This is a genomic window from Nocardioides ultimimeridianus (assembly GCF_054777895.1).
Map to the genome: position 1 here is coordinate 228,392 of NZ_BAAHAB010000009.1, position 115,343 is coordinate 343,734.

Annotated in this window: 101 protein-coding genes and 1 tRNA gene (2 of these 102 running past the window's edge); 26 read left to right on the plus strand and 76 right to left on the minus strand. The window is 71.8% G+C overall.

The genetic code is table 11. The annotated features are described in order from the left end of the window. From ACYU8V_RS09670 to ACYU8V_RS09680, 3 genes are all read left to right on the plus strand, one after another. On the plus strand, window positions 1–1,046 hold the 3' portion of the coding sequence (locus tag ACYU8V_RS09670; RefSeq protein WP_460846958.1) for a S9 family peptidase. The gene continues 1,147 nt to the left of window position 1, outside the view; the window shows 1,046 of its 2,193 coding nt (coding positions 1,148–2,193); its start codon lies off the left edge, out of view; the stop codon is at window positions 1,044–1,046. 154 nt (window positions 1,047–1,200) lie between these two features. After that, window positions 1,201–2,145: a sigma-70 family RNA polymerase sigma factor gene (locus ACYU8V_RS09675; protein ID WP_460846959.1), complete on the plus strand. Its 945-nt coding sequence runs from the start codon at window positions 1,201–1,203 to the stop codon at window positions 2,143–2,145. 93 nt (window positions 2,146–2,238) lie between these two features. After that, complete coding sequence (locus ACYU8V_RS09680; protein ID WP_460846960.1) at window positions 2,239–2,643, plus strand: DUF1003 domain-containing protein; 405 nt, start codon at window positions 2,239–2,241, stop codon at window positions 2,641–2,643. Here the strand turns inward: ACYU8V_RS09680 and coaE are convergent. After that, the gene (coaE, locus tag ACYU8V_RS09685) at window positions 2,634–3,230 is read right to left on the minus strand and encodes a dephospho-CoA kinase (RefSeq protein ID WP_460846961.1); all 597 of its coding nucleotides are present in this window, start codon (window positions 3,228–3,230) and stop codon (window positions 2,634–2,636) included. The genes ACYU8V_RS09680 and coaE overlap by 10 nt on opposite strands. Window positions 3,231–3,259: 29 nt before the next feature. On the opposite strand from coaE, the gene ACYU8V_RS09690 reads away from it, so the two are divergent. Continuing rightward, complete coding sequence (locus ACYU8V_RS09690) at window positions 3,260–4,483, plus strand: class I adenylate-forming enzyme family protein (RefSeq protein ID WP_460846962.1); 1,224 nt, start codon at window positions 3,260–3,262, stop codon at window positions 4,481–4,483. Window positions 4,484–4,499: 16 nt separating this feature from the next. Continuing rightward, window positions 4,500–5,402, plus strand: coding sequence for an oxidoreductase (locus ACYU8V_RS09695; RefSeq protein ID WP_460846963.1), 903 nt, complete (start codon window positions 4,500–4,502; stop codon window positions 5,400–5,402). Between the two features lie 6 nt (window positions 5,403–5,408). Here the strand turns inward: ACYU8V_RS09695 and ACYU8V_RS09700 are convergent, their stop codons facing one another. Beyond that, window positions 5,409–6,353 carry a helix-turn-helix domain-containing protein gene (locus ACYU8V_RS09700; protein ID WP_460846964.1) on the minus strand — a complete coding sequence of 315 codons (945 nt, stop codon included), beginning with the start codon at window positions 6,351–6,353 and terminating at the stop codon, window positions 5,409–5,411. 93 nt (window positions 6,354–6,446) lie between these two features. Between ACYU8V_RS09700 and ACYU8V_RS09705 the strand changes: the two genes are divergently transcribed. Together ACYU8V_RS09705 and ACYU8V_RS09710 are read left to right on the plus strand one after the other, a co-directional pair. Continuing rightward, complete coding sequence (locus ACYU8V_RS09705) at window positions 6,447–6,569, plus strand: hypothetical protein (RefSeq protein ID WP_460846965.1); 123 nt, start codon at window positions 6,447–6,449, stop codon at window positions 6,567–6,569. A gap of 60 nt (window positions 6,570–6,629) precedes the next feature. Continuing rightward, entirely contained in the window at window positions 6,630–8,867 is a 2,238-nt protein-coding gene (locus ACYU8V_RS09710; protein ID WP_460846966.1) for an ATP-binding protein, read from the plus strand. Between the two features lie 86 nt (window positions 8,868–8,953). Here ACYU8V_RS09710 and rpsA read toward each other — a convergent pair whose 3' ends face one another. After that, on the minus strand, window positions 8,954–10,417 hold the full coding sequence (gene rpsA / locus ACYU8V_RS09715) for a 30S ribosomal protein S1 (RefSeq protein WP_460846967.1): 1,464 nt from the start codon (window positions 10,415–10,417) through the stop codon (window positions 8,954–8,956). Between the two features lie 123 nt (window positions 10,418–10,540). On the opposite strand from rpsA, the gene ACYU8V_RS09720 reads away from it, so the two are divergent. The 3 genes from ACYU8V_RS09720 to ACYU8V_RS09730 all read left to right on the plus strand — a co-directional run bounded on the left by ACYU8V_RS09720 (window position 10,541) and on the right by ACYU8V_RS09730 (window position 15,004). Further along, window positions 10,541–11,398, plus strand: a complete 858-nt coding sequence (locus ACYU8V_RS09720; protein WP_460846968.1) for a class I SAM-dependent methyltransferase — start codon at window positions 10,541–10,543, stop codon at window positions 11,396–11,398. Between the two features lie 192 nt (window positions 11,399–11,590). Next, window positions 11,591–13,987 (plus strand): binary toxin-like calcium binding domain-containing protein, encoded by a 2,397-nt coding sequence (locus ACYU8V_RS09725; protein ID WP_460846969.1) that lies wholly within the window; start codon window positions 11,591–11,593, stop codon window positions 13,985–13,987. An 87-nt stretch (window positions 13,988–14,074) separates the two neighbouring features. Then, window positions 14,075–15,004 (plus strand): hypothetical protein, encoded by a 930-nt coding sequence (locus ACYU8V_RS09730; protein WP_460846971.1) that lies wholly within the window; start codon window positions 14,075–14,077, stop codon window positions 15,002–15,004. Window positions 15,005–15,034: 30 nt separating this feature from the next. Here the strand turns inward: ACYU8V_RS09730 and ACYU8V_RS09735 are convergent, their stop codons facing one another. The 6 genes from ACYU8V_RS09735 to ACYU8V_RS09760 form a co-directional block, all read right to left on the minus strand. Then, window positions 15,035–16,018 carry a PorA family protein gene (locus ACYU8V_RS09735; protein ID WP_460846972.1) on the minus strand — a complete coding sequence of 328 codons (984 nt, stop codon included), beginning with the start codon at window positions 16,016–16,018 and terminating at the stop codon, window positions 15,035–15,037. 5 nt (window positions 16,019–16,023) lie between these two features. Further along, the gene (locus tag ACYU8V_RS09740) at window positions 16,024–17,283 is read right to left on the minus strand and encodes a glycosyltransferase (RefSeq protein WP_460846974.1); all 1,260 of its coding nucleotides are present in this window, start codon (window positions 17,281–17,283) and stop codon (window positions 16,024–16,026) included. Further along, complete coding sequence (locus ACYU8V_RS09745; protein WP_460846975.1) at window positions 17,280–18,185, minus strand: glycosyltransferase; 906 nt, start codon at window positions 18,183–18,185, stop codon at window positions 17,280–17,282. The genes ACYU8V_RS09740 and ACYU8V_RS09745 overlap by 4 nt, the downstream gene beginning before the upstream one ends. A gap of 97 nt (window positions 18,186–18,282) precedes the next feature. Beyond that, complete coding sequence (locus ACYU8V_RS09750) at window positions 18,283–18,414, minus strand: hypothetical protein (RefSeq protein WP_460846976.1); 132 nt, start codon at window positions 18,412–18,414, stop codon at window positions 18,283–18,285. Between the two features lie 62 nt (window positions 18,415–18,476). Continuing rightward, the gene (locus ACYU8V_RS09755; RefSeq protein ID WP_460846977.1) at window positions 18,477–20,162 is read right to left on the minus strand and encodes a hypothetical protein; all 1,686 of its coding nucleotides are present in this window, start codon (window positions 20,160–20,162) and stop codon (window positions 18,477–18,479) included. After that, window positions 20,159–24,139, minus strand: a complete 3,981-nt coding sequence (locus tag ACYU8V_RS09760; protein WP_460846978.1) for an alpha-(1->3)-arabinofuranosyltransferase domain-containing protein — start codon at window positions 24,137–24,139, stop codon at window positions 20,159–20,161. Before ACYU8V_RS09760 ends, ACYU8V_RS09755 begins: the two co-directional genes overlap by 4 nt. A gap of 102 nt (window positions 24,140–24,241) precedes the next feature. On the opposite strand from ACYU8V_RS09760, the gene ACYU8V_RS09765 reads away from it, so the two are divergent. Beyond that, the gene (locus ACYU8V_RS09765) at window positions 24,242–25,492 is read left to right on the plus strand and encodes a lipopolysaccharide biosynthesis protein (protein WP_460846979.1); all 1,251 of its coding nucleotides are present in this window, start codon (window positions 24,242–24,244) and stop codon (window positions 25,490–25,492) included. Between the two features lie 129 nt (window positions 25,493–25,621). On the opposite strand, the gene polA is transcribed toward ACYU8V_RS09765, so the two are convergent. Continuing rightward, window positions 25,622–28,303 (minus strand): DNA polymerase I, encoded by a 2,682-nt coding sequence (gene polA, locus ACYU8V_RS09770; protein ID WP_460846981.1) that lies wholly within the window; start codon window positions 28,301–28,303, stop codon window positions 25,622–25,624. Window positions 28,304–28,509: 206 nt separating this feature from the next. On the opposite strand from polA, the gene ACYU8V_RS09775 reads away from it, so the two are divergent. Next, entirely contained in the window at window positions 28,510–28,947 is a 438-nt protein-coding gene (locus ACYU8V_RS09775) for a hotdog fold thioesterase (protein ID WP_460846982.1), read from the plus strand. A 33-nt stretch (window positions 28,948–28,980) separates the two neighbouring features. Here the strand turns inward: ACYU8V_RS09775 and ACYU8V_RS09780 are convergent, their stop codons facing one another. Next, a complete protein-coding gene (locus ACYU8V_RS09780) occupies window positions 28,981–29,568 on the minus strand; it encodes a GNAT family N-acetyltransferase (protein ID WP_460846983.1) in 588 nt (195 codons plus the stop codon). 111 nt (window positions 29,569–29,679) lie between these two features. Between ACYU8V_RS09780 and ACYU8V_RS09785 the strand changes: the two genes are divergently transcribed. From ACYU8V_RS09785 to ACYU8V_RS09795, 3 genes are read left to right on the plus strand one after another with little or no spacing between them, the layout of a single operon-like run. Then, on the plus strand, window positions 29,680–30,480 hold the full coding sequence (locus ACYU8V_RS09785) for an ABC transporter substrate-binding protein (RefSeq protein ID WP_460846985.1): 801 nt from the start codon (window positions 29,680–29,682) through the stop codon (window positions 30,478–30,480). Between the two features lie 19 nt (window positions 30,481–30,499). Further along, window positions 30,500–31,312, plus strand: a complete 813-nt coding sequence (locus tag ACYU8V_RS09790; protein ID WP_460846987.1) for an amino acid ABC transporter permease — start codon at window positions 30,500–30,502, stop codon at window positions 31,310–31,312. Then, window positions 31,309–32,079 (plus strand): amino acid ABC transporter ATP-binding protein, encoded by a 771-nt coding sequence (locus tag ACYU8V_RS09795; RefSeq protein ID WP_460846988.1) that lies wholly within the window; start codon window positions 31,309–31,311, stop codon window positions 32,077–32,079. Before ACYU8V_RS09790 ends, ACYU8V_RS09795 begins: the two co-directional genes overlap by 4 nt. A gap of 62 nt (window positions 32,080–32,141) precedes the next feature. Here the strand turns inward: ACYU8V_RS09795 and ACYU8V_RS09800 are convergent, their stop codons facing one another. The 7 genes from ACYU8V_RS09800 to ACYU8V_RS09830 form a co-directional block, all read right to left on the minus strand. Then, entirely contained in the window at window positions 32,142–32,837 is a 696-nt protein-coding gene (locus ACYU8V_RS09800; RefSeq protein WP_460846990.1) for an ABC transporter ATP-binding protein, read from the minus strand. A 1-nt stretch (window position 32,838) separates the two neighbouring features. Beyond that, window positions 32,839–33,648 carry an ABC transporter ATP-binding protein gene (locus ACYU8V_RS09805; RefSeq protein WP_460846992.1) on the minus strand — a complete coding sequence of 270 codons (810 nt, stop codon included), beginning with the start codon at window positions 33,646–33,648 and terminating at the stop codon, window positions 32,839–32,841. Continuing rightward, window positions 33,641–34,798 (minus strand): branched-chain amino acid ABC transporter permease, encoded by a 1,158-nt coding sequence (locus ACYU8V_RS09810; RefSeq protein WP_460846993.1) that lies wholly within the window; start codon window positions 34,796–34,798, stop codon window positions 33,641–33,643. The genes ACYU8V_RS09805 and ACYU8V_RS09810 overlap by 8 nt, the downstream gene beginning before the upstream one ends. A 53-nt stretch (window positions 34,799–34,851) precedes the next feature. Next, window positions 34,852–35,871, minus strand: a complete 1,020-nt coding sequence (locus ACYU8V_RS09815) for a branched-chain amino acid ABC transporter permease (RefSeq protein WP_460846994.1) — start codon at window positions 35,869–35,871, stop codon at window positions 34,852–34,854. 80 nt (window positions 35,872–35,951) lie between these two features. Further along, window positions 35,952–37,052, minus strand: a complete 1,101-nt coding sequence (locus ACYU8V_RS09820) for a branched-chain amino acid ABC transporter substrate-binding protein (protein WP_460846996.1) — start codon at window positions 37,050–37,052, stop codon at window positions 35,952–35,954. Window positions 37,053–37,330: 278 nt separating this feature from the next. Then, window positions 37,331–38,011, minus strand: a complete 681-nt coding sequence (locus ACYU8V_RS09825) for a hypothetical protein (RefSeq protein WP_460846998.1) — start codon at window positions 38,009–38,011, stop codon at window positions 37,331–37,333. A 69-nt stretch (window positions 38,012–38,080) separates the two neighbouring features. Further along, on the minus strand, window positions 38,081–38,677 hold the full coding sequence (locus ACYU8V_RS09830) for an ANTAR domain-containing response regulator (RefSeq protein ID WP_460847000.1): 597 nt from the start codon (window positions 38,675–38,677) through the stop codon (window positions 38,081–38,083). A gap of 47 nt (window positions 38,678–38,724) precedes the next feature. Here ACYU8V_RS09830 and ACYU8V_RS09835 point away from each other — a divergent pair. Both ACYU8V_RS09835 and ACYU8V_RS09840 read left to right on the plus strand, forming a co-directional pair. Next, a tRNA-Leu gene (locus ACYU8V_RS09835) sits at window positions 38,725–38,808 on the plus strand. Between the two features lie 41 nt (window positions 38,809–38,849). Beyond that, a complete protein-coding gene (locus tag ACYU8V_RS09840) occupies window positions 38,850–39,629 on the plus strand; it encodes a transcriptional regulator (RefSeq protein ID WP_460847001.1) in 780 nt (259 codons plus the stop codon). Here ACYU8V_RS09840 and pyk read toward each other — a convergent pair whose 3' ends face one another. From pyk to trpC, 8 genes are all read right to left on the minus strand, one after another. Beyond that, complete coding sequence (pyk, locus tag ACYU8V_RS09845) at window positions 39,630–41,093, minus strand: pyruvate kinase (RefSeq protein WP_460847002.1); 1,464 nt, start codon at window positions 41,091–41,093, stop codon at window positions 39,630–39,632. It abuts the gene before it with no gap. A 119-nt stretch (window positions 41,094–41,212) separates the two neighbouring features. Continuing rightward, complete coding sequence (locus tag ACYU8V_RS09850; protein WP_460847003.1) at window positions 41,213–42,694, minus strand: glutamate synthase subunit beta; 1,482 nt, start codon at window positions 42,692–42,694, stop codon at window positions 41,213–41,215. Beyond that, window positions 42,687–47,243 carry a glutamate synthase large subunit gene (gene gltB / locus ACYU8V_RS09855; protein ID WP_460847004.1) on the minus strand — a complete coding sequence of 1,519 codons (4,557 nt, stop codon included), beginning with the start codon at window positions 47,241–47,243 and terminating at the stop codon, window positions 42,687–42,689. The genes ACYU8V_RS09850 and gltB overlap by 8 nt, the downstream gene beginning before the upstream one ends. A 144-nt stretch (window positions 47,244–47,387) precedes the next feature. Next, entirely contained in the window at window positions 47,388–48,353 is a 966-nt protein-coding gene (lgt, locus tag ACYU8V_RS09860; RefSeq protein ID WP_460847005.1) for a prolipoprotein diacylglyceryl transferase, read from the minus strand. A 1-nt stretch (window position 48,354) separates the two neighbouring features. Next, window positions 48,355–48,954, minus strand: a complete 600-nt coding sequence (locus tag ACYU8V_RS09865; RefSeq protein WP_460847006.1) for an SCO family protein — start codon at window positions 48,952–48,954, stop codon at window positions 48,355–48,357. Beyond that, window positions 48,947–49,768 carry a tryptophan synthase subunit alpha gene (gene trpA, locus ACYU8V_RS09870; protein WP_460847007.1) on the minus strand — a complete coding sequence of 274 codons (822 nt, stop codon included), beginning with the start codon at window positions 49,766–49,768 and terminating at the stop codon, window positions 48,947–48,949. Before trpA ends, ACYU8V_RS09865 begins: the two co-directional genes overlap by 8 nt. Then, the gene (trpB, locus tag ACYU8V_RS09875) at window positions 49,765–51,000 is read right to left on the minus strand and encodes a tryptophan synthase subunit beta (RefSeq protein ID WP_460847008.1); all 1,236 of its coding nucleotides are present in this window, start codon (window positions 50,998–51,000) and stop codon (window positions 49,765–49,767) included. Before trpB ends, trpA begins: the two co-directional genes overlap by 4 nt. Beyond that, window positions 50,997–51,782 carry an indole-3-glycerol phosphate synthase TrpC gene (gene trpC / locus ACYU8V_RS09880; RefSeq protein ID WP_460847009.1) on the minus strand — a complete coding sequence of 262 codons (786 nt, stop codon included), beginning with the start codon at window positions 51,780–51,782 and terminating at the stop codon, window positions 50,997–50,999. Before trpC ends, trpB begins: the two co-directional genes overlap by 4 nt. A gap of 129 nt (window positions 51,783–51,911) precedes the next feature. On the opposite strand from trpC, the gene ACYU8V_RS09885 reads away from it, so the two are divergent. Next, window positions 51,912–52,511, plus strand: a complete 600-nt coding sequence (locus ACYU8V_RS09885) for a DUF805 domain-containing protein (protein WP_460847011.1) — start codon at window positions 51,912–51,914, stop codon at window positions 52,509–52,511. A gap of 66 nt (window positions 52,512–52,577) precedes the next feature. On the opposite strand, the gene ACYU8V_RS09890 is transcribed toward ACYU8V_RS09885, so the two are convergent. Genes ACYU8V_RS09890 through ACYU8V_RS09945 form a run of 12 tightly spaced genes read right to left on the minus strand, consistent with a single transcriptional unit; the run spans window position 52,578 to window position 70,150 of the window. After that, window positions 52,578–52,994 carry a DUF2752 domain-containing protein gene (locus tag ACYU8V_RS09890; RefSeq protein WP_460847013.1) on the minus strand — a complete coding sequence of 139 codons (417 nt, stop codon included), beginning with the start codon at window positions 52,992–52,994 and terminating at the stop codon, window positions 52,578–52,580. 17 nt (window positions 52,995–53,011) lie between these two features. Next, complete coding sequence (locus ACYU8V_RS09895; RefSeq protein WP_460847014.1) at window positions 53,012–53,212, minus strand: HGxxPAAW family protein; 201 nt, start codon at window positions 53,210–53,212, stop codon at window positions 53,012–53,014. Window positions 53,213–53,253: 41 nt separating this feature from the next. Then, window positions 53,254–53,865: a Trp biosynthesis-associated membrane protein gene (locus tag ACYU8V_RS09900; RefSeq protein ID WP_460847015.1), complete on the minus strand. Its 612-nt coding sequence runs from the start codon at window positions 53,863–53,865 to the stop codon at window positions 53,254–53,256. Then, window positions 53,858–54,199 (minus strand): phosphoribosyl-AMP cyclohydrolase, encoded by a 342-nt coding sequence (gene hisI / locus ACYU8V_RS09905; protein WP_460847017.1) that lies wholly within the window; start codon window positions 54,197–54,199, stop codon window positions 53,858–53,860. Before hisI ends, ACYU8V_RS09900 begins: the two co-directional genes overlap by 8 nt. A 10-nt stretch (window positions 54,200–54,209) precedes the next feature. After that, window positions 54,210–56,003, minus strand: coding sequence for an ABC transporter ATP-binding protein (locus ACYU8V_RS09910; protein WP_460847019.1), 1,794 nt, complete (start codon window positions 56,001–56,003; stop codon window positions 54,210–54,212). Next, entirely contained in the window at window positions 56,000–57,772 is a 1,773-nt protein-coding gene (locus tag ACYU8V_RS09915; RefSeq protein WP_460847020.1) for an ABC transporter ATP-binding protein, read from the minus strand. The genes ACYU8V_RS09910 and ACYU8V_RS09915 overlap by 4 nt, the downstream gene beginning before the upstream one ends. A 40-nt stretch (window positions 57,773–57,812) precedes the next feature. Then, window positions 57,813–58,793 (minus strand): zinc-binding metallopeptidase family protein, encoded by a 981-nt coding sequence (locus tag ACYU8V_RS09920; protein WP_460847021.1) that lies wholly within the window; start codon window positions 58,791–58,793, stop codon window positions 57,813–57,815. Next, on the minus strand, window positions 58,790–59,683 hold the full coding sequence (locus ACYU8V_RS09925) for a transglutaminase family protein (protein ID WP_460847023.1): 894 nt from the start codon (window positions 59,681–59,683) through the stop codon (window positions 58,790–58,792). Before ACYU8V_RS09925 ends, ACYU8V_RS09920 begins: the two co-directional genes overlap by 4 nt. Continuing rightward, complete coding sequence (locus tag ACYU8V_RS09930) at window positions 59,680–62,154, minus strand: circularly permuted type 2 ATP-grasp protein (protein ID WP_460847024.1); 2,475 nt, start codon at window positions 62,152–62,154, stop codon at window positions 59,680–59,682. The genes ACYU8V_RS09925 and ACYU8V_RS09930 overlap by 4 nt, the downstream gene beginning before the upstream one ends. A 57-nt stretch (window positions 62,155–62,211) precedes the next feature. Beyond that, window positions 62,212–65,469: a transglutaminase family protein gene (locus ACYU8V_RS09935; protein ID WP_460847027.1), complete on the minus strand. Its 3,258-nt coding sequence runs from the start codon at window positions 65,467–65,469 to the stop codon at window positions 62,212–62,214. 50 nt (window positions 65,470–65,519) lie between these two features. Then, window positions 65,520–68,054 (minus strand): DEAD/DEAH box helicase, encoded by a 2,535-nt coding sequence (locus ACYU8V_RS09940; protein ID WP_460847029.1) that lies wholly within the window; start codon window positions 68,052–68,054, stop codon window positions 65,520–65,522. Then, the gene (locus ACYU8V_RS09945) at window positions 68,051–70,150 is read right to left on the minus strand and encodes a site-specific DNA-methyltransferase (protein ID WP_460847031.1); all 2,100 of its coding nucleotides are present in this window, start codon (window positions 70,148–70,150) and stop codon (window positions 68,051–68,053) included. The genes ACYU8V_RS09940 and ACYU8V_RS09945 overlap by 4 nt, the downstream gene beginning before the upstream one ends. Window positions 70,151–70,262: 112 nt before the next feature. Between ACYU8V_RS09945 and ACYU8V_RS09950 the strand changes: the two genes are divergently transcribed. Further along, entirely contained in the window at window positions 70,263–70,544 is a 282-nt protein-coding gene (locus ACYU8V_RS09950; protein ID WP_460847032.1) for a helix-turn-helix transcriptional regulator, read from the plus strand. 2 nt (window positions 70,545–70,546) lie between these two features. Continuing rightward, a complete protein-coding gene (locus ACYU8V_RS09955; RefSeq protein ID WP_460847034.1) occupies window positions 70,547–71,506 on the plus strand; it encodes an HNH endonuclease in 960 nt (319 codons plus the stop codon). A gap of 15 nt (window positions 71,507–71,521) precedes the next feature. Here ACYU8V_RS09955 and ACYU8V_RS09960 read toward each other — a convergent pair whose 3' ends face one another. From ACYU8V_RS09960 to ACYU8V_RS10015, 12 genes are all read right to left on the minus strand, one after another. Next, entirely contained in the window at window positions 71,522–71,833 is a 312-nt protein-coding gene (locus ACYU8V_RS09960) for a hypothetical protein (protein ID WP_460847036.1), read from the minus strand. A 23-nt stretch (window positions 71,834–71,856) separates the two neighbouring features. Then, window positions 71,857–72,381, minus strand: coding sequence for a Uma2 family endonuclease (locus tag ACYU8V_RS09965; protein ID WP_460847039.1), 525 nt, complete (start codon window positions 72,379–72,381; stop codon window positions 71,857–71,859). A 64-nt stretch (window positions 72,382–72,445) separates the two neighbouring features. Further along, entirely contained in the window at window positions 72,446–73,549 is a 1,104-nt protein-coding gene (locus tag ACYU8V_RS09970; RefSeq protein WP_460847040.1) for a hypothetical protein, read from the minus strand. 124 nt (window positions 73,550–73,673) lie between these two features. Next, entirely contained in the window at window positions 73,674–74,078 is a 405-nt protein-coding gene (locus ACYU8V_RS09975) for a YjbQ family protein (RefSeq protein WP_460847041.1), read from the minus strand. A gap of 28 nt (window positions 74,079–74,106) precedes the next feature. After that, a complete protein-coding gene (locus tag ACYU8V_RS09980) occupies window positions 74,107–74,673 on the minus strand; it encodes a dihydrofolate reductase family protein (protein WP_460847043.1) in 567 nt (188 codons plus the stop codon). Window positions 74,674–74,715: 42 nt separating this feature from the next. Then, window positions 74,716–75,486: an imidazole glycerol phosphate synthase subunit HisF gene (hisF, locus tag ACYU8V_RS09985; protein ID WP_460847044.1), complete on the minus strand. Its 771-nt coding sequence runs from the start codon at window positions 75,484–75,486 to the stop codon at window positions 74,716–74,718. Then, entirely contained in the window at window positions 75,483–76,217 is a 735-nt protein-coding gene (priA, locus tag ACYU8V_RS09990; protein ID WP_460847045.1) for a bifunctional 1-(5-phosphoribosyl)-5-((5-phosphoribosylamino)methylideneamino)imidazole-4-carboxamide isomerase/phosphoribosylanthranilate isomerase PriA, read from the minus strand. Before priA ends, hisF begins: the two co-directional genes overlap by 4 nt. After that, entirely contained in the window at window positions 76,214–76,858 is a 645-nt protein-coding gene (gene hisH, locus ACYU8V_RS09995; RefSeq protein WP_460847047.1) for an imidazole glycerol phosphate synthase subunit HisH, read from the minus strand. Before hisH ends, priA begins: the two co-directional genes overlap by 4 nt. Continuing rightward, window positions 76,859–77,467 (minus strand): imidazoleglycerol-phosphate dehydratase HisB, encoded by a 609-nt coding sequence (gene hisB, locus ACYU8V_RS10000; protein ID WP_460847048.1) that lies wholly within the window; start codon window positions 77,465–77,467, stop codon window positions 76,859–76,861. After that, window positions 77,464–78,561, minus strand: a complete 1,098-nt coding sequence (locus ACYU8V_RS10005; protein ID WP_460847049.1) for a histidinol-phosphate transaminase — start codon at window positions 78,559–78,561, stop codon at window positions 77,464–77,466. The genes hisB and ACYU8V_RS10005 overlap by 4 nt, the downstream gene beginning before the upstream one ends. Continuing rightward, the gene (gene hisD, locus ACYU8V_RS10010) at window positions 78,558–79,862 is read right to left on the minus strand and encodes a histidinol dehydrogenase (RefSeq protein WP_460847051.1); all 1,305 of its coding nucleotides are present in this window, start codon (window positions 79,860–79,862) and stop codon (window positions 78,558–78,560) included. The genes ACYU8V_RS10005 and hisD overlap by 4 nt, the downstream gene beginning before the upstream one ends. 9 nt (window positions 79,863–79,871) lie before the next feature. After that, the gene (locus tag ACYU8V_RS10015; RefSeq protein WP_460847052.1) at window positions 79,872–80,492 is read right to left on the minus strand and encodes a TetR/AcrR family transcriptional regulator; all 621 of its coding nucleotides are present in this window, start codon (window positions 80,490–80,492) and stop codon (window positions 79,872–79,874) included. Window positions 80,493–80,585: 93 nt separating this feature from the next. On the opposite strand from ACYU8V_RS10015, the gene ACYU8V_RS10020 reads away from it, so the two are divergent. Continuing rightward, window positions 80,586–81,056, plus strand: a complete 471-nt coding sequence (locus tag ACYU8V_RS10020) for an SRPBCC family protein (RefSeq protein WP_460847054.1) — start codon at window positions 80,586–80,588, stop codon at window positions 81,054–81,056. A 9-nt stretch (window positions 81,057–81,065) separates the two neighbouring features. Beyond that, window positions 81,066–81,731, plus strand: coding sequence for an LON peptidase substrate-binding domain-containing protein (locus ACYU8V_RS10025; RefSeq protein ID WP_460847056.1), 666 nt, complete (start codon window positions 81,066–81,068; stop codon window positions 81,729–81,731). Between the two features lie 30 nt (window positions 81,732–81,761). Here ACYU8V_RS10025 and ACYU8V_RS10030 read toward each other — a convergent pair whose 3' ends face one another. From ACYU8V_RS10030 to ACYU8V_RS10040, 3 genes are all read right to left on the minus strand, one after another. Further along, window positions 81,762–82,412 (minus strand): hypothetical protein, encoded by a 651-nt coding sequence (locus ACYU8V_RS10030; protein WP_460847058.1) that lies wholly within the window; start codon window positions 82,410–82,412, stop codon window positions 81,762–81,764. Next, window positions 82,409–85,984 carry a DNA polymerase III subunit alpha gene (gene dnaE / locus ACYU8V_RS10035; RefSeq protein ID WP_460847060.1) on the minus strand — a complete coding sequence of 1,192 codons (3,576 nt, stop codon included), beginning with the start codon at window positions 85,982–85,984 and terminating at the stop codon, window positions 82,409–82,411. The genes ACYU8V_RS10030 and dnaE overlap by 4 nt, the downstream gene beginning before the upstream one ends. Before the next feature lie 111 nt (window positions 85,985–86,095). Beyond that, window positions 86,096–86,548, minus strand: coding sequence for a GNAT family N-acetyltransferase (locus tag ACYU8V_RS10040; protein WP_460847062.1), 453 nt, complete (start codon window positions 86,546–86,548; stop codon window positions 86,096–86,098). A gap of 35 nt (window positions 86,549–86,583) precedes the next feature. On the opposite strand from ACYU8V_RS10040, the gene ACYU8V_RS10045 reads away from it, so the two are divergent. Next, window positions 86,584–88,284: a DEAD/DEAH box helicase gene (locus ACYU8V_RS10045; protein ID WP_460847064.1), complete on the plus strand. Its 1,701-nt coding sequence runs from the start codon at window positions 86,584–86,586 to the stop codon at window positions 88,282–88,284. On the opposite strand, the gene ACYU8V_RS10050 is transcribed toward ACYU8V_RS10045, so the two are convergent. The 22 genes from ACYU8V_RS10050 to mraZ form a co-directional block, all read right to left on the minus strand. Then, the gene (locus ACYU8V_RS10050) at window positions 88,285–88,923 is read right to left on the minus strand and encodes a hypothetical protein (protein WP_460847065.1); all 639 of its coding nucleotides are present in this window, start codon (window positions 88,921–88,923) and stop codon (window positions 88,285–88,287) included. A gap of 19 nt (window positions 88,924–88,942) precedes the next feature. Next, the gene (locus ACYU8V_RS10055; protein ID WP_460847066.1) at window positions 88,943–89,878 is read right to left on the minus strand and encodes an RluA family pseudouridine synthase; all 936 of its coding nucleotides are present in this window, start codon (window positions 89,876–89,878) and stop codon (window positions 88,943–88,945) included. After that, window positions 89,875–90,396, minus strand: a complete 522-nt coding sequence (lspA, locus tag ACYU8V_RS10060) for a signal peptidase II (protein WP_460847067.1) — start codon at window positions 90,394–90,396, stop codon at window positions 89,875–89,877. Before lspA ends, ACYU8V_RS10055 begins: the two co-directional genes overlap by 4 nt. Further along, entirely contained in the window at window positions 90,369–91,328 is a 960-nt protein-coding gene (locus ACYU8V_RS10065) for a TraR/DksA family transcriptional regulator (RefSeq protein ID WP_460847069.1), read from the minus strand. Before ACYU8V_RS10065 ends, lspA begins: the two co-directional genes overlap by 28 nt. 154 nt (window positions 91,329–91,482) lie before the next feature. Beyond that, complete coding sequence (locus ACYU8V_RS10070; RefSeq protein ID WP_460847071.1) at window positions 91,483–92,292, minus strand: DivIVA domain-containing protein; 810 nt, start codon at window positions 92,290–92,292, stop codon at window positions 91,483–91,485. Window positions 92,293–92,419: 127 nt separating this feature from the next. After that, entirely contained in the window at window positions 92,420–92,713 is a 294-nt protein-coding gene (locus ACYU8V_RS10075) for a YggT family protein (protein ID WP_460847072.1), read from the minus strand. 339 nt (window positions 92,714–93,052) lie between these two features. Then, the gene (locus tag ACYU8V_RS10080) at window positions 93,053–93,550 is read right to left on the minus strand and encodes a cell division protein SepF (protein ID WP_460847074.1); all 498 of its coding nucleotides are present in this window, start codon (window positions 93,548–93,550) and stop codon (window positions 93,053–93,055) included. 55 nt (window positions 93,551–93,605) lie between these two features. Then, a complete protein-coding gene (locus ACYU8V_RS10085; protein ID WP_460847076.1) occupies window positions 93,606–94,304 on the minus strand; it encodes a YggS family pyridoxal phosphate-dependent enzyme in 699 nt (232 codons plus the stop codon). Further along, the gene (locus ACYU8V_RS10090; protein WP_460847212.1) at window positions 94,301–94,837 is read right to left on the minus strand and encodes a polyphenol oxidase family protein; all 537 of its coding nucleotides are present in this window, start codon (window positions 94,835–94,837) and stop codon (window positions 94,301–94,303) included. Before ACYU8V_RS10090 ends, ACYU8V_RS10085 begins: the two co-directional genes overlap by 4 nt. 174 nt (window positions 94,838–95,011) lie before the next feature. Then, window positions 95,012–96,187 carry a cell division protein FtsZ gene (gene ftsZ / locus ACYU8V_RS10095; RefSeq protein WP_460847077.1) on the minus strand — a complete coding sequence of 392 codons (1,176 nt, stop codon included), beginning with the start codon at window positions 96,185–96,187 and terminating at the stop codon, window positions 95,012–95,014. A 202-nt stretch (window positions 96,188–96,389) separates the two neighbouring features. Beyond that, window positions 96,390–97,130, minus strand: coding sequence for a cell division protein FtsQ/DivIB (locus ACYU8V_RS10100; RefSeq protein ID WP_460847078.1), 741 nt, complete (start codon window positions 97,128–97,130; stop codon window positions 96,390–96,392). Further along, window positions 97,123–98,493, minus strand: a complete 1,371-nt coding sequence (gene murC, locus ACYU8V_RS10105; protein WP_460847080.1) for a UDP-N-acetylmuramate--L-alanine ligase — start codon at window positions 98,491–98,493, stop codon at window positions 97,123–97,125. Before murC ends, ACYU8V_RS10100 begins: the two co-directional genes overlap by 8 nt. Further along, complete coding sequence (gene murG, locus ACYU8V_RS10110; protein WP_460847083.1) at window positions 98,490–99,578, minus strand: undecaprenyldiphospho-muramoylpentapeptide beta-N-acetylglucosaminyltransferase; 1,089 nt, start codon at window positions 99,576–99,578, stop codon at window positions 98,490–98,492. Before murG ends, murC begins: the two co-directional genes overlap by 4 nt. Continuing rightward, window positions 99,575–100,807 carry a putative lipid II flippase FtsW gene (ftsW, locus tag ACYU8V_RS10115; protein ID WP_460847214.1) on the minus strand — a complete coding sequence of 411 codons (1,233 nt, stop codon included), beginning with the start codon at window positions 100,805–100,807 and terminating at the stop codon, window positions 99,575–99,577. The genes murG and ftsW overlap by 4 nt, the downstream gene beginning before the upstream one ends. A 22-nt stretch (window positions 100,808–100,829) precedes the next feature. Beyond that, window positions 100,830–102,296 (minus strand): UDP-N-acetylmuramoyl-L-alanine--D-glutamate ligase, encoded by a 1,467-nt coding sequence (murD, locus tag ACYU8V_RS10120; protein ID WP_460847084.1) that lies wholly within the window; start codon window positions 102,294–102,296, stop codon window positions 100,830–100,832. Then, window positions 102,296–103,381 carry a phospho-N-acetylmuramoyl-pentapeptide-transferase gene (gene mraY / locus ACYU8V_RS10125; RefSeq protein ID WP_460847087.1) on the minus strand — a complete coding sequence of 362 codons (1,086 nt, stop codon included), beginning with the start codon at window positions 103,379–103,381 and terminating at the stop codon, window positions 102,296–102,298. Before mraY ends, murD begins: the two co-directional genes overlap by 1 nt. Then, the gene (locus tag ACYU8V_RS10130) at window positions 103,378–104,811 is read right to left on the minus strand and encodes a UDP-N-acetylmuramoyl-tripeptide--D-alanyl-D-alanine ligase (RefSeq protein WP_460847089.1); all 1,434 of its coding nucleotides are present in this window, start codon (window positions 104,809–104,811) and stop codon (window positions 103,378–103,380) included. Before ACYU8V_RS10130 ends, mraY begins: the two co-directional genes overlap by 4 nt. Continuing rightward, window positions 104,808–106,334 carry a UDP-N-acetylmuramoyl-L-alanyl-D-glutamate--2,6-diaminopimelate ligase gene (locus tag ACYU8V_RS10135; RefSeq protein WP_460847091.1) on the minus strand — a complete coding sequence of 509 codons (1,527 nt, stop codon included), beginning with the start codon at window positions 106,332–106,334 and terminating at the stop codon, window positions 104,808–104,810. Before ACYU8V_RS10135 ends, ACYU8V_RS10130 begins: the two co-directional genes overlap by 4 nt. Next, entirely contained in the window at window positions 106,328–108,106 is a 1,779-nt protein-coding gene (locus tag ACYU8V_RS10140; protein WP_460847093.1) for a peptidoglycan D,D-transpeptidase FtsI family protein, read from the minus strand. The genes ACYU8V_RS10135 and ACYU8V_RS10140 overlap by 7 nt, the downstream gene beginning before the upstream one ends. Before the next feature lie 22 nt (window positions 108,107–108,128). Next, window positions 108,129–108,686, minus strand: coding sequence for a hypothetical protein (locus ACYU8V_RS10145; protein ID WP_460847095.1), 558 nt, complete (start codon window positions 108,684–108,686; stop codon window positions 108,129–108,131). Then, window positions 108,686–109,657 (minus strand): 16S rRNA (cytosine(1402)-N(4))-methyltransferase RsmH, encoded by a 972-nt coding sequence (rsmH, locus tag ACYU8V_RS10150; RefSeq protein ID WP_460847096.1) that lies wholly within the window; start codon window positions 109,655–109,657, stop codon window positions 108,686–108,688. Before rsmH ends, ACYU8V_RS10145 begins: the two co-directional genes overlap by 1 nt. A 258-nt stretch (window positions 109,658–109,915) precedes the next feature. Beyond that, window positions 109,916–110,332: a division/cell wall cluster transcriptional repressor MraZ gene (gene mraZ / locus ACYU8V_RS10155; RefSeq protein WP_460847097.1), complete on the minus strand. Its 417-nt coding sequence runs from the start codon at window positions 110,330–110,332 to the stop codon at window positions 109,916–109,918. A gap of 172 nt (window positions 110,333–110,504) precedes the next feature. On the opposite strand from mraZ, the gene ACYU8V_RS10160 reads away from it, so the two are divergent. From ACYU8V_RS10160 to ACYU8V_RS10170, 3 genes are read left to right on the plus strand one after another with little or no spacing between them, the layout of a single operon-like run. Beyond that, window positions 110,505–111,473 carry an AAA family ATPase gene (locus ACYU8V_RS10160; RefSeq protein ID WP_460847098.1) on the plus strand — a complete coding sequence of 323 codons (969 nt, stop codon included), beginning with the start codon at window positions 110,505–110,507 and terminating at the stop codon, window positions 111,471–111,473. A 14-nt stretch (window positions 111,474–111,487) separates the two neighbouring features. Continuing rightward, window positions 111,488–112,708, plus strand: a complete 1,221-nt coding sequence (locus ACYU8V_RS10165; RefSeq protein WP_460847099.1) for a DUF58 domain-containing protein — start codon at window positions 111,488–111,490, stop codon at window positions 112,706–112,708. After that, a complete protein-coding gene (locus tag ACYU8V_RS10170) occupies window positions 112,705–114,954 on the plus strand; it encodes a transglutaminase family protein (protein ID WP_460847101.1) in 2,250 nt (749 codons plus the stop codon). The genes ACYU8V_RS10165 and ACYU8V_RS10170 overlap by 4 nt, the downstream gene beginning before the upstream one ends. A gap of 216 nt (window positions 114,955–115,170) precedes the next feature. Here ACYU8V_RS10170 and ACYU8V_RS10175 read toward each other — a convergent pair whose 3' ends face one another. Next, a protein-coding gene (locus ACYU8V_RS10175) for a DUF3040 domain-containing protein (protein WP_460847102.1) crosses the window boundary here: on the minus strand, window positions 115,171–115,343 show its end. 274 nt of this gene lie beyond the right edge of the window; 173 of the gene's 447 nt are visible here — the last part of the coding sequence; its start codon lies beyond the right edge, outside the window — the gene reads right to left on this strand; the stop codon is at window positions 115,171–115,173.

Consider the following 115,343-nt stretch of genomic DNA (forward strand, 5'->3'; position numbering starts at 1 on the left):
CCCCGGTGGCGAACGACGAGCTGCTCGAGTTCGGCAGCGAGCTCGCCACCGTCGGCCTGGGCGGCAACCCGTCCTTCGAGGCGCCGACGATCCGGGTCGGGATGACCAGCCTGAGCCACCCGTCCTCGGTCTACGACCACGACCTGAGGACCGGCGAGCAGTTCCTGCGCAAGCAGACCCCCGTCCTCGGCGGCTACGACGCCGACGACTACGAGGAGCACCGGCTCTGGGCACCCTCGACCGGCGGCGTCGAGGTGCCGATCTCGCTGATCGTGCGGCGCGACGCCCGCGCGACCGGTGAGCCCCTGCCGCTCCTGCTGTACGGCTACGGCTCCTACGAGGCCTCGATCGACCCCTACTTCTCGGTCGGGCGGCTGTCCCTGCTCGACCGCGGCGCGGCCTTCGCCATCGCCCACATCCGCGGTGGCGGGGAGATGGGCCGGCACTGGTACGACGACGGCAAGCTCGAGCACAAGCAGCACACCTTCGACGACTTCATCGCCTGCGCCCGCTACCTCGCGGACCAGGGCTGGACCACCCCGGACCGCCTCGTCGCCCAGGGCGGCAGCGCCGGCGGCCTGCTGATGGGCGCGGTGGCCAACCAGGCCCCCGACGCCTTCGGCGGCATCGTCGCCGAGGTGCCGTTCGTGGACGCGCTGACCTCGATGCTCGACTCGACGCTCCCCCTCACCATCGGCGAGTACGACGAGTGGGGCAACCCCGAGGCCGACCCGGTCGCCTACGAGCGGATCGCCGGGTACGCGCCGTACGACAACGTCGCCGACCTCCCCTACCCGCCGATCCTCGCCGAGACCAGCCTCAACGACACCCGGGTGCTCTACGTGGAGCCGGCGAAGTGGGTGGCGCGGCTGCGCGCCGTCGCGCCGGAGGCCGACGTGCTGCTGCGGACCGAGATGGCCGCCGGTCACGGGGGCGTCTCGGGCCGCTACCGCGCCTGGGAGGACCTGGCGTTCACCCTCGCCTGGGTCCTGGACCGCATGCGCCTCTCGGGCACGGGTACCTCGACGCCTGGCGGCGGTTCATAAGAAGACGCTGAGAGTACTCACCCTCGGCAACTTTTGCCGGACCGTCGCACGTCTTTACCGGTGTAGGCCGTCGCCGGGACGGGAATCCGCACTCCGGTCTCGGCGTTGGACCAGGTAGCACCCGGCGATCCCGGGTCGGCGAAGGAGGGCCCCAATGACCGCAATCAGGACTCGCGAGATCGAAGGACGGGACAGCGTCGGGCTGTACCTCGACGAGATCGCGCGCACCCCGCTGCTGGACGCCGCCCGTGAGGTGGAGCTGGCCAAGACCATCGAGGCGGGCCTGTACGCCGAGGACCTGCTCGCCAAGGGCACCTACGGCCGCCGCAAGGGAGCGCCCGGGTCTGCCCCGACCAAGGAGGAGCTGGAGTGGCTGGCCGAGGAGGGCCAGCGCGCCACCACCGAGTTCATCAACGCCAACCTGCGGCTGGTCGTCTCGATCGCACGCAAGTACGGCCGGGCGCAGATGCCGATGCTGGACCTGATCCAGGAGGGCAACACCGGCCTGATCCGCGCGGTCGAGAAGTTCGACTACGCGAAGGGCTACAAGTTCTCGACGTACGCCACCTGGTGGGTGCGCCAGGCGATCACCCGCGGCATCGCGCAGCAGGCACGCGTCGTACGGCTGCCCGTGCACGTGGTCGAGGAGCTCAACCAGGTCGGCTCGGCCCGGCGGACGCTGGAGCGCCAGCTCGGCCGCAGCCCCGAGCCCGAGGAGATCGCCGCCGAGCTCGGCATGGACCTCGAGCGGGTGCTGGACCTGATGACCTGGGGTCGCGAGCACGTCAGCCTCGACTCCCCGCTCGACGAGGACGGCGACACCTCGCTCGGTGACCTGCTCGCGCAGGAGACCTCGCCCGGCCCGGACCTGACCGTCATCGACGCCGACGCGCGCGACCGGCTCAACCAGCTGGTCGAGCAGCTCGACCCGCGGGCCGCCGACATCATCCGGGCCCGTTACGGCCTGGTCGACGGGCGCCAGCACAAGCTCGCCGACATCGGCCGCAAGCACGGCATCTCCGCCGAGCGCGTCCGGCAGCTCGAGCGGGAGGCGCTGCAGAAGCTGCGCCGGCTCGGGGACCCCGACCTCGCGGCCTGAGCGACCGCCACGTCAGAAGACCTCCGTCTCCCCCACAGGCGGAGGTCTTCTGACGTCCGGCGCGCGACCGGCCGCGCGTGCCACCATCGGGCCATGAGCACCGTGCCCGCCGCCCAGTCCTCGCGCCGCCACCCGGGCGTCGCCGCCTACCTCGAGACGCGCGCTGCGAGCGTGCAGAACCGGGTCGCCGACGCGATCACGGCCTTCGCCGGTTCGATGATGTTCGTCTACGTCCACGTGGTCGGGTTCGCGGCCTGGATGCTGCTGGCCGAGAGCAGCCCGTGGCCGACCCTGACGCTGGTGGTGTCACTGGAGGCCATCTTCCTGTCGACCTTCGTGATGATCGGGCAGAACCGGCAGGCCGGCCTGGCCAAGGCGAAGGCCGATCACGACTACACCGCCCAGGAGCTCGAGCTGCGCACCAACACCGAGCTCACGCGGGAGATCCACCGGCTGACCACCGAGCTGCACAGCAGGCTGGTCACCGATCAGGGCTGATCGGCCACGATCGCGTCGTACACCTCGTGGACGCGGGCGCGGAGCTCCTCCAGCGTCCCCGTGTTCTCGATCAGGTACGTCGCCACCGCGCGACGCTGCTCGCGGCTGGCCTGCGCGGCCATCCGCGCGCGGGCGTCGTCCTCCCCCATCCCCCGATCGCGCAGCATCCGCTCGACCTGGTGGTCCTCGTGGGCGTCGACCACGATCACCGCGTCGAACTCGTCGGCGCGGCCCGACTCGACCAGGAGCGGGATGTCGTGCACGACGACACCCGCGTCGGCGGCGGCCTCGCGCTCGACGTACAGCTCGAAGATGCGGGGGTGGGTGATCGCCTCCAGCTGCTTGAGCCGGTCGGGGTCGGCGAAGACGATGGCGCCGAGCTTGGGCCGGTCCAGGTCGCCCTCCGGCGTGAGCACCCCGGGCCCGAAGGCCTCGACCACCTCGGCCAGGCCGGGCGTGCCGCGCGCGACGACCTCACGGGCCAGCTTGTCGCCGTCGATGACGACCGCACCCAGCTCCTCGAGGATCGCCGAGACCGTGCTCTTGCCCGACGCGATGCCGCCGGTGAGTCCCACCCGTACCGTCACGGCCGCGATCCTACGGACACAATGGGGCCGTGACTCCCCTGCGTCCCGGCGACCGCGTGGCGCTGCTGGTGCCGGGCTCGCTCGCCTACCTCGACGCGGTGCACCGGCTGCTGACCGCGGGCATCGTGCCGATCCCCCTCGACCCGCGGCTGACCGCCCCGGAGCGCGCTCGCATCCTGTCCGGTCTCGACCCCGCGCTCGAGGTGACCGACGACGACGCCCTCGCCGAGCTGCTCGCGACCCTCCCCGCTCCGGGTCTCCCGCTGGCCCGCCCGATGCACTGCACGAGCGGCACGACCGGCACGCCGAAGGGCGTGTGGTCGGGCCTGCTGTCCCAGCAGGACGCCGAGGCGCTGGTCGCCGAGGAGCGCGACCTGTGGGGCTTCGCCGCCGACGACGTCAACCTGGTCCTCAGCCCGCTGTACCACTCCGCGCCCCTCCGCTTCGCCCTCGGTACGACGCTCGCCGGCGGACGCGTCGTCATCCCGGGCCCCTTCGACCCGGCCCTGATCACGGCGGCCATCGAGGAGCACCGGCCGACCACGATGTTCTGCGTCCCCACCCACCTGCAGCGCCTCTTCGCGCACTGGGACGAGCACGGGTGGCCGGACCTGACCTGCTTCCGGCTGGTCGCCCACGCCGGAGCACCCTGCCCCACCGACGTCAAGCGTCGCCTCATCGACGCCTTCCCGCCCGGCTCCACCTGGGAGTTCTACGGCTCGACCGAGGGCCAGTTCACGGCGTGCCGCAGCGAGGAGTGGCTCGAGCGACCGGGCACGGTGGGCCGCGCGCGGCCGGGCCGCTCGCTGCGGATCGACGACGGCCGGATCTGGTGCACGGTGCCGGACTACGCGCGGTTCAGCTACTTCAACGATCCCGACAAGACCGCGGCCGCCTGGCGCGGGGACGCCTTCACGGTCGGCGACGCGGGCCGGCTCGACGCCGACGGCTACCTCTTCCTCGACGGCCGCCGAGAGGACCTGATCATCAGCGGCGGCGTGAACGTCTACCCGACCGAGGTGGAGCAGGTCCTCGGCGAGTGCCCGGGCGTCACCGACATCGCGGTGTACGCCGCCGACGACCCCCAGTGGGGCCAGCGCGTGTGCGCCGCGGTGGTCGGCACCGTCGCCGAGGCCGACCTGGCGGCGTACGCCCGCGAGCACCTGGCCCCGCCGAAGCGGCCCAAGACCTACACGTTCCGAGCCGAGCTCCCGCGCACGCTGACAGGGAAGGTACGCCGCAGCGAGCTGTAGCCACTAGCCTCCGAGCATGACCCGCTCCTGGACCGCAGCGCAGCTCACCGACCAGTCCGGCAAGGTCGCCGTCGTCACCGGGGGCAACTCCGGCATCGGACTGCACACCGCGCGCGAGCTCGCCGCCCACGGCGCTCGGGTCGTCATCGCGTGCCGCAACCTCGAGTCCGGCCGGGAGGCCGCCGCGAGGATGAGCGGCGACGTGACCGTCGAGGAGCTCGACCTCGCCTCGCTGGCCTCGGTCGCCGCGTTCGCCCAGCGCTGGCAGGGCCCGCTGGACCTGCTGGTCAACAACGCGGGCGTGATGAACCCGCCGGCGTACCGCACGACCGCGGACGGGCACGAGCTGATGTTCGGCACCAACCACCTCGGCCACTTCGCGCTCACCGGCCGGCTGCTGCCCGCGCTCCTGGGAAGCCCCGCGCCGCGCGTGGTCACCGTCTCCTCGCTCGCCCACTTCGGCGGCACCGACAAGGTGCTCGAGGCCAACCCGGAGGCCGGCTACGTGCCCGAGCCGTACTACGGCAACAGCAAGCTCGCCAACCTGCTGTTCGCCGCCGAGCTGCAGCGCCGCGCGACCGCGGCCGGCTCGCCGCTGGTCTCCACCGCGGCACACCCCGGCATCTCGGCCACCGGCCTGGTCGGCGACCCCAACGGCATGGGCGCCAACCGGCTGGTGCGCACGGCGGCGCCGTACGTCATGCCGCTGCTGTTCCAGTCCGCCGCACGCGGAGCCGACCCCAGCCTGTACGCCGCCACCGAGGGCGCCCCCGGCTCCTACACCGGCCCGCTGCAGTTCCGCCAGACCCGCGGCCGGATCGGCGAGGCCCGGCGGAGCCGCTTCGCGCGCGACGAGGAGCTGGCCGGCAAGCTGTGGACGCTCAGCGAGGAGAAGACCGGGGTCTCGCTCGCCCTCTGACCCGGCTCAGCAGGCGAACTGGCGCCGGTAGGCCTGCGGGCTGACCCCGCGCACCCGCGAGAAGTGGTGCCGCAGGGTCGCCGCGTTGCCGAAGCCGACCTCGCTGGCGATCCTGTCGACCGACGCGTCGCTGCGCTCGAGCAGCTCCTCGGCGGCCGCGACCCGCTGCCGGGTGATCCAGGCGTGCGGCGTCGTGCCGGTCTCCGCACGGAAGCGGCGCGCGAAGGTCCGCGGCGACATCAGCGACCGGCGGGCCAGGGCCTCGACGCCGAGCTCCTCGCCCAGGTTGGCGCTGATCCAGTCCAGCAGCGGGCCGAGCGTCTCGGCGTCGCTCTCGGCGACCGGGCGCGCGATGTACTGCGCCTGCCCGCCGTCGCGCTGCGGCGGCACGACCATCCGCCGGGCGATGGTGCTGGCCACGGCGGCGCCGTACTCCTGGCGCCAGATGTGCAGCGAGGCGTCCAGCCCCGCGGCGGTGCCGGCGCTGGTGACGACCTGGCCGGCGTCGACGTACAGGACCTCGGGCACCACCTTGGCCTCGGGGAAGCGGGTGGACAGCTCGTCGGTGTACATCCAGTGGGTGGTGCACTCGATGCCGTCCAGCAGGCCGGCCCAGCCGAGCGTGAACGCTCCCGAGCAGTAGGTGAGCAGGCGGGCGCCCCGGTCGTGTGCCGCCTGCAGCGCCTCGATCACCGGCGTCGGTACGTCGGGACCGCGCCCCATCGCGGGGACGACGACCAGGTCGGCCTCGGCGACCCGCCCCAGGTCGTGCTCGGCGACGAGCTGGAACGCCATGGAGGTGCGCACCACCCCGGCCTTCGGCGCGCAGACCGCGAAGTCGAGGTTCGGCACCCCGTCGCGGCTGCGGTCCAGACCGAACCCCTCGCAGGCCACCCCGAACTCGAACGGGTTCGCCCCGTCGTAGACCACCACGGCCACATTGGTCAGCACCTCGCCACCCTCACACGGATGTGGCAGCAAATCAATGCACCGCGGCATTCCTGCCACTCGTGGCAGAAAGATCATGAGCGCATGATTACTGCCATGAGCATCGTCGCACTGATCATCGCGCTCCCCGTCCTCACGGCCCTCGGCCGGCTCCTCACCCGATGGGTGCGGGCCGACAGCCTCCACCCCCGGCCCCCGACCCCCACGTGGTTCGACTGAGCCCCTCCCGCCGCCGCGGACCCGATCCGTCACGGAAGTGACAGGTGACACAATCGCGCCATGCGGCGCGATCGGGCAGCGATGGAGTCTCACGACAACCTGGTGGGACGCTCGACCGACGCGGCGCAGGCGCAGGGCCTGCTGGGCGGCACCCGCCTGCTGACCCTCACCGGTCCCGGTGGCGTCGGCAAGACCAGCCTCGCGCGGCGGGTGCGCTCCGACGTCGCCCGCGCGTTCGCCGACGGCGCCCACTTCGTCGATCTCGACGAGTTGCGCGACCCGAGCCTGCTGGCGGCCACCGTCGCGGCGGCGGTGGGCCTGCAGCTGGCCGGTGGATCCGACGCCGTGCCCGCCCTGCACGGCTATGTCCGCGGACGCCACCTGCTCCTGGTCCTCGACAACTGCGAGCACCTCGTCGACGATGTGGCGCCGCTGGTCGGCGACCTCCTCGCCGAGGGGCCCGGGGTGAAGATCCTCGCGACCAGCCGCCGCTCGCTGGGCGTGCCCGGAGAGCAGATCATGGACGTCCCGCCGCTGGCGGTCGACGATGCCGTCCGGCTGTTCGTCGAGCGCGCCCGCGCCGCGGTCCCGGACCTTCCCGTCGACGACGCCCAGCTGCACGACATCGCGCGGGTCTGCGAGCGTCTCGACGGGCTGCCGCTGGCCATCGAGCTCGCCGCCGCGCGGGTCCGGGTCCTCTCCCCGGGACAGATCGCCGAGCGGCTGGACCGCGGCCTCGACCTGCTCGCCGGCGGATCGCGGCTGCTGCCGGCGCGGCAGCAGACCATGCGGGCCGCCATCGACCAGAGCTTCGAGCAGTGCACCGAGCTGGAGCGCACGGTGTGGGCACGCGCCTCGGTGTTCGTGGGCTCCTTCGACCTCGACGCGGCCGAGGGCGTGTGCGCGGGCGACGGATGCGAGGTCGCCGACGTACTGCCCGCCCTGGACGGCCTGATCGACAAGTCCATCCTGGTCCGCGAGGACCGGGCCGGCCGGGTGCGGTTCCGGCTGCTCGAGCCGCTGCGCGAGTACGGCCAGGAGGTCCTGGAGCAGGCGGGGCTCGAGGACGCGACCGCCCGCCGGCACCGGGACTGGTACGACGAGCTCGCCACCCGCGCCGACGCCGGCTGGCTCAGCGCCGACCAGATCGCGTGGCTGCACCGGCTCGACGCGGAGTACCCGAACCTCCGCTCCGCGCTCGGCTGGTCCATCGCGAGCTCCGGCGAGCCCGACCGCAGCCTCGCGCTGGCGGTGAGGCTGCACGAGTACCTGTGCATGCGGGGCGATCCGCGCGAGGCCCGGCTGTGGATCGAGCGGGCGCTGGCGACCTGCCCGCCGGACCTTCCCGGCCGTGCCCGGGCCATCGCCACCTGCGGCTTCGCGGCGGTGTTCCACGCCGACCCCGATCTCGGCCTGCTGCGCGCCGCCGACGCCGAGGCGCTGGGCGATCCCGACGCGGCGCCGTACATCGACCACGTCCGGGCGTTCGCGGGTCTCCTGCAGCTCCGCCCGGAGGCGGTCCGGTTCGCCCGATCGGCCGTCGAGAGCCACCTCGCGCGCGGCGACGAGCGGCACGCGATGCACCCGATGTTCCTGCTCGGCGTGCTGGAGGCGCTCAGCGGCGATCCGGAGGCAGGACGGGCGACCCTGCTCCGGATGGGGCGGCAGGTGCCACCCGGCGACGTGCACTACCTGGCGATGGCCCGCTTCGGCCAGGCCGTGGTCGAGGCGTGGTTCTTCGGCGATGCCGATGCGGCCGAGGGCCCCGCGCTCGAGGCGGTGCGGCTGGACGCCAAGAGCTCGAGCCGGCTCGGCCTCGCCCACCACCTGGATCCGGTGGCGTGGGTGGCGGTCCGGCGCGGGCAGCACGAGCGCGCGGCGACGCTGTTCGGAGCGTCGGCCCGGTTGTGGGAGTCGTGCGGCTCCTCGCCCGAGGTGGGGCTCCCCGCCACCCACGAGCACTTCGTCGCGGAGACGCGGGCGGCGCTCGGCGATCGCGCGTACGACGCCCACCACGCCGCCGGCCGCGCCATGGACACCGGCCAGGCCGTCGCCTATGCGCTGGGCGAGGCCGATCCGGTGCCGGCGGCGGAGCTCGCCACCCTCACCCGTCGCGAGTCCGAGGTGGCCGAGCTCGTGGCCGAGGGGCTCACCAACCGCGAGATCGCCGAGCGCCTCGTCATCGCGCCGCGCACCGCCGACACCCACGTGCAGAACATCCTGCTCAAGCTCGGGTTCGGCAACCGCACCCAGGTCGCCACCTGGGTCCGTGGGCAGCAGGGCGCCTCCCGGCCCTAGTGCGGCCGGGAAGCACACGACCGCGGTGCCCCCGGAGGGACACCGCGGTCGCGATGTGATCGTGCCGAGGCTGGCGCCTCAGGGGATCACTGGCCCCCGGTGAGCTTCTCGCGGAGCGCCTGCAGCGCCTCGTCGGAAGCCAGCGAGCCCGCGTTGTCCTCGGTCTCGGAGGAGTACGACGACGCCTCGCCGGCCTCGGCGGCCGCGACCTTGGCCTCGGCCTGCTGCTTGACGTGGGCCTCCCAGCGGGCGTGCGCCTTGGCGTACTGGTCCTCCCAGGTCGCGCGCTGCTCGTCGTAGCCCTCGAGCCACTCGCCGGTCTCGGCGTCGAAGCCCTCGGGGTAGAGGTAGTTGCCCTGGTCGTCGTAGCTGGCCGGCATGCCGTACAGCGTCGGGTCGAACTCCTCGACGTCGACGGCCGCGGTGGTCTCGTTGGCCTGCTTGAGCGACAGCGAGATCCGGCGACGCTCGAGGTCGATGTCGATGATCTTGACCATGACGTCGTCGTTGACCTGGACGACCTGCTCCGGGATCTCCACGTGGCGCTCGGCCAGCTCGGAGATGTGCACCAGGCCCTCGATGCCCTCCTCGACCCGCACGAACGAGCCGAAGGGAACGAGCTTGGTGACCTTGCCGGGGACGATCTGGCCGATCTGGTGGGTCCGCGCGAAGTGCTGCCACGGGTCCTCCTGGGTCGCCTTCAGCGACAGGGAGACGCGCTCGCGGTCCATGTCCACGTCGAGGACCTCGACGGTGACCTCGTCACCGACGGTGACGACCTCGGACGGGTGGTCGATGTGCTTCCACGACAGCTCGGAGACGTGGACCAGGCCGTCGACGCCGCCGAGGTCCACGAACGCACCGAAGTTGACGATCGAGGAGACGACGCCCTTGCGGATCTGGCCCTTCTGGAGCTGGGTCAGGAAGCCGTGGCGAACCTCGGACTGGGTCTGCTCGAGCCAGGCGCGGCGGGACAGGACCACGTTGTTGCGGTTCTTGTCCAGCTCGATGATCTTGGCCTCGAGGGTCTGGCCGACGTAGGGCTGCAGGTCGCGGACGCGACGCATCTCGACCAGCGACGCGGGCAGGAAGCCGCGCAGGCCGATGTCCAGGATCAGGCCGCCCTTGACGACCTCGATGACGGTGCCCTCGACGACGCCGTCAGCCTCCTTGACCTCCTCGATCGTGCCCCAGGCGCGCTCGTACTGCGCACGCTTCTTGGACAGGATCAGACGGCCTTCCTTGTCCTCCTTCTGGAGGACGAGGGCCTCGACCTTGTCGCCCACGGAAACGACCTCGGAGGGGTCGACGTCGTGCTTGATGGACAGCTCGCGCGAGGGGATGACGCCCTCGGTCTTGTAGCCGATGTCGAGGAGGACCTCGTCGCGGTCCACCTTGACGATGGTGCCGTCGACGATGTCGCCGTCGTTGAAGTACTTGATCGTCGCGTCGATCGCGGCGAGGAAGTCAGCCTCGGAGCCGATGTCGTTGACGGCCACCTGGGGCGCGTCGTCGTTGTAGCCGAGGGGAGTCGAGAGGAGGCTCGTCATGAGTAGGGATAGATCCTTGGGCGGTCAGAAGTAGGCGGTGCGTGCCTACGGGTGCAGACACAATTGTCAAGAGTACGCGGGCGCAGGTGCGCAGGTCCAACCGGCGACCTCTACGCTGACCCCGTGCAGGAATGGCCGCATCCCCCGGTGACGGCCCATCGTCGCAGCGCGAGCGAGACGGAGTCCCGGCTGGCGAACGGTGCGGACTGGGATCGGTACGCCGACGAGTACCAGGCGACGCACGGCGAGTACCTCGGCGACATCGGCTTCCTGTGGGGCCCCGAGGGGCTCACCGAGGCCGAGGCGGGCGTCCTCGGACCGGTCGCGGAGCTGGCCGGCAAGCGGGTGCTCGAGGTCGGCTCGGGTGCCGGGCAGTGCTCGCGCTGGCTGCGCTCGGTCGGCGCCGAGGCCTACGGCCTGGACCTCTCCCACCGCCAGCTGCAGCACTCGCGGCGCATCGACGAGTCGACCGGCGTCGTCGTACCGAGCGTGCGCGGGACCGCCACCGCGCTCCCCTTCGCCGACGACTCCTTCGACGTCGTCTTCTGCGCGTTCGGGGCGCTGCAGTTCGTCGCCGACATCGACCGGGCGGTCGGCGAGGCGGCCCGGGTGCTGCGCCCGGGCGGACGGTTCGCGTTCTCCATCACCCACCCGACGCGCTGGATGTTCCCCGACGACCCCACCGCCGAGGGCCTGCTGGCCTCCCAGTCCTACTGGGACCGGACCCCCTACGTCGAGGTCGACGACGAGACCGGCGCGACGTCGTACGTCGAGCACCACCGCACCCTCGGCGACTGGATCGATCTCCTGGCCGGTGCCGGCTTCCGGATCACCCGGCTGCTCGAGCCGCAGTGGCCCGAGGGCAACGACCGGCTCTGGGGCGGCTGGTCGCGGGAGCGGGGCGTGCTCACGCCCGGGACCGCGATCTTCGCCGCCGACCACGATCCGCCCGGCCGGCCCGATCGACGTGGTCATTCATGACCATGCCACGGAGGACGAACGACCCGATTTCGGTCCGATAGGCCCCGTGCGGGCAGACGATCCGGCATTGCCCGTACCAAGATGACGATGCACCCGTTGGTGCGCCCTGGGGAGGGAACGTCGCTCGGGCCGCGTCTGCATCGACTGCATGCCTTCTCCCACCAAGAGAACTCGGATGAGGGAGAAACACGAATGTCCACGCGTCAACGCGCTCGGGTCTCACGGCCACGTGCGCTCACGCTGACCGGCACCGCTCTGGTGACGGCCGCCGGCCTCACGCTGGCCGCCTCCGGGTCCGCCCAGGCCCAGCCGCTTCCGGCGCCGTACGACGGGCTCGCCCACGGCGACCTGGTCAGCCTCAACCTCAGCGCCCCTGCGCTCGGCCTGAGCGTCGCGGGTGCGGCGATCGGCCACTCGAAGGCCACCGTCGACTCCACGCTGGCGAGCAACAACTCCCGCGCCGAGTCCTCCAACGTCGACGCGAACCTGCTCGGCGGCCTGGCCCTGCCGGTCGACACCGCCGCGGCCACCGCGCCGCCGAAGTCCGACCCGGCCGCGCGCACCCTGCTTCCCGTCGACCTCGGCGCCCTCGCCAACGTCGGTGTCATCAGCGGCGACGAGTACGCCGACTACGGCAGCAGCACCACCTGCCCGACGGCGAACGGCTCGGGCGACCGCGTCTACTCCGACGCGTTGACCACCCTGGCCGGCGTGACCCTGCTCAGCGAGCCTGTCGTCGGCACCGTGGCGAGCATCGGCGCCTCCAGCCAGCGCGCCACGACCAAGGTCGACGCGGCCGGCGACGTCGTCTCGACCCTCACCACGAACGTGGCCCCGATCTCGCTGCTCGGCGGCGCGGTGACGGTCAAGGTCTCCAGCCCGGTCGTCCTCAAGGCCACCTCCGGCGGCACCACCGGCAGCGCCGGGTTCCAGGACCCGCCGACGGTGACCGTGACGGTGAACGGCAACAACATCAACGTGCCCCTCAACGGCCAGCCGCTGAGCATCAGCCTGCCGCTCGCGCTCGCCCCGGTCGCCGACCTGAAGGTCACCGCCTTCTCCCCCACCGACCAGAGCTCCGGCGCGCACGCCGAGGCGGACCTGCAGGAGCTGGTGCGGATCCAGCTGAACGTGGCGTCCCTGCTCGGCAGCCCGCTGGTCGCCCTCGACCTCGGCCTCGCGCCGATGCACGTCACCGCGGACGCCCCCACCGGCGGCGTCGAGTGCGTGCCGTCGACCACCAAGGACACCGACGGCGACGGGCTCACCGACGCCCAGGAGGCCCAGCTCGGCACCAACCCGAACAACCCCGACACCGACGGTGACGGCCTGACCGACGGCCAGGAGGTCACCACCTACGGCACCGACCCGCTCAAGGCGGACACCGACGGCGACGGCATCAACGACGGCGACGAGGTCTCGGGCATCCAGAACTCGTCGTACAGCGGCGCACCGACCGATCCGCTGAACGCGGACAGCGACGGCGACGGCCTCACCGACGGCCAGGAGATCACCACCTACGGCACCGACCCGAACAACGCCGACACCGACGGTGGCGGCGCCCAGGACGGCGCCGAGGTCCTGGTCGACCACACCGACCCGCTCAACCCGGCGGACGACGTGACGACCGACAGCGACGGCGACGGGCTGACCGACTCGCAGGAGCAGGTCCTCGGCACGGACCCGCACAACCCGGACACCGACGGCGACGGGCTGAGCGACGGCACCGAGGTCACCACGACCCACACCGACCCGACCAAGGCCGACACCGACGGCGACGGCCTCAGCGACGGCTACGAGGTCAACACCTCGCACACCGACCCGACCAAGGCCGACACCGACGGTGGCGGCGTGGACGACGGCACCGAGGTCGCCGCGGGAACCGACCCGAACAACGCGGCCGACGACGCCACGGTGGACTCCGACGGCGACGGCCTCACCGACCTGCAGGAGGCCCAGCTCGGCACCGACCCGACCAAGGCGGACACCGACGGCGACGGCCTCAGCGACGGCTACGAGGTGAACACCTCGCACACCGACCCGACCGTGCGCGACACCGACGGCGACGGGCTCTCGGACGGCAAGGAGGTGCACGGCCCGAGCTCGGCGTACCCCACCTGCCACAGCAACCCGCTGAAGAAGGACACCGACGGCGACGGCCTCACCGACGGAACCGAGGTCAACGGCGTCACCCTGCGGCAGAGGGTCTTCACCGGCCGCGGCGCCTCGACGACGAGCCACCGCATCGGCCGGGTGCACACCAACCCGTGCCGCAAGGACACCGACGGCGACGGCCTCTCCGACAGCCGCGAGGTCCGGGGCGCGAAGATCAAGACCCTGGTCATCCGGGCCAAGAAGTACGGCGGCAACTACGTGATCGGGTTCCGTACGTCGGACCCGACCCGCAAGGACACCGACCGCGACGGCCTGAACGACAAGCAGGAGTTCACCGGCAGCGCCAACAAGAGGTTCCGCTCGCGGGCCTCGGACCCCGACCGAGCCGACACCGACTTCGGTGGCGCGAACGACGGCACGGAGGCCCTCAAGCGGCACACCGACCCGACCGACTTCATGAACGGTCACGCGTAGACATATCGACCGATCTGCGGGGCACCGGCGCACGCCGGTGCCCCGCAGTCTCTTCTCCTGCGGCGCTCTCTCCCTAGAGTTCGGGGCATGGGAGCGGAGCGTGGCTGGGTCGCCGACGACAGCATCGGCTGGCGCATCCTGCTCACCGCCGAGCTCGCGCCCGCCGTCGACCGCGCCGCGCTCGCGGCCCTGCAGCGGCGGCTGACCGAGCCTGACCCGCGCCCGGTGCTGGTCGAGACGACCGTCGGTGCCGTCGTGATCTCGGCGCACCACTCCGCCACCGACGGGCTGGGGCTGCTCGAGCTCCTCGAGCGCGCGGGGCACGGCCCGGCGCGATCGGCCGCCCGCGGTATCGGCGACACGACCGCCCGTGGACTCGGAGCGGGGATCGGGCGCCGGCTGGCCGAGGTGGCGCTGCACCCGCCCGCCCTGCCCGTGCCGCCGGTCCGGACCCGGCGCAGCGGCGACGTCCTGGTCACCGCCGAGGTCGCCGGAGCGATCACCCCCGCCGCCCTGGTGTACGCCGGGGCGCAGGCCGTCCGCGACTGGCAGTCGACCCGCGGCGCCGGTGCCCGGCACGTCGCGGTCGCGGTGGGGGCCAGCCGCGGCGCCCGCCCGCCGGGTGCCGAGCCGGCCGATGACAGCGTGCTGCTGCGGCTGCGCGACGTGGAGCTGCTGGACGCCGACGGCGTGGCCGCTGCGTTGCGTGCGGCCGTGCCGGAGGCGAGCCCGGCGGCCGCGGGTCGCTCACGCGTCGCCCGCGCCGCGCTGGGGCTCGGGCTGCGGGCGCTCCGTGGCCGCCTGGGCTCGACCCTGCTGGTCTCCCACCTCGGCGAGGTGACCGCACCGGCCGTGGAGCGACTGGCCTTCCACCCGGTCACCGCGGGCGGCTCCGGCATCTCGCTGGGCGCGGTCGGGCATGCCGGCCGCACGACCCTCACACTGCGGGCGCGCGCGACCCGGTGGGACGACGATGGCCTCGAGCAGCTGCTCGAGGCCATCGTCCAGCGGCTGTGAGATCGCGCCGCGGCCGGATGGGGGTGGTCCTCAGACCCCGACCAGCGGACGATCCGAGCCGTGGTCCTGGTCGGCGCCCCGCGACGCGGACGCGGGCCGGGTCAGGAACAGCCCGAGACCGAGGAGGGCGAGGCCGAGCAGCAGGCCCAGCACGGGGATCCAGGTCCGCGCGCCGGCGAGCCACATGACCTTGCTGGAGAGCATGTCGACCTCCTTCTGGACCTGGGCGTCGGTGTAGGAGACGGTCCCGTCGAAGGCGGGGACGGTCGTGCCGGCGTACTCCAGCTCCTGGGTGCGCACCTCGACCCGCTGCACCGGCGTACCGGTCGCGGGCTCGATGTAGAGGGTGCGGACCATGCCGTAGGTCATCGCGGCGTTCACCGAGGGCGCCTTGGACCCGAAGACCGAGCCCGGGACCTGCTCGTGCGAGATGACCCGCGGCGCGATGGTCTGCACGAACTTGTAGACCGACATGCCCTTGATCGACGTGGTGCCCTCGTAGGTGGCGGTCGTCGCGGCGCGCAGCGTGTCGTCCCAGTTCTGGTAGTCGTGCTTGCCGGTGTTGAACGGGAACTTGTAGGTCTGCCCGCTGAACACGACCGTGTCCTCGGGGCCCTCCGTCGACTGGATCCAGGAACCGCACGCGGCGCAGTCCACGCCGACGCCGCTCACCGAGTCGAACGGGATCCGCTCCTGGGACTGCTGGAAGATCGTGCCGTCGGCGCGACGGACGGTCGTGTTGTTGTTCCAGACCGACACGCCCTCGGGGAGCTTCACCTTGCCGGTGTCGTCGGCGACGGTGTGGGCCGTGATGGTCAGGTCCGTCGTCTGGGGCGCCAGGACGTCGGGGTCGGTGTTGAACACCTGCGCCCCCTTCGCCTCCAGCAGGGTCGTCTCGTCGTAGCTGGGGGGAACGGTGGCGAGCGTGGGATAGGCGTAGAAGCGGATCAGGCCCGCTGCCACGACCAGGAACACGCCCAGGCCGACCAGTGCCGTGCCGATGGTGCGACGCATGGTGGTCACCTCTCTGCGGTTGCCGCGCGCGTCGCGCGGGGTCGGTTCGAGGCCGCGGGTGCGGCGCTCAGGATCTCGGTGGTCCACATCCGGGCGTTCTCCCGCATCTGCGACCAGTCGAACTTCTCGGCCCAGGACTGGCAGGCCGCCGTCCGGTGGGCCCGTACGCCGAGGGAGTCGGTGCCGTCGAGGGCCTCGGCCAGCTGCTCGGCGATCCGGCGGCGGACCACGTCCGGTGCGCCGTCGGCCACCAGCCAGCCGGTCTCCCCCGGCCGGATGGAGTCGCGCAGACCGGGGACGTTGCGGGCGATGGTGGGCACGCCCCAGCCGGCCGCCTCGATCACCGACTGGCCCCAGCCCTCGGCGTCGGAGGCGCACACGTGCAGCGACGCACGGGCGAGCAGCCGTCCCTTGACCTCGTCGCTCACGTAGCCGTGGAACGTGACCCGGTCGGCGATGCCGAGCTCGCGCGCGAGCCGCTCGAGATGCAGCTGCTCCGGGCCGCGGCCGATCACGTCGAGGTGGAGGGCGCGGCGCCGGGCCTCGGGCAGCCCGGGCAGGTCGAGGACGTCGCGCAGCGCGCCCAGCACGACGTCGACGCGCTTGTGGGTCACCAGCCGGCCGAGCACGACGATCCGGTCGGGGTCCTTGCCCGCGGCGTCGACGAGCTCGGTGGACGGCACGTCCGCGCCGTTCTCCAGCAGGCCGATCGGGGTGCGCCAGTCCAGCTGCTCGCGCATCTCGACCCGGGTCGAGTGCGAGACCGCGACGGTGCGGCGGTGCCGGTAGACGCGGCGCATCACGACCCGCTCCATCCACTGGCCCACCAGGGACAGCGGGTAGCGGAAGTGGGTGGCGAACTGCTGCTGGTGGACGTGGTGCACCACCAGGAGCACCGGCCGGCTGCGCGGCACGAACAGCGGTGCGTACGCCGGGATGCTGCCGGCCAGGTCGATCACCGCGTCGACCCGCCAGCGGTGCAGCAGCAGCCACCCGGCGGCGTACACGAAGAAGGTGAGGAGGCCGCCGCCGCGGCGTACCTCGATGCCGTCGCGCTCCAGGCTCCGGGCCTGGCCCGGCTCCCGCGCGGTCAGGTAGGTGACGTGGGCGCCGCCGTCGCGGAGGGCCACGGCGTACTGCCATGCGTAGATCTCGGCGCCGCCCGCGGCCGAGTGGTCGGTGTCGCGCCAGTTGACGACCACGACCCTCTTCCCGGCGAGCTTCCCGGCGGGCTTCCCGGACGGCTGCCCGGACAGTGAGGTCATGACGCGTCCCCCCGCGCCTCGGGCGCGGTCGCGCGGTGGGTCGCGATCATGGCGACGAGCAAGGCCGGCAGGGCCGCGGAGGAGGGCAGCGGCATCGGGTTCCGCCGCCCCTGGTTCCTCGACGCGACCCTGCCGGGGCTGGCTTCCTCGACCCCTGCCTGGGGGGTGGCGGCGATCGCACGGGTGCGCCAGGCGATCGCGGCGAGGTCGAGGAAGGATCGGGCGCCGTGCCGCAGGGGCACGAACGTGGAGCCGGGCACGTCGACCCAGCTCACCGGGATCTCGACGATCCGGGCGCCGGTGCGGTCCAGGAGGACCAGCAGCTCGACGTCGAAGGAGAAGCCGCGGGTGACCAGTCGCCGGGCGGCGTCGCGCGCCACGCCGGCGCGCATCAGCTTGAAGCCGCACTGGGTGTCGGCGACGCCGGGAAGGAGCCGCCGGGCCAGCCGGCGGTAGCAGGCCGCGCCGCGCGAGCGCGTGCGGCAGTGCCGGACCTCGGTGTCGCTGCCGGGCAGGCGCCGCGAGCCGATCACGACGTCCGCGCCGCTGCGCACCCGGGCGACGGCACCGGCGAACGCGTCCAGGTCGGTCGCGCCGTCGGCGTCCATGAAGCAGACCAGGTCCCCGACGCCGCTCGCCGTCCCCTCGGTGGCCGACAGCAGGCCGGCACGCACCGCGGCACCCTTGCCCCGGACCGGGCAGGCGATGACGCGGATCGGCAGCGCGGAGCTGTCCAGCGCGCGGGCGACCTCGGCGGTGCGGTCGTCGCTGGCGTTGTCGACGACGGTCACCTCGACCCGGCCGAGGTGCCGGCGGTGGTCGGTGACATAGCGGCGCAGGGCACGCAGGGTGCGCGGCAGGCGCAGCTCCTCGTTGTACGCCGGAATGACGATGTGCAGCATCGGACCCTCCCAAGCCGTCTGCCACGTCCGCGGCCACCCCTCCCAAGGTGGATCGGACGGATGATGCACGGCTCCCGAGCGGCCGCGCCCTACGCGATCAGCTGTCTCCGTAGGACCTCAGCGTGTTCGATGCGACGGGGGTCTGGTCGGGCTGGGCGATGTGGACGCCGCTGACCAGTGCGGCCAGGGCCGCGAGCGCTCCCACGAGCGCAGCGATGAATCGGTTCATAGAGGTCCCCTCCCAAAGACCAGGATGTAGGCGCCCACACTCTCCCGATTGTGTGGCGTCGGTTACATCCTGCCCCGGAGTATCCGGATCGTGCCGCTCAAAAGCAAAAGAACCCCGGCCGCGTCGCAGATCAGGACGATGTCCCGGTGTTTCGTGACCGAAGGCATGGTTGACGGGGTCCGTTCGGGGGTTCCGAGGTCGAGCAGGACCAGTCCGTCGCCGTCGTACGACGTCGTGGCGCCGTGGCTGCGCAGCTGCGCGGGCGTCGGGCGGGCACCGAGATCGGCCTCGACCAGCACCCACCGCACGTGCAGGGCACGGAGGGCGGCGACGGGATCGGTCGCGCCGAGGGCGCCGCGGACCGCCTCCGCGCGCGGGTCCTCGGCCGGCACGACCTGGTCGGCCAGGTAGGTCCGGTCGTCGACGAGGACCTCGCCGGGCAGCACCCGCGGCGCGGGGTCGAGCACGGCGCGGTCGTGCGACCAGGCGAAGGCCCGGTAGGAGCCCGTCCAGGGCAGCACCACGGTCGTGCCGGGGGCCGCGTCCAGGTGCGCGGCCACGGCGGCCCACCCGGGCGGGTAGGCCGAGCGCTGCAGCTGCCCGCCCAGCCCCCAGCCGAGCCCCGGCAGCAGCAGGATCGGGGCCACCACGAGCAGCGCGGCCACGCCCCACAGCGACTCGCGGCCCGGACGGACGCGCTCGCAGACCTCGGCGACCGCGCCGGCCAGCCCGACGGCCAGGACGGGCCCCAGCGGCGCGAGGAACCGGTGCGAGTCGCGCAGCAGCGCCAGGCCGGGCAGGTGCGCCGCGAGGTCCTCGAGCAGCCGGTCGCCGCCGGGCAGGTCCGGCAGCAGGGCAACGGCCATCGCGCCCGCGGCGAGGGCGGCGAGCCGGCGGGCCTCCCCCGGCTCGTCGCGGGACCACCGCACCAGTCCCACGAGGGCCACGAGGCTGAGCAGGCACGACAGCAGCACCACGAGCTCGCTGGTGCGGGCCTCGAGCACGATCGAGGTCTTCCAGATCCCGCCCAGCGACAGCAGGCTGGGGAGGACGCCTGCCGCCGACTCCCCGCGCGCCGCGAAGCTCGCGAAGACGCCGGTGGTGGTGACGTCGGCCGTCGTCGCGGTGACCGCCGGCCCGATCCAGGCCAGGTTCGCGACCACGGCGATCACCACGATCCGCGGCCAGGTGCGCCGGCCGGCGGCGAGCACCAGCAGCGTCAGGGCCGCCATGACGCCGCTGGACGGGCTGCAGAGCGCGGACGCGAGGCAGGCGAGGGCCGCAGGCGCCCAGTCCGCGGGACTCTCGCGCAGGCGGCGCGCGGCGAGCACCACCCAGGGCAGCAGCAGGTAGCCCAGCAGGATCGCCCACTGCCCGATGCCGAGCCGCTCGGCGACCCACGGGTTCCAGCAGAGCAGGGCGATCGCCGCAGCCCGGGCGGAAGTGCCGAAGCGGGCGGTCAGCCGCCCCATCCCGATCCCGCCGACGACGAGCCCGCCGGTCAGCAGCAGTCGCTGGAGGACCTCGCCGGGCAGCACGTGGCTCACCGCCGAGATCAGGGCGTCCATCGGGACCGCCCGCGGCAGGGTGCCGTCCAGGCCGAGCCACGCGTCCTTCCAGGGCTGGTGCGGCACGAACACCATGTCCCCGACCAGCCAGAAACCGCGGCCCAGCCACAGCGGACCGACGACCGCCAGGGCGAGGACCAGGGACCAGGCGGCGTCGGTGAGCACCGCGCGCCGGCTCACGGCGCCCTCCGCACGGCCGCGCCGAGACCGAGGGCGACGGCCGCACCCACCAGCAGGTCGACGGCGTCGGCGGGCAGCCGCGGACCGCCGCTCAGCTGCACCGCGGTCACGGCGTACGCCGCCACCAGGGCCGCGCCCACCAGGCCGGCGCACGCCCGGGGCCAGCGTCCGGCGAGCACCACGGCGAGGGCCGCGAGGCCGACGACGGGGCCGGCGAGCAGCCAACCGAGCAGCCCGGCCAGCGCCCAGGTCCACGGTCGGGCCTGCCGGCGCGGGGCACGCCGGATCGCCGGGCCCTTCGCGACGGCGGACGGCCGCACCAGCACCCAGCAGGCCGCGAGCAGCACCAGGACCAGCGTGACCAGGCCGCCGACCAGCCCGGCGACGTACCCCTGCTGCGGGGTGAACGTCAGCACGACCCGGCCCGAGGTGCCGGCGGGCAGAAGCCAGCCCTGGGCCCAGCCGTCGACGGTGATCGGGGCGAGCCGGTGGCCGTCCACGGTCGCGGTCCACCCCGGGTTGACGTTGTACGGCGCCGACACGACCGCGGCGGCGCCCGGCCCGACGTCCAGGACCGTGCGGGTGTCCGTGGCCGACACGACCGACAGCGTGCGGTCCCGGCCGGCCGGGACCGCGGCGGCGCGGGTCGGCAGCAGCCCCAGCTCCACCGGCTGGAACTGCTCGGTCGACAGCAGCCGGACCCGGTGCACCCCGGCCGCGAGCCGCCAGCGACGGGTGCCGCAGGGGTGCACGGCGAGCTCGCCGTCGCTCACCACGTCGCCGATCGTGCCGCTCACCCGGGTCGCGACCCGGTGGCCGTCGACCACGAGCGTCGGCCCGTAGCCGCACACCGAGCCGGTGGTCGCCGCCCCGTCGAGGGGTACGCCGACGCGCCCGCCCTGCAGCCGGAGCTCGGCCACGCCGAGCGGTGCCCCAGTGGCCCCGGCCGAGCGGGCGAGGGTGATCGTGAGGTGCCGCGCCCGCAGCGGCGGGAAGGTCGTGAGCGGGCTGAGCGCGCCGAAGGCGACCGACCGCGACCGGCCGTCCGGCGTCGTGATCCGCACCGCGGCCGGTGCCACGGCGACCCCGGAGGGCGCGACCATGGTGAGCCGGCGGATCGTGCGGACCCGGCCGAGGTCGACCTGCAGGCTCGGACGGGGGTCGGCGGGGTCGGCGACCCACTCGGTCCCCGGGTCGTCGTCGTAGGCCATCCGCGCCGACACCGCCGGGTCCGACCCGTAGGTCGAGGACGCCGTGATCCGCACGCCGCCGAGTGGCTGCAGCAGGGCCAGGGTCGCGCTGCTGGCGCGGGCGACGACCAGGCCGCGCAGCGACCAGGTGCCGTCGGCGGAGACGGTGAAGGTCCGGTCGATCCCGGTCTCCTCCTCCGCGGCGTGCTGCGCGCCGGGCTCGCAGTCGGGCCCGAGGATCGAGGTCACGCAGGCGCGCGCCGCAGGCGTCGCGGTGAAGAGGAAGGACGGGTGGGCGCTCTCGGCGACGGGCGGCACCACCAGGGTCCGCTGCGCGTGCACCCCGTCGATCGCCACCTCGGCCAGCGCCCCGGCGTCCGCCGAGCCGGCCGTCACCCGCACCGATCCGGCCACGACACCGCCGAGGTCCACGCTGGCGTCGCCGTCGGAGGTGACGGTGCGCTCGACGCCTCCGGCGCGGACGGTCCAGGTCCCGGCGCCGGTGATACTCACCCGGCCGATCGGGCTCGGCGCCAGCAGGTCCACCTGCCACCACTGGCCGGCCGGACCGGCGTACGCGCCCGGGCGCCAGGCGGTGGTGGGGTCGCCGTCGAGCGCCGACCAGGGGCCGTCCTCGGGGTGCACGGCGCCCACCGTGTCGGCCCAGCCGCGCGAGCTCGACGCGGTCACACCGCCGATGCCGAGGTAGCGCGCGACCACGGGCTGCGCCCCACCCGGCTCGGGATAGTCGGGCAGCACCCGGCCGGTGTGGCTCGGCTCGTCGGCGGCCATCACCGCGCTCACCGCGTCGTGCACGCGGCCGAAGTCCCTCTCGCGGCGCCGGTAGCCGTCACCGACCACGTCGACCGGTGCGCTCCACCCCGGCGTACCGGTGACGACCATCGGCTGGTCGGGACCGACGAGGCTGTTGCCCACGGCGGTCAGGCCGTCCTCGACCGAGGTCACGGTGACCGCGGCGGCGGAGTCGCGCACGGCGTACGTGCCGGCGGTCGTACCCGTGGGGACGGGATCGACCCGGAACACCTCGATCGCCGGACCCGGGCCGTCGTGCCCGAAGCTGCGGACCCGGGTGATCCCCGGCGAGCGCGCGAGGGCGATCGCGACGGTGCTCGCCGACGGCACCTGCGCAAGCTCCTGGTCGAGGTCGTGGCGCAGCAGGATCTGGGTGACGCCGACCCGGGCCAGCATGAAGCGCAGGTACGCCGACCCGGTGCCCGTCTCCAGGTAGGACTCCAGCTGCGAGAGCATCCGGATCGTCCCCGACGGCGTCAGCGGCACCTGGGAGCGGGTCACCCACGGCGACCGCGCGACCGCGTCCATCGGCTCCTCCATGGTCCAGCCCCAGGTCTGGTTGCCGAAGCCCGAGCCGGGGATCACCCAGGTCGTCCCGGGTCGCTGGGCGACGTACGCCGCCGCGTCGGTCCAGTACGACGGAATGCGGGTCCAGCCGGGGATGCGGGTGTTCGCTGCGACGATCGGCGCGGACATCGCCACGAGCCCGCCCGCCAGCGCGAGCGCGAGACCGGCCGCGACCGCCGCCCGCACCGCGCGCACCCTGCCGGCCCGACCGTCAGCCCGTCCGCCAACCCGGTCGAGCCACGCGCGCGCCACGTGGTCCACGACCACCGCCACCCCGATGGCGAGCGGCAGCCGCAGGATCGGGTCGGCCTTCGGGATGTTCCGCAGCGGGGCGAGCGAGCCGTCGAGCAGCCCCTGCAGCCAGCCCGCGAACGGGCCGTCCAGCGGGCCGGTGTGCGCCGCGACCTGGCAGAGCAGGCCGAGCGCCGCCGCGCCCAGCAGGGGCGCCCGCCAGCGACTGCGCCAGCGCAGCAGCCCCACCAGCCCGAGCGCCGCCACCAGCCCCGATCCGAGCACCAGCCAGGGCGAGGTGGACAGCTGCCAGCCGGCCGGCCACCACGGCGTACCGGAGACCTGGAGGAAGTCGATCCAGTTGCTCGCACCGCGCAGCGACGAGGCGAAGCCCGCGGTGGCGGTCGTGGTCCGCGCGTCCTCGACGTAGTCGAAGAACGGCGGGCTGGAGGCGCCCAGCCGCAGCAGCGACACGATCCACCAGGCGTTGGCCGCCGCCATCAGCGCGAGCCAGCCCGCGACGAAGCGCCACCCGACCAGCCGCCGCCACGCCGCCCAGCCGACCACGATCGCCAGCAGCGCCGCGGGAGCCGCCGTCGCGGTGCCGTTGACCCCGCCGCCGCACGCGAAGGCGGCCACCGACAACAGAGCAGCGTCCCGTGGCCGGCGCCGCCGCTCGACCATCAGCGCCAGGGGCAGCACCGCCCACGGCAGCACCGCCGCGGGCAGGATCTCCGCGCTGCGCAGGCCGACCTCCGCGACCATCCGGGGCGCCAGCGCGTAGGCGACCCCGGCGGCCGCCGCGGCCCAGGGTCCCGTGCCCAGGGCACGTGCCAGCCGGCGTACGCCCTCACAGGCGAGGACGAGCAGCAGGAAGGACCACAGCCGCTGGGTCACCCACCCGGGAACCCCCAGCCACTCCACGACGGTGAAGAAGCTGCCCTGCGGGAAGAGGTAGCCGTAGGCCTGGTTCTGCAGCTCGCCCAGCGAGGTGCCCGGATGCCACAGCGAGAAGGTCCCCGCGAGATAGTCGCCCGGGCGCTCGGTGAGCTCGAGCCGGGTGTCGTTGGTGGTCCGACCCCACTGCTCGGTGAGGGTCAGGACGGCGAGCGCGGCGTAGATGCAGCACAGCACTGCGGTGCACCGACGGTCGCCGCGGACACCCCGATCCGGCATCCGACCTCCCTCCTGGCTCCTCCCGAGTGGCGGTGGTCACTGTATGCGGGCGCAGCGATGATCCTCAGAACCTGTGGCCCAGCCTTTAGGCTCTGAGCCGTGATGAGCGTGGTCGAGGCCCCCGTGGGCTCCAAGATCTTCCGGTTGCTGCGCAGCAGCGCCGGCATCGCGATCGCCATGGCCATCATGAACATCGGCGCCTACGCGTTCCAGATGGTCTCGGCCCGCCTCCTCGGCCCCGAGCAGTACGGCGGCATCGCCAGCCTGATGGCCCTGCTCATGGTCCTCTCGGTCGTCCAGCTCGGCATCCAGGCGACCGCGGCCCGCCGGATCGTGCACGAGCCCGCCGACGTCGCCGCCATCGAGCAGAGCATCCTCGCCACGACCTGGCGCGCCGCCTGGGGCCTGGGCATCCTGGCGCTGGCCTGCACCCCACTGGTGTGGAAGCTGCTCGAGCTCGGGTCGATCTACCCGGCGGTCCTGCTCGCGCTGACCGTCATCCCGACCACGCTGATGGGCGGCCAGGCCGGCGTCCTGCAGGGCGAGCGCCGCTGGCTGCCGCTGTCGCTGATGTACATCGGCGTCGGCGTCCCGCGGGTCGTGCTGGGCGCGGGCTTCCTCGCGGTCCGCCACACCGAGGCCAGCGGCATGCTCGGCGTCCTGGTCGCCTCCTTCATCCCGGTCGGCATCGGCTTCCTCGCGCTGCGCGGCCATCGCCCGCACGCCAAGGCGACCGCCCACAACCGCGAGGTACGCCGCGACGTCCGCCACGAGGCCATCGCCTCGTCGATGGCACTGCTCGCCTTCACCGCGCTGGCCAACCTCGACGTGATCGTGGCGCGCAACGTCCTCTCCCATCACGACGCCGGCCTGTACGCCGGCGGCCTGATCGTGACCAAGGCCGTGCTCTTCCTGCCGCAGTTCGCGGTGGTCATCCTGTTCCCCTCGATGGCCGACGACTCCCAGAGCCGCCAGGCGATCGTGCGCGGCCTGCTCTTCCTCGGCGGCCTCGGCGCGTTCTGCGTCGCCGGCGCCTGGGTGCTGCAGGGCGTGGCGGTCCAGTTCGTCGGTGGCGAGAAGTACGCCGGCGTCACCGGCCGGCTCTGGCTCTTCGCCGTCATCGGCGGGCTGCTGTCGCTGCTGCAGCTGCTGGTCTACAGCGGCCTGGCCCAGCGCGGCCGCAGCACCAAGTACATCGTCGCCGTCAGCGTCGCCGCCCTGATCGGCCTGGGCGGCATGGCCACCGGCCTCACCGGCCTGGCTCTCACCGTCATGGCCATCGACGCCGTCACCGTCGCCGTCCTCTTGGCGCTGCAGCTGCTGCAGCGCCCGGTGCCCGCCGCGGCCGAATAGCCCGCCACCTGCTGGTTTCGATACGCCGCTCGCTGGCGCTCGCGGCACTCAACCAGCGAGATGTCGTTGGTTGAGTAGCCGTTCGCGACTGAGCCTGCGAAGTCGCGAACGGCGTATCGAACCAGCGACTCAGTGGGCCGCTTCGTGCCAGCTGCGACCGGTCCCGACCGACACGTCCAGCGGCACCGCCAGGTCCGCGGCGGAACCCATCTGCTCCCGGACCAGCGCCTCGAGGGTCTCCCGCTCCCCTGCGGCCACCTCGAAGACGAGTTCGTCGTGCACCTGCAGCAGCATCCGTGAGGACAGCCCGGCGGCGCTCATGGCCGCCGCGGTGTTGAGCATGGCGACCTTGATCAGGTCCGCGGCCGAGCCCTGGATCGGCGCGTTGAGGGCCATCCGCTCGGCCATCTCGCGGCGCTGCCGGTTGTCGGAGGTCAGGTCGGGCAGGTAGCGCCGCCGGCCCATGATGGTCTCGGTGAACCCGGTGCTGCGGGCCTCGTCGACCACGCCGGAGAGGTAGTCGCGCACGCCGCCGAAGGTCTCGAAGTACTCCTCCATCAGCCCCCGCGCCTCGCTCGGCTCGATGCCGAGCTGCTGGGACAGGCCGAAGGCCGAGAGCCCGTAGGCCAGGCCGTAGTTCATCGCCTTGATCTTCGCGCGCTGCTCGGGCGAGACCGCGACGTCGTCGGCCACGCCGAACACCCGGCGGGCGGTGATGGTGTGGAAGTCCTGCCCGGACCGGAACGCCTCGATCAGCAGCGCGTCCTCGGACAGGTGCGCCATGATCCGCATCTCGATCTGGCTGTAGTCGGCGGTCATCAGCGCCTCGTAGCCGCTGCCGACCACGAAGCTCTCCCGGATCCGGCGCCCCTCCTCGGTCCGCACCGGGATGTTCTGCAGGTTCGGATCGGTGCTGGAGAGACGGCCGGTGGCGGCGATGGTCTGGTGGAAGGTGGTGTGGATCCGGCCGTCGGGCTGGACGGTCTTGAGCAGCCCCTCGATGGTCTGCCGGAGCCGGATCACCTCGCGGTGACGCAGCAGGTGCAGCAGGAACGGGTGCTCGGTCTGCGCGAAGAGACCCTGCAGCGCGTCGGCGTCGGTGGTGTAGCCGGTCTTGGTGCGCTTGGTCTTCGGCATCCCGAGCTCGTCGAAGAGCACCACCTGCAGCTGCTTGGGCGAGCCGAGGTTGATCTCCCGGCCGATGACGGCGTACGCCGCCTCCGCCTCCTCGCGCACCAGCGTCGCGAAGTGCTCCTCGAGCCCCTCGAGGTGCTCGGTGTCGACCGCGATGCCGGTCTGCTCCATGCCGGCCAGGACGCCGACCAGCGGCAGCTCGACGTCGGTGAGCAGCTGCCGGCCACCGGCCTTGGCGACCTGGTCGGCCAGCTCCGCGGACAGGTCGAGGGCGGCCCGCGCCTGGACCATCGCGTCGCGCGCGACGCCCGCCTGATCGCCGGTGTCGTCGAAGAGCAGCTCGCCCTGGTCGGGGTCCTCGCTCTGGGTGAGCTCGCGGTGCAGGTAGCGCAGGGTCAGGTCGGCGAGGTCGTAGGAGCGCTGGTCCGGCGCCACGAGGTACGCCGCCAGCGCGGTGTCCTCGACCACGCCCGCGAGCGCCCAGCCGTGGGCCGCGAGCGCGACGAGCGGACCCTTCGCGGCGTGCAGCACCTTCGGCTGCGCGGGGTCGGCGAGCCAGCCCGCCAGCGCGGCGTCGTCGGCGGGGCTGAGCGCGTCGACGTCGACGTACGCCGCCCGGCCGTCGGCGAGCGCCAGCCCGATCCCGCTCACCCGTCCGGTCCCGCTGCCCCACCCGCCCTGGACGCTCAGCCCGACCGTCTCGCCGGCGACCTCGTCCAGCCAGCCGGCGACCTCGCCCTCGCCGAGGGCCACGCCGTCGACCTGGACCCCGGGCTCGACCTGGATCTCCTCGGCCGGGGCGACGACGTCCATGATCCGGGTGCGCAGCTCGCCGCGGAACTCCAGCTCGTCGAGCAGCTCCAGGGCGCCCGCCCGGTCCCACTCACGGCGCACCAGGTCACCGACGGCCACTCCGAGGTCGAGGTCGCGCACCAGCGCGTTGAGCCGGCGGTTGCGGATCACGTCGCCGAGGTGCTCGCGCAGGGCCTCGCCCTTCTTGCCGGTGATCTTGTCGGCATGGGTGATCACGTTGTCGAGGCCGTCGTAGGTGTTGATCCACTTCGCGGCGAAGCCCGCACCCACACCGGGCACGCCCGGCAGGTTGTCGGAGGTCTCCCCCACGATCGCGGCGAGCTCGGGGTAGCGGTGCGGCGGGACGCCGTACTTCTCCTCGACGTAGGCCGGGGTGAGCCGGGCCAGGTCGGAGACCCCGCGCATCGGGTAGAGCACCGTGGAGCGGTCCGTGACGAGCTGGATCGAGTCCCGGTCGCCGGTGAGGATGAGCACCTCGAGGTCGTCGACCTCGGCGAGTGACTGGGTGACCAGGGTGGCGATGATGTCGTCGGCCTCGAAGCCCTCGGCCTTGAGGAACGGGATCGAGAAGCTGGTGAGCATCCGCTCGATGAGCGGAAGCTGGCTGCTGAACTCCCCCGGCGTCTTGTTCCGCTTGGCCTTGTACTCGGAGTACTCCTCGGAACGGAAGGTCTGCCGGGAGACGTCGAAGGCCACCGCCACGTGCGTGGGCTGCTCGTCGCGCAGCACGTTGACCAGCATCGAGGTGAAGCCGTAGACGGCGTTCGTGTTCTGTCCGGTCGCGGTCGAGAAGTTCTCCACCGGCAGCGCGAAGAACGCGCGGTAGGCGAGCGAGTGGCCGTCGAGAAGCAGGAGCCTGGGCACCCGGCGACTCTACCGAGGGCCACGGACACCAGTGGTCATCCCCGGAGGTTCTACGGAGGCGTCCTGTGCCCCGGGTGCGTGCATCGCAAGGCGCCGGCGCGCAGCCATACCGGGTTGTCTCGCAAGCGTCGGCAACGCGGCGAGGCGCGTGCCCGGGGTGCAGGGCGCTCGTAGAACCTCCGGGGATGTCCACTAGCGTCGGCCCCATGGCCCATGACGCAGCCCCGGACGCAGACCTGATCGAGCAGCTCAACCTCACCCGCGGCGCCCTCAACGACAAGCTGGACGTGACCGTCATCGAGGCGACCGCCGAGCGCATCGTCGGGACGATGCCGGTCGAGGGCAACACCCAGCCCTACGGCCTGCTCCACGGCGGCGCGTCGGTCGCGCTGGCCGAGACGCTCGGATCGGTGGGCTCGGCGCTGCACGCCGGCACGATGGGCAAGATCGCGGTCGGCGTCGACATCAACGCCACCCACCACCGCGCGGCGACCTCCGGCACCGTGACCGGTACGGCGAGCGCCATCCATCTCGGCCGCAGCAGCGCCGCCTTCGAGGTCGTCATCACCGACGAGCGCGGCAAGCGGGTCTGCACCTCGCGGATCACCTGCGCCCTGATCGACGCCCCGCCCTCGGGCTCCTGAGGCCGGCCCGGGCCGGCAGCGTCCGATCCGAGGTCACTCGAGCGCGTCGGGGAACGCCACGCGCTCCACGGCCGCCCGCGCCACCCGGCGCTGCGAGCGGCGCGCCGCCAGCACCTTGTTCAGGCCCCGGTCGGTCGCCGTCGGCGGCGTGATCCGCTGACGGACCACCGAGGTCGTCGCGAGCCGGATCGTCGCGACCGGCCCGAAGCCGAGCCGCGCCATGAACCGGTTCGCCTCACGCGAGGTCGACGGCACGGCGGTCGTGACGTGCAGCAGGCCGTTCTCCTCGGCGTACGTCGTCGCAGCGTCCATCAGCGCGCGCCCGACGCCGTGGCGGCGCAGGTGCGGCAGGACGCGCGGCTGCACGGACTGCACACAGGGCTCGAGGTTGATCGGCGAGAGCGTGGTCAGCCGCAGGAAGACGGCGCCCGCCACCTCCCCGTCGTACTCGACGACGACGAGGCGCTGCTCCGGGGAGACCGCGGCCTGCTTGATGACGAGCTCGAGGTCGGCCACCTGGTCGGACGGGTCCGTACGACGCAGCACGTCGCTCCACAGCCCGACCAGTGCCGCCGCGTCCTCACGCCGGGCGATCCGCGTGACGAGGGGGCTCCTGCTCATGGCGCAGAGCCTACGCCCGCCGCCACCGGGCGACACAAGGGTTGGTGACGATTGCCGAACAAGCATGTGACGTGCACCGCTCGCGCCCACGGCGGGTCTAGAGTGCCGGGCATGTCCAAGTCTCGTCTCGTCTCACGTGCCGTCGCCCTGCCCGCTGTGCTCCTCGCCGCGATCTCCCTCGCGGGGTGCGGCTCGAAGGCGTCGACCACCGCCTCCGGTGCATCGATCATCAAGGCCGGGACCCTCACCGTGTGCTCCGACATCCCCTACGCCCCCTTCGAGGACATCGACAAGTCCTCCCCCTCGGGCTACAGCGGCTTCGACATCGACCTGGTCAGCGACATCGCGCAGAAGATGAACCTCTCGCTGACCATCAAGCGCACGCCGTTCGGTCAGCTCAAGAGCGGTGCCGCCCTCAACGCCGGCACCTGTGACCTGGTCGCCTCCGCGATGTCGATCGAGCCCGACCGGGCCAAGGTCCTCGACTTCAGCGACCCGTACTACGACGCCGAGCAGTCCCTGTTGGTCCCGGTCGGCAGCTCGATCAAGACCATCACCGACCTCGCCGGCAAGAAGCTGGGCGTCCAGAAGGAGACGACCGGCGAGACCTACGCCAACGAGCACCAGCAGCCCGGCGAGACGATCATCGGCTACGGCACCGACCCGCAGGAGTACCAGGCGATGCTGGCCGGCCAGGTCGACGCCCTCCTCCAGGACCTGCCGGTGAACCTCGAGCACACCAAGGACGGCAAGTACACCGTCGTGGAGACCTACAAGACCGGCGAGCAGTACGGCTTCGCGGTCAAGAAGGGCAACACCCAGCTCCTCAAGGACGTCAACGACGCGCTGAGCGGGCTGCGCAAGGACGGGACCTACCAGCAGACCTGGGACAAGTACTTCAAGGCCAGCTGACCGGTCCGGAGCCGATCCCGTGAAGCGCACCACCAAGCGCAGACTGTCCACGCTCGCCCTGTACGCCGTCTTCGCAGCCGCCATCGTGGCGCTCGCGCTGGTGGCGAACTGGCAGACGATCCAGTTCAACTTCTGGAACCACGACGGCGTCGCGTTCAACAAGAACAGCAACTGGCCCGACCTGATCACGACCGGCATCGTCAACACGCTGAAGTACACCGCGATCGCCTTCGGCGGCGGCCTGGTGATCGGCGTGGGCATGGCGCTGATGCGGCAGGCGCCCGCAGCGCCGTACCGCTGGCTGGCGACGGCGTACATCGAGTTCTTCCGGGGCCTGCCCGCGCTGCTCGTGATGGGCTTCTGCTCCACCGGCATCCCGATCGCGTTCGGCTGGCACCCGCCGGGCGGGCCGGTCGGGGCCGGCCTGGTCGGGCTGATCCTGGTGGCCAGCGCCTACATGGCCGAGACCATGCGCGCCGGCATCCAGGCGGTCCCCCCGGGCCAGGTGGAGGCCGCGCGGTCGCTCGGCATGGGCTCGGTCAGCACCACCCTGCGGATCGTGCTGCCGCAGGCGTTCCGGATCGTGGTCCCGCCGCTGACCAACGAGTTCGTGGCGCTGGTCAAGGACACCGCGCTGCTGTCCACCGCCGTGGGCATCGAGCTGAGCCAGCGCGAGCTGACCTCGGTGGCCAACGACTTCGTCAACGGCGGCCCCTCGGCCGGCACGTCCACCAGTCTCATCCAGGCAGCCCTGCTGTACCTGGTCATCACGCTCCCGCTCACCCAGACGGTGGCCTGGCTGGAGCGCCGACAGCGGAGGGCTGTGCGATGACGAACGGAGCCGACACGACCGGGCAGACCGGGAAGCCCCCGGCCGCGATCGCCGTACGGAACCTGCACAAGTACTTCGGCAAGCACGAGGTGCTCAAGGGCATCGACTTCCACGTCGACCCCGGCCAGGTGGTGTGCGTGATCGGGCCGTCGGGCTCGGGCAAGTCCACCCTGCTGCGCTGCGTGAACCGGCTGGAGGAGCCCACGTCCGGGGAGATCCTGGTCGAGGGCATCGACATCTGCGACCCCGAGACCGACCTCAACCTGGTGCGGTCGCGGATCGGGATGGTGTTCCAGCAGTTCAACCTGTTCGCGCACCTGAACGTGCTGCAGAACCTGACCCTCGCCCAGCGCACCGTCCGCGGCCGCGGCAAGGCCGAGGCGGTCGAGATCGCCCGCGCCAACCTGGCCAAGGTCGGCCTGGCCGAGAAGGAGAAGTCCTACCCGGGCCAGCTCTCCGGCGGCCAGCAGCAGCGCGTCGCGATCGCCCGCGCCCTGTCGATGAACCCGGACATGATGCTCTTCGACGAGCCCACCAGCGCCCTGGACCCCGAGCTCGTCGGCGACGTGCTCGAGGTGATGAAGAGCCTGGCGGCCGAGGGCATGACGATGATGGTCGTCACCCACGAGATGGGCTTCGCCCGCGAGGTCGGCGACCGCCTGGTGTTCATGGACGGCGGCGTCGTCGTCGAGGAGGGCGACCCGCGCGAGGTGCTGAGCAACCCGCAGCACGAGCGGACCCAGGCCTTCCTCTCCAAGGTCCTCTGACCCCCGTACGCCGGAAGGGGCGGCCCACCGGTGGTGGGCCGCCCCTTCGGCGTACGGGACCGTCAGCCGCCCAGGTACGCCGCCCGGACCGAGTCGTCGCCGGCGAGCTCCGCGCCGGTCCCGGACTTGACGATCTCGCCGGTCTCCAGCACGTGGGCGTGGTTCGCGATCTTCAGGGCCTGAGCCGCGTTCTGCTCCACGATGAGAACGGTCGTGCCCTGAGCGTTGATCTCCTTGACGATGGTGAAGATCTGCTGGATGAGCTTCGGCGCGAGCCCCATGGAGGGCTCGTCGAGCAGGAGGAGCCGGGGACGTGCCATCAGCGCGCGGCCGATGGCGAGCATCTGCTGCTCGCCGCCCGACATCGACCCGGCGGCCTGCTTCTCGCGCTCCTTGAGCCGCGGGAAGAGCGTGAACGCCCGCTCGAGGTCCTCGGCGATCGCGGCCCTGTCCTTGCGGACGTAGGCACCCATGTCGAGGTTCTCGCGCACCGTCATGCCGGGGAAGCACCCGCGACCCTCGGGCGACTGGCCGATGCCCTGCTTGACCCGCTCGTACGGCGCGATGTGGGTGATGTCGCGACCGTCGAAGACGACCGTCCCCGCACGGACCTTGCGCAGCCCTGACAGCGTCTTCAGGGTGGTGGTCTTCCCTGCACCGTTGGCGCCGATGAGCGCGGTGATCGATCCCTCGGGGACGTCGAAGCTGATCCCGCGGATCGCCTCGATGTGTCCGTAGTTGACCCGCAGGTCATTCACCTCAAGAAGCATCTTCTTCTTCCACTCCCAGGTACGCCGCGATCACGGCCGGGTCGTCGCGGATCTCGGCCGGCGTGCCTTCGGCGATCTTGCGGCCGAACTCCAGCACGACGATCCGATCGGCAGCACCCATGACCAGGCGCATGTCGTGCTCGATCAGCAGCACCGTGTAGCCGCGGTCGCGGATGCGCTTGATCAGGTTGGTCAGCTCGACCTTCTCGGCCGGGTTGAAGCCGGCCGCCGGCTCGTCCAGGCACAGCAGCTTGGGCCGGGTGGCCATGGCACGGGCGATCTCGAGGCGGCGCTGGTCGCCGTAGGACAGGCTCGAGGCGATCTCGTCGGCCTTGTCCTCCAGCCCCATGAACCGGAGCAGCTCGCGCGCCTGCTCCTCGCCCTCGGCCTCGTTGCGCCGATGCCGCGGCAGGTGGAACACCGCGTCGAGGATGCCCACCTTGCTGTTGGCGTCGTACCCGACCATGACGTTCTCCAGCGCCGTCATGGTCTTGAACAGCCGGATGTTCTGGAACGTCCGGGCGATGCCGAGCCGGGTGATCTTGTTGCGTGCCATCTTCGCGAGCGGCGCGCCGTCGAACCGGATCTGCCCGGACGTGGCCTGGTAGACGCCCGTCATGACGTTGAAGCAGGTCGTCTTGCCGGCGCCGTTCGGGCCGATCAGGCCGAGGATCTCCCCCGGCCGGATGTCGAAGGTGACGTCGTCGAGCGCGGTGAGGCCGCCGAACTTGATGGTGACGTGGTCCACCTCGAGCAACGTCGACCGCGTGCCGACCTCGTCGGCCTGGATCTCACTCATCGTCCTGCACTCCCCCCGCGCGCAACGGCAACCCACCGGGCTCGCCGTCCGGATGGTCCCCGTCTCCGCCTTCCTCGAGCATCTCGATCTCCTCCTCGACCTTCTTGGCGCGCTTCGCCCGCTTCGGCGGCAGCAGCCCCTGGGGCCGCCAGATCGCCAGCGCCATCAACGCCACGCCGAACACGAGCAGCCGCCAGTCGCTGAACTGACGGAAGCGCTCGGGCAGGAAGGCGACGACGACGCCGCCGGCCAGCGCGCCCCAGCGGTTGCCCGCGCCGCCCACGATGACGGCCGCGACGAAGAGCATCGACAGCTGGATCACGAAGGTCTGCGGGTTGATGTAGCCGCCCTCACGGGTCGCGTAGAGGGTTCCGGAGAGACCGCCGATGGAGGCGCCGAACGCGAACGCCATCAGCTTGTACTTGAAGGTCCGGACACCCATCAGCTCCGCGGCGTCCTCGTCCTCACGCGTGGCCTCCCACGCGCGACCGATCCGGCTGTCGAGCAACCGGTGGTCGAGCAGCAGGACGATGAACAGCGCCGTGAGCGCCACCCAGTAGTACGGCACCGCATCGAGGACGCCGAACTTCAGGAAGTGGGTCTGGTGACCGAGGTCGATGAGCGGCTGCAGCCCGTTCCAGCTGATGTGCGGGATGGTGAACAGCCCGCCGTCGGGCCCGTCCGGGTTCGGCCCGATGCTGGGCGGGGCGGGGATGTTCTTGATCCCCGCCGGCCCGCCCAGCCAGGGGGTGTTGTTGACCGTCTGCCGGATGATCTCGCCGAACCCCATGGTGACGATCGCGAGGTAGTCGCCGCGCACCCGCAGTGTCGGCGCCCCGAGCAGGACCCCGGTCAGCATCGTGAACGCGACGGCGACCGGCAGGACCAGCAGGAACGGCCAGTGCCAGTGGTAGGAGGTCAGCACGCCGACGGTGTACGCGCCGCACGCGTAGAAGCCGACGTAGCCGAGGTCGAGCAGGCCCGCGTAGCCGATCACGATGTTGAGGCCGACCGCGACCAGGCCCATCAGGGCGCTGTCGAACATCACCGAGGCGAAGTCGGTCTGCAGCGTGGTGATGAACGGTGGCCGGATGAGCGGGATCGCGTACGCCAGGACGACGAGGAAGGTGATCAGGACCGGTCGCGGCACCCGTGGGAGCCGACGCCGGCGGGAACGTTGGGTCTGGACCGTGGTCGCCGCGCTCATGCCCGTGCCTTTCCGACGGCCTCGCCGAGGATGCCCGAGGGCCTGACCAGGAGGATGAGGACCAGGAGGACGAACGAGACGACGTCCTTCCACTGGGTCCCGAACAGGGCCGAGCCCCAGTTCTCGGCGACGCCGAGCACCAGGCCACCGACCAGCGCTCCGCGAAGGTTGCCGATGCCGCCCATGACGGCCGCGGTGAATGCCTTGACGCCGAGGATGAAGCCCGCGGTGTTCTTGGTGGTCCCGATCCGCACCATGTAGAGCGTGGCAGCCGCTCCCGCGGCGAGGCCGCCGAGCAGGAAGGTGAGCTGGATGACGCGCGTCGAGTTCACGCCCATCAGCGACGCCGACTCGGGGTCCTGCGCCACAGCGCGGATGCCTCGGCCGAAGCGCGTACGGCGTACGAACTGATCGAGCGCCAGCATCAGCAGCAGCGCGGAGCTGAAGACGAGCAGGTCGATGTCGGTCGGGTAGTAGTCGCCGATGTGGATGTTCCACCCGAACGGGGTCAGGTGGGTCGGGTTGATCGTCACCGGGTTGGTGTAGTTGTTGCGTGCTCCGGCGACGTAGTTCGACAGGTTGTCGTCGAGGCCGAACCAGCCCGTGATGCGGTCGCGGAGGCCCATGACCTCGACCAGCGCGAGTGAGGCGCCGATCGCCGAGATCAGGGCGATGAGCTTCGGCGCGTCGCGCTTGAGCAGGGGTCTGTAGGCGACCCTCTCGAGCAGGAGCGCGACCGCACCCGACACCAGCATCGCCGCGACCAGTGCGACGGCGAGCAGTCCGATCGCATGGGTCAGGGGAACGCTCGTCGAGGTGGTCCCGTGGAAGAAGACGAAGACCCACGCGACCGCGAAGGTGCCGAACATGAACACCTCGGAGTGCGCGAAGTTGATCAGCTGCAGCACGCCGTACACCATCGTGTAGCCGAGGGCGAACAGCGCGTAGACGGCCCCCAGCGCCAGACCCGTGAAGGTCAGCGAGAAGAAGCTCTGGAACAGATCGTGGAAGTGCACGTGTCTCCTCAGTGCGGTCCTGCGGCCGGGGGCCTCACGCCCCCGGCCGCAGGTGGTTCACGCGACGGTCGCCGCAGGGCTCACTTGACCGCGGTCGGGTGGTCCGCGTCGATGGCGCCGTTCTTGACCGTGTACACGTAGATCGTCGTGTTCTTGACGTCGCCGTGGCTGTCGAACGCGATCGGGCCGCTGACGCCCTTGGCGGTGTAGGTGGCGATGAACGCGTTCATGTCATCGTGGCTGGTCTTCCCCGCCTTGATGCCGGCCAGGAAGATCTTGGTGGCGTCGTAGTACTGGGTCGAGTACAGCCCGACCACGCCGCCGGCCGCCTTCACCTTGGCCGCGAAGTCGGCAGGCGCCGGCCCAGCGGGGGCGGACAGCAGGGCACCGTTCGCCGCCGCGGCACCGGCCGTGGACACGAACCCGGCGTCCTCGGAACCGTCACCGGACATGAACGAGCCCTTGTAGCCGGCCTGGCGCAGCTGCTTGGCCAGCAGGCCGGACTCGGCGTAGTAGCCGGCGTAGAAGACCACGTCGGGCTTGGCCGCCGTGACCTTGCTGACCGTCGCCGAGAAGTCGGTCTGACCGCTCTGCACCTGGTCGTTGCTCTTGTCGGCCGCACCGAGGCTCTTGCGCACGACGTCGCCGAGGCCCTTGCCGTAGTCGGAGCCGTCGTCGATGACGAAGACGTTCTTGGCGTTGAGCGTGCCGAGCATGTACTTCGCGTCCGCGGCACCCTGGGCCGAGTCGTTACCGATGATGCGGTGCCAGTTCTTCCAGCCCTGCTCGGTGATGTCGACCTCCGTCGCGGAGCCCGAGACGACGGGCATGTTCGCGCCGGCGAACGTCTTGCCGGTCGCCATCGACTCACCCGAGAACCCGGGGCCCAGCAGGCCGACGATGCTGTCGTCCTGGACGATCTGGTTGGCGAGGTCAGGTGCCTTGTCGGCGCTGCCCTGCGAGTCGAAGTCCTCCAGCCCGACACACTGGTCCTTCGACACCGTGGCGTTGTACTCCTTGAGCGCCAGCTTGATGCCGCCCAGCATGTTCTGGCCGAGGTTGGCGTAGTCGCCGGTCTCCGCGCCGAGGAAGGCGAGGTTGGTCGCACAGCCCGTGTCCTTGGCCTGCGTGCTTCCGGAGCTGGTCGTGGTCTTGCATGCCGTCAGGCTGAGAGACGCCACCCCGAGCACTACCACGAGGGTCCGTGCGCTCTTGCTGATCCGGATCATTGGTCCTCCGTTTGCTCACTACGTGATCTCGACCACACATGGGCCGACTCTTCACCGTAGTAGCGCCGTGCGGCCGCGCCGCCACCCGAAACAGGCATGTTGCCAACTTGTGATGATCGAGATCTTCCGTCGATCACCGCGATGGCCCGCACATGCTCACGCACGTGCGGGCCATCGGCGGCGATCCGTCGCGGCTCAGGAGCAGCGGGACGTCCGCTGTGCGGTGAGCGTCAGCCCGCGCAGCCCATCGCCAGCGCGGCCTTGGCGACCCCGTTGAGGTTCGCCGTACCCGCGCCGCACCGGATGGCGCCACTGCTCGGGATGCTGAACGTCGCGAGCTGGCCGACCCGCTCGAGGTAGACGTGGCCGAGCTGCGCCGAGCCACCGTCGTCGTTGCGGCACACCTGCAGCCGCACCGGCGCGGTCACCTTGTCCGCAACGCCGCGGTAGAAGACGAACGTGGCGTTGTGACCGGAGTTGTTGACCACGACGTCGGTGACGGTGGTCTTGTTGTCGGAGGAGTACTCCCCCGAGGCCGACATCTGCAGGTTTAGGTGGAACTGCGTGTTCACGGTCACCTGGGCCTGCTCGATCCACTTGTTGCCCAGCTGCGCCGTCGACTGGGTCGACAGCCCGATGTCGCCCTTGATGCCGGCCCTGATGACCCATCGCTTCGACACGGTGTGCTGGACCGTGTGGTTGTAGCCGGGCGCGTAGCTGTCCGTGGCGATCTGGGCGATCACGTTCCGCGTCGAGGTGAACGCTCCGTGGCTGTAGTGCCCGATGTAGGAGACGACGCTGCAGCTCGCCCGATCGCTGGCGGTCGCCGGCCCGTCGGCGACGACGCCGACCGCGGTCGCTCCGGCCACGGTGAGCATTCCGGCCAGGATGGTGCGCTTGATGGAAGTCATGGGGGACTCTCTTCTCGTCGTAGGTAGGCAGGTGCTACCCCCGACGAGAAGTGCGGCAAACCCGCAGGGTCAGGAGGATCCGGGCACTCCGTGCGAGACGACGCCCTCGGCGACCTGGCGCATCGACATGCGCAGGTCCATGGCGGTCTTCTGGATCCACCGGAAGGCCTCGGGCTCAGTGAGGGACAGCTGCTCCTGCAGGATGCTCTTCGCCCGGTCGACGGCCTTGCGGGTCTCCAGGCGGTCCTTGAGGTCCTCGACCTCGGCCTCGAGCTGGGTGATCTCGGCGAACCGGCTCACCGCCATCTCGATGGCCGGCACCAGGTCGCTCTGGTTGAACGGCTTGACGATGTAGGACATCGCGCCCGCCTCGCGCGCCCGCTCGACCAGCTCGCGCTGGGAGAACGCGGTGAGCATCACGACCGGGGCGATCCGCTTGCCGGCGATGGCCTCGGCGGCCGCGATCCCGTCCAGGACGGGCATCTTCACGTCGAGGATGACCAGGTCGGGGCGCAGCGACTCGGCCAGCTCGATGGCCTTCTGCCCGTCGCCGGCCTGCCCGACCACGTCGTACCCCTCCTCGACGAGCATCTCGGCCAGATCCATCCGGATCAGCGTCTCGTCCTCGGCGATGACGACCGTGCGGCGGGCGGGAGTCTCGGTCACGGGCCAAGGCTATCGGGCCCGGCGGGCGAGGATAGAGTTGCCGCGAAGCCGGGTTGGCGGAACGGGCAGACGCGATGGTCTCAAACACCATTGCCCGAAAGGGCGTGTGGGTTCAAGTCCCACACCCGGCACCGAGAATTGCGATGTCGGAGGCGGCACAGACACTGATCCTGTGCCGCACATCCGGTCGATGGCCGTCGTGGAGTCCGCCCTCGCCGACTCCGATGCCGGCATGCGCGACGCCGACAACGCCGCGAAGCACGGGGTCGCGGTCAAGACCATCAGGCGATGGCGCCGTCTCTACCAGCGACGCGGCCTCCCCCGCGGCCAGGCGCACACATCGGTCCCCTGCCCGGTCTGCGAGGACGGCACTCTCGATGGCGGCGCCTACGCCGAGCTCCTCGGCTGGTACCTCGGCGACGGCCACATCTCCCGCGGGCGCCGGGACGTCTTCAACCTCCACATCTTCAACGACCTCCGATACGCCGAGGACAACCTCCGGCTCCAGGAGCTCATGCGCGCCGTGAAGCCCGGCGGCCGGCCCCACACGCGGCTCGCTCCCGGCTGCGTGATCACCACGGTCGGCTGGAAGCACTGGCCATGCCTCTTCCCCCAGCACGGCCCTGGCCGCAAGCATGAGCGGCCGATCGTGCTCGAGGACTGGCAGAGCGCGATCGTCGAGACCCATCCAGGACAGTTCCTGCGCGGCCTCTTCCACTCCGATGGTTGCCGCGTGATGAACTCGACCACCAAGCTGATCGCGGGCGAGCCGAAGACCTACTGGTACTCCCGCTGGCAGTTCGCGAACGCGTCGACCGACATCCGCGAGCTGTGCTGCTGGGCACTGGACCTGGTCGAGGTCGCCTGGCGCCAGTCCAACCCGAGAGTGATCAGCGTCAGCCGCCGAGACGCGGTCGCCCGCCTTGACGCGCTGATCGGCCCGAAGACCTGATCAGGACCGGCGTCGGTACGCCGGGGCCACCTCGTTGATGGCATCGCCCATCCGGTGGATGCGCAGGGCGTTGGTGGAGCCGGGGATGCCGGGCGGGCTGCCGGCCACGATGACGACCAGGTCGCCCTCCTGGACGCGACCGATGCGCAGCAGCTCCTCGTCGACCTGGCGCACCATCTCGTCGGTGTGCTCGACGGAGAGCGTCTTGAAGGACTGCACGCCCCACGTCAGCGCGAGCTGCGAGCAGGTGCGGTCCTCGGGGGTGAAGGCGAGGACGGGGATCGAGCTGCGCAGGCGCGCGAGCCGCTTCGCGGAGTCACCCGACTGGGTGAACGCCACGATCAGCTTGGCCTCGACCCGCTGAGCGACCTCCTCGGCGGCCTTGGTGATGACACCGCCGCGACTCCGGGGCTTCCACTTGATCCGCCCGAAGCGGCTGAAGTTCAGGTCGACGAGCGCGTGCTCCTCGGTGGCCTCGATGATCTTCGCCATCGTCTCGACGGTGACGATGGGGTACTCCCCTACGCCGGTCTCGCCGGACAGCATCACCGCGTCCGCGCCGTCGAGCACGGCGTTCGCGACGTCGCTGGCCTCGGCACGGGTGGGCGCCGGACTGGTGATCATCGACTCCAGCATCTGCGTGGCGACGATGACCGGCTTGGCGTTGCGACGGGCCGCGACGATGACCTTCTTCTGCAGGAAGGGCACCTCCTCCAGCGGCATCTCCACGCCGAGGTCGCCGCGCGCGACCATGAAGCCGTCGAAGGCGTCGACGACCTCGTCGAGGGCCTCGATCGCCTGCGGCTTCTCGATCTTCGCGATCACCGGCACCTCGATGCCCTCCTCGCGCATGATCACCCGGACGTCCTCGGCGTCCTTGGCGTTGCGCACGAAGCTGAGCGCGATGAAGTCCACGCCGAGCCGCAGCGCGAAGCGCAGGTCCTCGGTGTCCTTCTCGGACAGGGCCGGCACCGACACCGCGACGCCGGGCAGGTTGATGCCCTTGTTGTTGCTGACCCGGCCCGCGACCTCGACCTCGGTCATCACGTCGGTGTCGGAGACCTCCATGACCCGCAGCCGGACCTTGCCGTCGTCGATGAGCACCGGGTCACCGGGGCGTACGTCGCCGGGCAGCCCCTTGTACGTCGTACCGCAGATCTCGGCGTTGCCGTCGACGTCGCGGGTGGTGATGCACCACCGCTGCCCCTCCTCGAGCAGCACCGGGCCGCCGGAGAACCGCTCCAGACGGATCTTCGGGCCCTGCAGGTCGGCGAAGATGCCGACCGCCTGGCCGGCCAGCGCGGCCGCATCGCGCACCCGCTGGTAGACCTGGGCGTGCTGCTCGTGGCTGCCGTGGCTCATGTTGAGCCGGGCCACGTTCATGCCCGCCGCCACGAGCTCGCGGATCCTCTCCTCCGAGCTGGTCGCAGGTCCGATGGTGCACACGATCTTGGCTCGTCTCACGCATGAAGCCTAGTGGGCGGCGGGCCATCGCCAGAAGGCGCCGGCGTACTGGCCGGTAGCCGGAGAAGACGACGGGACCCGGCCGCCGAAGCGGCCGGGTCCCGGTGGTTCGTGACGGCTCAGGCCATCAACGGACGGGCCGTCGGCGGGATGGGCGCCGGCAGCGTGGTCGACCCGGTGAGGTACTTGTCCACCGCGGCGGCGGCGGACCGGCCCTCGGCGATCGCCCACACGATCAGCGACTGGCCGCGGCCCGCGTCGCCGGCGACGAAGACGCCGTCGACCGAGGTCGCGTAGTCGTTGTCGCGCTTGACGTTGCCACGCTCGTCGAGCTCGACGCCGAGCTGCTCGACCAGGCCCTCCTGCTCCGGGCCGAGGAAGCCCATCGCGAAGAGGACCAGCTGCGCCGGGATCTCCCGCTCGGTGCCCTCGATCGGCTTGAAGTCAGGGCCGACCTCGGTGACCCGCAGCGCGCGGACGTTGCCGTCCTCGTCGCCGAGGAACTCCGCGGTCGAGGTCGCGTAGACGCGCTCGCCGCCCTCCTCGTGGGCCGAGGAGACCCGGTAGATCATGGGGTACGTCGGCCACGGCTGGTTCGCCGGACGGTCGTCCGCCTGCCCGCTGGAGTCGGCCGGACGCGGCATGATCTCCAGCTGGGTGATCGACGCGGCGCCCTGGCGGATGGAGGTGCCGAGGCAGTCGGCACCGGTGTCACCGCCACCGATGATCACGACGTGCTTGTCCGTGGCGAGGATCTGGTCCTCGACGGTCTCGCCACGCGCGACGCGGTTGGCCTGCGGCAGGAACTCCATGGCCTGGTGGATGCCCTTGAGCTCGCGGCCCGGGGCCGGCAGGTCGCGGGCGACGGTCGAGCCCATGGCGAGCACCACGGCGTCGTACCGGTCCCGGAGCGCGGCGCCGGTCAGGTTGCCCTGGCCGACCTCGACGCCGGTGCGGAAGACCGTGCCCTCGCGGCGCATCTGGTCCAGCCGGCGGTCGACGTGCGACTTCTCCATCTTGAACTCGGGGATGCCGTAGCGCAGCAGGCCACCGGGCTCGTCGGCCCGCTCGTAGACGGCCACGGTGTGGCCGGCCCGGGTCAGCTGCTGGGCCGCGGCCAGACCGGCCGGACCGGAGCCGACGACCGCGATCGTCTTGCCCGAGAGCCACTCCGGCGGCTGGGGCTTGACGTTGCGCTCGTCCCAGGCCTTGTCGATGATCGAGACCTCGATGTTCTTGATCGTCACCGGGTCCTGGTTGATCCCGAGCACGCAGGCGGTCTCGCACGGAGCGGGGCAGAGGCGACCGGTGAACTCCGGGAAGTTGTTGGTCGCGTGCAGCCGCTCGATGGCGGCGTCCCAGTCGTTGCGCCAGACCAGGTCGTTCCACTCCGGGATGATGTTGCCCAGCGGGCAGCCCTGGTGGCAGAACGGGATGCCGCAGTCCATGCAGCGGCTGGCCTGGGTGGTGATGATCGGCAGCAGCGTGCGGCCGATCCCGCCGTCGGGGTAGACCTCCTGCCAGTCCTGCACGCGCTCCTCGACGGGACGACGCGTGGCGACCTGGCGGCCACTCTTGAGGAAGCCCTTCGGGTCAGCCATGGAGCACCTCCATAATGCGGTTCGCGACGGCGGCGTCGTCGAGGCCCTCGGCCTCGGCAGCAGCCTTCGTCTCGAGAACGATGCGGTAGTCGCGCGGCATGACCTCGGTGAACCGCGTCAGCGCGGCGTCCCAGTCGGCCAGCAGCGCCTCGGCGACCTCCGAGGCGGTCTCCTCGTAGTGCGCGGTGACGAGCGACTTCAGCTCCTCGGCGTGCTCGGCCGGGACCGGGCGCAGCTCGACGAGCTCCTTGTTGACGCGGAACTCCTTGAGGTCGAGCACCCAGGCGATGCCACCGGACATGCCGGCCGCGAAGTTGCGCCCGGTCCGCCCGAGGACGGCCACCCGGCCACCGGTCATGTACTCGCAGCCGTGGTCGCCCACGCCCTCGGTCACGACGGAGGCACCGGAGTTGCGCACGCAGCACCGCTCGCCGACACCGCCACGGACGAACATCCGGCCCGCGGTGGCGCCGTACGCGATGGTGTTGCCCGCGATGATGTGCTCGTCGGCCTTGAACGTCGCGGTCCGGTCGGGCCGGATCGCGATCCGGCCGCCGGACAGGCCCTTGCCGACGTAGTCGTTGGCGTCGCCCTCGATGCGCAGCGTGATGCCGTTGGGCAGGAACGCACCGAAGGAGTTGCCGGCCGAGCCGGTGAAGGTGATGTCGATCGTGCCGTCGGGAAGCCCGGCGCCGCCGTACTTCTTGGTGACCTCGTGGCCGAGGATCGTGCCGACGGTGCGGTTGACGTTGCGGATCGGGAGCTGCGCGCGCACCGGCTCGCCGCTCTCGATCGCGGGCTGCGCCAGCGGCACCAGCTGGGTGACGTCGAGCGACTTGTCCAGACCGTGATCCTGTACGCCGGTGTTGCGCACCGCCTGGTCCGGGAAGTGGGTCTCGGAGACCTCGACCTTGTGCAGGATCGGGGACAGGTCCAGGCCCGCGGCCTTCCAATGGTTGATCGCCTCGACGGTGTCGAGCGCCTCGACCTGGCCCACGGCCTCCTCGATGCTGCGGAAGCCCAGCTCGGCCAGGATCTCGCGCACCTCCTCGGCGATGAACTCGAAGAAGTTCACGACGAACTCCGGCTTGCCGTTGAAGCGCTCGCGCAGGACGGGGTTCTGCGTGGCCACGCCCACCGGGCAGGTGTCCAGGTGGCAGACGCGCATCAGGATGCAGCCCGAGACCACCAGCGGCGCGGTCGCGAAGCCGAACTCCTCGGCGCCCAGCAGGGCGGCGATGACGACGTCCCGGCCGGTCTTGAGCTGGCCGTCGGTCTGGACGACGATCCGGTCGCGCAGGCCGTTGAGCAGCAGCGTCTGCTGGGTCTCGGCGAGGCCGAGCTCCCAGGGACCACCGGCGTGCTTGAGGCTGGTCAGCGGGGAGGCGCCCGTGCCGCCGTCGTGACCGGAGATCAGGACGACGTCGGCGTGCGCCTTGGAGACACCCGCGGCGACCGTGCCGACGCCGACCTCGGAGACCAGCTTGACGTGGACCCGAGCCGCCGGGTTGGCGTTCTTCAGGTCGTGGATCAGCTGGGCCAGGTCCTCGATCGAGTAGATGTCGTGGTGCGGCGGCGGGGAGATCAGGCCCACGCCGGGCGTGCTGTGCCGGGTCTTGGCCACCCACGGGTAGACCTTGTTGCCGGGCAGCTGGCCGCCCTCGCCGGGCTTGGCGCCCTGCGCCATCTTGATCTGGATGTCGTCGGCGTTCGTGAGGTACTCCGAGGTGACGCCGAAGCGTCCCGACGCCACCTGCTTGATCGAGCTGCGACGCTCCGGGTCGTAGAGCCGCTCCGGGTCCTCGCCGCCCTCACCGGTGTTGGACTTGGCGCCCAGCCGGTTCATGGCGATGGCGAGGTTCTCGTGCGCCTCCTGGGAGATGGAGCCGTAGGACATCGCACCGGTCGAGAACCGCTTGACGATCGACTCGACCGACTCGACCTCGCTGATGTCGATCGGCGCCCGGCCGAACGCCGCGGCGTCCTTGAACTTGAACAGGCCGCGCAGCGTCATCAGCCGCTCGGACTGGTCGTCGACGAGCTTCGTGTACTGCTTGAAGATGTCGTAGCGACCGGTCCGGGTGGCGTGCTGGAGGCGGAACACCGTGTCCGGGTTGAACAGGTGCGGCTCGCCCTCGCGACGCCACTGGTACTCGCCGCCGATGACCAGCTCCCGGTGGGCCGGCGCGATGCCGTCCTTCGGGTACGCCATGGCGTGGCGGGCCGCGACCTCCTTGGCGATGTCGTCGAGGTCGATGCCGCCGAGCTTGGAGGTCGTGCCGGTGAAGTACTTGTCCACGACCTGCTGGGACAGGCCCAGCGCCTCGAAGATCTGCGCGCCCGTGTACGACGCCACGGTGCTCACGCCGATCTTGGACATCACCTTCACCACGCCCTTGCCGAGCGCCTTGATCAGGTTCTTGACCGCGACCTCGGGGTCGGTCTTGACGAAGTAGCCCTCGCGAGCGAGGTCCTCGACGGTCTCCATGGCGAGGTAGGGGTTGACCGCGGCGGCGCCGTACCCGATGAGCAGGGCGACGTGGTGGACCTCGCGGACGTCACCGGCCTCGACCAGCAGGCCGACCTGGGTGCGGGTCTTCTCGCGCACCAGGTGGTGGTGCACCGCACCGGTGAGCAGCAGCGACGGGATCGGCGCGAGCTCGGCGGTGGAGTGGCGGTCGGACAGCACGATGATGCGCGCGCCCTCGGCGATCGCCGCGCTGACCTCGGCGCAGATCTCGTCGATGCGGGCCGCCATCGCCGCGCCGCCGCCCTCGACGTCGTACAGACCGCGCGAGACGTGGGTGACGAAGCCGGGCATGTCGCCCTCGCGGTTGATGTGCCGCACCTTGGTCAGGTCGTCGTTGGAGATGACCGGGAACGGCACGACGATCTGACGACACGACGCGGGGGTCGGCTCGAGCAGGTTCGACTCCGGGCCGATGGTGCCGTTCAGCGAGGTGACGAGCTCCTCGCGGATGGCGTCCAGCGGCGGGTTGGTGACCTGCGCGAACAGCTGCGCGAAGTAGTCGAACAGCAGGCGCGGCTTGTCGCTGAGCGCGGCGATCGGCGAGTCGGTGCCCATCGAGCCGAGGGCCTCGCCACCGGTGTTCGCCATCGGCGACAGGATGACCCGCAGCTCCTCCTCGGTGTAGCCGAAGATCTGCTGGCGCCGGGTGACCGAGGCGTGGGTGTGCACGATGTGCTCGCGCTCGGGGATGTCGTCGAGGTGGACGATGCCGGCGTGCAGCCACTCCCCGTAGGGGTGCTCGGCCGCCAGCGCGGACTTGATCTCGTCGTCCTCGACGATCCGGTGCTCCTCGGTGTCGACCAGGAACATCCGGCCGGGCTGCAGCCGGCCCTTGCGGACCACCTTCGCCGGGTCGATGTCGAGCACGCCGGCCTCGGAGGCCATCACGACCAGGCCGTCGTCGGTGACCCAGAAGCGCGACGGGCGCAGGCCGTTGCGGTCCAGGAGCGCACCGATCTGGGTGCCGTCGGTGAACACGACCGACGCGGGGCCGTCCCACGGCTCCATCATCGCGGCGTGGAAGCGGTAGAAGTCCCGCTTCTCCTGGTCCATCTCGGTGTGGTTCTCCCACGCCTCGGGGATCATCATCAGCACCGAGTGCGGCAGGGAGCGGCCGCTGAGGTGCAGCAGCTCGAGGACCTCGTCGAACGAGGCCGAGTCCGACGCACCCGGGGTGCAGATCGGGAAGAGCCGCTCCAGGTCGCCGGGGATGACGTCGGAGGCGAGGAGCGCCTCGCGGGCCCGCATCCAGTTGCGGTTGCCCATCACGGTGTTGATCTCGCCGTTGTGCGCGATGAACCGGAACGGGTGCGCCAGCGGCCAGCTCGGGAAGGTGTTGGTCGAGAACCGCGAGTGCACGACACCGATGGCAGAGGCCATCCGCTCGTCACGCAGGTCGGGGAAGAACTCGTCGAGCTGCTCGGTGGTGAGCATGCCCTTGTAGCCCAGCGTGCGGCTGGAGAGCGACGGGAAGTACACGTCGGTCTCGTGCTCGGCACGCTTGCGCAGGCAGAAGGCCAGCCGCTCCAGCGCCATGCCGGTGACGCGCTGGGTGGCACCCTGCACGAAGAGCTGGGAGAAGGTCGGCATGACGTCGCGCGCCATGACGCCGAGGATGTCGGGGTTGACCGGGACCTCGCGCCATCCGATGACGGCCAGACCCTCCTCGACCGCGATCTCCTCGATGCGCTGGCGGGTCTTGGCGACCTGCTCCTCGTCACCGGGGAGGAAGGCCGTGCCGACGGCGTAGCTGCCGGGGGCCGGCAGCTCGAAGCCGGCGACCGAGCGCAGGAAGGCGTCCGGGACCTGGATCAGGATGCCCGCGCCGTCGCCCGAGTTGGGCTCGGCACCTGCGGCACCCCGGTGGTCCAGGTTGCGCAGGGCGGTCAATGCCTTGGCCACGATGTCGTGGCTGGCCTCTCCGGTCAGCGTCGCAACGAAGGCGACGCCACAGGCGTCCTTCTCGTGGCGCGGGTCGTAAAGACCCTCCGGCGGTGGGAACGCGTGCTGGTAGGGCACCAGAGTTCTCCCGTCGACTCGTCTCCTGCCTGGTTCCGACGTCATTGCACGTCAGGGACAGAAGAAGGTGGGGCGCAGGGGACAGCATTGGCCCACGCGGCGGAAAGGTCAGGTTACCACCGCGAAACCTCGCGGCGCTCCCCGCTATTCGCCGGTGGACTCCTCGGTGACCACCGTCTCCACGTCGGCGTCGGCGCCGCGATCGGCGTCGCCATCGGCCTCGGACTCCTCCGCCGCGGGCTCCCTGCCCTCGACGTACGGCGCCGGACCGGGGCCCGGGTGCCGCTTGCGGGACAGCCAGAAGTACGTCGCCCCGCCCAGGAAGCACAGGATCGAGACCCAGTCGTTGAAGCGCAGGCCGAGAACATGTTCGAGCTGGACGTCGTCGATCCGGAGATATTCGATCCAGAAGCGGCCGACGGTGTAGATCATCACGTACGCCGCCATGGTCCGTCCCCAGCCCAGCCGGAGCTTGCGCTCCAGCCAGAGCAGCAGCACGAAGCCGGCGAGGTTCCACAGGCACTCGTAGAGGAAGGTGGGGTGGAACAGGGTGCCGGGCGCGAAGTCGCAGGCGCTGCCGTTGTAAGGGTGATCACAGCTCTGCGGGTAGTGGTTCGGGTCGATCTGCAGGCCCCACGGCAACGTGGTCGGACGGCCGTACAGCTCCTGGTTGAACCAGTTGCCCCAGCGGCCGATCGCCTGCGCCACCAGCAGGGCGGGGGCGACGGTGTCGGCCATGGCCGCGAACCGGATCCCCTTCTGCCGGCAGCCGATCCAGGCGCCCAGGGCGCCGAGCAGCACCGCACCCCAGATGCCGAGGCCGCCGCGCCACACGTAGAGCGCGGTGACCGGGTTCTTGCCGTCGCCGAAGTACTTCTCCCAGTCGGTCGCGACGTGGTAGAGCCGCCCGCCGACCAGGCCGAAGGGCACGGCCCAGATGGCGATGTCCTGGACGTCGCCGTACGTGCCACCGCGGGCCTTCCAGCGCCGCTCGGCGATCCAGATGGCCGCCACGATGCCGGCGATGATGCACAGCGCGTACCCCCGCACGGGGAAGGCGCCGATGTGCCACACGCCCTCGGAGGGGCTGGGGATGGAGAGTACGGGCACGTCAGTCCTCGCTCAGCAGGGTGTGGATGTCGGAGGCGAACTCGGGGGCGGTCGTGCCCTGCTTCCAGAGCACCACGGCCTTGCCGTCCTCCATGCCGAGGACGAGGGTGGTGTGGCCGCCGAGGTCGTAGCCGCCGCTCGGCAGCAGCTTGCCGCTGCTGATGTAGATGTGGAACGGGGTGGCCACCTTGATGATCGACCCCAGCGAGCCGGTGAGCCCCACGAAGTCGGTGTTGTAGCCGTCCAGGTAGCGCCGCAGGACGCTCGTGGTGTCCCGCGCCGGGTCGGAGGTGATGAAGACCATCCCGGTGTCGGCGCGGTCGCTGCTGTCGAGGGAGTTGAACGCCGCCGCGATGTTGTTCATGGTGATCGGGCAGAAGTCCGGGCAGTGGGTGTAGCCGAAGAACACCAGCGTGAGCTTGTGGTCCTCGGTGTCGCCCGCCAGGGAGTACGGCGCCCCGCTGGTGTCGGTGAGCTTCAGCGGCGAGGCCGGCCACACGTGCTCCAGGCGATCTCCGGAGAACGTCGTGTCCTTGCTGCCGCACCCGGCGAGGGCCAGCGCGGCCACGAGGGAGAGCGCGACGGCGACGGTCCTACGCACGCACCGCTCCCCGGCCTCCTCGGACTCCCTGCGCCAGCTCCTCGGTGAGCGCGGCGAGGGCGGCGGTGCCGGCGGCGAGGTCGCCGGCGTTCTGCTGGACCGCGCGCACGAACGCCGAGCCGACGATCACCGCATCGGCGTACTGCGCCAGCGCGGCGGCCTGAGCACCCGTGCTGACTCCGACACCGACCCCGACCGGGACGTCGGTGGTGGCCTTGGTGCGCGCGATCAGCGGCGCCACACCCTCGGCCGTCGCCTGCGTGGTGCCGGTGACGCCCATGATGCCGGTGGCGTAGACGAAGCCCCGGCAGGCGGCCGTAGTGCGCGCGATCCGCTCATCGGTGCTCGAGGGCGCCACCAGGAACACCTTGTCCAGGTCGCGCGCGTCGGCGGCGGCGATCCACTCCTGCGCGTAGTCGGGCGTGATGTCGGGGGTGATCAGCCCGGCGCCGCCGGCGTCGTACAGGTCCTGCGCGAAGCGCTCGACGCCGCGCTGGGCGACGGGGTTCCAGCTGGTCATCACCAGGGTCGGGGTGCCGGTCTGGGCCACCGCCTCGACCACCCGGAACAGGTCGTCGACACGGAAGCCTCCGTCCAGCGCCTGCTGGACGGCCGCCTGGATCGTCGGTCCGTCCATCACCGGGTCGCTGTAGGGCAGGCCGACCTCGATGATGTCGCAGCCGGCCGCGACCATCGCCTTGAGCGCGGCGATGCTGCCGTCGACGTCGGGGAAGCCGGCGGGGAGATAGCCGACGAGCGCGGCCCTGTCCTCGGCCCGGGCCCGGTCGAAGGCCTCGGAGACGGTGTGGGTCACTCCGCCACCTTGCCTGCCCGGCCCAAGCCGAAGTACTCCAGCGCGGTGCCCATGTCCTTGTCGCCGCGTCCGGAGAGGTTGACCAGGATCGTCTGCCCCGGCCGCTCCTTCGCCACCCGCAGCGCCCCGGCGACCGCGTGGGCCGACTCGATCGCCGGGATGATGCCCTCGGTCTCGGCGAGCGTGCGCATGGCCGCCATCGCCTCGGCATCGGTCACCGGGAGGTATGTCGCCCTGCCGGCCGCCGCGAGCGCGGAGTGCTGCGGGCCGACGCCCGGGTAGTCCAGCCCGGCCGAGATCGAGTGCGACTCGACGGTCTGCCCGTCCTCGTCCTGCAGCACGTAGGTGCGGGCGCCGTGCAGCACGCCGATGCTGCCGGCGAAGATCGTCGCGGCGTGCCGGCCGGTCTCCACCCCGTCACCGCCGGCCTCGAAGCCGTAGATCGCCACGTCCGGGTCGTCCACGAAGCCGGCGAAGAGCCCGATCGCGTTGGAGCCCCCACCGACGCAGGCCGCGATCGCGTCCGGCAGGGCGCCGTACTGGTCCAGGCACTGCTGGCGCGCCTCGTCGCCGATGCCGCGCACGAAGCTGAGCACCAGACTGGGGAACGGGTGCGGGCCGGCGGCGGTGCCGAACAGGTAGGCGGTGTGGTCGACGCTGGCCACCCAGTCGCGCAGGGCCTCGTTGATGGCGTCCTTGAGGGTCGCGCTGCCGGACTCGACCGGGATGACCTCCGCGCCGAGCAGCTGCATCCGCGCCACGTTGAGCGCCTGGCGCTCGGTGTCGACGCGGCCCATGTAGACGGTGCAGTCCAGGCCCAGGTAGGCGGCCGCCGTGGCCGATGCGACGCCGTGCTGGCCGGCGCCGGTCTCGGCGATGACGCGCTTCTTGCCCATCCGCTTGGTCAGCAGCGCCTGGCCGAGCACGTTGCGGATCTTGTGCGCGCCGGTGTGGTTGAGGTCCTCGCGCTTGAGCAGGATGCGCGCGCCGGCGAGCTCGGAGAGGCGGGTCGCGTCGTAGAGCATCGACGGCACGCCGGCGTACTCGTGGAGCAGGCGGTCGAACTCGGCGGTGAAGGCCGGATCGGCCATGGCCCCGCGCCAGGCCACGTCGAGCTCGTCGAGCGCGGCGATCAGCGCCTCGGGCATGAACCGCCCGCCGAACGCTCCCTCGCCGCCGAACCAACCGGCCGCGTCTGCGTCGAAGCGGGCAGGGGACGTATCGAGATTCATGCGGTGATTCCTGTCATCGCGGCGACGGCCTCGCGGGGCGAGCCGTCCTTGACCAGTGCCTCGCCGACCAGCACGGCGCGGGCCCCTTCGCCCACGAACCGCTTCACGTCGACGGGGCTGAAGATGCCGGACTCGGCCACCTTGACCCGGTCCTCCGGGATCAGGGGGGCGAGGCGGCCGAAGGTGTCGCTGTCGATCTCGAGGGTCTTGAGGTTGCGGGCGTTGACGCCCACCAGGTCGGCGCCGAGCGCGACGGCGCGCTCGACCTCCCCCTCGTCGTGGACCTCGAGGAGCACGGTCAGGCCGAGGTCCGTCGCTGTGTCGAAGAGCGTGCGCAGCTCGCCGTCGTCGGTGATCGCGCTGCACATCAGCAGCGCCAGGTCGGCCCCGTTGGCGCGCGCCTCGACGAGCTGGTACTCGGTGACGATGAAGTCCTTGCGCAGCACCGGGGTGTCCACGGCGGCACGGACCGCGCGCAGGTCCTCGAGGCTGCCGCCGAAGCGGCGCTGCTCGGTGAGCACGCTGATCGCGGCCGCTCCCCCGGCGGCGTACTCCTGCGCGAGGGCGGCCGGGTCGGGGATGTCGGCGAGCGCGCCCTTGCTGGGGCTCTTGCGCTTGACCTCGGAGATGACGCTCGAGCCGGGCCCGCGGAAGTGGGGCATCGGGTCGCGTGGCGCGGGGGCGTCGGCGAGCCGGGCGCGCAGCTCGGCGAGGGGCAGCGCGGCCTCGCGTACGGCGAGATCCTCGCGGACCCCCGCGACGATCGCGTCGAGCACCGACATCATGCCTCCGTCCGCTCAGGGAATTTCTTCGGGAACACCCGAAATCTGCTGGTTTGAGTGTGTCACGCAGCGGCTAGGGTCAGGTGCACTGCCCGGGTCTTGGCCGGGCTCAACCGAAGGGTCTGCACGATGAGCTACGGAACTCCGCCTCCCCCGCCGCCCGGACAGCCGCCGTACGGCGGACAGCCGCCCCAGCCGCCCTACGGCCAGAACCCCTACGGCGGGCAGCCGTACGGTCAGCAGCCGGTCGCCGCGACCGGCGACCCCGGCACCCTCGACCTGCCCTGGTACGGCATCGGCTTCGCCGACGCGATCAAGCGCTTCTTCGCCAAGTACTCCCGGTTCGACGGTCGCGCCAGCCGCAGCGAGTACTGGTTCGCCACCCTCGGCCTCATCCTGATCTTCCTGGTCCTCTACGTGCCGCTGGTCATCGGCATCGTGGCCAAGGTGCCGGTCCTCACGATCCTCTTCGGGCTGCTCTTCGTGGTGTTCGCGCTGGGCAGCATCGTGCCCAGCATCGCGCTCGCGGTGCGGCGCCTGCACGACGGCGGATTTAGCGGGTGGATGTACCTGCTCGGCCTCGTCCCGTTCGTCGGCGGCATCATCACGCTGGTCCTGATGTGCATGCCGTCCAAGCCGGAGGGCGCTCAGTACGACCGCTCCAGCGGCGGCGGCTACGGCGGTGGCCCCCAGTACGGCGGCGGCTACGGCTCGCCGTACGGCCAGTAGAGCCCCGCACGACCTCGCGACGCCCCAGCGCCTCGGCGCTGGGGCGTCGTCGCGCTCAGGGCTCGATCAGGGGGCGAGCCAGGCGCCGGCCGCGGTGTTGCGCACGACCGTGAAGGCCACCATGAGCAGCCCGAGGACGACGGCGGAGAGGTTGACCGCACGCGGCGAGGGCTGCCAGCGCTCCCCCGTCCACCGGCCGTGCGCCCAGCGGGCGAAGCAGTAGGCGATCAGCGGCAGGGAGGCGATGAGGAGCAGGTTGCTCGAGGCGGCGGCGCCGACCCGGAGGTCGCTCAGGTCGTTGACGGCGCGCAGGCCGCCGCAGCCGGGGCAGTAGACGCCGAACAGGGCGTACGTCGGGCACACGCCCCAGCTGCCGTGCTGGTGGGGGTCACGCAGGTGCAGCGCGAGCGTCGCCACCGCGAGGCCGCCGACCACGAGGACCGGCGGGAGCATCCGCCGGCCGCGGGGCAGCGCGGCGGTCATCTCCGATCAGTGGCCGGTCAGTGGCCCGGCTCGTGGAAGCCCAGCTTGGCCATCACCGCGAACACCACACCGCCGGCGACCACGATCGCGGCGCCGACCCAGAAGATCGCCATGTTGACCGGCTCGACCATGATGCCGACGGCACCGACCACGAACCCGGCCAGGGAGATCAGGACTGCGGTCCAGGCAGCAGGGGTGTTGCCGTGGTTGTCGGCCATTGTCGCTCCTCGCGGGTGTTCCGGTGCTTGCGGGCCGAAGTCTACGCAGTCGGGTCGTGTCCCTCGTCGAGGGACTTCCACAACTCGATGTTGGTCTGCTCCTCGGCCGGGGCGGTCGGGGCGGAGCCCGTGTCGGCGCCGGCCGTCGGGGCGTCGTACCTGCTGCCCATCTCGGGCCAACTCGGCGCGAACCTGACCGCTGCCACCGCGGCGGCGAGGGTGAGGACGGCGCCGAGGAGGGTCGTCCAGAACCAGGTGGTCGCGTCGAGTGGCACGGCGTCGGTGACCCCCAGGCGGTCGGACATGTCCGAGGCCGCGCTGCCGCGCTGCACGAAGCCGCCGACCACCAAGACCACGAGCACGCCCGCGGCCGCCACCACGGTCAGGCCGCCGACGACCCGGCGGAAGCCGCCCCGCGTCACGAGCAGCACGCCCCACGCCGCGAGGACGACCAGCGCCAGCGCGCCGGCCAGCGGGAAGTCGACCCCATCGCGCGCCTGGAGGGCCGCCGCGGGGTTCACCCCCTCGAGCGTCCTCAGGTAGCTGCCCTGCACCTCGAGCATGGTCTTGTGCCCGCCGACGGCCGTCAGGGCCGCCCCGACCAGGCCGACCAGGACCACCGGGCCGAACGTACGACGACCCGCGTCAGCCACCGAGCAGGCCCTCGTCGAAGCAGGTGCGCGCGCCCGTGTGGCAGGCGACGCCGACCTGGTCGACCTTGAACAGCAGCGTGTCGCCGTCGCAGTCGAGCCGGACCTCCTTGACGTGCTGGGGGTTGCCGGAGGTCTCGCCCTTGACCCAGTACTCGCCACGCGAGCGGGACCAGTACGTCGCCCGGCCGGTCGTCAGCGTGCGGTGCAGCGCCTCGTCGTCGACCCACGCCAGCATCAGCACCTCGCCGGTGTCGTGCTGCTGGACGATCGCGGGCAGCAGCCCGTCGGGGGTGCGCTTGAGGCGATCGGCGATCTGAGGATCGAGGGAGGTCACGGGGCCGAGTCTAGTGAGCCAGCTGGGCGGTCCAGGACGCGTACAGGCCGGCGTACACGCTGCCCTCCTGCCGGACGAGCTCGCTGTGCGGGCCGCGCTGGACGATGCGGCCCTTGTCGACGACGACCACCTCGTCGGCCGCCTCGGCGGTCGAGAGCCGGTGCGCGATCGTGACGCTGGTGCGCCCGGCCATCAGCCGCTCGAGCGCGCGCCCGATGCGCATCTCCAGCTCGGGGTCGACCGCGCTGGTCGCCTCGTCGAGGACGAGCAGGTCGGGATCGGCGAGCTGGGCGCGGATCAGTGCGACCAGCTGCCGCTCCCCCGCCGACATCGACTCGCCGCGCTGGCCGACCTTCGTGGCCAGCCCGCCCGGCAGGCCGGCGAGCCAGTCGCCCAGGCCCAGCTCGTCAGCGGCCGCCGCGATGTCGCTGTCGGTGGCGTCGATCCGGCCGTAGCGCGCGTTGGCCGCGAGGGTGTCGTCGAAGAGGAAGCCCTCCTGCGGGACGAGTACGACGGAGCGCCGCAGGCTGGCCTCGCTGACCCGGGTCAGGTCGACGCCGTCGAGCAGCACCCGGCCGGTGGTCGGGTCCATCAGCCGGGTGAGCAGCTTGGCGAGGGTCGACTTGCCCGAGCCCGTCTCGCCGACGACGGCGATCCGGCGGCCGGCCGGGATGGCGAGATCGATGCCGGTGAGGACCGGCGTACCGCCGGGGTAGGCGAAGCCGACCTCCTCGAACCGCACCTCGATGGCACCACTCGGCAGGGTGGCTCCGTCCGGGCCGGGGTCGATGAGGTCGGCCGGGGTGTCCAGGATGCCGATGACGCGGCGCCAGCCCGCGATGGCGTTCTGGGCGTCGGTGAGGATCTGCGTGCCCATCTGCACCGGGCCGACGAAGAGCGTGACGAGGAACGCGAACGCCAGGACCTCGCCGGAGCTGGTGCCGCCCGACCAGAGCCGGCCCTGGCCCAGCCAGATGCCGACGATGAGCACGCCCGCGTTGGCCAGGCCGGCCGAGATGCCGCCGAGGCTGAAGGAGAACGCCGTGAAGCCCTGGGCGCGGGTGCTCGCGGCCTGGAAGTCGGCGACCGCGCTGTCGATGCGCTGCTGGGTGCGCCTCTCGATCGCGTAGGACCGCACGACCGCGGCGCCGACCACCGGCTCGGAGATCGCGGACAGCAGGGCGCCGACCTGGCGGCGTACCGTCCCGTAGGCCTGGGAGAGCTTGCGCTGGAAGTAGCGCAGGCTCAGGAACAGCGGTGCGAAGCACAGCCACACCACCGCTGCGAGCTGCCAGCTGTAGACCACCATCACGATCGTCGCGATCAGCATCTGGCCCACGCTCACCACGAACAGCAGGCCGCCGAAGACCAGGAACTGGCTGACCTGGTCGACGTCGCTGGTGACGCGCGAGACGAGCGCGCCGCGGCGCTCGGTGTTCTGGGTGAGCAGCGGGAGGTCGTGGACGTGCCGGAACGCCTTGGTGCGCAGGGTCGCGAGGCCGTGCTCCGCGGCGACGAACAGCCGGCTCGTCATCGCGTAGCTCGCCCACGCCGTGACGACGATGCCCACCGCGGCGAGAGCCGCCATCCGGGCCGTGAAGCCGAGGTCAGGACCGTCGGCGCCGTGCAGGCCGTGGTCGATGGTCTGCTGGACGGCGACGGGTACGACGACCTGGCCGACCGAGGCGAGCACCGCGAGCAGCAGGGTGACGCCCATGCCGCGGGTCAGCTCGGGCGAGTGGTGGATGCCGCGCCGGATCGTCTCCAGGGCGCCCAGGTCCTCGCCGGTCTGCAGGCCGCTCATGCGGTCACCTCCTCGTCGGCGCTCTCGTAGGCGTTGACCAGCCGCGCGTAGTCGGCGTTGCGGGCCACCAGGTCGGCATGCGTGCCGCGATCGACGATCCGGCCGTCGGCGAGGAAGAGGACCTCGTCGGCCAGGGCGATGGTCGCCTTGCGGTAGGCGACCACCACGAGGGTCGCGCCGACGGCACCGCGCAGGGCGGCGAGGATGCGGGCCTCGACCTCGGGGTCGACCGCGGACGTGGCGTCGTCGAGGAGCAGGAGCCGCGGTCGGCGTACGAGCGCGCGGGCCAGGGAGATCCGCTGCCGCTGACCGCCCGACAGGCTGGTGCCACGCTCCCCCAGCCGGGTGTCGAGGCCCGCAGGCAGCGCGGCCACGAAGCCGTCGGCCTGCGCGGTCCGCAGGGCCGCCCAGATCTCCTCGTCGGAGACGTCGGCGCCCAGCGTGACGTTGCCGCGGACGGTGTCATCGAAGAGGAACGCGGTCTGGGGCACGACGGCCATCGCCTCGGCGAGCTCGCCCTGCGCGAGATCGCGTACGTCGACGCCGTCGACCCGGATCGCGCCGGTGTCGACGTCGACCAGGCGGTTGAGGAGCGTGGTGAGCGTGCTCTTGCCGGAGGCGGTGGCGCCGACGAGAGCCACGGTGCGACCGGGCCGGACGTCGAAGCTGAGGTCGGCGAGCACCGGCCGCTCCGGGTCGTAGCCGAAGCCGACGTCCTGCAGGGCCAGGGCGGCTCCGGTCGTGGACGCGGGCAGCGTTGCGGCGCCGTACTCCATGCTGCCGCGGGCGGCGAGGACGGCGCTCACGCGGCGGAAGCCGACCACGCTGCGCGGGAACTCCCCGAGCAGCCACCCGATCGAGCGGATCGGGAAGGAGACCACGGTGAGCAGGTAGGCGACCGTGACGACGTCGCCGGCCACCGTCGCGCCGGTGAGGACGCGGTGGACGCCGAGCACCAGGACACCCAGCACCGCGAGGCTCGGCAGGGCGGCGAGCGTGGGGTCGAAGGCGGCGCGGATGCGGCCGACCCTGATGTTGGTGTCGCGGAGGTCCTCGGCGACCCTGCGGAAGCGGGCCGTCTCCTCCGGCTCACGGCCGAGCGTCTTGACCACGAGCGCGCCGTCGAAGGACTCGTGGGCGATCTCGCTCAGCTCGGCGCGGAGCCGCTGGGCGCGGGTCGCCCAGCCCTGCGAGAGGCGCTGGTAGACGACGTTCACCGCGATGACGACCGGGAAGACGAGCACACCGACGACCGCGAGGACGGTGTCGGCCAGGAACATCTGCACGACCGCGATCGCCATCATCGCGATGGTGCCGACGGCCATCGGCAGCGGCGCGATCGGGCCCCAGGCGGCCTCGACGTCGGAGTTGGCGTTGGAGAGCAGCTCGCCGGTGGGGTGCTGCTGGTGCCACGACATCGGCAGCGAGAGGTACTGGCGGGTGACGGCGCGGCGGTAGTGGGCCTGCATCCGGTACTGCATCACGCCCGCGCCGACCCGGCGGGCCACGATCCCGACCGCACGCAGTAGCGCGACGCCGAAGAAGAGGCCGAGCACCGCCCACAGCCAGCCCGCACCGATGTGGCCGGTCGCGAAGGCCGGCAGCACCACGTGGTCGGTCGACCAGCCGAGCACCCAGGCATCCGCGACGGTCAGCGCGCCGAAGAGCAGGCTGCCGATCGTGGAGGCCGCGAAGATCCAGGGCTCGCGCTTGATGGCCACCCACAGCACGGCGAACCCGGCCCTCGTCGTACCGTCCGCTGCGCTCACTCCACCCCGCAACCGCCCGTCGCTGATCGCTATTCCCTGCTCAGCGCGGCAGTGCGGCCACGAAGTCCAGCTTGGCCAGCACCGGCTCGGGGATCACGAACGGGTATAGGTCGTCCTTGCCCATGCTGCGGCTGATCACGTTGAGCGCGGTGGCGAGCGGCATCCAGACGCCGGTCACGACATCGCGGAAGCGGGAGAAGGTGCCGATCGGCGCGAGCATGATCAGCCCGTGCTCGGCGGCGGAGTCGAGGGTGTCGCAGATGTGCAGGTAGTGCGCGAAGGTCTCGGCGAAGTCCTCGAACGGGTGCATCGTCGCGTACGTCGAGAGGTGGTCGGCCTGCCAGCCCTGCGGCGGGCCCTCGCGGTAGTGCCGGTCCAGCGCGTCGGCGTACGACGCCCGCTCGTCGCCGAACAGCTCGCGGGCCTGCTCGATGAGGTCGCCGACGACGAGCTGCCACTCGTAGTAGTGGCCGACCTCGTGCCGGAAGTGGCCGAGCATCGTGCGGTAGGGCTCGGCCAGCGACTCGCGCACCTTCTCCCGGTAGACCGGGTCGGACTCGGCGAGATCGATGGTGATCACCCCGTTGTCGTGCCCGATCACCACGTCGGGCGTCGCGTCGGTCCCGTCGGAGGCGAGCAGGTCGAAGCAGAGTCCGCCGACTGGGTCCTCGGCGCGGGTCCTGATCGGGAAGCCCAGCGCGTCGAGCTCGACGACGAGATGGCGCTTGGCCTGCTCGGCGAGCAGGTAGTCGGCGTCGACCTCGGCCGGGCGGGTCCGGGTCAGGTCGCACGCGAAGCACTGTCCGCCCTCGAGCGGGGCGAGCCAGGTGCAGCCCGACACGTTGAGGTTCACGCACACCCACCACACCGCGCCGCTGCCGTCGACGTAGCGGCCCTGCTCGTCGACCGGCACGATCGCGCGCTCGGCGCGGGAGAACCCGAGCGCCGAGCCGCACGACACGCACAGGGAGTTCTCGAAGTAGAGCGGGTTGTCGCACGCCCGGCAGCGGAAGGCCTTCATGCCGGCACCGGGGCGACGTCGACGGACACGCTGAGCGTGGACGTCTTCGCCTCGGTGTAGATGACGCCCTTCACCGGTGGCACATCCGCGTAGTCACGCCCCCAGGCTACGGTGACGTACCGGTCGTCGGCCCACTGGTCGTTGGTGGGGTCGAGCATCACCCACTGGCCCTCGCCGGCGGCGGTCGGGACCCAGACGCCCACCCAGGCGTGCGAGGCGTCGGCGCCGACCAGCCGCTCCTCGCCGGGCGGCGGTGTGGTCGCCAGGTAGCCCGAGACGTAGCGCGCGGCGAGGCCGTGCGACCGCAGGCAGGCGAGCATCAGGTGCGCGAAGTCCTGGCAGACACCGCCGCGCGCCTCGAAGATCTCCTCGATGGTGGAGGTGACCGTGGTGGCGGTCTTGTCGTAGGCGAACTCGCGGTGGATCCGGTGCATCAGGTCCACGCACGCGTCCACGAGGCCACGGCCCGGGGTGAGCGAGGCGGCGGCGTACGCGCGGGCGTCCTCGGTGTGGTCGACCAGGGGCGAGGCGACGACGACGTCGGTCGCGGACCACGCGCCCGGCAGGTCCGGGTGGAGCAGCGGTCGCGCGTCCTCCCAGGGCAGCGCGAAGGCGGATTCGTCGTACTCGGGGGCCACGACGTCGACCCGTGAGACCGCGCCGATCTCGAGGGTGCGGTGCGGGTCGAGGACCTGGAAGTAGGTGACGGTGTTGCCGTAGAAGTCGATGTCGGTCGTCATGTCCGCGGGCGCCGGGGTGATCGTCACGACCGGATCGGCGACCTGCTGCCACGGCAGGGTACGGGGTACGACGTGCCCGATGCCGAGCGAGTCGGTGACGTCCTCGTCGTAGCCGTAGGTCGTGGTGTGGGTGACCAGGTAGCTCGTCACGGCACCACCCTCGTGGCCAGGGCGCCGAGCGGGCGCGGCGCCGGCCCGGCGGCGAAGTGCAGCTCGGTGATCGCCTCGGCCAGCCGCTCGACGCCGGAGCGGAAGCGGTCCAGGAAGGCCTCGAGGTTCGGGCGGCCGGGGCCGCCGATGGCCACCAGCGACGCGAGGTCGGTCTGGTCCAGCGCCTCGAGCAGGTCGTCGAGGAGACGCTCGGGTCGCGACGAGCCGGTCGATGCCGGCAGCGCCGCCAGGTGGCCCCGGAGCTCGTGCAGGCTGAAGGCGAGCGAGCGTGGGTTCTCGAGGTCGAGCAGGAGCAGCTCGACCACGCCCGCCGAGCGCACGTTGCCGCGGTAGCGCCGTCGGTGGGTCACCGACGACTCGGCGGCGGCCAGCACCGCGTTGAGCACGTCGCGATCGACGTCCATGCCCCGGCGTACCGTCGCGGTGGGGCGCATCAGCGCGCACACCTGCAGCGCGCGCTCGACGTACCGACCCGTCTGGATCGACTGCCAGGCCGCGTCGCGGATCATGCTGGCGGTGACGCCCTGGATGGCCAGGATGCCGGTCAGCATCCGCCCCGCCGACTCCGCGATCTGGTGGCTGTGCGCGTTCGCCCGCAGCTCGACGGTGGCACGGTCGGTCGTGCCGAAGGTGCGCCACACGTCGCTGGAGAGCTGGTCGCGCACCCCGCTGAACGCCTCCCGCAGGCCGGCCAGCGACTGCGCCACCGAGCCGCCGCGGTCCTCGTCGAGCAGCAGCGAGCGGAAGTCCTCGTCGATGTCCGGTGGCCCGCCCGGCGACAGCCGGCCGGTCACTCCGAGCATCACCTCGAGCGCCTCGCCGCCGCTCGAGCGCGGTCGGCTGCGGAAGTCGTCGGCGATGACGTGGGTGGCCAGGATGATGCGCAGCAGGTCCTCGGCGCGCTCGCTGTAGCGCCCCGCCCAGAACGCCTCCTCGAGTGCGCGCGGCACCAGCACCGTGACCGACCGCATCTGCGTCATCGGCAGGACCTCGGCCAGGCCCTGGTCGGGGTCGCCGGCCTTGTCCTTCAGCACCCAGACGTCCTTGCTGCACGCAGCGCGGTCCGCGGGATCGCCGAGGGTGCGGCTGTGCACGGTGGCCAGGCCACCGACCAGGGGGCGGTACGCCGATCCGTAGCGCAGCGTGAACGTGCGCAGCGTGACCGGTCGCGGGAGCGCGGCGTGGCCGGACCACGTCGGCGCCTGCGAGAGGGTCGGCATCAGCTGGCCGACGTACCGGTGGGGCTCGGCAAGGATCCGCTCCCGCAGGTCGTCGCGGGACAGCCCGGCCAGCCCCGCGCCAGGACCGTCGAGGGTGCGCACGGCCAGGTCGTCGCGGTCGAGCAGCGCCTCCAGACCCACCGGCGAGCCGGCCCACCAGGTCGGCACGCTCGGAAGCCGCAGCGACTCCCCGAGCAGGGCCTCGCACGCGTCGGGCAGGTAGGGCAGCAGCCCCGGGTTCTCGAGTACGCCGGCGCCGAGTCCGTTGACCACGCGGACCCTCCCCCGGCGTACCGCCTCGACCAGGCCGGCCACGCCGAGCTGGGAGTCGCCGCGGAGCTCGAGGGGGTCCGACCAGCTCGCGTCCACCCGGCGCAGGATCACGTCGACCCGCTCGTGCCGGCCGCCGGGCGCGCGCAGGTAGACCCAGCCCTCCTTGACGGTGAGGTCGCCGCCCTGGACGAGCGGGAACCCGAGCGCGGAGGCGAGGAAGGCCTGGTCGAACGCGGTCTCCGAGTGTGTCCCCGGGGTCAGGACCACGACGCGCGGGTCCGCGCGGTCGCCGGGCGCGCTCTGGATCAGCGCCGAGCGCAGGGCCCAGAAGTAGGGCTCCATGCGGTGCAGGCGCGCCTCGCGGTAGAGCTCGGGCAGCACGCGCGAGATGACGCGCCGGTTCTCCATCGCGTAGCCGATGCCGGACGGCGCCTGCGCGCGGTCGCCGAGCACCTGCCACTGGCCGTCCGCGGCGCGACCCAGGTCGGTCGCGGCGAGGACCAGCGGCCGCGGGTCGCGGTCGCCGGCCACGACCCGGCTGAAGCCGGAGTGACCGAACACGACCGGAGCGGGGATCACGCGCTCGCGGAGCAGCCGCTGCTCGCCGTACAGGTCCATCAGGATGGCGTTGAGCAGCTCGGCCCGCTGGGCGAGGCCGACCTCGAGCGGCTGCCACTGGGCGGCGTCGATGACGAGGGGCACCGGGTCGAGGCGCCAGGGACCGGGACCCTCGCCGGGCCGGGCGTACGTGACGGCGTCGTCGCCGAGGAAGCGGGTGATGTCGCCGGTCAGCCGGCGCAGGTCGTCGCCGGTGATCGCGACGGCAACCTCGGCCAGGCCCTTCCAGGCCGGGCGCAGGGTCCCGTCCGGTGCGACGACCTCGTCGAACCGTGGGGCCTCGCCGTCGGCGAGGGTCGGCTGGCTCACGCTCAGGGCGTAGTCGCGCAGCAGGGTCACGCGGCAGCCCTCCCCTGGCCGATCGTGGTGGTCATCGGACCAGAGCCTAGAGGGGTGTCATGCCCTGCGCAGGTCGAGGAGGTGCGGATAGTCGGTGGACGCGGCCGTGCGCCCGCGCTCGCGCATCGCGGCGACGTCCAGGTGGCCCGCCGTCGCGCCGCGCGGCTCGAACCGGCCCGCGCGCCGCGCCTCCGCCTCGTTGGCGTTGATCGGCGGGGTGTCGTAGGAGCGGCCGCCCGGGTGCACGACGTGGTACGTCGCCCCGCCCAGGCTGACCTCGGACGCGATGTCGACCAGGTCGACGTGCAGGGGCGCGTGGACGCCGATGCTCGGGTGCAGCGCCGACCACGGCTGCCAGGCCTGGAAGCGGACGCCCGCGTAGAACTCGCCGGGGACGTCGGTCGGCGTCAGCGGCAGCGGTACGCCGTTGCACGCGACCAGCCGGCGCTCCGGGTCCAGCCCGGTGACGCGGACCTGGATCCGCTCGACCGAGCTGTCGACGTACCGTGCCGTGCCGGAGCCGGTGGCCTCCTCCCCCAGCACGTGCCAGGGCTCGATGGCCTGGCGCAGCTCCAGGCCCACGCCGTCGATGCGGGTGAACCCGATCCGCGGGAACCGGAACTCGGTGAACGCGTCGAACCAGGAGGCCTCGAACGGGATCCCGGCCGCGCGCAGGTCGGAGACCACCTCGCCGATGTCGGCGATGCAGCCCTGCGGCAGCAGGAAGTCCTCGTGCAGCAGCGTCCCCCAGCGCACCAGGGGCGCGTTCAGCGGCCGCTCCCAGAACATCGCGACCAGGCTGCGCACGAGCAGCGCCTGGAGCAGCGCCATCTGCGGGTGCGGGGGCATCTCGAACCCGCGCAGCTCGAGCAGCCCGAGCCGGCCGCGGGAGCTGTCGGGTGAGTAGAGCTTGTCGATGCAGAACTCGGCGCGGTGGGTGTTGCCGGTGAGGTCGGTGAGCAGGTGCCGGAAGGCGCGGTCCACCAGCCACGGCCGCGGGTCGAGGTCCTTCTCGTGCTGCTCGGCGACCAGCCGGAGCACCTCGCGCTGCGCGATCTCCATCTCGTAGACGGCCTCGGGCCGCCCCTCGTCGAACCGCGGGGCCTGCGAGGTCGGTCCGATGAAGCGCCCGGAGAACAGGTAGGACAGGCTCGGATGCCGCTGCCAGTAGGTGATCATCGAGACCAGCAGGTCAGGGCGCCGCAGCAGCGGCGAGTCGGCCGGCGTGGAGCCGCCGAGCGTCAGGTGGTTGCCGCCACCGGTGCCGGTGTGCAGGCCGTCCAGGTCGAACTTCTCGGTCGAGAGCCGCGCGGCCCGCGCCTCGTCGTACAGCGTGGTGACGACGTCGCGCTGCTCGGCCCAGCTCGCGGTCGGCTGGACGTTGACCTCGATGACGCCGGGGTCGGGCGTGACGACGAGCTGGGTGATCCGGGCGTCCGGCGGCGGTCCGTAGCCCTCGATCACGACCGGCGTGCCGACCGCGGCGGCCGCACCCTCGACGAGGCCGAGGAGCGCGGCGTAGTCGTCGAGCAGGTCCACGGGCGGCAGGAAGACGAAGACGTACCCGTCCCGGGCCTCGACGGCCAGCGCCGTGGTGGCTGAGCCCTCGGCCGGGACGACGGTCACCTCGGGCAGGGCCGGGTCGAGCGGGCCCACCGGTTCGAGGTACGACGGCTCGCCGGCGTACTCCGGATCGGTCCAGCTGATCGACTGCAGCGGGAGCCGGAGGCCGACGGCGGAGGTGCCGGGCGCCAGCACCAGCCGGCCGCGGCGGAACGTCCACCGGGCGCTGGTCCAGGTGCCGTCGGCGGTGGCGATGGGGAGCACCCAGCCGGTCGGCGTGGTGATGTCGCCGTCGACCTCGCGCAGTGACTCGGCCGTCAGCTCGTCCAGCGCGGCCTCGGGGCGCGGTCCGTCGGGGCGGCGTACGTCGGCGGCCAGGAGGGCGAGCGGGTCCTCGTAGGCCGGGTGCAACTGGTCGGCGGGCAGGCCGAGGCGTGCGGTGATCTCGGCCGCCAGGACCTGAGCCGCCTTCCTGCTCGCGGCCGTGTCGCCACCCGTCGCCCACGGGTCGGCCAGCAGGCTCGCGTCCTCCCACAACGGCACGCCGTCGGTGCGCCACTGCAGCGCGATGTTCCACCGCGGCAGCGGCTCACCCGGGTACCACTTGCCCTGCCCGCGGTGGACGACCCCGCCGCGGGCGTGCAGGTCGGCCAGCCGACGGGCCAGGTCGGTGGCCAGCTTCCGCTTGTGCGGCCCGTCCGCGGCCGTGTTCCACTCATCGGCGACCTGGTCGTCGAGCGCGACGAACGTGGGCTCGCCGCCCATCGTGAGACGTACGTCGCCCGCGACCAGCCGGGCGTCGACGGCCTCGCCGAGCGCGTCGATCCGCGCCCACGCCTCGTCGGTGTAGGGCAGCGTCACCCGCGGGTCCTCGTGGATGCGGCGCACCGCGTTGGCGTAGCCGAAGGTCACCTCGACGGGCTCGGTCGCGCCCTCGATCGGCGCCGCCGAGGACGGGTGCGGCGTGGCGGAGAGCGGGATGTGGCCCTCACCCGCGAACAGGGCCGAGGTGGGGTCGAGCCCGACCCAGCCGGCGCCGGGGATGAAGACCTCGCACCACGCGTGCAGGTCGGTGAAGTCCTCCAGCGGCCCGCTCGGGCCGTCCAGCGACTCGCGGTCGGGCGCGAGCTGCACCAGGTAGCCGGACACGAACCGGGCAGCCAGGCCGTGCTGGCGCAGCAGCGCGACCAGCAGCCAGGCCGAGTCGCGGCACGAGCCGATCCCGCGCGCCAGGGTCTCATCGGGCGTCTGCACGCCCGGCTCCATCCGGACCGAGTAGTCGACGTCGCGCTGCACGGCCGTGTTCAGCTCGGCCAGGAACTGCACGATCGGTACGCCGCTGGACTCGCCGCGCGACTCCCTCCAGGCAGCCGCCGCAACGGCGTCCTCCACCGGTCGCAGGTACGGCGCCAGGTCCGCCCGCAGCCCGGGCTCGTAGTCGAACGGGTACTGCTCGGCGTACTCCTCCACGAAGAAGTCGAGCGGGTTGATGACCATCATGTCGGCCACCAGGCCGACGGTGATCTCGAGCCGCTTCACCGGCTTCGGGAAGACGATCCGGGCCAGCCAGTTGCCGAACGGGTCCTGCTGCCAGTTCAGGAAGTGGTCGGCCGGCTGCACGTCCAGGCTGTAGGACTCGATCGGGGTCCGGCTGTGCGGGGCGGGCCGCAGCCGCACGACGTGCGGCGCCACCGCCACCGGTCGGGCGAACTCGTAGCTGGTCCGATGCTCGAGCGCCACCTTGATCGACATGGGCCCAGCGTGCCCCGTTCCTGTTGCCGGGGCGTTAACGGGGTCGTCGCTCAGGAGTAGTTGTCGGCGATTGCACTCTCATAGAGCGCCTCCGCCGATTCGGCTGCAGCGATCGCCGCGCGGACGTCGGGGCGGGTCACGTCGAGGACCCGCATCACCCCGCTGACCTCCGCCACTGCCTCGATGCGGTGCAGGTCGCTGGCGAACTCCTCGGCGTACGCCGCGAGGCCACGGAGCTTCGGCAGGGCATCGCTCAGGTGTGTGCCGTGCGGGTCGACGATCGAAGCCTTCACCACGCCTCCGACGTCCTGGAAGAAGATGAAGTCCGGGCAGAGGCGCCGCCATGTGCCGAGCGAATCGCGATAGGCGATGGCGAGGGCGTCCGACGACGCACGTGACGGGTTGCGGTACCAGGAGACGCAACGGTCCAACTCGACATCGAGCACCTTGCGCTCCCAGTCGAGGAGGCTCCCGATCGGGAACTGCCCACCACCGTCGGCGAGCAGGTGCAGGCCGGCGGTCTCGATCAGGTTGCCGCGCAGGTCCTCGACGGCCTCGGTGCGGACCTCAGGTCGGGTGATGTCGACCCGCAGCGGCCGACCCGCGAGAGCGCGCAGCTCGTCGTACTGGGCCCGACTCTCGTCGCTCAGTGACTTGATCGCCACGCGATGCTCGGCGTCCCACCGCGCGAAGAGGCGATCGGCCTCGGCGTCGAGCTGCTCGACGATCTCCCCCACTCGCGCGATCGCGGCCGTCCGCAGGTGTGCCTCGAAGTACCCGTCGTCGTAGGTCTCCTCGAGCGCGTCCGCGTAGGCGGACGCGAGCTGGGGTGTGAGGATCCGTCGCGCGACCCGGTAGTCCGCCTCGACCGCGCGATCGTCGGCCGTCAGGGCGAAGGTCTCGGAGCCGGCGAACATACCGACGTCGAGACCGATGACGATCCGCTCCCCGGTCATCTCGAGGACGTCTGCGACCTGCGCCTCGACCTTGCTCTCGTACTGCACGGCCTTGCCCCGCAGGAACTGGACGAGCTCACCGAGCGCCGCGTCGTAGGCCCCGGGGCGGACACCGTCCTTGGCGAGCGCGGCCGCGAAGGCCGTGAACCGACTGACCGGCTTCGACCCCCTCCGTGGCACCGTCTGCGAAGGCAGCCGGTCGAACGCGTCCCACACGGCCGGATCGATCTCCGCGTTGGTGCGGAAGTCCTGCTTGCGGATCACCACGACCGGCCCTGGACCGGTGGGCCCGTCGCCGCCGTTGATCGCGCGCGCGACCTGCTCCGCCGCGCTCCGGTTGAACATGGGCAGGATGCACTCGACGGCGTTGAGCCGGTCGTCACCGGGGATGCGACGGGCGAGGGGTGTACGGACCATGCGGCCCAGCAGCTGGGTGATGTGGGTCAGGTCCTGGGCGGGCCGGAAGGACACCAGCACCTCCGCGCGCGGGCAGTCCCAGCCCGTGGAGATCGCGTCCTTGGCGAGGAGGACGCGGATGTGCGCCCGCTCGGCCACGTCCTGCGGCGGTACGTACGCGAGCTCCAGATCGCCGACCGCGAGATCTGTTCCCTCGCCGAACACGTGGGCGAGGTTGTCGATCGAGAGCTCCGGCCACTCGTCGAGGACGGTGTGCACAGCCTCGCTGAGCAGCTCCTCGCTCGGCTTGTTCGGCACCTGGACCACCAGCAGCGGCTCGACCGGCGTACCGCCACCCTGCGACTCCTGGTACGCCGACCAGAGGTCGCTCGCCTCCTTGGTGCGAGCGACGGCGTGCCGCAGGAGCACCGTGTCGAAGGTCCCGACCTCGGCCGGGAAGGAGAGGATCAGGCTGTCCTTGAGCAGTCCTGATTCCTGTACCCGCACCGGGTCGACCACCACGTCGGGCAACGTCGTGCGGTTGGCCGCGCGTTCCATGGCGGCGCGGTAGCGCTCGATCGTGGCGCTGATACCGAGCACGATCGGCACCGGCGGAGCGCCGGCCTCTCCGTTGATCAGCGTGGTCACGATGGTGGACTTCTCCCCCACGTCCCGCTTGGAGGTGTTCATGCCCACGTGCGCTTCGTCGAGGATGACGTAGAGCGTGGTGCCCGGATCCTCGACGGTGTTGCCGAGCACCTCCCAGAACGTGCGCGCACGCATGTCCGGGGCCGCGAGCACGGCGTTGTCCTCCTCCGCACCGCCTCCTCGCACCAGTCGCGCGTTCTTGCTCAGCTTCTGCGAGTTGAGGAAGTACACGGTTCCGGGCCGCAGCTGCTCATCGCTGAAGGTCGACTCCACGACGCGCAGTCGGTTGCTGCCGATCCGGTCGGAGGCCTGCATGATCCGGTGACGGGTCTGCTCGTTGAGCGACGGATCGCTCGTGAACCACAGGACGGTGGCGGTCGGGTCCGCAGGGACGTCGAAGTCGGCGTTGCCGAAGAACAGCGCCTCGATGACGGCCGCGGCCATGACCGTCTTGCCGGCGCCGGTCGCCGCCGTCAGCGCGACCGAGCTGGTCTTGCCGCGGGTCGCGAGCAGGCGGGCAGTGTCCAGGTTCTCCAGGACGGCTGCCACCGCGTCGGCCTGGTAGTCCTTGAGCGCGAGCTTCATGCGCTCCCACCCACGGCGAAGCTGGTCAGGTATGACTCGTACAGCCGCACCGGCTCGACGGCCTCGGGCAGCTCGTTGCACACCAGCTGGAACGCGCGCTCGTCATCGGTGACGACGAACGCCATCCGTACGTCGGTGGCCGCCGCAAGAGCTGCCAGGAAGTCACCCGCCGCGTCGACGTCGAACAGCACTCCGTACGTATCGGCTATGTCGAAGGTCGCGGCGGGGACGTCGATCCGTCGACCGCGCGCTCCGGCCTTCAGCCACAACAGCGGCGCGATCGCCTCGAACGACTTGCCGTGCTGCACGGCGCGGGGCGCCTCGTAGGTCATGGTGAAGAACTCGACGTTCTCCTCGAAGCCGTCGGCCATCGGGAACTCGTCGGTGAACTTGTAGTCGCCCTTGATCGGCTCGCCGTCCGGGGTACGGCCAGTGATCGCCGCCTCGATGCGGGGCTTGGTGATGTAGTCGCAGATCCCCCACCGCTCCCACTCGGGATCGCCGGGGCGCAGCCCCTGTTCGCGCAGCCTCTTCTGTTCCTCCGCGCTCACCTCGTTGTTCGTGACCGAGATGCACTGCCGGCGCCCGCCGTCCTGCTTGTTGAGCCGCATCACGGCATGGGCGGTCGTGCCGGAGCCGGAGAAGAAGTCGAGTACAACTGCGTCGGGCTTGTCACTGACGAAGAACCGCAGAGCATCCTCTACTGCGTAGAGCGACTTGGGGAACGGGAAACGGCGAGATGGCAGGACATTCGCGAGGAGTCGGGAGCCATATTGCGTTGCATCGTGGCTTGACACCCGCCACTGCGTACCCGGGATGGCAAGTACCCGATCCGATTCGCGGGTTCCTACATCCAGCGAACCATCGTCCCGACGCCCTATCTCACCGAACTCTCCAGCGACGACCTTTCCGTACTCGCCGTCCTTCAGAATCGAGATAGCGAAGCCCCTGGACTCAGACCCGGAGACCCGAATACGGCCCTGCTCGAGCCTGCCCCGGAAGGTAGATGGCGTCCACTGCCACCGCCCTTCCGATCCATCCTTACGGATCGGAAGAACCGCAACGGTGCCAGCCACCGGCAGAGGTTCGGAACTCCCAGAAGGAAGAGCCTCGCCGACCTGTGCGACGCGCATCGACTTCGGATCCACGTAGACGGGATAGAAGCAACCTGGGGAGTCCTCGCGCGCCGCACCCTCACCCGACCGACGAAGCAGGTCCCAACGCGCCGTACCGGTGTGGGTCCGTCCCTTGGCAGAAACCCAATCCCGGCTGAGGGACACCCGTTGGGGAGCCGCGACGCCCACCGACACGACGAAGATGTATTCATCGCTACGCCCGAACTGACCCGCGCGCGCGACGGCAGCGGGATTGATCTGCGTGCTGATCATCTGGAATCGAGCGTCACCGAAGGACTGCTGCAGCAACAGCCCGAGCCGGAGGTACTCCTTCTCGTCGATCGTGACGATGAGGACCGAGTTGTCGGGGTTGAGCAGACGCTTGGCGAGCTGGAGCCGCCGCTCCATGAAGGCCAGCCACTTGGAGTGGCGGTAGGCGTCGTCGCCGTCGACGTAGTCGTTGTTGTACTTCCAGTCCTTGGCCCCGGTGTTGTAGGGCGGGTCGATGTAGATCGCGTCGACCTTGCCCTCGTGCGTGTAGAGCAGCGCCTCGAGTGCGTGGAAGTTCTCGGCGCTGATCACCGAGTGGAAGGGCTTGTCCCCGCCGCGCTCGACCTTCCCGGTCGAGACCAGACCGGGGAAGATCGGGTCCCGGAACTCGGCGACCACGACGAGGTCGTCCACGTCCATCTGGGTCGCCTCGTCGTCGATGACGATGGTCGCGACGCCATCGGCCACGCGCAGGACCAGCCCGAGGCGGGCGTCCGGCTTCGCCGTGCTTCCCCGTGGCGGCAGGACGCGCACCTTGTCACCCCGGCGGACCGGCCGCCCGGGAAGGTCGACAGCCTCGGGGACGTGCCGCTCGAAGTTGAGCCCGAACTGCCGGCGCTCGGACAGCGCCTTCACCTCGGCGCGGAGGTCGGCCGCCAACTGGGCGTCGGTCCGCTCGACCTGCCGCAGCAGGTCGCTCAGCCGTGACACCCGAGCCGCCCCTTCCGTCGTACGCCCAATCTGTTGGGCGTGCCCAACATAGTGGACGAAAGCCCAATACATTGGGCGGACTCCGGAAGTCGTCGCCGAAAGGGTTGGCGACGTGCCCGGACCTGCCTCGTCGACCGCCTACCTGGAGGCGGCGAAGCACCTGGGCGAGAGGGTGTACGAGCGGCGGACCGAGCTGGGCTGGACGCAGGAGGAGCTGGCCGAGAAGGCCGACCTGTCGCGGAACCAGATCCAGAACATCGAGAAGAACCGCAACAACACCAAGGATCCGCAGACCGGCCTACCAGGCCCGAGCAACGCCCGGTTGGACACCGTGTTCAAGCTCGCCGCCGCGCTCGACCTGCGCGTCCGCGATCTGATCGACCCCGAGAGCTGACGGTGCGCATCACCCTCGGCGTGACCGACAACGCCTGGGCGGACTTCCTGCGCGCGGACGAATCGCTCACCGAGGCGAACTTCTGGGTGCCGTCGGCACGGAGCTTCATGGGTCGTGCCGCCCTCGACGAGCCGTTCCTCTTCAAGACCAAGAGCCCCCGCGAGGCCCTGGTCGGCGGCGGGTTCTATGCCGGGTACTACGAGCAGCGCGTCAGCGAGGCGTGGGCCGTCTTCGGACGCGGCAACGGCGTCGCCAGCGAGGAGGCTCTGCATCGCGCGATCCAGGTCTACCGCGACCGCACCGGCAAGGAACACCACCCGGACCCGACGATCGGGTGCGTCGTCGTACGGAACCTGTTCTTCGCTCCACCCGGCGGCGACCTTCCGGCACCCGAACGCTGGGGACGGTCCATCGTGCAGGGCAAGACGTACGACGCCTCGGACCCGGACTACGCGTACGTCGACCACGCATTCCGCTCGCTGCAGGGCGGCGCGCGGCTCGAGATCGGCTGGGACGACGACCTGGCCCGGATCGATCTCGAGGTCCCCGACGCGAGGTACGGCGAGCCCGTGCTCACCCGACCGCGCCTCGGCCAGGGGTCGTTCCGGCTCGCAGTTCTCGATGCCTACGACAACCGCTGCGCCATCACCGGCGGGAAGATGGCGCCAACGCTGCAGGCCGCGCATATCCGCCCGTACGCCAGCGGTGGCGCGCACCGCATCACGAACGGGCTCGCGCTCCGCTCCGACATGCACGCGCTCTACGACCGCGGCTACCTCGGCATCGACAGCGACTACCGGCTGCGGGTCTCGCCGCGGCTGCACCGCGACTTCGGCAACGGCGTCGAACTCTATTCCCGCGAGGCGCGGGGCGAGGTGATCCGGCTGCCGGTCGCTCCCCGGCACAACCCCGATCGGGACGCGCTGACCTGGCACATGGACACGGTCTTCCTCAGCGCCTGAACCGCCGGACCCGCCTCAGAGCCGGTCGATCCAGGTGTCCGCTTCACGCTGATCCCACTGGGATCCGCTACTCGACGGGGCAGATGCCCCGAGCCGCGCCAGGGTGCGGTTCGCCTCCTCGCTCGTCAACGCCCTCAGCGACGTCACCGGGCCGCCGAGAGCCTCCTCGATCGCACGCTGGCGGTCGGACATCTCGGTTATTCCTCGGGCGTCCAGTGCCTTGCGCAGCAGATCGACCTGCCAGTCGGCGATCGGGGTCGGGGTGCTCGGTGGCGTGACAGGCGCTGATGGCTCCTCGTCACCGAACAGCGAAGCATCGAGCGTCATGTCGCGCATCGTACGGGCGGGCATCAGCGGCGGAGCAACCACTCCAGGTCGACCTCGACCGTGCCGCGACCGGCGATCTCGACCGATCCCCGCGGACGCTCGGCGTCCAGCACGATCAGCTCGTCCCAGCCGTCGCCGCTGTTGGAGTACACGGTCAGCTCGGACGCCTCGATGTCGACGATCCAGTACTGCTCGATGCCGGCGGCGGCGTACTCGTGCGACTTGCGGACCAGGTCCTCGCGCCGCGTGCTCGGCGAGAGCACTTCGACGCAGAGGACGGGAGTCGTCGGAGCCCACGACTCATCGAACGGCTCCACGGTGGCCAACACGTCGGGGATCCGGCTCTTGCGCTTCTCGACGGTCCAGAAGCCGACCGCCTCGACACAGAACAGACCGGTCGCATCCTCGATCTTCAGCGCGAGCCCGAAGGCGACCCGTTGGTGTCGCGCGCGGGGCGCGGTGTTCATGAAGATCGCCTCGCCGTCGACCCATTCGACGCGGCCTTCAGGCAGCGAGAGGTACTCATCGAGCGACATGGGTCGTCGCACGAGCCGTTCCTGCGGCGCTGCCGACACATCGACTCCTTGGCTGACGGACATTCTCGGGCCCCTGTCATTCTGCCTCGGCACGAGCGGGCGCGGCCAGCGCCAGCCCACGCCCTCGAGCCGGGCACGGCAGCTGCTCGGCGATCGCTGCCCACCGATCGCGGTGCCCGGGGCGCAACGTCCGCACCGCCTCGGCGTGGGCGTGGGCGTTGAGCAGCGCCGCTCCGACGTACGGCATGTCTTCTGTCGGCATCTCCTCGCGTCGCGAGCGGTCGAGGATCCGGAAGGCAGCACGGCCGACCTCGTCACGCCCAGCGCGCAACTGCATCATCACGCGGTCCAGTTCGCGTTTCGGCGTTCCGAATCGCACCAGCTCGAGCTCCGGCACGTCGGTCATCAGCTCGTAGTCCTCGCGCAGCAGATCCGCCTGGGCGATACGTCGCCGCTCGACCGCCGTCGCCAGCGTCTCCAGCCAGTCGCCCGACTGCGCGACCGCAGTCGCGACCCGCTTCGTCACACCCAGCGGATGCCGATCGAACATCAGCCCGCCGCCGATGCCGCTCGGCACCAGACGCCCCAGCACCCAACCCTGCGGCGCACACGCCCGTGCGCCGAGGTCGAGCACGTCGATCCACTTCGACTGTCCCGCCTCCCGGATCTGGAGCACGCCGCCTCCTGTGCTCTCCCCTATCTCATAGCCACTCAGTGGGGCGTCGACCCACTGCCGCGACAGGTCGGCACGCTCGGCGAGGCGGCCGACCGCGAACTCGTCGAGGTACGCCGAGATCCCGCCTGCCTCGTGCGCGGCGAACTGGTGGAACGCCCAGGACTCACCACAGATGCGCGCGAGGACCTGGATGGGATCGCCGCCACGGTCGTGGCAGTCGTCCATCAGGCGCTGGTGGATCGCAGGACCGACGTACGCGGCCGCTGTCTTCACCAGCCGCCCTGTCTCGCCGTCCTCGCAGCGCGTCACCAGGTAGGCGAGGTACCGCACCCATACCCAGTCGGGAAGGTCGTCGGCGGCCGCGGTCAGCCCGGCAAGCAACTGGACGTTGCGCCCGCGGGTGAACATCGGCACGCAGCGATACCACTCGAGTGCGGCGCCGAGGTCACCTGACCTCTCGGCAGCGAAGGCGAGCTCGACGCAGGCCATCAGATCGGGCGTCATGCGGTCGGCGATGCGGGGTAGGCGGCGGAATCCGCCAGAGGTTCTCCGAGACATGCGGCACACACAACGCCGGCGAGCCGACGCGTGCAACCGTCAGGACCACTACCTGTGGAGAACCTCCGGATCAGGCGGGGAGGAAGCTGAACCGGACGTCGCGTTCGGCGTTGTCGACGTTCAGGTCGACCAGGCAGATGCTCTGCCAGGTGCCGAGTGCGAGCGTGCCGCCCAGCACCGGGACGGAGGCGTACGGCGGGACCAGGGCCGGCATCACGTGGCTGCGACCGTGTCCGCGGCTGCCGTGGCGGTGCTGCCAGCGGTCGTCCTTCGGCAGCAGGTCGCCGAGCGCGGCGAGGAGGTCGTCGTCGCTGCCCGCCCCGGTCTCGATGATGGCGATCCCGGCGGTCGCGTGCGGCACGAACACATGCAGCAGGCCGTCGCCGCGGCCGTCGACGTACCTCTCGGCGTCGCGGGTGATGTCGAGGACGACCTCCGCACCGCCGGTCCGGTAGGTCCTGAGCTCGGAGTCCATGAGCCCATCCTGCCAAGGCGGTGGAGGGTCAGCCGGCGGGCAGGACGTCGTAGGTCAGCTCGGCGAACTGGCCCACCAGCCGCACGCCCACCAGCCGCAACCGGTCCGACTCGAGGCGGCGCGGCAGCAGCGGCGCACCGGAGCCGAGGGTGACCGCGGCGACCGACAGCATGATCCGGTCCAGCCGCCCGGCGTCGGCGAACTGGCCGGCGACGTCGCCCCCGCCCATCACCCACACGTCGCGCCCGGCAGCCGCATCGAGGAGCTCGGGGACCAGGTCGGGCACGGCCCTGTCGACCACGTGGAGGTCGACGCCGGGGAGCTTGGGCAGGTCGCGCGAGGACAGCACGTAGGTGGTCATGCCGGGATAGAACTGCTGCCACTTCTCGGGGTGCTCGAGCAGCGCCTCGTGATCGATGAGCCACTGGTACGTCGTCGACCCCATGACCAGGACGCCGACGCCGGCCGCGAACTCGGCGAGACCCGCGAGCGACTCCTCTCCCCCGTCGACCGCGAACAGCCACTCCAGGGAGTTGTCCTCGTCGGCGAGGTATCCGTCGAGCGAGGTCGCCGTGGCGTAGACGAAGCGCGTCACGCCGTCAGCCTAGGTCCGGCTCACTCGTCGCGGGGTGCGACCTCAGCGGACCGGGTACCCGGCTCCGGCCAGCCCGGCCTTGACCTCGGAGATGCGCATCGTGCCGAAGTGGAACACCGAGGCGGCGAGCACGGCGTCCGCACCGGCCGTCACCGCGGGTGCGAAGTGGTCGATGGCGCCGGCGCCGCCGGAGGCGATCACGGGGATCGAGACCTCGGCGCGGACCCGGCGGATCATCTCCAGGTCGAAGCCGTCGCGGGTGCCGTCGGCGTCCATCGAGTTGAGCAGGATCTCCCCCGCGCCCAGCTCGGCGGCGCGGACCGCCCACTCGATGGCGTCGATGCCGGTGGACTGCCGGCCGCCGTGGGTGGTGACCTCGAACCCCGACTCCGTGCGTACGTCGCCGGACACCCGCCGCGCGTCGAGCGACAGCACCAGCACCTGGTTGCCGAAGCGCTCCGCGATCTCGTTGATCAGCTCGGGCCGGGCGATGGCCGCGGTGTTGACGCCGACCTTGTCGGCGCCCGCGCGCAGCATCGTGTCGACGTCGGCGACGGTGCGGATGCCGCCGCCCACCGTCAGCGGGATGAAGACCTCCTCGGCCACCTTCGACACCATCTCGAGGGTGGTCGAGCGGCCGTCGGAGGAGGCCGAGATGTCGAGGAAGGTCAGCTCGTCGGCGCCCTCCGCGTCGTAGGTGCGCGCCAGCTCGACCGGGTCACCCGCGTCGCGCAGCTCCTTGAAGTTGATGCCCTTGACCACGCGCCCCGCGTCGACGTCGAGGCACGGGATGACCCGGACGGCGAGGCTCACGCGCGACCCTGGGTGAGCGCGAGCGCGTCCTCGAGGGTGAACTGGCCGGTGTACAGCGCCGTACCGGCGATGGCGCCCTCGACGCCGATCGGGACGAGGTCCATCAGCGCCCGGATGTCGTCGAGCGTGGTCACGCCACCGGAGGCCACGAGCGGCTTGTCGGTCGCGGCCGCGACGTCGCGGAGCAGCTGCAGGTTGGGGCCCTGGAGCATGCCGTCCTTGTTCACGTCGGTGACGACGTAGCGCGCACAGCCCTCGGAGTCGAGGCGGGCCAGCGTCTCGTAGAGGTCGCCGCCGTCGCGGGTCCAGCCCCGCGCGGCCAGCGTCGTCCCCCGTACGTCGAGGCCGATCGCGACCCGGTCGCCCCACTTCGCGATCGCCGCTGCGCACCACTCCGGCTGCTCCAGCGCGGCGGTGCCGATGTTGACCCGGCGACAGCCGGTCGCCATCGCCGCCTCGAGCGACTCGTCGTCGCGGATGCCGCCGCTCATCTCGACCTTGATGTCGAGCTTGCCGACGATCGCGGCCTGCAGATCGCGGTTGTTGCCGTGCCCGAACGCCGCGTCCAGGTCGACCAGGTGCAGCCACTCGGCGCCGGCGTCCTGCCAGCGCAGCGCCGCCTCGATCGGGTCGCCGAAGACCTTCTCGGAGCCGTCGACGCCCTGCACCAGCTGGACGGCGCGACCGCCCTTGATGTCGACGGCGGGAAGGAGCTCGAGGTAGTCGCTCACAGCGAGGTCACCCAATTCTTCAGTAGTTGTGCACCGGCGTCGCCGGACTTCTCGGGGTGGAACTGGGTCGCCGACAGCGGCCCGTTCTGGACCGCGGCCACGAACCGGTCGCCGCCGTGCTCGGTCCAGACCACGCGGGGCTGGTGGGAGTCGGGGGTGCGGTCGTTGGTGACGAGGGTCCAGTCGCGGACGGCGTAGGAGTGCACGAAGTAGAAGCGCTCGTCCTCGATGCCCTCGAAGAGGCTTGTGCCCTCCGGGACCGAGACGGTGTTCCACCCCATGTGGGGTACGACGGGGGCCTGGAGCCGCTCGACGACGCCGGGCCACTCACCGCAGCCCTCGGTCTCCACGCCGTGCTCGATGCCGCGCTCGAACAGGATCTGCATGCCCACGCAGATGCCGAGGACGGGACGGCCGCCGGAGAGGCGGCGGGCGATGATCCGCTCGCCGCGGATCGCGCGCAGGCCCTTCATGCACGCCTCGTACGCACCGACGCCGGGGACGAGCAGCCCGTCGGCCGCCATCGCGGTGTCGAGGTCCGAGGTCAGCTCGACCGAGGCACCGGCGCGCTCGACCGCACGCACGGCCGAGCGCAGGTTGCCCGACCCGTAGTCGAGGACAACCACCGAGGGCTGCGCCATCTAGAGGGCGCCCTTCGTGGACGGGATCCCGGTCTCGCGCGGGTCGATCGCGACGGCATCGCGGAACGCCCGCGCGAACGCCTTGAACTGCGTCTCGACGATGTGGTGCGGCTCGCGGCCCGCGAGCACCCGCACGTGCAGCGCGAAGTGGCCGTGGAAGGCGAGGGTCTCGAAGACGTGCTGGGTCAGCGAGCCGAGGTAGGACACCCCGGAGCCGCCGAGCTGGACGTACTGCTGGCCCTCGGGCTCGCCGGTGTGCACGCAGTAGGGACGGCCCGACACGTCGACGACGGCCTGGACGAGCGCCTCGTCGAGCGGCACGGTGGCGTCGCCGAAGCGGCGGATGCCGGCCTTGTCGCCGAGCGCCTCACGCAGGGCCTGGCCCAGCGCGATCGCGGTGTCCTCGGTGGTGTGGTGGGCGTCGATGTGCACGTCGCCCTCGGTCTGGACGACCAGGTCGACGAGCGCGTGCCGCGCGAACGCGGTGAGCATGTGGTCGTAGAAGCCGACGCCGGTGGAGATGTCGTGCTTGCCGGAGCCGTCGAGGTCGACCTCGACGATCACCTTGGACTCGCTGGTCTGCCGCTCGACGCGGGCGGTCCTGCTCATGCTCGTTCTCCATTCACATCGGTGAGCGCGGCCCGGAAGGCCGCCATCTCCTCAGGGGTCCCGACCGAGACCCGCAGCCAGCCGTCCGGCCCGGTCTCCCGGATCAGCACGCCCCGGTCCAGCAGACCCTGCCAGACGGCGTGCCGGTCCGCGAACCGGCCGAACAGCACGAAGTTCGCGTCCGACTCGGCCACCTCGTAGCCCTGCTCCCCCAGCCAGACGACCAGCGCATCGCGCTCGACGCGCAGCGCGTCGACCTGGGCGAGCAGCTCGTCGGCGTGCCGCAGTGCGGCCAGCGCGGTCGCCTGGTTGACGGCCGACAGGTGGTAGGGCAGCCGTACGACGCGGATGGCGTCGGTGATCGCCGGGTCGGCGGCCAGGTAGCCCAGTCGCAGGCCGGCGGCCGCGAAGGCCTTGCTCATCGTGCGGGTGACGACCAGGTTGCGGTGGCTTCCCAGCAGCTCGATCGCGCTCGGCGTCGTGGCGCGCCGGAACTCGCCGTACGCCTCGTCCACGACGACGATCCCGCTGTCGCCGACCGTCTCGCACAGCATCGTGACGGCGGCTTGCGGCAGGGCCGTTCCGGTCGGGTTGTTCGGGCTCGGCAGCAGCACGACCGAGGGCCGCACCTCCTCGACCAGCGCACGCGCCTTGTCGAGGTCGAGGGAGAAGTCGGTCTCCCGCGCGCCGGCGACCCACTCGGTGTGGGTGTTGCGGGCGTACTCCGGATACATCGAGTACGTCGGCGCGAAGCTGATCGCGCTGCGGCCCGGCCCGCCGAAGGCCTGCAGTAGCTGCTGCATGACCTCGTTGGAGCCGTTCGCCGCCCACAGGTGGTCGGCCGTGAGGCCGGCGCCCGGCACGTCGTTGTTGAGGTACGCCGCCAGCGACTCGCGCAGCGCGACGAACTCCCGGTCCGGGTAGCGGTTCAGGTCCACGGCCGCCTGCGCCACCGAGGCCGCGATGTCCTGCAGGCAGTCCTCGGACGGGCCGTAGGGGTTCTCGTTGACGTTGAGCTGCACCGGCACGTCCAGCTGCGGGGCGCCGTACGGCTCGATGCCGGCCAGCTCGGGCCGGATCGGGGGCCAGCTCATGAGCGCGTCCGCACCGTGATGGCGGCGCCGTGACCGGGCAGGTCCTCGGCCTCGGCGAGGGTGACGACGTGGTCGGCGACCGCGGCCAGGCCCTCGGCGGAGTAGTCGATGACGTGGACCGACTTGGTGAAGGCGCGCACGCTCAGCCCGGAGCTGTGGCAGGCGCAGCCGGCCGTCGGCAGCACGTGGTTGGACCCGGCGCAGTAGTCGCCGAGGCTGACCGGGGCATGCGGGCCGACGAAGATCGCACCGGCGTTGACCACGCGCGCGGCCCAGTCGGCGGCGTCCGCGGTGTGGATCTCGAGGTGCTCGGCCGCGTAGGCATTGACGACCTCGAGGCCCTGCTCGAGGTCGCGCACCAAGACGATCCCGGACTGCTTGCCGCCGAGCGAGGTGGTGATCCGCTCGGTGTGCTTGGTGGCCGCGACCTGCCGGTCGAGCTCGAGCTCGACGGCGTCGGCGAGCTCGGTGGACGTCGTGACCAGGACCGATGCGGCCAGGGGGTCATGCTCGGCCTGGCTGATCAGGTCGGCGGCGACGTACGCCGGCACGGCCGTCTCGTCGGCGAGGATCGCGATCTCAGTGGGGCCGGCCTCGGAGTCGATGCCGACCTGGCCCTTGAGGATCCGCTTGGCGGTGACGACGTAGATGTTGCCGGGCCCGGTGACCATGTCGACGCGTCGGCAGGGGCCGACCCCGTAGGCGAACATCGCGATCGCCTGGGCGCCGCCGACGGCGTACACCTCCTCGACGCCGAGCAGCGCGCAGGCCGCCAGGATCGTGGGGTGCACCGAGCCGCCGAACTCGCGCTGCGGCGGGGACGCCAGGGCGATCGAGCGGACGCCCGCGGTCTGCGCGGGGACCACGTTCATGAGGACGGACGACACCAGCGGCGCGAGACCGCCGGGCACGTAGAGGCCGACCCGGCCGACCGGCACCTTGCGGTGGGTGACCCGGGCGCCCGGACCGAGGTCGGTGACCGCGTCCTGCTCGAGCTCGTTGGCGCAGGTGAGGCGCAGCCGCCGGACGGACTCCTCGAGTCCGGCGCGGATGTCCGGGTCGAGCTGCTCCAGGGCCTGCTGCATCGCCTCGGACGACACCCGGATGTCGTCGATGCGTACGCCGTCGAACCTCTCGGCGTACTCCAGCAGCGCCTCGACCCCGCGCACCCGCACGTCCTCGCAGATCGCGTGGACCGCCGGCACCGCAGCCTCGATGTCGAAGTCGGCACGGGGCACGGCTGCGCGGTAGTCGACGCCGGGGGCGGACTCGCGCAGGTCGATGCGGCGGATGAGGGACATGCCCCGATTCTACGGTCGCGGGGCGTCCCGCTCCGACCGAGATACGAGGGGCGGGACGACCGCGAGCGCGAGGGCGCGTGCGGACTCGAGGACCCCGTCGTCGCCGAACAGCTCGCGGCGGGTGTTGGCGGCGACGAGGTAGGCGTCGATGCGGAACGCCGCCTCCTGCGGATCCGGCGCCCCCGCTGCCTCGAGCTCGCGCTCCAGTACGTCGAGCCACTCGCGCTTGAGCGCCCGGACCGCGTCGGCGACGCGTCCCTCGCGGTGCCCGAACTCCGCCGAGGTCGCCGCGACGAAGCACCCGCCCGGGAACACCTCCGCGCGCAGGTAGCCGACCCAGTGGTCGAGCAGGGCGTGCAGCCGGCGGGTGCCGCGCGGCTCGGTCCAGGCCGGTGCGATGACGTGCTCGATGTACAGGGTGCGCGCCTCGGCGACGGCCGCGAGGAGGATCTCCTCACGCGCACCGAACACGGTCAGCAGGCCGCTCTTGCTGGCGCCGGTGGCCTCGGCGAGGCCGCCGACGGTGATCGAGTCGAGCCCGTGGACGGTCGCGATCCGGGCGGCGGCACGCGCGGCGACCTGGCGCGTGCGGTCGCCGCGCGCTCGTCGTCCGTCGCTGGGTGCGGTCATGCGCACCAAGGTATACGACCGACTGGACGCATTGACGCTCTCGGCCTAGCCTGCCGCTATACGACCGATCGGTCGCACAGACAGGAGACGCCGATGAACCCCGTTCCCCCGTTGCACGACGAGATCGAGATCGCCGCTCCCCCGGCGGCTGTCTGGGAGCTGGTCGGAGACGTCACGCGGATGGCGGAGTGGAGCCCGCAGGTCACCTCGACCCGGCTCTCCGACGGACACGCGACCTGCGCGCTCGGCACCAGGTTCACCAACCGCAACGTGCACGGCGAGCTGGTCTGGACGACCCACGCCGAGATCGTGGCGTACGACGCCGCGCGGCTGCTGGCCTTCCGGGTCGCGGAGAACGACGCGACCTGGTCCTTCGAGCTCACCCCCACCGCGTCCGGCACCCGGCTGGTCGAGCGCCGCGACGCACCCGGGGGCATCTCCGACCTCTCCCGCGACCTCACCGACGGGTTCCTGGGCGGCCAGGAGGTCTTCACCGCGGCGTTGCGGGACGGGATGCGCGAGACGCTGTCGAAGATCAAGGCCGCGGCCGAGGTCTCTGACTAGGGTTGAGCTGTGACGGCCGATCTCCCGATGTTCCCGCTCAACGCGGTGCTCTTCCCGGGGGTCAGCCTGCCGCTGCGGGTCTTCGAGGACCGCTACCGCGCCCTGGTGCACCACCTGCTCCGGGTCGAGGACCCCGCCGAGCGGCTGTTCGGCTCGGTCGGCATCCGCGAGGGCTACGAGGTCGGCGACCACGGCGCCCAGTCGCTGTTCCGGGTCGGCGTGCGGCTGCAGCTCACCGAGGTCGAGGCCCACCGCGACGGCACCTTCGACGTTGTCGCCGTCGGGCGGGACCGGATCCGGTTGGACCGGCTGATGACCGGCGACACCTTCCCCCTCGGCGAGGTCGAGGACCTGCCCGAGCCCACGGTCGTCGTCGAGCCGCACGTCGTCGAGGCGGCGCGCGCGACGTTCACCGCCTACCGGGCCATGCTCAGCGCGTTCGCGACCGACCCGTTCCAGGGCGAGCTGCCCCAGGACCCGACGTACCTCTCCTGGACGATGGCCGCCTGCGCTCCGCTGCCGATGGCCGAGCGGCAGCAGCTGCTCGAGGCCGACGACGCCAACGAGCGGCTGATCCTGGTCACCGACCAGCTCCGCTCCGAGCTGCGCGCGATGAACGTCATCCCGTCGCTGCCCGCGAGCGAGGTCGCCCGGACGCGCTGGTCGCCGAACTGAGGCAGCCGCGCCAAGGCGGTGTGCGTTCGGCTACTCGACCAATTCGGGCTCGCCCGCGACCTCGGGGGCCGCGGTCCGCTCCTCGGTGGTCAGCATGAGCATCACGACCAGGAAGCCGAGCAGCATCCCCACCGGCCAGACCAGGTACGGCGTCGGCAGATGGCCGAGATGGACGTAGGCCCCACCCAGCCAGTCGTAGAGCTGGAGGTCGATCTGGCCCAGCCCCACGTGGAGGCTGCCCGGGTAGTGGTGGCCGATGTTGGCCGCGACGGCCCACTGCTGGGGGTCGGCCGGGCTGAAGGCCATGCCGACGGCCCACATCACGTACGCCGCGAGGGCCGAGCCCCCGACGACCGGCACCAGGGTCAGCAGCGAGCGGTTGCGGCCCAGCAGCCCCGCGACCACGCCGACGAGGAGCGCGAGCCCGAAGCCGAGCGCGACGTACTCGAAGGTGCTGGACGCGACGTGCGCCTGCCCCGGGTCGAAGGGCTCGGCGAACCACGCGATCTCGCCGGTGTCGGTGCGCTGCCCGATCACGCCGTCCGGCGCCGGCGACCACCAGCGCCACCACCACCAGCCGCCGATCGCGCCCGCGGCCGCGGACAGCAGGAGCACGGCGACGAGCAGGCCGACGACGGGGAAGGCCGGATGCCACCGGCGCGAGGTTGCGGACACGCTCACCCGGCCAAGCATCCAGGACCGAGCAACTGCTTCAGGTCCGCGAACAGCGAGGGCGAGGGCGTGACCCTCAGCCGGTCGTCGAGCTTCATCACCCGCGTGGCGTCCCGCATCAGCAGCTTCAGGCGCACCTCGTTCATCCCCGGGTGGGCCGCGAGCACCTCGCGCAGGGACTGCACGACCGGCCCGGTGCAGCGCGTCGACGGCAGGCTGATGACGACCGGGCCGTCACCGCTGGCCTCGATGTCGGGGACGGTGACCTCCTGGCCGCGCAGCTGCGGAGCCTCCCGGTCCTTGTCCAGCTGGCCCTTGACCCGCAGGATCGCGTCCTCGGTGAGGTACGGCGCCGCCAACCGGTAGGACGAGGGGAAGAGCAGCACGTCGATGCCACCCTCGAGGTCCTCGAGCGTGACCGTCGCCCAGGGGTCGCCGTTCTTGGTGATCTTGCGCTGCACGCTGGTGACCAGGCCCGCCACGGTCACCGTGGTGTTGTGCGGGATCGCCTCGTCGGTCAGCAGCTGCCCGATGGTGAAGTCGGTGCCGTTGGACAGCACGTGCTCCAGGCCCAGCAGCGGGTGGTCCGAGACGTAGAGCCCCAGCATCTCCCGCTCGTAGCCGAGCAGCTTCATCTTCTCCCACTCGTCGATGTCGGGGATCGCGACGTGGGTTCCGAAGGCGCCGTCCTCGTCGTCGCCGCCGAGCCCCGCGAACAGGGAGTCCTGGCCGATGGCCTCGTTGCGCTTGATGTCGACGTACTGGTCCACCGCGGTCTCGTGGACCACGACCAGCGCGCTGCGGTGGTGCTTCATCTCGTCGAAGGCGCCGGCCTTGATCAGCGAGTCGATGACCCGCTTGTTGCACACGTGCGCGGGCACCTTGTCGAGGAAGTCGTTGAAGTCGGCGTACCGCCCCTTGGTGGTGCGGCCCTCGACGATCCCGTCGACCACGTTGGAGCCGACGTTGCGCACGGCGGTGAGGCCGAAGCGGATGTCGTTGCCGACGGCGGTGAAGTTGTGGGAGGACTCGTTGACGTCCGGGGGCAGGACGGCGATCTTCATCCGGCGACACTCGTTGAGGTAGATCGCCATCTTGTCCTTGTCGTTCTTCACCGAGGTGAGGAGCGCGGCCATGTACTCGACCGGGTAGTTGGCCTTGAGGTAGGCCGTCCAGTAGGTGACGACGCCGTACGCCGCCGAGTGCGACTTGTTGAAGGCGTAGTCGGCGAACGGGACGAGGATGTCCCACAGCGTCTTGACGGCGTCCTTCGGGTAGCCGCGCTCGAGCATGCCCTCCTCGAAGGCGGCGAACTGCTTGTTGAGCTCGTCGATCTTCTTCTTGCCCATCGCGCGGCGCATGTTGTCCGCCGCGCCGAGCGAGAAGCCGGCCAGCACCTGCGCGATCGCCATGACCTGCTCCTGATAGACGATCAGGCCGTAGGTCTCGCCGAGCACCTCCTTGAGGGGCTCGGTCAGCGCCGGGTGGATGTAGTCGATCTCCTGGCGGCCGTTCTTGCGCAGGGCGTAGTTGGTGTGCGAGTCCGCACCCATCGGGCCCGGCCGGTACAGCGCGGAGACCGCGGTGATGTCGTTGAAGCTGTCGGGCTGCATCAGCCGCAGCAGCGAGCGCATGCCGCCACCATCGAGCTGGAAGACGCCGAGGGTGTCGCCCCGGCCCATCAGCTCGTACGTCGCCCGGTCGTCGAACGCGACCTCCTCGAGGACGAGGTCCTCGCCCCGGTTGGCCCGGATGTTCTCCAGGGCGTCCTCGAGGGTGTGCAGGTTGGACAGCCCCAGGAAGTCCATCTTGACCAGGCCGAGCTCCTCGCACTTGGGATACTCGAACTGCGTGATGACCTGGCCGTCCTGCTTCGGCTCCATCAGCGGGACGATGTCGATCAGCGGCTCGCTGGCCATGATCACGCCGGCCGCGTGCACACCGGTCTGCCGGATCTGGCCCTCGAGACCGATGGCGGTCTCGTAGATCCGCCGGACCTCCGGGTCCTCCTCGTAGAGCGCGCGGAACTCGCCGCCGTCGTTGTAGCGCTTGTGCTCGGGGTTGAACAGGTCCTTGAGCGGGACGCCCTTGCCCATCACGTCGGCGGGCAGCGCCTTGGTGATCTTGTCGCCGATCGCGAAGCCGTGGTCGAGGATGCGCGCCGCGTCCTTGATCGCCTGCTTGGCCTTGATCCGGCCGAAGGTGGCGATGTAGGCGACCTTCTCGGCGCCGTACTTCTCCTTGACGTACTGGATGACCTCCCCGCGGCGGTGGTCGTCGAAGTCGATGTCGAAGTCGGGCATCGAGGGGCGCTCGGGGTTGAGGAACCGCTCGAAGAACAGCCCGTGCTCCAGCGGGCACAGATCGGTGATGCGCAGTGCGTACGCCGCGATGGATCCCGCGCCCGAGCCACGGCCCGGCCCGACCCGGATGCCGTTGTCCTTGGACCACTGGATGAAGTCGGCGACCACCAGGTAGTAGCCGCAGTAGCCCTTCTGGGCGACGACCGCGAGCTCCATCTCGGTGCGGTCCTTGACCGCCTGGGTCAGCTTGTCGCCGGGGTAGCGGGCCTCGATGCCGCGCCACACCTCCTTGCGGAACCAGCTCTCCTCGGTCTCCCCCGCCGGGATGTCCGCCTTCGCCATGTAGCCGCCGGTGGACTCGGTGAAGGTGACCTCGCACCGCTCGGCGATCTCGAGGGTGTTGTCGCAGGCCGCCATGAGGTCCTGGCGACCCCACAGCTCGCGCATCTCCTCGGCCGACTTGATGTAGTAGCCGGTGCCCTCGAAGGCGAACCGCTTGCCGCCCTGGGAGTACGGCGGCTCGGTGAGCCGGCTGCCCGACTGCACGCACAGCAGCGCCTCGTGGGCGCTGGCGTCCTCGGGGTTGTTGTAGTGGGAGTCGTTGGTGGCGATCGGCTTGAGGTTGAGCTCGCGACCCAGGCGCAGCAGGTCGTCGCGGACCCGCTTCTCGATGTTGATGCCGTGGTCCATCAGCTCGAGGTAGACGTTGTCGTAGCCGAAGATGTCGCGCAGCTCCTGCGCCTCGCGCACGGCCTCGTCCCACTGCCCCAGCCGCAGCCGGGTCTGGATGGCGCCACTGGGGCAGCCGGTGGAGACGATGAGGCCCTTGCCGTGCTCGGCGAGGAGCTCCTTGTCCATCCGGGGCTTGTAGAAGTAGCCCTCCATGCTGGCCCGGCTGGAGAGCCGGAACAGGTTGTGCATGCCCTCGGTGGTCTCCGCCCACATCGTCATGTGGGTGTACGCGCCGCCGCCGGAGACGTCGTCGCCGCCCTCCTCGCCCTGGCCGCCCTTGCCCCAGCGGACCCGCTTGCGCTCGCCGCGGGGCGTGCCGGGGGTCAGGTACGCCTCGATGCCGATGATCGGCTTGACGCCGTACTTCTTCGCCTTGGAGTAGAAGTCGTAGGCGCCGTGCAGGTTGCCGTGGTCGGTCATCGCGATCGAGCTCATGCCCAGGTCGCTGACCCGGCCGAACAGCCCGTCGAGGAGGGACGCCCCATCGAGCATGGAGTACTCGGTGTGGACGTGCAGGTGGGCGAAGTCCCCGGTTGAACCGGCCATGTGGGTTACTGCGCTCCTCGGGAGGTCGAGGGTGGTCATTCGGCGTGGATCGGGGAAGGGGTTCAGCCTACCTACCCGGACCGGCTGATCCTGACAGGCGCCACCGACACGTCAGCCCGTCCACTCCATCCGGATGTCGGGCCGCTTCTCCTCGTTGCCGGCGCCGTCGGTGCGTTCCACCTCGACGAGTCCGCGCGCCAGGTAGAAATCGCGGGCCGGGGCGTTCGAGACGAAGACCCAGAGACAGAACCCGTCCGGCTGCTGCGCCTTCACCAGGTCGAGCAGGGCGCCGCCGACACCCAGGCCCTGGGCGCTCGGCTCGACGTACAGGTCGTGGAGCCAGCCGGGGCCGACCCGCGCGTAGCCGACGATCCGCCCGTCCCTCTCCGCGACCCAGGCCTCCGTGGGCCCGAGCTGGGTGGCGAGGTAGTCGCGGATCTCGTCGACCGGGTGCAGGCCGGGCGGCATCGGCGAGGCCTCGCGCGCGGCGAGCTGGACCTCGGCGATGCGCGGGATGTCCGCGGGCACCGCGGCACGGATCTGGAAGTCCCTCGGCGCGGTCATGGCTCAGGCTAGAACGGGACCGATAGCGTCGCCCGGTGGCCCGCCGACGTACCTCCCGCTCCCGGGGGCCGCGCACCGAGCGTCCGCTCCCCTTCGTCGGGCCCGGCGAGCGGCTGTGGGTCCTCGACGTGCCCTACGGCGAGACCGTCGAGGGCGCCACCTGGCACCCCGCGGTCCGGTCCCACCTGTACGTCGGGGCACGGCTGCCGGCCCACCTGGCGCCGTACCGCCCGGGGCCCTACACCCTCGGGCGGTTCGTCGAGAACGACCTCAACCCCGGCTCGCCGACGCCGAACCCGCCGGCGTCCGAGGACCTGGAGCCGCGGCAGCTCCAGTTCGAGGGCGCCGACGCGATCGCCGAGCGGGCCGCGGCCGGCGGGCGGATGTTCCTGCTCGCCGACGAGCCGGGCGTCGGCAAGACGATCACCGCCGTCCTCGGGGCGACGGCGGTCGGCTCGCTGCGCGGCGCCGCGCGGGTGCTGGTCGTGGCCGACCGGCCCGCTGCGATCACGATCGGGCACTGGTGCCGCACCATCACCGCGCTCGGCGACGGCGGCATGGACTGGGTGGTCATCACCTGGGACCGGCTGGAGAAGGTGAAGGACCACGCGTGGGACATCGTCGTCGCCGACGAGGCCCACGCGCTGCGGCACACCACGACCAAGCGGTTCAAGCACTGGGCGAAGGTCTCCGGCCTCGGCACGCCCCACGACCGGGCCCCGTTCGTGATCGCCACGACGGCCACGCCGGGCCACACCCCGCTGGAGCTGCCGTACCTGGCGCCGGCGTACGCACAGGTGCACGGGGAGCCGGTGCGCAGCTGGTACACCGCCGGCTCCCCCGCGGCCACGTTCGCGGACGCGCTCGAGCGGCACGGGATCGGCATCGAGCGCGGCGGGCGGTACGGCGCCGCGTGGACCGAGGACCCGGTCCGCCGCGACGCGGACCTCACGACGGCGCGGGGCTGGCTCGCCGGCGAGCGCCCACCGGCGATGCTGCACCGGGCGGCGCCCTGGGGGCCGGTGCCGATCTCGGGGATGCCGGTGACGCTGACCGCGGCCGAGCGGGCGGCGTACGACGCGGAGTGGGGCGAGTTCTGCCGCGAGATGGACCTCGCCCGCCGCGGCCGCAACACCGCGAAGGGGCGCGCGGCGCTGCTGCGGTTCCGGCAGAAGGCGGGCCTGATCCGGGTCGACTCGACCGTCGCCTGGATCGCCCAGCAGGTGGAGGCCGGGCGCCAGGTCGCGTGCTCGGTGGAGTTCGTCACCACCGCCGCCGACCCGATCGCGGACCGTCTCCGCGACTCCGGCCTGCGGGTCGCGACCATCTACGGCCGGGACCGGTTCGACGTGGAGGCCGAGCGGCTGCGCTTCCAGAGCGGCGAGGCGCCGGTGTGCGTCTTCACCACGGTCGCCTCGATCAGCCTGCACGCCGGTGAGACGCTGCCCGACGGCACCCGCGCCACCACCGAGCCCCGGGTGGGACTGTTCCACCAGGCCCGCTTCTCCGGCATCGCCGGCCGGCAGGTCACGGGCCGCACGCACCGCGACCACCAGGTCTCGCCGTGGCACATCGCCTACGCCGAGGGCACGGTCGAGGAGCAGGTCGGGCGGGCGATGGTCGAGCGCATCGCGGCGGCGACCGACGCCGTCGGCGGTGACACGGCCGGGCTCGCCGACGTGGCCGAGCTGCTCGGGGCCAGCTGGCTGCCGAGCGCCTCCCTCACCGAGTCCTAGTCAGGCCTGCTCCGCGAACGGACCCCCGCGCCCGCCGACCCGGTCGACCAGGCGCGCGGCGACGAAGCCGGCGTTGGCGCGCAGCACCTCCTCGGGCACGCGCGGGAAGCTCTCCTCCCAGTCCAGCAGCGGCGAGCCCAGGAACTGCGTGGTCCGCGCGGGCCGGGCGATGAACCACAGGTGCAGGTGGGCCGCACCGTCGCCGATCTTCTGGACATGGGCGCGCCCCACGCTCGGCAGCTCCTCCATCGCCGAGCAGATCGCCACCATGAGCCGGCCGAGCTCGCCGGCGAGGTCGTCGGGTAGGTCGTTGAGGTCGTGGTGGTCGATCGGGTCGAGGGTCATCATCAGCGGCAGCCCGGTGCTCGACACGTGGCCCAGGCGCCAGCGCTCGTTGCCCCAGACCAGGCGGGCGCCGTCCGGCTCGCCGGTGCACCCGCACTGGGCGGGGTCGTCGCCGTGCCGCGGCCACTCGGCCTCGCCCAGCGGCCGCAGCGGCTTCAGCCGCAGACCGTCGAGCTCGAAGGGGAAGATGTCCCAGCCCGCCATCGCGTCGCTGACGACGGGCAGCCGCCCCTCGCCGTCGGTCTGGGCGACGAGCCGTGCGTGGAAGTCCTCAGCGGTCTCGGGCAGCGCCATGGCGCCACCCTAACCGGGGTCAGTGGGAGTCGCGGATGACCTCGAGCGCGTGCGCGAGGTCGTCGGGGTACGTCGACTCGTAGCTCACGTAGTCGCCGGTCTCCGGGTGCTCGAAGCCGAGGCGTACGGCGTGCAGCCACTGCCGCTCCAGGCCGAGTCGCCGGGCCAGGGCAGGATCGGCGCCGTAGGTGATGTCACCGACGCACGGGTGCTTCAGCGCGCTCATGTGCACCCGGATCTGGTGGGTGCGACCGGTCTCGAGGTGGACCTCCAGCAGGCTGGCGAACCGGTGCGCCTCGAGGGTCTCGTAGTGGGTCACGCTGTGCCGGCCGTCGTCCATGACCGCGAACTTGTAGTCGTACTTGGGGTGCCGGCCGATCGGCGCGTCGACGGTGCCCTCGAGCGGGTCCGGGTGGCCCTGGACCAGTGCGTGGTAGGTCTTGTCGACCGTGCGGTGGCGGAAGGCGTTCTTGAGCACCGAGTAGGCGTGCTCGGACTTGCAGATGACCATCACGCCCGACGTACCGACGTCGAGGCGCTGGACGATGCCCTCGCGCTCCTTGGCACCGCTGGTGGAGATGCGGAAGCCGGCGGCGGCGAGGTGACCGACGACGGTCGGCCCGCGCCAGCCGGGGCTCGGGTGGACGGCGACGCCGACAGGCTTGTCGATCACCACGATCGCATCGTCGTCGTGGATGATCTTGATGCCCTCGACCATCTCGGGCACGACCTCCAGCGGGTCGACGACCTGCGGGATCTCGACGTCGAGGGCGGCTCCGGACAGGACCCGCTCGCTCTTGGTGGCGATGGGTACGCCGTCGAGCGCAACCCGGCCGTCGGCGATCAGCTCGGCAGCGCGGGTGCGCGAGAAGCCGAAGAGCTGGGCCATGGCGACGTCGATGCGCTCGCCCTCGAGGCTGTCAGGGACGCGCAGGCTGCGCTGGTCGACGCTCATGCGGTCTTCTCCGTGCTGGCACGACGGCCGTCGATCTGGATGCCGCGCACGATCTGGATGAGCAGCAGCGCGGCGCCGACGTTGATGCCGACGTCGGCCACGTTGAAGACCGGCCAGTGCGGCAGCTCCAGGAAGTCGACCACCTGACCGCGCAGCGGCGCCGGGTCGCGGAGCAGCCGGTCGGTGAGGTTGCCGTCGATGCCGGCCAGCAGCAGCCCGAACGCGACAGCCCAGAGCGGGTCGACCAGCCTGCGGCTGAACCAGAGCACGACCACCGTGGCGAGGATCGCCAGGCAGCTCAGCACCACGGTCGCGCCGGTGCCCATGCTGAAGGCCGCCCCCGGGTTGTGCAGCAGCCGCAACTGCAGCAGCGTTCCGACGACGTGGCGGGGCCGCCCGTCGGCCAGGTGCACGACCGCGAGGTGCTTGGTGACCTGGTCGGCGACGTACCAGACGATCGCGACGGCGATGAAGACGAACTTGGGCCGGACTACCGACGTTCCTCGCGCTGCTTGCATGTCAGGCACAGTGTGGCACGCGGGAAGACCATCAACCGATTCTTGCCGATCGGGTTGCCGCACGACTCGCAGACGCCGTAGCTGCCGTTGTCGATGCGGGCCAGGGCGCGGTCGATCTGGGCCAGCTTCTCCCGCTCGTGGTTGACGACCGTGAGCTCGTGGTCGCGCTCGAAGCTGGTCGCCCCGACGTCGGCCTGGTCGTGCCCGGCGCCGTCGCCGGCGTCGTGCAGCAGGCCGCTGAGGTCGGCCTCCTGGGCGGCGAGGACCTCCTCGCTGTGCTTGTGCTGCTCGTGGAGCTCGGCGAGGACCTCGTCGAGCTCGGCCTTCGACCAGGCCTCCTCGCCCTCGAGGACGACCAGGCTCGACGGAGCGGCCTTCTTGGTCGCCGCCCTCTTGGCGGGAGCCGCCTTCTTCGTGGGTGCGGCCTTCTTGGCCGGTGCGGCCTTCTTGGCCGGTGCCGCCTTCTTCGCGGGAGCAGCGTCGGTCACAGGGGTCGCCTTCTTCGCTGGAGCCGTCTTCTTCGTGGGTGCGGCCTTGGTGGCGGGTGCCGCCTTCTTCGCGGGTGCCGCCTTCTTCGCGGGTGCCGCCTTCTTGGCCGGTGCCGCCTTCTTGGCCGGTGCCGCCTTCTTGGCCGGTGCCGCCTTCTTGGCCGGTGCCGCCTTCTTGGCCGGTGCCGCCTTCTTGGCCGGTGCCGCCTTCTTCGCGGGAGCCGCCTTCTTCGCGGGAGCCGCCTTCTTCGCGGGAGCCGCCTTCTTGGCCGGTGCCGCCTTCTTGGCCGGTGCCTTCTTCGCCGGTGCCTTCTTCGCCGGAGCCGCCTTGGCGGCGGTCTTCCTGGCGGGCTCAGCCTCGGCGGTCTTGGCCTTCGGCCGGATGATCCGACGTGCGGCGGACGCGGCCGAACCGGCCAACGACTTCTTGGTGCTTCGGGCCATGCCCAGCTCTCCTCGCAAGCGGCGGACCATCAGCGGCGGCCGACGGGCTGCTCGGGAGGGTAGCGGTTAGCCGGACCCGGGCCAAGACGGCACACCGGCCGGCTCCCAGAGTGGGAGCCGGCCGGCGTACGTCGTGCAGGTGAGTCGGAACGACTCAGGCGTTCTCCTCGCCCAGGATCGAGCGGAGCCGCTTCGGCGCAGGCGACTCGTCCGAGGCCGGGGCGACGGTGTCGCCGGGGACCTGGAGCGCGTCGAGCTGCTGGGTGAAGTAGCTCTTGAGGCGGGAGCGGTACTCACGCTCGAACGACCGGAGGTTCTCCACCTCGGCGCTGAGCTTGTCGCGCTCCTTCTCGAGGTCGCCGAACAGCTGGGTACGACGCTCGGCGGTCTCGCCATCGAGCATCTCGGCGCGGGTGCGGGCGTCCGCCTCGAGGCGGTCGGCCTTGCCCTTCGCCTCGTTCTCGAGACGCTCGGCCTTGCTCTTGGCCTCACCGACGAGACGGTCGGCCTCGGCCTTGGCCTCCTCGACGAGCTCGTCGGCGTTGCGGGTCGCGATCTCGAGCAGGCGGGCCGCGGCGTTGGACGCCTCGGGAACCGTCTCGACCCGGATCGTCTGCACCCCACCGGTGGCGGCAGGTGCGGCGACCGGCGCCGGGGCCGCGACGGGCTCCGGCTCGGGCTCCTCGGCGACCGGGGCGACCACGGGGGCCACGACCGGCGGCTCGGGCTGCGCGGGGGTCACCTGGGTCGGCGCGCTGTAGGCCTCGAACCCACCAGCCGTCCCGGAGCCGCCCGACTGGGCCGCGGCGAGCTTCGCGCGCAGGTCGTCGTTCTCCTGGGTCAACCGAGCGAGCTCGGCCTCGACCTCATCGAGGAACTGGTCGACCTCGCCCATGTCGTAGCCCTCACGGAGCCGGACCGGCGTAAAGCGCTTGTTGCTCACGTCCTCGGGCGTCAGCGGCATGACCTCACCTATCTTCGATTCCTAGGAAAGACTGTCGTCCCGCACCTTAGCGCCTGTCACATGAGTATCGGCAGTCGTCACGACGTGACAGGCGACGCGGGCCCCCGCACGACGGGCGGGAGTGCTCCTAGAACAGCAGCAGGTTGCGGTTCAGCGAGAGCGCGACGTAGGCCACGAGCATGACCAGGATGAAGCTGATGTCGAGCGAGACACTGCCGATCCTGATGGGCTTGATCACCCTGCGCAGCCCTTTGATCGGCGGGTCCGTGACCGTGTAGGCACCCTCGAGCAGCACCAGCAGCGCCCCCCGCGGCTCCCAGGACCTGGCGAAGTTCTGCACCCAGTCGGTGATCAGCCGGATCCAGAGCAGCCCGATGAAGACGAACAGCGTCCCCTCGATGATCTCCCCCACAACGGTCACGGATCCATCCTAGAGAGAGGCCGAAAGGAGTCGGCGGGCGGTTGCGGCACGCCCCCGTTGGTTTCGATACGCCCTCGCTCGTTCCTCGCTCGGGCTACTCAACCAACGACAGCACCACGAGCGCGAAAGGCTTGCCGCCAGACCAAGGCAGGACCTACGAAGGGCAACTGCGCGCGCGGCAGCGCGGCGTCGCAGCGACTGAGGCCGGGTGCGCGGCTGAGGCGACAGAGGAAGCGAGGAACGAGCGACCGGCGGAGCCGAGAGCCGCAAACCCGGCGAGGGAGCGTCCGCGATGACGCGCTCGCGCCGACCAGAGTCAGCGGCGACGCGCTCGCGCGGTCAGGACTGGTTGAAGAACCCGTTGTCGGCGATGCGCGCCTTGTCCTCCGCTGCCACCGACACGTTCTGCGGGGAGAGGAGGAACACCTTGTTGGTGACCCGCTCGATGGTGCCGCGGGTGGCGAAGATGAGCCCGGCCGCGAAGTCGACGAGGCGCTTGGCGTCGGTGTCGTCCATCTCGGAGAGGTTCATGATGACCGGCGTGCCGTCCCGGTAGGCCTCTCCGACTGCGCGCGCCTCGTTGTAGGTGCGCGGGTGGACGGTGGTGATCCGGGAGAGCTCGGCGACCACCGACTGTGCGGGGGCGGGAGCGGCGGCAGCGGGCGTACGACGGCGCTCGCTGATGTCGGCCACGGACGCACTCCGCACGGGTCGTGCCGGGCGGACCGGACGGGACTCGCCGACCGCCTCAGCGCGGTCGTACTCGTCGTACTCGTCGTAGCTGGTGTCCTCGAGCAGGCCGAGGTACTCACCCATCCTGCGCATCACACCGCTCATGGCACTTGCCTCCGAATCTCGGCCCCCTCCGGGACCAGTGGTCGTGTTGGGAACGTTACTGGACCGAGGGCCTCGAACCGAGGACCGCGGACCCGACGCGCACGTGTGTCGCACCGGCCGCGACGGCCTGCTCGAGGTCCCCGCTCATGCCGGCCGACAGCGCGGTGGCGTCGGGGTGGTCGGCGAGGAATCCGTGCCGGATCTCCTGGAGCCGGGCGAAGGCGGCCGCGGGGTCCTCGCCCAGCGGCGCGACCGCCATCAGACCGCCCAGCCGCAGGTCCACGAAGGCGTCGACCTCGGCGGCGAGCGCGCCGAGCGTGGCGGGGTCGGCACCGGCGCGGTGATCGCTGCCGGCCGGGTCCAGGCTGACCTGGAGCAGCACGTCGAGGGGGCGGCCGCGCTCGGCGGCGCCGCGGGCCAGCCGTGGCAGCAGCTCGGGCCGGTCGACGGACTCGACGACGTCGGCGTACCGGGCGACGGCGGCGGCCTTGTTCTTCTGCAGGCCGCCGATGAAGTGCCAGCGCAGGCCCAGGGCCGCGCACTCGGCCTGCTTGGCCTCGGCCTCCTGGTGGCGGTTCTCGCCCACGTCGGTGACCCCGAGGCCGGCCAGCAGCCGTACGTCGGAGGCCGGGAAGAACTTGGTGACGACGGTCAGCGCGACCTCGCCGCGGTCGCGGCCGGCAGCGCTGCAGGCGGCGTCGATGCGCGCGTTCGTCGCGTCCAGGCCGGCACGGAGCTCGTCGAGGCGGGTCATGGCAGCCACACCAGCCCCGCGATGCGGCCCGCCGCGGAGCCGTCGCGGCGGTAGGAGTGGAAGCGGTCGTCCTCGAGGGTGCAGCCCGGCACCCGCTCGGAGGGTACGCCGGCGGCGGCGAGCTGGGCCTCGACACCGGCACCGAGGTCGAGGGCGGGCGTGCCCCACGAGGTCTCGGCGTACGTCGCCGGCACGATCGCCGCCACCTCCTCGCGCATCTCGGCGGGCACCTCGTAGCAGCGGCCGCAGACATGGGGGCCGATCCACGCGCGCAGCCCCTCGGCGCCGAGTTCGCGCATCCGCTCGACGGTCCGGCTCACGACGTCGAGCTCGACGCCGCGGCGGCCGGCATGGGCGGCACCGATGACTCCGGCCGAGGCGTCGGCCAGCAGGACGGGGACGCAGTCGGCGACCCGGATCATCAGCCCGGTGCCGGCGCGCGTGGTCACCAGCGCATCGCCCTGGGCCGCCTCGTCACCGGGGTGCGGCTGGTCGAGGACCGTCACCACCCGGTCGCCGTGGACCTGGTGCAGCCGCGCGAACGGCACGCCCGCCAGGCGCTCGACGCCATCGAGAGCGTCCGCGAATCCCTCCTTGCCCGACTGCAGGTCGAGGGAGGCGTCCGTGAACGCGACCTCGACCCGGGCCCCCTGCGGGGAGCCCGGGTCGAGCGACACACGGAATGCGAACACAGAGCCTCGGTGCGACTACTTGAGGAAGTCGGGGATGTCGAGGTCGTCGTCGAAGTCGACCGACGGCGACGGGGCCGACGGACGGACGCCGACCGGCTCCGGCTCGACCACGGGCTGCTCGGGTGCGGACTCGCGCACCGCGGTCGAGCTCGGCTCCTCACGACGGGTGGCGGCGGCCGCCGCGACGGACCGGGCCTCCTCGGGGACCGGGCGGCGCAGCGACGTACCCTCCTGGCGCTTGGGCAGGCCTCCGTCGAAGCCGGCGGCGATGACGGTGACGCGCACCTCGTCGCCGAGGGCGTCGTCGATGATCGTGCCGAAGATGATGTTGGCGTCGGCGTGGACGGCGTCGGCGACCATCGCGGCGGCGTCGTTGATCTCGAAGATGCCGAGGTCCGACCCACCCGCGATGGACAGCAGCACACCATGCGCACCGTCGATGCTCGCCTCGAGCAGCGGGCTCGAGACGGCCATCTCCGCGGCCGCGACCGCGCGGTCCTCGCCGCGGGCCGAGCCGATGCCCATCAGCGCGGAGCCGGCGTTGCTCATGACGGCCTTGACGTCGGCGAAGTCGACGTTGATCAGACCCGGGGTCGTGATCAGGTCGGTGATGCCGGAGACGCCCTGCAGCAGGACCTGGTCGGCCTGGCGGAACGCGTCCATGACCGACACGTTGCGGTCCGAGATCTGGAGCAGCCGGTCGTTCGGGATGACGATGAGGGTGTCGACCTCCTCGCGGAGCCGCTCGATGCCGTCGTCGGCCGACTTCTTGCGCCGGGCGCCCTCGAACTGGAACGGCCGGGTCACGACGCCGATGGTCAGCGCGCCGAGGCTGCGAGCGATGCGCGCGACGACCGGGGCACCACCGGTGCCGGTGCCGCCGCCCTCGCCGGCGGTCACGAAGACCATGTCGGCGCCCTTGAGCACCTCCTCGATCTCCTCCGCGTGGTCGTCGGCCGCCTTGGCGCCCACGTCCGGGTTGGCGCCGGCGCCGAGCCCGCGGGTGAGCTCACGGCCGATGTCGAGCTTGACGTCGGCGTCGCTCATCAGGAGGGCCTGGGCGTCGGTGTTGATCGCGATGAACTCGACCCCCCGCAGCCCGACCTCGATCATCCGGTTGACGGCGTTGACGCCACCGCCACCGATGCCCACCACCTTGATGATGGCCAGGTAGTTCTGTGCTGCTCCCACGGCGGCTCACCTCTCGCAATCTGGTCCGTGTCTGGAATGTCTGTGTGTCGTGCGTGTCGTGTCGGGGAAGACCTGGAGGCCTCAACTGTGACCCTCAGCCTGAGGGTTATAGTTATGTCAACCTCGTCGTGGTCACGACAGTAGGCAGCACGGCACGCCAAACCGGGCAGACACGCCGACACGGCGCGTGCTTGAAGGAGATTCAGCGGGTCGTGGGAAGGCCCGGGACGGAGACGTCGATGGAGTGCGCCTTGGTCTTGAGCAGGGCGAGGACAACCTTCGCCTTGTCCGCGGACTGCTCCGAGCTCCCCCACAGCACGGTCCGGCCGTCGCGCAGCGAGAGCTGGATCCGGTCGACGGTCGAGACCTCGATGTGGTCGACCAGCTTGGCCACCTCGGGCGGCAGCGAGGCGGCGACCTTGGCCCCCTCGGCGAGAGCGTTCGCGTCGGCCTCGGCCCCGGTGTCGATGGCCGGCAGGCTGCCGGGGGTCTTCAGCCGGGGCATGAAGGTGACCCCGGAGGCGTCGACCTGGACGTAGAGCCGCCCCCGCGCGAGCACCGCCACCGGCGTCCGCTCGGTCACCACGATCCGGACGTCGTGCGGCCAGGAGCGGGACACGTCGGCCGACTTCACGATCGCCAGGGCCTCGACCCGCCGCTGGATCGCGGCGAGGTCCTCACGGGCGAGCGGCCCACCGAGCGGGACGTCGGCCGCACCGAGCACCTGCTCCTGGGTGAGCTGGGTGATCCCCTCGACCTGGACGCCCTCGGTCCGCAGCCACGGCGAGAAGTACACGGCGTAGACCGCGAGGCCGGCGAGCAGGACCACCACGGCGACGTACAGGACGTAGCGCCAGGTGAGCCACCGGCGGCCCCACTGCCGGCGCTGGAAGCGCCGTCGCGAGCTGTCCTGCGAGGACTTCGGACGCCGGAGCTCAACCATGGGCCCGCTCCAGCGCCGCGAGGACCTGGGGCGCGAGCGCGGTGACGTCACCGGCCCCGAGGGTGAGCACCACGTCGCCGGGCCGCGCCTCCCCCGCCAGCAGCGGTACGACGGCGGCCCGGTCGGGCTCGAAGGACACCCGGTCCACGGGCAGCGCGACGGCGTCGGCCACGAGCGCGCCGGTCACCTCGGGATCGGGGTCCTCGCGGGCGACGTACACGTCCATCACGACGACCCGGTCGGCGGCGGCGAGCTCGCGGCCCATCTCGACGCCGAAGATCCGGGTGCGGGAGACCAGGTGCGGCTGGAAGCAGACGATCAGCCGGCCCTCCCCCGCCACCAGCGAGCGGGCGGCCTCGAGGTCGCCGCGGATCTCGCTGGGGTGGTGGGCGTAGGAGTCGTAGACGCGGACGCCGGCGGCCTCGCCGATCAGCTCCATCCGGCGCTTCGCGCCCCGGTGCCGGCCCAGGCCGCGGATCAGCGCGGCCGGCTCGAGGCCGAGCGAGAGTCCCACACCGAGCGCATAGAGGGCGTCCTGGGCGTAGTGCCGGCCGGGGACGGCCAGCTCGACGCGGCCGAGGTCGGCGCCGTCGTACGCGACGGAGAAGCGGGTGCGGCCGTCCGCCACGACGAGGTCGCTGCCCCGCAGGCGCGCGTCGGGGCCGAAGCCGGCCGTGAGGCCGCCGAGCTGCGGGTCCTCCGCGATCGTGACGCCGGTGCGGGCGGCGAACTCCGCGAAGGCCGCGTCGTACGCCTCCGCCGTGCCCCAGTGGTCGAGGTGGTCGGCGTCGACATTGGTGACGACCCCGATCTCCGGGGTGTAGACGAGGAAGGCGCCGTCGGACTCGTCGGCCTCCACGACGGCGACGTCGGCGGTGCCGAGCCGGGCGTTGGTGCCGAGGCTCTCGACCTCGGCCCCGATCGCGAAGGTCGGGTCGAGACCGGCCTCCTGCAGCGCCACGACGGTCATCGCGGTCGTGGTGGTCTTGCCGTGGGTGCCGGCGATCGCGACGACCCGCCTGCCGAGCAGGACCGACTGCAGACCGGCCGAGCGGGGCCACAGCCGCAGGCCGCGCGCCACGGCCTCGACGATCTCGGGGTTGTCCTCGCGCGCGGCCGTCGTGGCCACGACCGTGTCGGCGCCGGCGACGTGGTCGGCCGCGTGACCGACGTGGACGGTGATGCCCTCGGCCCGCAGGGCCTGCACCACGGCCGAGTCGTTCGCGTCGCTGCCGGTGACGGGGACGCCGGCCTGGTGCATCAGCCGCGCGATGCCGGACAGGCCGGCGCCGCCGATGCCGACGAGGTGGACCCGCCCGAGCCGGTCGGCCGGGAGGATCTCTGCCGGGACCGGGATCCTCACCGGCCGGCCGCCTCGCGGATGATGAGGGCCAGCTTGTCGTCGGCGTCGCGCGGCACCAGGTGCGCGGCCGCCCGGCCCATGGCGGCGAGCCGCCGGGGGTCGGCGGCGAGCAGCGGCACGGTGTCGGCGACGTAGTCGGCGGAGAACTCCGCGTCCGAGCAGATCAGCGCTCCCCCGGCGTCCACGACGGGCTGGGCGTTGCGGGCCTGCTCGCCGTTGCCGATGGCCAGCGGCACGAAGATGGCCGGTACGCCGGTCGCGGCCGCCTCCACCACGCTGGACGCGCCGGCCCGGCACACCATCAGGTCGGCGGCGGCCAGCGCGTAGTCCATCCGGTCGACGAACGGCACCACGACGTACGGCGTCCCGCTCGGCACCGGGGTCGCCCACTCGGGGTCCTCGGTGCCCTTCGGCCCGACCACGTGCAGCACCTGCACCCCCGCCGACCCGAGTGCGGCGGCCGCGCCGGCGACCGCCCGGTTGAGCCGCCAGGCGCCCTGGGAGCCACCGGTCACGACCAGCGTGGGCCGGTCCGGGTCGAGCCCGAAGAAGGCCCGGGCCTCGGCCCGCAGAGCGGCCCGGTCCAGGGTCGAGACCATCCGGCGCAGCGGCAGGCCGACGTACTCGGCGTTCTTCAGGGGCGTGTCGGGGAAGCTGACGGCGACCCGGTCGGCGACGCGCGAGCCGACCTTGTTCGCGATGCCCGGCAGGGCGTTCTGCTCGTGCACCACGAGCCGCAGCTTGCGGCGGCGGGCGGCCAGGTAGGCGGGCATGGAGACGTAGCCGCCGTAGCCGACGATGACGTCGGGCCGGATCCGGTCGACGATGTCGAGGGTGGCATTCACGGCGCCGCGCAGCCGCGCGGGCACCCGGACGAGGTCGGCGTTGGGCTTGCGCGGCAGCGGCACCGGCGGCACCAGCTCCAGCGGGTAGCCGGCGGCGGGGACCACCGTGTTCTCCAGGCCCCGCGGGGTGCCCAGGCAGGTGATCTCGACGGAGGGGTCGAGCCGGCGCAGCGCATCGGCCGTCGCCAGCAGGGGCGAGGTGTGCCCGGCCGTACCCCCGCCTGCCAGGAGAACCTTCAACGCGCCGCCTTCTGCTTGTCCCGGCGCTTCTGGGCCAGCGCGCGTGCCGCGGCCGGCTCGCGACGGGCGAAACCGATCACCAGACCGAGTGCGGTCAGGGTGGGGACAAGGCTAGATCCGCCGTACGAGACCAGCGGCAGCGGGATGCCGATGACGGGCAGCAGCGCGAGGACCATGCCGATGTTGATCATCATCTGGCCGAGCAGCCACACCGCGATGCCGAAGCTGGCGTAGCGGATGAACGGGTCCTTGGTCTCGCGTGCGACCCGGATGATCGCGTAGGCGATGACCAGGAACAGGCCGATGACGAGCAGGGTGCCGATCAGGCCGAGCTCCTCGCCGAGCACCGCGAAGATGAAGTCGGTGTGGGCCTCGGGCAGGTTGCCCCACTTCTGCTGGCTGGCGCCGATGCCCTCGCCGAAGACGCCGCCGCGGGCCAGCGCGAACAGGCCGTGGACGGCCTGCCAGCCGGTGGAGTGGTACTCCGAGAGCGGGTCGGTGAAGTTCGTGAGGCGGGCGATCCGGGTCGGGTCGGTGGCGACCAGGAGGGTGGCGAGCAGGCCGACGAAGGCCATCGCCGCGCCGAAGATCCGGCCGGGCGCGCCGACCACCCAGAGCATGCCGGCGAGGATCGCGAAGAAGACGAGCGTGGTGCCGAGGTCGTCGCCGACGAGCACCAGGCCCATGGCGATGATCATCCCGGGCACGACCGGGATCACGATCTCGTGCAGCCGGGTGAGCCGGCGCTCCTTCATCGCGTAGATGTGGGCGGCCCAGATGATCAGCGCGAACTTGGCGATCTCGGAGGGCTGGATCTGCAGCGGGCCGAGGACCAGCCAGTTCGTGTTGCCGTTGACCGAGCGGCCCATGACCGCGGTCAGGCCGAGCAGGACCAGCGACACGGCGAAGCCGGGATAGACCAGGCCGCGCAGCCACTTGAGCGAGACGCGCGAGGCGAAGAACGCGCACGGGATGGCGAGCAGCAGCCACATCGCCTGCCGTGACACGACCGTGTAGGAGCTGCCGGTGTAGCGGTAGGAGTAGACGCTCGAGGCGCTCATCACCATGATCAGGCCGATGGTGAGCAGCAGCGCCACCGACCCGAGCAGCAGGTAGTACGTCGTCAGCGGCCGGTCGAGCGCGGCGCGGGCCGATGTGACCCAGCGTGAGCGCGAGAGCCGGATGCCCCGGAACCGGGGCCGCTCGGGCGAGACGGCGGTGATGGCGATCCCCTCCGTTCGCGCTACATCGTCAGCTGGTGTGCTCCCGGACCGCCGCTGCGAAGGCGTCGCCCCGGGCCTTGTAGTCGGTGAACTGGTCCATCGATGCGCATCCCGGAGCGAGGAGCACCGTGTCGCCGGGACGAGCGACCCGAGCCGCCTCCGCGACGACGCGCCTCATCAGGTCAGCACCGTCTACGGCACCAGTCTCGCCGTTGTCGACCACGATGATCGGAACATCCGGAGCGTGTCGCGAAAGCGCATCGGCGATGACCGCGCGGTCCTGGCCGATGAGCACGACGGCCCGCAACCGGTCCTTCGCCTGCCCGACCAGCTCGTCGAAGGTCGCTCCCTTGGCCAGTCCTCCGGCCACCCAGACCACCGGCTCGTAGGCGAGCAGCGAGGACTGCGCGGCGTGCGGGTTGGTGGCCTTGGAGTCGTCGACCCAGGTGATGTCGTCGTGGATCGCCACGGTCGCGATCCGGTGCCCGTCAGGCCGGAAGGACCGCAGACCGTCGCGTACGGCGGTCCGGGCGACCCCGTGCGCCAGTGCGAGTGCGGCCGCGGCCAGGGCGTTGGCCACGAAGTGCGGTGCCGGGGAGTACAGGTCGGCCACGGTGCACAGCTCGGCGGCGCTCGACTGCCGCTCGTCGATGAACGCCCGGTCCACCAGGAGGTCCTCGACCACCCCGACCATGCCGACGCCGGGCATCCCCAGGGTGAAGCCGATCGCCCGGGCGCCCTCGACGACGTCGGCCTCCTCGACGAGTCGCCTCGTCGCCGGGTCCTCCACGTTGTAGACGCAGGCCCGCTCGACGCCGGTGTAGATGCGGCCCTTGTCGGCGGCGTACGCCGTCATGCCGGCCTCTCCGGGCCCGTACCAGTCCAGGTGGTCCTCGGCGAGGTTGAGCACGGCGGCCGACTCGGCCGCCATCGAGTCGGTGTAGTGCAGCTGGAAGCTGGACAGCTCGACCACGATGGCGTCGTACGGCTCGGGGTCCATGACGGCCTCGGTGATCGGCAGGCCCACGTTGCCGGCCGCCACGGTGCGCAGCCCGGCGGCGCGCAGGATGGCCTCGAGCATCTGCACCGTCGTGGTCTTGCCGTTGGTGCCGGTCACGCACAGCCACGGCGCGGCGTGGGCGGGGTCGCGCAGCCGCCAGGCGAGCTCGACCTCGCCCCAGACGGGCAGCCCGCGCTCCTGCGCCTGGACGACGAGCGGCGAGTCGGGCCGGAAGCCCGGTGAGACGACGAGCAGGTCGACGTCGTCGGGGAGGGCGTCGGTGGCGGTCGGGCCGGCGACGAACACCGCACCGAGACTCTCGAGGAGCTCGGCGCGCTGCTGGATGGAGGGCGCGACGGCCGCGGTCAGCACGGTCACGTCCGCGCCGAGGAAGAGCAGGTTGTCGACGGCCGCGGCGCCGCTGGTGCCGAAGCCCGCGACGACGGCGCGGACGCCGGACCAGGAGTCGTGCCGGCCCAGGGTGATGACGTCCATCAGGCCTTGGCCACCCACTCGGCGTAGAACAGGCCGACGCCGGTCGCCACGCACAGCACGGTGATGATCCAGAACCGGATCACCACGGTGACCTGCTCCCACCCGAGCATCTCGAAGTGGTGGTGGATCGGGGCCATCCGGAAGATCCGTCGGCCCTTGGTGACCTTGAAGAAGCCGACCTGCAGCATCACCGAGAGGGTCTCCACGACGAACAGGCCGCCGAGGACCACCAGCAGCAGCTCGGTGTGGGTGAGGATCGCGAACCCGGCCAGGGCGCTGCCGAGCGCCAGCGAGCCGGTGTCGCCCATGAAGATCTTGGCCGGCGAGGCGTTCCACCACAGGAAGCCCACGCAGCCGCCGGTGATCGCCGCCGCCACGATCGCGAGGTCGAGCGGATCACGGACGTTGTAGCACGCCGCATGGCTCTCGCCGGCGCCGAGCGGGCGCTGGCACCACTGGTTGTTCTGCCAGATGTTGATCAGGGCGTAGGCGCCGAAGACCATCGCGCTGGCACCGGCGGCGAGCCCGTCGAGGCCGTCGGTGAGGTTCACGGCGTTGGAGAAGCCGGCGACGTACAGCCAGATCAGGGCGACCGTGATCACCGCCGGCAGCGCCAGCCAGCCGATGTCGCGCAGGAACGAGAGGTGCCGCGAGGCCGGGGTGACGCCGTGCTCGTCCTTGGTCCACGAGGACAGCGCGAGGCCGGCGAACACCAGGGCGATGATCGTCTGCCCGACCATCTTCGCCTTGCTGCGCAGACCGAGGTTGCGCTGCTTGTAGATCTTGATGAAGTCGTCGAGGAAGCCGACCAGGCCCATGCCGACGAAGAGGAAGATCAGCAGCAGGGCCGAGGCGCTGGGCTCGGACCAGGTGATCAGCTTCGCGGCGAAGTAGCCGACCACGGCCGAGAGGATGATCGCGACGCCACCCATGGTGGGAGTGCCGCGCTTGGACTGGTGGCTGGTCGGGCCGTCCTCACGGATCTCCTGGCCGTAGCCGAGCTGGGTGAAGTACGAGATCGCCGTGCGGGTGCCGAGCAGAGAGATCAGCAGCGCGATGCCCCCGCTGAGCAGGATCGCCTTCACCTGGGGTCCTCCTGGGACTGGTCGGGGGCCGGATCGGGGGCATGGTCGGGCTGGCCGGCCGCGAGCAGCTGCTCGGCGATCCACTCCAGCGCGGCGCCGCGCGAGGCCTTCACCAGCACGACGTCCGTCGGAGCGGCATTCTGCCGCAACCAGTCGAGCGCCTCCGAACGGCCGGGCGTGAGGATCACCTCAGTGGCGCTGTCGCGGGCGCCGTCGGCCATGGCCGCGGCGGGCTCGCCGACCACCACGAGGACGTCGACGCCGAGCTCGGCCGCGGCCCTGCCCACTGAGCGGTGGCCGGTCTCGTGCTCGGCGCCGAGCTCGCGCATCTCCCCCAGCACCGCGACGGTACGCCGCCCGGACCGCTCCCCGATGGCCGTGAGCGCCTCGAGACCGGCGCGCATCGACTCGGGGTTGGCGTTGTAGGAGTCGTTGATCACGACCAGGCCGTCGGCCTGCTCGGAGAGCTCCATCCGCCACCGGCTGGACGGCTCGACGGTCGAGAGGGCCTGCGCCACCTCGGCGGGCGCACAGCCGGTCGCGATGGCCATGGCCGCCGCCGCGGCGGCGTTGAGGACCTGGTGGGCGCCGATCTGACGCAGGGAGACGGGGTAGAGGTCGTAGCCGCGGTCCTCACGTGCCACGCCCAGGCTGAAGGAGGGGCGGCCGAGGTCGTCGAGCTCGACGAACCGCCACGTCACCCTGCCGTCAGTGCCGAACGACAGCTTGCGCGGGACATCGCCGTCGCCGGCGATGTGGTGGACGACCAAGGCGTCGTCGCTGTTGTAGACGGCCGTTCCGCCCTCTCGCAGGCCGCTGAAGATCTCTGACTTGGCCTCGGCGATGACATACCTGCTGCCGAACTCGCCGACATGGGCCGTCCCGACGTTCAGCAGGGCACCCACGGTCGGGGGCGCGATCCGACACAGCTCGGCGATGTGACCGATCCCCCGCGCGCCCATCTCCACGACCAGGAAGCGGGTCTCGGTGGTCGCGCGGAGCACGGTGAGCGGGACGCCGAGCTCGTTGTTGTTGTTGCCGGCCGTGGCGACGACGGCGGCCTCGCCGTGGATCGCCCGCAGCACGCCCGCGAGGTAGTCCTTGGTGCCGGTCTTGCCCTGGGAGCCGGTCATCGCCAGCACCGGAACGCCGAGGGTGTCGACGACCCGCCGCGCCAGCAGGCCCAGCGCCGCGACCGGGTCGTCCACGACCACGGTGGGCCGGTCGGTGGGGCGCGAGCCCAGGACGGCGTGGGCGTCGGCGACGTACGCGTGCCCGTCGACGCGCTCCCCCACCACCGCCACGAAGAGCCCGCCGGCCACCGGCTCGCGGCTGTCGACGTACGCCGGTGCGCTCACCACCAGGTCGGCCGGACCGTGCAGCGCGCCACCGACGACGTCGGCGATCTCGGCGAGGGTCATCGGGATCATCGGGTACCACCCAACCCCACGAGGACCTCGCGCGCGACCTCCCGGTCGTCGAACGGGTGCACCACACCGGCGATCTCCTGACCGGTCTCGTGGCCCTTCCCGGCGATGACGACGACGTCCCCGGAGCGGGCCTCCCGCAGCACCCGGGCGATGGCCTCGTGCCGGTCGCCGATCTCGGACACCTCGGCGGATCCGGACGCGGTGCCGGACAGCACCTCGGCCCGGATCGCGTCGGGCGGCTCGGAGCGCGGGTTGTCGTCGGTGACCACGACCCAGTCGGCCAGCTCGGCCGCGATCGCGCCCATGATGGGGCGCTTGCCCTTGTCCCTGTCGCCACCGGCGCCGAGCACGATGATCAGCCGCCCGGACGTCACCGGGCGCAGCGTGGCGAGCACCGCCTCGACCGCGTCGGGCTTGTGCGCGTAGTCGACGAAGACGTCGAAGTCCTGCCCGGCGTCGATCCGCTCGAGCCGGCCGGGCACTCCCCCGCCGGCGGCGATCCCGCGGGCCACCGACGCCACGTCGAAGCCCGCCTCGGCCGCCGCGGCGATCGCGGCCAGGGCGTTGACCACGTTGAACTCCCCCGGCAGCGGTACGCCGGCGGCGACCCGCGCACCATCGGGAGTCACGACCGTGAAGCCGGTGCCGTCGGCGCGGGGGCGCAGGTCGACGGCACGCCAGTCGGCGTCCTCGCCGGCGTCGCCCAGCGCGAGCGTGCGGACCGGGATCGGCGCATCGGCCGCCAGCCGCCGCCCGTGCTCGTCGCCGACGAACACCAGCCCGAGCCGGGCCCGCTCGGGGGTGAACAGGGACGCCTTGGCGCGGTAGTAGCCCTCGAGGTCCTTGTGGAAGTCCAAGTGGTCGCGACCCAGGTTGAGGAAGACCGCGACGTCGAAGACGACCCCGTCGACGCGGCCCATGACCAGCGCGTGGCTGGAGACCTCCATGGCACAGGCCTGCACGGACTCCTCGCGCATCAGCGCGAACAGGCCGTGCAGGTCGGGCGCCTCGGGCGTGGTGAGCGCGGTCTTCACGTCCTCGCCGGCGATCCGGGTGCCGACCGTGCCGATGGCGGCCGAGCGGATCCCCGCGGCCGTCAGCCCGCCGTCCAGGAGCCGGGTCGTGGTGGTCTTCCCCTGGGTGCCGGTGACACCGATCATCCGCATCGCACCCGCCGGATCGGCGTACACGGCGGCGCTGAGGGCGCCGAGCACCTCCCGCGGACGGGGTACGACGAGGGCGGGCAGCCCGGCCTGCGCCGCGGCGCCCGCGCCGTCGGGGTCGGTGAGGACGGCGACCGCCCCGGCCGCGGCGGCCTGGGGCAGGAAGGTGGCGCCGTGCGCGGTGGCGCCCGGCAGGGCGGCGTACACGTCCCCGGGCTGCACGCGGCGCGAGTCCAGGCAGATGCCGGTCACGGCGACGTCGACCGCGGGCGGCGCGATGCCGAGCCGTTGCGCCAGGACCGCCAACATCACGGGCTGCGGCCGGCGCGGCCGGGTCGGGACGAGGTCCGCGCTCACCATTCGACGGGCGTGTCCGACGGCTTCGCACCGGTCGGCGCGACGCCGTAGCGCGCCAGGGCGTGGGCCATCAGCTTGGAGAAGACCGGGCCGGCGGTGCTGCCGCCACCGCTGCCCGCCTTCGGCGACTTGATCACCACATAGATGGTGAACCGCGGGTTGTCGGCCGGGGCGAAGCCGGCGAAGGAGACCGTGGTGCTGTCGTACAGCCCCGACTTCCCGACCTCCTGCGCGGTGCCGGTCTTGCCGGCCACGACGTACCCGGGGACCTGGGCCGCCGGGGCGACGCCGATCGGTGAGGGCTTGACCACCTGCTCCATCATCGTCGTCATCTTGTGCGCGGTCTGGGGGCTGATCACCCGGCGCACGGTCGCGTCGGCGCTGCCGACGGTCTGCCCCGCGTCGTTGGTGGCCGACCCGAGGATCAGGCTGGGCGAGATGTACTCGCCGCCGTTGGCGATCGTGTTGACCGCGCTGATCTCCTGCAGCGCGTTGACCGACAGCGACTGGCCGAACGCGATGCGGTCCTTGATGCCGGTCGTCCACTGGTCCAGCGGCGGGAGGATGCCCGGGGACTCACCGGTCAGGCCGATGTTCGTGCGCTCCCCCAGCCCGAACTCAGTGAGGTAGTGCCGCATCAGGCCCGCATTGAGCCGCGACGAGGCGAGGACGGTGCCGACGTTGGACGACTTGGCGATGACGCCGGCCAGGGTCAGGTCCAGCAGGCCGTGCGGCCAGTAGTCGTGGATGATGCGGTCCTCGACGTGGATCGACCCGGGGACCCTCAGCCGGGTGCCCGGTCCGATGGACGGCTTGGCGTCCATCAGGGCGCTCAGGGTCAGCGTCTTCTCGACCGAGCCGGGCTCGTAGACGTCGGTGAGCGCGGCCGAGTGGTAGAGCTTGTGCGAGTACTCCTTGGGCAGGGAGGCGTCGTACGTCGGGTAGTCGGCGTGCGCGAGCAGCTGACCGGTCCGGGTGTCCATCACGATCGCGACGCCGGACTTGGCGGCGGCCCCGCGCACGGCCTGCTGCAGGACGCGCTGGGTGTAGAACTGCATGTTCGCGTCGAGGGTCGTGGTGAGGTTCGCGCCGTTCACCGGCGGCGTCGTGGTGTTGTCGCCGAGCGGGATCTCGTTGCCGGCCCCCACCTCGTAGCGGGCCGAGCCGTCGGTGCCCGACAGCAGCGTGTTGAAGTTCGCCTCGAGCCCGGCCAGCGGGTGCGCGGAGCCGTCGTCGTTCGGCGTGCCGAGGAAGCCGACGAGGTTGGCCGCCACGTCCTTCTGCGGGTAGACGCGCAACGGGTCGTTGTTGGTGAACAGGCCGCCCCAGCCATGGCTGTCGGCATCGGCGACCACCGCCGTCGCCTGCGCCGAGGGGACCTGCCGGTCGATGTAGACGAACCGGCTGTTCTTGGTGCGCAGCAGCGCCAGCGTGTCGAAGTAGTCGACCCCGAGCCGGCGGGCCAGGAACGCAGCCAGCTTGGCGGCGTTCTTCGAGGTCATCGTCGGGTCGGCGACGATCATCAGCCCGGACGCCGACTGGGCCAGCGGCTGGCCGTTGCGGTCGAGGATCGCGCCGCGCGTCGCAGGCAGCACGATCGAGACGCTGCCCTCGCGGGCCGCCATGGCGGCGTACGCCCCCGGGTCGACGGCCTGGAGCTGGATCAGGCGCGCGCCGAAGACCGACAGCACGAAGGCGATCACGAGGAAGCCCACGCGCAGCCGCAGCCCCGGCGTCCCGCGGCGCATGCCTCCGCGGCGCAGCTTGGTGCTCACTGCTCCAACCTAGGTCGTGCGGTCACCGATTCTTCGGGGGCACGCCGGACCCGGTCTTCTTCGGGTTCGTCGCGTCCGGCGTCGGGGTCTTCACCGTCACGGTGGGCGGGGTGAACCCGGCCGGCGGCTTGGCCGAGGGCTGGCGCAGCGGCAGGCCCGGCCCCTCCGCCGGCATCGGAGTGCCGGAGATCCGCCCGGTCCGGAAGTCGAGGATGCCGGCGGTGCCGGTGGGCACGATCATGCCCATCCGCTGCGCGAGCCGGGCGATCCGCTGGGGGTCGCGCAGCGCGTCGAGCTGGAGCTGCAGGGCCTCCTGCTGGGCGTCGAGGTCGCGTGCCTGGCGGCTGAGCGCGGTCTCCCGGAAGGAGGCCTGCTGCATGGAGGTGTTGAAGAAGAGCAGGCCGACCACGCCGCCGAGCAGCAGCGCGCTGATCAGCATCACGAAGGGCACGCGCGGCGCACGGCTCGACGCGATGCGCGGGCGTGGTACGACGGTGAGCCGGGCGCGCTGCAGGGCTCGCTGGGCGATCCGCGGTGCGACGCGCGGGGAACGGGTCGGGTTCGGTGCGGCGCTGCTCATCAGGCGACTCCCTTTCGGCGGGGCTGCTGCGGACGGATGCGCTCGATGGCGCGGAGTCGCACCGAGGCGGCTCGGGGGTTCTGGGCGATCTCCTCGTCGGACGCCTGCTCGGCGCCGCGGGTGACCAGGCGGAGGGCGGGCTCGTGCCCCTCCGGGACGAAGGGCAGGTCGTCGGGGACGTGGCTCGCGGTGGCCGCGGCGAAGACCCGCTTCACCAGCCGGTCCTCGAGCGAGTGGTAGGACTCCACGACGACCCGGCCGCCGACGGTGATCGCGTCGACCGCGGCGGGCATCGCGCGCTCCAGGACGCGCAGCTCGTCGTTGACCTCCATGCGCAGGGCCTGGAAGGTGCGCTTGGCCGGGTGTCCCCCGGTCCGGCGCGCCGGGGCCGGGATGGCGGCGTACAGCAGCTCGACCAAGCGCCCGGAGGTGGTGAACGGCTGCTTGGCCCGCTCCCGGACGATGGCGTCGACGATGCGGCGCGCGTTGCGCTCCTCGCCGTACTCCCTGAGCACCCGGACCAGGTCGCGCGGCTCGTAGGTGTTGAGGACCTCGGCGGCGGTGATGCCGCTGTCGCCCATCCGCATGTCGAGCGGGGCGTCGACGGCGTACGCGAAGCCACGCTCGGGCAGGTCCAGCTGCATCGAGGAGACGCCGAGGTCGAACAGGATCGCGTCCACGCCGGGCAGCCCGAGGTCGTCCAGCACGTCGGGGATCTCGTCGTACACGGCCCGGACGCCGGTGAATCGCTCACCGAAGGGCGCGAGCCGCTCGCGGCTCATCGCGAGCGCCTGCGGGTCGCGGTCGATGCCGATCACCCGGGCGAGCGGGCACCGCTCGAGCACCGCCTCGGTGTGGCCGCCGAGGCCGAGGGTGCAGTCGATCATCACCGCGCCCTCGTGGTCGAGAGCAGGCTCGAGCAGTGCCACGATCCGGTCCACCATGACCGGCACGTGGTGCGCGTTCGCCATCGCCTTCGACCCTTACCCAGAGAATGCTGCGGACCTGCAGATGAGATGAGCGGATCCGTAGGGCCTGATCTCGGTCCGCTTCCGGAGCTCTGGCGCCGCCTGGGACCGGGGAAGGTGTTCCAGGTGACGGGGTGCGATGCCCGCCTGGTGCCGGGGAAGTGGCTCCAGGTGTGCGCCGCGTGAGGTGGAAGCGGCCCGAGATCGGGCCCTGCGGATCCGCTGTGGACTTGTGGTGGTGGGACGTGGAGGGCGGTGGAGCTAGTCCTCGTCGTCCTCGTCGAGGTCGGCGAACTCCTCCAGCGCCGCGGCCTGGAACTCGCGCCACTTGTCGGGGTTCCAGATCTCCAGGCGGTCCCGTACGCCGATGACCACGACCTCGCGCTCGAGGCCGGCGTACTCGCGCAGGTTCGCCGGAACGCCGATCCGGCCCTGCTTGTCGGGCGTGGCCTCCTCGCCACCCGCGAACAGCACGCGGGCGTAGCTGCGAGCAGCGCGGTTGGTCATGGGCCGGGCGGCGGCCCGCTCCGCCTCCGCGGCGAAGACGTCGCTGGGCCAGACGACGAGGCAGTTCTCCTGTCCCTGCGTCACCACCAGGCCCCCCGCCAGACGTTCCCTGAATTTCGCGGGGAGGAACAGGCGGCCCTTCTCGTCCAGCTTCGGCGTGTAGGTGCCCATGAAGAGCATCCCGCACCCCCTGCTGAACCGGTTCAGGCTCCGTGTTCCTCCACTTTCCACCACACTACTCCACTTTCCCCCACCGTCAACCACCTTCCTCCCCGTGTCCCCACCCCCGGCCGCCCCTCGTCCCCACCCCCTCCCGGTCGGTGCGGTGACGTACGGTTGCGGCGTGGAGATCGCCGAGCGCAACCCGGGAGAGACGGTCACCGCGGTGGCCGAGGTGGCACAGCGGATCCGTGCGAATGTCGAGCGGGTGATCGAGGGCAAGAGCGACGCCGTCACGGCCGCGCTCGTCGTGCTGCTCGCCGAGGGTCACCTGCTCCTCGAGGACGTCCCCGGGGTCGGCAAGACGATGCTGAGCAAGGCACTGGCCCGCAGCATCGACGCGACCGTGCGGCGCATCCAGTTCACGCCGGACCTGCTGCCCTCCGACGTCACCGGCGTCTCGGTCTACGACCAGTCGACGCGCGAGTTCGAGTTCCGGCCCGGCGGGGTCTTCGCCAACATCGTGATCGGCGACGAGATCAACCGCGCCTCCCCCAAGACGCAGTCGGCGCTGCTGGAGTGCATGGAGGAGCGCCAGGTCACCGTGGACAACCAGACCTACCTGCTGGATGCCCCCTTCATGGTGATCGCGACCCAGAACCCCGTCGAGATGGAGGGCACCTACGCGCTCCCCGAGGCCCAGCGCGACCGGTTCCTGGCGCGGATCTCGATCGGCTACCCGGTGCCGGCCGCCGAGCGGGCGATGCTCGACAGCCACACCACCGTCAACCCGCTCGACGACCTCGAGCCGGTCACGGACGCGGCCGAGATCCGCAAGGTGATCGCGCTGGTGGGCCAGGTGCACGTCGCCCCGGCGGTGCAGGACTACGCCATCGCCCTGACCTCCGCCACGCGCACCCACCCGGACCTGCTGCTGGGCGCCTCGCCGCGCGCGACCCTGCACCTGGTGCGGGCCGCGAAGGCGTACGCCGCCCTGCACGGCCGCGACTACGTCCTGCCCGACGACGTGCGCACCCTGGCCCTGCCGGTGCTGGCCCACCGGCTGCTGCCGAGCGCGTCGACCTCGGCCGGCGGCCGCACGGTCGACGACGTGCTCGGCGCCATCGCCGCCTCGGTCCCCGTCCCGTCCTGACGCGGCAGGACACCATGCCCGAGCGCCGCGCCCGCCCCGAGCTCACCCTGCGCGGTCGTGCGTTCGTCGCCGGTGGCTCGACCACGGTCTTCTGCGCGGTCCTGCTCGGCCAGACCGCGCTGGTGCGGATCGGCGTGCTCGCCCTGGTGCTGCCCGTGCTGTCGTGGGCGATCACCCGGATGCGACACCACGACGTGGAGGTCCGCCGGCTGGTCCCCCGCGCGGTGGTCCCCGCGGGAGCGGCGTGCGCGGTCGAGCTGGCGGTGCACTGCACGGCGACCGAGACCCTGCTGGTCGAGGAGAACCTGCCGCACGCGCTGGGCAGCCGGCCGCGGTTCGTGCTCGACGCCGACCGCGACGAGCACCTGCTGCGCTACGTCGTCCGCTCCGATGTGCGCGGCCGGTTCACGGTGGGCCCGCTGATGACCCGCACCTCCGATCCCTTCGGCCTGGTGGAGCTGCGTCGCACCCTGCAGGGGACCTCCGCGGTCACCGTGACGCCGCGGATCGTGGCGCTGCGCGGCGTCAGCCTCGGCGGCGGGCGCACCGGTGCGGGCGAGCGCTCCGCCCCGCTGGCCGCGGCCGGGGCCGCCGAGGACGCGACCGTGCGCGAGTACCGCCGCGGCGACGACCTGCGGCGCGTGCACTGGCGCAGCTCGGCACGCGTCGGCGAGCTGATGGTGCGGCGCGAGGAGCACCCGTGGGAGGCGCGCGCGACCGTGCTGGTCGACGACCGGGAGTCCGCGCACGCCGGGCACGGCCCGACCAGCAGCCTGGAGACCGCGGTGGTGATCGCCGCATCGGTCGCCGAGCACCTCGACCAGCGCGGGTACGCCGTACGCCTGGCGACCGCGGGAGGCCTGGTCGAGTCCGGCACCGACCAGCTGTCCCTGCTGCTCGAGCACCTCGCCGTGCTGGGCCTGCGCCGGCGCGTCGGCCTCGACGTCGGCTGGCACGACGAGCCCGGCCGGAGCGGGATCGTGGTCGGGATCTTCGGGCACCTCACCGCCGACGACGCCCTGCCCCTGCGCCGGCTGCGGCAGGGCGCCGCCATCGCCGCGGGCTTCGCCCTCGACACCCCGCAGTGGGCCGGGGCGGCCGCGGTACGGGGCGCCGACAACGAGTCCGCGCGCGCCCTGCGCGACCAGGGCTGGCGAGCGGTCCCGATGGGCCGCACCACCGGCGTCGAGGCGGCCTGGCGCGACCTCGCGGCCAGCGCGGAGGTACGACGGTGACGCGGGCCGACCTCGCCCACAACGGCCTGCGCAGCGCCCTGGCCGCGGCGACCACCTGGGTCGCGTTGACCTCCTGGCACGGCTTCGTGACCTACCCGTCGGCGTACCTGCTGGTGGCCGCGGCCCTGGCCGCAGCGCTCGCCCTCGCCGGCACGCTGACGCCCGGCCGGCTGGGCCGGCGTACCTGCATCGCCGTGGACGCGGTGGTGGGCCTCCTCGTCGTCGGGTGGGCCGCGTCCGGCTCGCCGGTGCCGGGCGCCGGGCACTCCCCGGCCAGGGCCCTGGGCGACGGGCTCCAGGCCGCCTCGGACTACCGCGTCCCGCTGGACCACAGCCTCCCCAGCCTCACCCCGCTGCTGGTGCTGGTGTGCGCGATCTTCCTGGTCGTGGTGCAGGCCCTGGCCGTCCACCTGCGGCGGCCCTCGCTCGCCGGCCTGGCGCTGCTCGCGGTCTTCGCCCTGCCGGCCGGCTTCACCGGGCTCGGGTCGAGCGCCCCCGCGTTCGCGGGCGCCGCCGCCGGCTACCTCGCGGTCCTGGTGCTGGACGCCCGCGATCGCCAGCAGCACTGGGGGCGGCGAACGACCGATCCCACCACCGGCCAGCTGCGCGCCCTGCGCTCCGCGGCGCCGACCACGCTGGCCGCGATCGTCGTCGCCGTGCTCGTCGGCGCGATCCTCCCGCTCCCCGACGACGGCCTGCTCCACCTCAACGGCGACGGCGGGTCGGGCGTGACCATCATCCGGCCGCTGATCGACATGCGCCGGGACCTGACCCGCGGCGAGGACGTGCCGCTGGTCGACCTGATCACCGACGACCCGGATCCGGGGTACCTGCGGATCGCGGTGCTCAACCGGTTCACCGGCGACGTGTGGTCCAGCGGCGACCGCAACGTCGACCCCGCGCGCACCGCCCGCGGTCCGGTGCCGCTGCCGGCCGGGCTGTCCCCCGCCGTACCCCGCACGTCGTACCAGGAGCAGGCCCGGATCCTGCCCGAGTTCAGCTCGACGTGGCTGCCGACCGACTACCCCATCGACGCGATCAGCGCTCCGGGCGACTGGCGCTACGACCCCACCACGATGGACTTCATCGCGGGCAAGGACACGAACGCGTCGGGCAGTGTCTACTCCATGACGGCGGTCCGTCTCGACTACGGCACCGACGGCTCCTTCTTCAAGGACGCGGCCGCCGGCGCGGTCCCGGCCGAGGACTCCTACGTCCCGGCCACCGTTCCGGCATCGGTACGCGACCTGGCCGAGCAGGTCACCGAGCGCGCGACCGACGACTACCAGCGGGCGCTGCTGCTGCAGGACTTCTTCCGGGTCAGCGGGCACTTCCAGTACAGCCTGCAGCGCGCGCCCGAGGGCACCGTCGGCCAGACCATGGAGACGTTCCTGAGCACGCGTCCCGGGGGCCGGATCGGCTACTGCGAGCAGTTCGCGTCCGCGATGGCCCTGATGGCCCGCATCGTCGGGATCCCGGCCCGCGTCGCGGTCGGGTTCCTCGTCCCGGACCGCATCGGACCCGACTCCTGGGAGTACAGCTCCCACGACCTGCACGCATGGCCGGAGCTGTACTTCGCCGACGCGGGCTGGGTGCGCTTCGAGCCGACGCCGGCGGGCCGCGCGAAGGAGGTGCCGGCGTACTCGGTGGTGACGGTGCCCGGGCAGAACAAGCCCGGCTCCCCCTCGACCCAGCCCACCGAGCAGCCCTCCGACGGCAGCTCCGGCGGTCCGACCGCGACCGTCCAGCCGAGCACCGGGCCGCGGAAGGTGCCGGAGCCGACCCCGACCGGCGGTGGCGGCACCGAGAGCACCACCAGCTACTGGTGGCTCGCGTGGACGCTCGCCGTCACTCTGGTCGTCATGGCCGCGGCCGCGCTGCCGTCGCTGGTACGCCGCCGCCGGCGCGAGCGCCGACTCGCCGGCGACGCCGAGCAGCTCTGGACCGAGGTGCGGGCGACCGCCACCGACCTCGCCATCGCCTGGCCCGAGGACCGCTCACCCCACGAGGTCGCCGACCGGCTGGCCCCCGTGGTCGGCCGCGGCGAGCCGTCGGCCGCGCTGCGGGTCCTGGCCGACGCGGTCTCCGAGCTGCGCTACGGCTCCCCCGCCCGTGCGGTCGCCGTCGCCACCCGCACCGACATCGCCCCTGCCGCGACCCAGGTCATCGCGGCCCTCGAGGCCAGCGTCACCCCGCGCCGCCGGAGGTGGGCCCGCTGGGCCCCCGCCAGCCTGTTGACCCGCTGAACGAGGCGCTGCAGCAAGGCCAGTCGGGGCCACCCGTGTCTTGCCGCCAGACCAAGGCAGGACCTACGAGAGACAACCGCGGTAGCGGCAGCGCGGCGCCGCCGGCGCCGGTTGCCGAGCGTGAGCGATGAGGCGACGGAGGGAGCGAGGAACGAGCGACCGGAGGAGCCGAGGCGGTCACGCGAGGCAAGGCGCCGATCAGCGGCGACGCGCTCGCTACCAACCAGAGCTGTCGCGGCGGCGGCGCCAGCGGGTGCGCATGGTGTCCATGAAGGCGCTGCGCCCCCGGGGCCGACGGCTGCGGCCGCGGCGGCCGCCGTCGACGACGGCGAAGCCCGAGGGGTGGTGGCGGTGGGCGGAGGTGTCGCCGGCCGCGAACGCGACCGGGC

Coding starts and splice junctions, on each gene's coding strand:
- ACYU8V_RS10070 (WP_460847071.1), bottom strand. CDS start 92,292: ATGCCGCTGACGCCCGAGGACGTGAGCAACAAGCGCTTTACGCCGGTC.
- ACYU8V_RS10055 (WP_460847066.1), bottom strand. CDS start 89,878: ATGAGCGTCGACCAGCGCAGCCTGCGCGTCCCTGACAGCCTCGAGGGC.
- ACYU8V_RS09795 (WP_460846988.1), top strand. CDS start 31,309: ATGACGAACGGAGCCGACACGACCGGGCAGACCGGGAAGCCCCCGGCC.
- ACYU8V_RS10020 (WP_460847054.1), top strand. CDS start 80,586: ATGAACCCCGTTCCCCCGTTGCACGACGAGATCGAGATCGCCGCTCCC.
- ACYU8V_RS09750 (WP_460846976.1), bottom strand. CDS start 18,414: ATGAACCGATTCATCGCTGCGCTCGTGGGAGCGCTCGCGGCCCTGGCC.
- ACYU8V_RS10085 (WP_460847076.1), bottom strand. CDS start 94,304: ATGACCCGCCTCGACGAGCTCCGTGCCGGCCTGGACGCGACGAACGCG.
- ACYU8V_RS10015 (WP_460847052.1), bottom strand. CDS start 80,492: ATGACCGCACCCAGCGACGGACGACGAGCGCGCGGCGACCGCACGCGC.
- ACYU8V_RS09805 (WP_460846992.1), bottom strand. CDS start 33,648: ATGAGTGAGATCCAGGCCGACGAGGTCGGCACGCGGTCGACGTTGCTC.
- ACYU8V_RS09765 (WP_460846979.1), top strand. CDS start 24,242: ATGAGCGTGGTCGAGGCCCCCGTGGGCTCCAAGATCTTCCGGTTGCTG.
- ACYU8V_RS09735 (WP_460846972.1), bottom strand. CDS start 16,018: ATGCGTCGCACCATCGGCACGGCACTGGTCGGCCTGGGCGTGTTCCTG.
- ACYU8V_RS09725 (WP_460846969.1), top strand. CDS start 11,591: ATGTCCACGCGTCAACGCGCTCGGGTCTCACGGCCACGTGCGCTCACG.
- ACYU8V_RS09885 (WP_460847011.1), top strand. CDS start 51,912: ATGAGCTACGGAACTCCGCCTCCCCCGCCGCCCGGACAGCCGCCGTAC.
- ACYU8V_RS10130 (WP_460847089.1), bottom strand. CDS start 104,811: ATGATCCCGATGACCCTCGCCGAGATCGCCGACGTCGTCGGTGGCGCG.
- trpB (WP_460847008.1), bottom strand. CDS start 51,000: ATGAATCTCGATACGTCCCCTGCCCGCTTCGACGCAGACGCGGCCGGT.
- ACYU8V_RS10100 (WP_460847078.1), bottom strand. CDS start 97,130: ATGGTTGAGCTCCGGCGTCCGAAGTCCTCGCAGGACAGCTCGCGACGG.
- hisH (WP_460847047.1), bottom strand. CDS start 76,858: ATGGCGCAGCCCTCGGTGGTTGTCCTCGACTACGGGTCGGGCAACCTG.
- ACYU8V_RS09825 (WP_460846998.1), bottom strand. CDS start 38,011: ATGACTTCCATCAAGCGCACCATCCTGGCCGGAATGCTCACCGTGGCC.
- ACYU8V_RS09730 (WP_460846971.1), top strand. CDS start 14,075: ATGGGAGCGGAGCGTGGCTGGGTCGCCGACGACAGCATCGGCTGGCGC.
- ACYU8V_RS10040 (WP_460847062.1), bottom strand. CDS start 86,548: ATGACCGCGCCGAGGGACTTCCAGATCCGTGCCGCGGTGCCCGCGGAC.
- ACYU8V_RS09760 (WP_460846978.1), bottom strand. CDS start 24,139: ATGCCGGATCGGGGTGTCCGCGGCGACCGTCGGTGCACCGCAGTGCTG.
- ACYU8V_RS09785 (WP_460846985.1), top strand. CDS start 29,680: ATGTCCAAGTCTCGTCTCGTCTCACGTGCCGTCGCCCTGCCCGCTGTG.
- ACYU8V_RS09780 (WP_460846983.1), bottom strand. CDS start 29,568: ATGAGCAGGAGCCCCCTCGTCACGCGGATCGCCCGGCGTGAGGACGCG.
- ACYU8V_RS10165 (WP_460847099.1), top strand. CDS start 111,488: ATGCCCGAGCGCCGCGCCCGCCCCGAGCTCACCCTGCGCGGTCGTGCG.
- ACYU8V_RS09675 (WP_460846959.1), top strand. CDS start 1,201: ATGACCGCAATCAGGACTCGCGAGATCGAAGGACGGGACAGCGTCGGG.
- ACYU8V_RS09970 (WP_460847040.1), bottom strand. CDS start 73,549: ATGACGCCCGATCTGATGGCCTGCGTCGAGCTCGCCTTCGCTGCCGAG.
- hisB (WP_460847048.1), bottom strand. CDS start 77,467: ATGAGCAGGACCGCCCGCGTCGAGCGGCAGACCAGCGAGTCCAAGGTG.
- lspA (WP_460847067.1), bottom strand. CDS start 90,396: ATGCAAGCAGCGCGAGGAACGTCGGTAGTCCGGCCCAAGTTCGTCTTC.
- ACYU8V_RS09895 (WP_460847014.1), bottom strand. CDS start 53,212: ATGGCCGACAACCACGGCAACACCCCTGCTGCCTGGACCGCAGTCCTG.
- dnaE (WP_460847060.1), bottom strand. CDS start 85,984: ATGGCCGGTTCAACCGGGGACTTCGCCCACCTGCACGTCCACACCGAG.
- trpC (WP_460847009.1), bottom strand. CDS start 51,782: ATGTCGGTGCTCGACGCGATCGTCGCGGGGGTCCGCGAGGATCTCGCC.
- ACYU8V_RS09740 (WP_460846974.1), bottom strand. CDS start 17,283: ATGACCTCACTGTCCGGGCAGCCGTCCGGGAAGCCCGCCGGGAAGCTC.
- ACYU8V_RS09960 (WP_460847036.1), bottom strand. CDS start 71,833: ATGACGCTCGATGCTTCGCTGTTCGGTGACGAGGAGCCATCAGCGCCT.
- ACYU8V_RS09680 (WP_460846960.1), top strand. CDS start 2,239: ATGAGCACCGTGCCCGCCGCCCAGTCCTCGCGCCGCCACCCGGGCGTC.
- rsmH (WP_460847096.1), bottom strand. CDS start 109,657: ATGGCGAACGCGCACCACGTGCCGGTCATGGTGGACCGGATCGTGGCA.
- ACYU8V_RS10135 (WP_460847091.1), bottom strand. CDS start 106,334: ATGGTGAGCGCGGACCTCGTCCCGACCCGGCCGCGCCGGCCGCAGCCC.
- rpsA (WP_460846967.1), bottom strand. CDS start 10,417: ATGACGAGCCTCCTCTCGACTCCCCTCGGCTACAACGACGACGCGCCC.
- ACYU8V_RS09695 (WP_460846963.1), top strand. CDS start 4,500: ATGACCCGCTCCTGGACCGCAGCGCAGCTCACCGACCAGTCCGGCAAG.
- hisD (WP_460847051.1), bottom strand. CDS start 79,862: ATGTCCCTCATCCGCCGCATCGACCTGCGCGAGTCCGCCCCCGGCGTC.
- murD (WP_460847084.1), bottom strand. CDS start 102,296: ATGGACGTCATCACCCTGGGCCGGCACGACTCCTGGTCCGGCGTCCGC.
- ACYU8V_RS10005 (WP_460847049.1), bottom strand. CDS start 78,561: ATGAGCTGGCCCCCGATCCGGCCCGAGCTGGCCGGCATCGAGCCGTAC.
- ACYU8V_RS09705 (WP_460846965.1), top strand. CDS start 6,447: ATGAGCATCGTCGCACTGATCATCGCGCTCCCCGTCCTCACGGCCCTC.
- ACYU8V_RS09975 (WP_460847041.1), bottom strand. CDS start 74,078: ATGGACTCCGAGCTCAGGACCTACCGGACCGGCGGTGCGGAGGTCGTC.
- ACYU8V_RS10145 (WP_460847095.1), bottom strand. CDS start 108,686: ATGAGCAGCGCCGCACCGAACCCGACCCGTTCCCCGCGCGTCGCACCG.
- ACYU8V_RS09710 (WP_460846966.1), top strand. CDS start 6,630: ATGCGGCGCGATCGGGCAGCGATGGAGTCTCACGACAACCTGGTGGGA.
- ACYU8V_RS10065 (WP_460847069.1), bottom strand. CDS start 91,328: ATGGCCCGAAGCACCAAGAAGTCGTTGGCCGGTTCGGCCGCGTCCGCC.
- ACYU8V_RS09745 (WP_460846975.1), bottom strand. CDS start 18,185: ATGCTGCACATCGTCATTCCGGCGTACAACGAGGAGCTGCGCCTGCCG.
- ACYU8V_RS09850 (WP_460847003.1), bottom strand. CDS start 42,694: ATGGCTGACCCGAAGGGCTTCCTCAAGAGTGGCCGCCAGGTCGCCACG.
- ACYU8V_RS09935 (WP_460847027.1), bottom strand. CDS start 65,469: ATGTCGATCAAGGTGGCGCTCGAGCATCGGACCAGCTACGAGTTCGCC.
- ACYU8V_RS09775 (WP_460846982.1), top strand. CDS start 28,510: ATGGCCCATGACGCAGCCCCGGACGCAGACCTGATCGAGCAGCTCAAC.
- ACYU8V_RS09920 (WP_460847021.1), bottom strand. CDS start 58,793: ATGAAGGCCTTCCGCTGCCGGGCGTGCGACAACCCGCTCTACTTCGAG.
- ACYU8V_RS09890 (WP_460847013.1), bottom strand. CDS start 52,994: ATGACCGCCGCGCTGCCCCGCGGCCGGCGGATGCTCCCGCCGGTCCTC.
- ACYU8V_RS10050 (WP_460847065.1), bottom strand. CDS start 88,923: ATGGCGCTGCCCGAGACCGCTGAGGACTTCCACGCACGGCTCGTCGCC.
- mraZ (WP_460847097.1), bottom strand. CDS start 110,332: ATGGGCACCTACACGCCGAAGCTGGACGAGAAGGGCCGCCTGTTCCTC.
- ACYU8V_RS09910 (WP_460847019.1), bottom strand. CDS start 56,003: ATGAGCGGCCTGCAGACCGGCGAGGACCTGGGCGCCCTGGAGACGATC.
- ACYU8V_RS09940 (WP_460847029.1), bottom strand. CDS start 68,054: ATGAAGCTCGCGCTCAAGGACTACCAGGCCGACGCGGTGGCAGCCGTC.
- ACYU8V_RS10080 (WP_460847074.1), bottom strand. CDS start 93,550: ATGAGCGGTGTGATGCGCAGGATGGGTGAGTACCTCGGCCTGCTCGAG.